At 38.4% G+C, this 115,343-nt stretch carries 109 protein-coding genes and 5 pseudogenes (2 of these 114 cut by a window edge); 24 read left to right on the top strand and 90 right to left on the bottom strand.

What is annotated here, in order from left to right:
- The 28 genes from secY to rpsL form a co-directional block, all read right to left on the bottom strand.
- Positions 1-277 carry the beginning of a preprotein translocase subunit SecY gene (gene secY / locus IGJ24_RS00825; RefSeq protein ID WP_002359350.1) on the bottom strand. It extends 1,022 nt beyond the left edge of the window, so only the first 277 of its 1,299 coding nucleotides appear in the window; it begins with the start codon at positions 275-277; its stop codon lies beyond the left edge, outside the window.
- The gene (gene rplO, locus IGJ24_RS00820; protein WP_002356221.1) at positions 278-718 is read right to left on the bottom strand and encodes a 50S ribosomal protein L15; all 441 of its coding nucleotides are present in this window, start codon (positions 716-718) and stop codon (positions 278-280) included. It abuts the gene before it with no gap.
- Positions 719-765: 47 nt separating this feature from the next.
- Positions 766-945: a 50S ribosomal protein L30 gene (rpmD, locus tag IGJ24_RS00815; RefSeq protein WP_002356220.1), complete on the bottom strand. Its 180-nt coding sequence runs from the start codon at positions 943-945 to the stop codon at positions 766-768.
- Between the two features lie 14 nt (positions 946-959).
- A complete protein-coding gene (rpsE, locus tag IGJ24_RS00810; protein ID WP_002356219.1) occupies positions 960-1,460 on the bottom strand; it encodes a 30S ribosomal protein S5 in 501 nt (166 codons plus the stop codon).
- Positions 1,461-1,480: 20 nt separating this feature from the next.
- Positions 1,481-1,837, bottom strand: a complete 357-nt coding sequence (gene rplR, locus IGJ24_RS00805; RefSeq protein ID WP_002356218.1) for a 50S ribosomal protein L18 — start codon at positions 1,835-1,837, stop codon at positions 1,481-1,483.
- A gap of 160 nt (positions 1,838-1,997) precedes the next feature.
- Positions 1,998-2,534 (bottom strand): 50S ribosomal protein L6, encoded by a 537-nt coding sequence (rplF, locus tag IGJ24_RS00800; RefSeq protein ID WP_002356217.1) that lies wholly within the window; start codon positions 2,532-2,534, stop codon positions 1,998-2,000.
- A gap of 31 nt (positions 2,535-2,565) precedes the next feature.
- Positions 2,566-2,964 carry a 30S ribosomal protein S8 gene (gene rpsH / locus IGJ24_RS00795; RefSeq protein WP_002356215.1) on the bottom strand — a complete coding sequence of 133 codons (399 nt, stop codon included), beginning with the start codon at positions 2,962-2,964 and terminating at the stop codon, positions 2,566-2,568.
- A 35-nt stretch (positions 2,965-2,999) separates the two neighbouring features.
- Positions 3,000-3,185: a type Z 30S ribosomal protein S14 gene (locus IGJ24_RS00790; RefSeq protein WP_002356214.1), complete on the bottom strand. Its 186-nt coding sequence runs from the start codon at positions 3,183-3,185 to the stop codon at positions 3,000-3,002.
- Between the two features lie 18 nt (positions 3,186-3,203).
- A complete protein-coding gene (rplE, locus tag IGJ24_RS00785) occupies positions 3,204-3,743 on the bottom strand; it encodes a 50S ribosomal protein L5 (RefSeq protein WP_002356213.1) in 540 nt (179 codons plus the stop codon).
- Positions 3,744-3,768: 25 nt separating this feature from the next.
- The gene (gene rplX / locus IGJ24_RS00780) at positions 3,769-4,080 is read right to left on the bottom strand and encodes a 50S ribosomal protein L24 (RefSeq protein ID WP_002356212.1); all 312 of its coding nucleotides are present in this window, start codon (positions 4,078-4,080) and stop codon (positions 3,769-3,771) included.
- Positions 4,081-4,115: 35 nt separating this feature from the next.
- On the bottom strand, positions 4,116-4,484 hold the full coding sequence (gene rplN / locus IGJ24_RS00775; protein ID WP_002356211.1) for a 50S ribosomal protein L14: 369 nt from the start codon (positions 4,482-4,484) through the stop codon (positions 4,116-4,118).
- Positions 4,485-4,541: 57 nt separating this feature from the next.
- Entirely contained in the window at positions 4,542-4,808 is a 267-nt protein-coding gene (gene rpsQ, locus IGJ24_RS00770; RefSeq protein ID WP_002359348.1) for a 30S ribosomal protein S17, read from the bottom strand.
- 23 nt (positions 4,809-4,831) lie between these two features.
- Entirely contained in the window at positions 4,832-5,020 is a 189-nt protein-coding gene (gene rpmC / locus IGJ24_RS00765) for a 50S ribosomal protein L29 (protein ID WP_002383858.1), read from the bottom strand.
- Positions 5,010-5,444, bottom strand: coding sequence for a 50S ribosomal protein L16 (rplP, locus tag IGJ24_RS00760; protein ID WP_002356208.1), 435 nt, complete (start codon positions 5,442-5,444; stop codon positions 5,010-5,012). The genes rpmC and rplP overlap by 11 nt, the downstream gene beginning before the upstream one ends.
- A gap of 2 nt (positions 5,445-5,446) precedes the next feature.
- A complete protein-coding gene (rpsC, locus tag IGJ24_RS00755) occupies positions 5,447-6,103 on the bottom strand; it encodes a 30S ribosomal protein S3 (protein WP_002356207.1) in 657 nt (218 codons plus the stop codon).
- A 66-nt stretch (positions 6,104-6,169) separates the two neighbouring features.
- On the bottom strand, positions 6,170-6,517 hold the full coding sequence (gene rplV / locus IGJ24_RS00750) for a 50S ribosomal protein L22 (protein WP_002356206.1): 348 nt from the start codon (positions 6,515-6,517) through the stop codon (positions 6,170-6,172).
- A gap of 21 nt (positions 6,518-6,538) precedes the next feature.
- Positions 6,539-6,817: a 30S ribosomal protein S19 gene (gene rpsS, locus IGJ24_RS00745; protein WP_002356205.1), complete on the bottom strand. Its 279-nt coding sequence runs from the start codon at positions 6,815-6,817 to the stop codon at positions 6,539-6,541.
- 42 nt (positions 6,818-6,859) lie between these two features.
- The gene (rplB, locus tag IGJ24_RS00740) at positions 6,860-7,690 is read right to left on the bottom strand and encodes a 50S ribosomal protein L2 (protein ID WP_002356204.1); all 831 of its coding nucleotides are present in this window, start codon (positions 7,688-7,690) and stop codon (positions 6,860-6,862) included.
- 39 nt (positions 7,691-7,729) lie between these two features.
- A complete protein-coding gene (locus tag IGJ24_RS00735; RefSeq protein ID WP_002356203.1) occupies positions 7,730-8,020 on the bottom strand; it encodes a 50S ribosomal protein L23 in 291 nt (96 codons plus the stop codon).
- Positions 8,020-8,643 (bottom strand): 50S ribosomal protein L4, encoded by a 624-nt coding sequence (rplD, locus tag IGJ24_RS00730; protein ID WP_002356200.1) that lies wholly within the window; start codon positions 8,641-8,643, stop codon positions 8,020-8,022. The genes IGJ24_RS00735 and rplD overlap by 1 nt, the downstream gene beginning before the upstream one ends.
- Before the next feature lie 25 nt (positions 8,644-8,668).
- Positions 8,669-9,298: a 50S ribosomal protein L3 gene (gene rplC / locus IGJ24_RS00725; protein ID WP_002356199.1), complete on the bottom strand. Its 630-nt coding sequence runs from the start codon at positions 9,296-9,298 to the stop codon at positions 8,669-8,671.
- A 21-nt stretch (positions 9,299-9,319) separates the two neighbouring features.
- Positions 9,320-9,628 (bottom strand): 30S ribosomal protein S10, encoded by a 309-nt coding sequence (rpsJ, locus tag IGJ24_RS00720; protein WP_002389727.1) that lies wholly within the window; start codon positions 9,626-9,628, stop codon positions 9,320-9,322.
- Positions 9,629-9,976: 348 nt separating this feature from the next.
- Entirely contained in the window at positions 9,977-11,143 is a 1,167-nt protein-coding gene (locus IGJ24_RS00715) for an SAM-dependent methyltransferase (RefSeq protein WP_002391607.1), read from the bottom strand.
- 271 nt (positions 11,144-11,414) lie between these two features.
- Positions 11,415-12,239, bottom strand: coding sequence for a bifunctional hydroxymethylpyrimidine kinase/phosphomethylpyrimidine kinase (gene thiD / locus IGJ24_RS00710; RefSeq protein ID WP_289865773.1), 825 nt, complete (start codon positions 12,237-12,239; stop codon positions 11,415-11,417).
- A 181-nt stretch (positions 12,240-12,420) separates the two neighbouring features.
- Positions 12,421-13,608 (bottom strand): elongation factor Tu, encoded by a 1,188-nt coding sequence (gene tuf / locus IGJ24_RS00705; RefSeq protein ID WP_002356194.1) that lies wholly within the window; start codon positions 13,606-13,608, stop codon positions 12,421-12,423.
- Positions 13,609-13,758: 150 nt separating this feature from the next.
- Entirely contained in the window at positions 13,759-15,840 is a 2,082-nt protein-coding gene (gene fusA, locus IGJ24_RS00700; protein ID WP_002356192.1) for an elongation factor G, read from the bottom strand.
- An 83-nt stretch (positions 15,841-15,923) separates the two neighbouring features.
- Positions 15,924-16,394: a 30S ribosomal protein S7 gene (gene rpsG, locus IGJ24_RS00695; protein WP_002356191.1), complete on the bottom strand. Its 471-nt coding sequence runs from the start codon at positions 16,392-16,394 to the stop codon at positions 15,924-15,926.
- Positions 16,395-16,449: 55 nt separating this feature from the next.
- Positions 16,450-16,863 (bottom strand): 30S ribosomal protein S12, encoded by a 414-nt coding sequence (gene rpsL, locus IGJ24_RS00690; RefSeq protein WP_002356190.1) that lies wholly within the window; start codon positions 16,861-16,863, stop codon positions 16,450-16,452.
- 344 nt (positions 16,864-17,207) lie between these two features.
- Here rpsL and rpiA point away from each other — a divergent pair, with 344 nt between their 5' ends.
- The 3 genes from rpiA to gpmA all read left to right on the top strand — a co-directional run bounded on the left by rpiA (position 17,208) and on the right by gpmA (position 19,366).
- Positions 17,208-17,888 (top strand): ribose-5-phosphate isomerase RpiA, encoded by a 681-nt coding sequence (gene rpiA / locus IGJ24_RS00685; protein ID WP_002383851.1) that lies wholly within the window; start codon positions 17,208-17,210, stop codon positions 17,886-17,888.
- Between the two features lie 41 nt (positions 17,889-17,929).
- Entirely contained in the window at positions 17,930-18,505 is a 576-nt protein-coding gene (locus IGJ24_RS00680; protein WP_002356188.1) for a recombinase family protein, read from the top strand.
- Between the two features lie 174 nt (positions 18,506-18,679).
- Entirely contained in the window at positions 18,680-19,366 is a 687-nt protein-coding gene (gene gpmA, locus IGJ24_RS00675) for a 2,3-diphosphoglycerate-dependent phosphoglycerate mutase (RefSeq protein ID WP_002359343.1), read from the top strand.
- Positions 19,367-19,422: 56 nt separating this feature from the next.
- Here gpmA and IGJ24_RS00670 read toward each other — a convergent pair whose 3' ends face one another.
- From IGJ24_RS00670 to IGJ24_RS00655, 4 genes are all read right to left on the bottom strand, one after another.
- Positions 19,423-20,625: an iron-containing alcohol dehydrogenase gene (locus IGJ24_RS00670; protein WP_002386357.1), complete on the bottom strand. Its 1,203-nt coding sequence runs from the start codon at positions 20,623-20,625 to the stop codon at positions 19,423-19,425.
- 113 nt (positions 20,626-20,738) lie between these two features.
- Positions 20,739-21,743, bottom strand: coding sequence for a FecCD family ABC transporter permease (locus IGJ24_RS00665; RefSeq protein ID WP_129194135.1), 1,005 nt, complete (start codon positions 21,741-21,743; stop codon positions 20,739-20,741).
- A complete protein-coding gene (locus tag IGJ24_RS00660; protein ID WP_010821279.1) occupies positions 21,740-22,750 on the bottom strand; it encodes a FecCD family ABC transporter permease in 1,011 nt (336 codons plus the stop codon). Before IGJ24_RS00660 ends, IGJ24_RS00665 begins: the two co-directional genes overlap by 4 nt.
- On the bottom strand, positions 22,747-23,553 hold the full coding sequence (locus IGJ24_RS00655; RefSeq protein ID WP_002356183.1) for an ABC transporter ATP-binding protein: 807 nt from the start codon (positions 23,551-23,553) through the stop codon (positions 22,747-22,749). Before IGJ24_RS00655 ends, IGJ24_RS00660 begins: the two co-directional genes overlap by 4 nt.
- Positions 23,554-23,783: 230 nt before the next feature.
- On the opposite strand from IGJ24_RS00655, the gene IGJ24_RS00650 reads away from it, so the two are divergent.
- Positions 23,784-24,722: an iron-hydroxamate ABC transporter substrate-binding protein gene (locus IGJ24_RS00650; RefSeq protein WP_002361532.1), complete on the top strand. Its 939-nt coding sequence runs from the start codon at positions 23,784-23,786 to the stop codon at positions 24,720-24,722.
- 39 nt (positions 24,723-24,761) lie between these two features.
- On the opposite strand, the gene deoD is transcribed toward IGJ24_RS00650, so the two are convergent.
- From deoD to IGJ24_RS00585, 13 genes are all read right to left on the bottom strand, one after another.
- Positions 24,762-25,469 carry a purine-nucleoside phosphorylase gene (gene deoD / locus IGJ24_RS00645; RefSeq protein ID WP_016632949.1) on the bottom strand — a complete coding sequence of 236 codons (708 nt, stop codon included), beginning with the start codon at positions 25,467-25,469 and terminating at the stop codon, positions 24,762-24,764.
- 17 nt (positions 25,470-25,486) lie between these two features.
- On the bottom strand, positions 25,487-26,305 hold the full coding sequence (locus IGJ24_RS00640; protein WP_002356180.1) for a purine-nucleoside phosphorylase: 819 nt from the start codon (positions 26,303-26,305) through the stop codon (positions 25,487-25,489).
- A 16-nt stretch (positions 26,306-26,321) separates the two neighbouring features.
- Positions 26,322-27,488: a phosphopentomutase gene (gene deoB, locus IGJ24_RS00635; protein WP_002356179.1), complete on the bottom strand. Its 1,167-nt coding sequence runs from the start codon at positions 27,486-27,488 to the stop codon at positions 26,322-26,324.
- Positions 27,489-27,789: 301 nt separating this feature from the next.
- Positions 27,790-28,383, bottom strand: coding sequence for a TMEM175 family protein (locus tag IGJ24_RS00630; RefSeq protein WP_289865774.1), 594 nt, complete (start codon positions 28,381-28,383; stop codon positions 27,790-27,792).
- A 274-nt stretch (positions 28,384-28,657) separates the two neighbouring features.
- A complete protein-coding gene (locus IGJ24_RS00625; RefSeq protein WP_002356172.1) occupies positions 28,658-29,611 on the bottom strand; it encodes an ABC transporter permease in 954 nt (317 codons plus the stop codon).
- Complete coding sequence (locus tag IGJ24_RS00620) at positions 29,611-30,744, bottom strand: ABC transporter permease (protein WP_002356171.1); 1,134 nt, start codon at positions 30,742-30,744, stop codon at positions 29,611-29,613. The genes IGJ24_RS00625 and IGJ24_RS00620 overlap by 1 nt, the downstream gene beginning before the upstream one ends.
- Positions 30,737-32,305: an ABC transporter ATP-binding protein gene (locus IGJ24_RS00615; protein ID WP_002381361.1), complete on the bottom strand. Its 1,569-nt coding sequence runs from the start codon at positions 32,303-32,305 to the stop codon at positions 30,737-30,739. The genes IGJ24_RS00620 and IGJ24_RS00615 overlap by 8 nt, the downstream gene beginning before the upstream one ends.
- A 205-nt stretch (positions 32,306-32,510) precedes the next feature.
- Complete coding sequence (locus tag IGJ24_RS00610) at positions 32,511-33,596, bottom strand: BMP family lipoprotein (RefSeq protein WP_002356169.1); 1,086 nt, start codon at positions 33,594-33,596, stop codon at positions 32,511-32,513.
- A 53-nt stretch (positions 33,597-33,649) separates the two neighbouring features.
- Positions 33,650-34,723: a BMP family lipoprotein gene (locus IGJ24_RS00605; protein WP_195478156.1), complete on the bottom strand. Its 1,074-nt coding sequence runs from the start codon at positions 34,721-34,723 to the stop codon at positions 33,650-33,652.
- A gap of 95 nt (positions 34,724-34,818) precedes the next feature.
- Positions 34,819-35,283, bottom strand: coding sequence for a cytidine deaminase (locus IGJ24_RS00600; protein WP_002387503.1), 465 nt, complete (start codon positions 35,281-35,283; stop codon positions 34,819-34,821).
- Complete coding sequence (gene deoC, locus IGJ24_RS00595; protein ID WP_002356166.1) at positions 35,252-35,914, bottom strand: deoxyribose-phosphate aldolase; 663 nt, start codon at positions 35,912-35,914, stop codon at positions 35,252-35,254. Before deoC ends, IGJ24_RS00600 begins: the two co-directional genes overlap by 32 nt.
- Positions 35,915-35,941: 27 nt before the next feature.
- On the bottom strand, positions 35,942-37,243 hold the full coding sequence (locus tag IGJ24_RS00590; protein WP_002368572.1) for a pyrimidine-nucleoside phosphorylase: 1,302 nt from the start codon (positions 37,241-37,243) through the stop codon (positions 35,942-35,944).
- 140 nt (positions 37,244-37,383) lie between these two features.
- The gene (locus IGJ24_RS00585; protein WP_002356164.1) at positions 37,384-38,391 is read right to left on the bottom strand and encodes a substrate-binding domain-containing protein; all 1,008 of its coding nucleotides are present in this window, start codon (positions 38,389-38,391) and stop codon (positions 37,384-37,386) included.
- Positions 38,392-38,532: 141 nt separating this feature from the next.
- On the opposite strand from IGJ24_RS00585, the gene add reads away from it, so the two are divergent.
- Positions 38,533-39,564 carry an adenosine deaminase gene (gene add / locus IGJ24_RS00580; protein ID WP_002356163.1) on the top strand — a complete coding sequence of 344 codons (1,032 nt, stop codon included), beginning with the start codon at positions 38,533-38,535 and terminating at the stop codon, positions 39,562-39,564.
- Between the two features lie 32 nt (positions 39,565-39,596).
- Here the strand turns inward: add and IGJ24_RS00575 are convergent, their stop codons facing one another.
- Positions 39,597-40,205: a class I SAM-dependent methyltransferase gene (locus tag IGJ24_RS00575; protein WP_002356162.1), complete on the bottom strand. Its 609-nt coding sequence runs from the start codon at positions 40,203-40,205 to the stop codon at positions 39,597-39,599.
- 14 nt (positions 40,206-40,219) lie between these two features.
- The gene (locus tag IGJ24_RS00570; protein ID WP_002397673.1) at positions 40,220-40,807 is read right to left on the bottom strand and encodes an SGNH/GDSL hydrolase family protein; all 588 of its coding nucleotides are present in this window, start codon (positions 40,805-40,807) and stop codon (positions 40,220-40,222) included.
- Positions 40,808-40,961: 154 nt separating this feature from the next.
- Here IGJ24_RS00570 and coaA point away from each other — a divergent pair, with 154 nt between their 5' ends.
- Together coaA and guaA are read left to right on the top strand one after the other, a co-directional pair.
- Positions 40,962-41,885, top strand: a complete 924-nt coding sequence (coaA, locus tag IGJ24_RS00565; protein ID WP_002356160.1) for a type I pantothenate kinase — start codon at positions 40,962-40,964, stop codon at positions 41,883-41,885.
- A 193-nt stretch (positions 41,886-42,078) separates the two neighbouring features.
- Entirely contained in the window at positions 42,079-43,641 is a 1,563-nt protein-coding gene (gene guaA / locus IGJ24_RS00560) for a glutamine-hydrolyzing GMP synthase (RefSeq protein WP_002356158.1), read from the top strand.
- Positions 43,642-43,798: 157 nt separating this feature from the next.
- Here guaA and IGJ24_RS00555 read toward each other — a convergent pair whose 3' ends face one another.
- Positions 43,799-44,062: a hypothetical protein gene (locus IGJ24_RS00555; protein WP_289865775.1), complete on the bottom strand. Its 264-nt coding sequence runs from the start codon at positions 44,060-44,062 to the stop codon at positions 43,799-43,801.
- 814 nt (positions 44,063-44,876) lie between these two features.
- On the opposite strand from IGJ24_RS00555, the gene IGJ24_RS00550 reads away from it, so the two are divergent.
- Entirely contained in the window at positions 44,877-46,565 is a 1,689-nt protein-coding gene (locus IGJ24_RS00550; RefSeq protein ID WP_438775342.1) for an AAA family ATPase, read from the top strand.
- 13 nt (positions 46,566-46,578) lie between these two features.
- Positions 46,579-47,451: a DNA adenine methylase gene (locus IGJ24_RS00545; protein WP_129194140.1), complete on the top strand. Its 873-nt coding sequence runs from the start codon at positions 46,579-46,581 to the stop codon at positions 47,449-47,451.
- A gap of 57 nt (positions 47,452-47,508) precedes the next feature.
- On the opposite strand, the gene IGJ24_RS00540 is transcribed toward IGJ24_RS00545, so the two are convergent.
- Entirely contained in the window at positions 47,509-49,065 is a 1,557-nt protein-coding gene (locus IGJ24_RS00540) for a hypothetical protein (RefSeq protein WP_438775341.1), read from the bottom strand.
- Positions 49,066-49,218: 153 nt separating this feature from the next.
- Positions 49,219-49,851 carry a hypothetical protein gene (locus tag IGJ24_RS00535; protein WP_231415210.1) on the bottom strand — a complete coding sequence of 211 codons (633 nt, stop codon included), beginning with the start codon at positions 49,849-49,851 and terminating at the stop codon, positions 49,219-49,221.
- Between the two features lie 195 nt (positions 49,852-50,046).
- Here IGJ24_RS00535 and IGJ24_RS00530 point away from each other — a divergent pair, with 195 nt between their 5' ends.
- The 5 genes and pseudogenes from IGJ24_RS00530 to IGJ24_RS00510 all read left to right on the top strand — a co-directional run bounded on the left by IGJ24_RS00530 (position 50,047) and on the right by IGJ24_RS00510 (position 53,195).
- Positions 50,047-50,247: a DUF3173 domain-containing protein gene (locus IGJ24_RS00530; RefSeq protein WP_080280324.1), complete on the top strand. Its 201-nt coding sequence runs from the start codon at positions 50,047-50,049 to the stop codon at positions 50,245-50,247.
- A 2-nt stretch (positions 50,248-50,249) separates the two neighbouring features.
- Positions 50,250-51,461: pseudogene (locus IGJ24_RS00525) on the top strand (tyrosine-type recombinase/integrase).
- A 238-nt stretch (positions 51,462-51,699) separates the two neighbouring features.
- Complete coding sequence (locus IGJ24_RS00520) at positions 51,700-52,041, top strand: hypothetical protein (protein WP_025189278.1); 342 nt, start codon at positions 51,700-51,702, stop codon at positions 52,039-52,041.
- A 150-nt stretch (positions 52,042-52,191) separates the two neighbouring features.
- Positions 52,192-52,737 carry an ATP:cob(I)alamin adenosyltransferase gene (locus IGJ24_RS00515; protein ID WP_002397682.1) on the top strand — a complete coding sequence of 182 codons (546 nt, stop codon included), beginning with the start codon at positions 52,192-52,194 and terminating at the stop codon, positions 52,735-52,737.
- Positions 52,738-52,751: 14 nt separating this feature from the next.
- A complete protein-coding gene (locus tag IGJ24_RS00510; RefSeq protein ID WP_061100598.1) occupies positions 52,752-53,195 on the top strand; it encodes a MepB family protein in 444 nt (147 codons plus the stop codon).
- A 49-nt stretch (positions 53,196-53,244) separates the two neighbouring features.
- Here the strand turns inward: IGJ24_RS00510 and IGJ24_RS00505 are convergent, their stop codons facing one another.
- The 3 genes from IGJ24_RS00505 to IGJ24_RS00495 form a co-directional block, all read right to left on the bottom strand.
- Positions 53,245-54,513 (bottom strand): RidA family protein, encoded by a 1,269-nt coding sequence (locus IGJ24_RS00505; protein WP_438775340.1) that lies wholly within the window; start codon positions 54,511-54,513, stop codon positions 53,245-53,247.
- 284 nt (positions 54,514-54,797) lie between these two features.
- A complete protein-coding gene (locus IGJ24_RS00500; protein WP_010819687.1) occupies positions 54,798-57,305 on the bottom strand; it encodes an EndoS/ChiA family endoglycosidase in 2,508 nt (835 codons plus the stop codon).
- Between the two features lie 210 nt (positions 57,306-57,515).
- Positions 57,516-58,532, bottom strand: a complete 1,017-nt coding sequence (locus IGJ24_RS00495; protein WP_289865779.1) for an NADP-dependent oxidoreductase — start codon at positions 58,530-58,532, stop codon at positions 57,516-57,518.
- Positions 58,533-58,711: 179 nt separating this feature from the next.
- Between IGJ24_RS00495 and IGJ24_RS00490 the strand changes: the two genes are divergently transcribed.
- The gene (locus IGJ24_RS00490) at positions 58,712-59,047 is read left to right on the top strand and encodes an ArsR/SmtB family transcription factor (RefSeq protein ID WP_002356136.1); all 336 of its coding nucleotides are present in this window, start codon (positions 58,712-58,714) and stop codon (positions 59,045-59,047) included.
- A complete protein-coding gene (locus IGJ24_RS00485; protein ID WP_289865780.1) occupies positions 59,044-59,724 on the top strand; it encodes a type 1 glutamine amidotransferase domain-containing protein in 681 nt (226 codons plus the stop codon). Before IGJ24_RS00490 ends, IGJ24_RS00485 begins: the two co-directional genes overlap by 4 nt.
- A gap of 90 nt (positions 59,725-59,814) precedes the next feature.
- Here the strand turns inward: IGJ24_RS00485 and IGJ24_RS00480 are convergent, their stop codons facing one another.
- From IGJ24_RS00480 to IGJ24_RS00455, 6 genes are all read right to left on the bottom strand, one after another.
- Positions 59,815-61,266, bottom strand: coding sequence for a YfcC family protein (locus tag IGJ24_RS00480; RefSeq protein ID WP_002383451.1), 1,452 nt, complete (start codon positions 61,264-61,266; stop codon positions 59,815-59,817).
- A gap of 47 nt (positions 61,267-61,313) precedes the next feature.
- The gene (locus tag IGJ24_RS00475; protein ID WP_002356133.1) at positions 61,314-62,006 is read right to left on the bottom strand and encodes a Crp/Fnr family transcriptional regulator; all 693 of its coding nucleotides are present in this window, start codon (positions 62,004-62,006) and stop codon (positions 61,314-61,316) included.
- A gap of 24 nt (positions 62,007-62,030) precedes the next feature.
- A complete protein-coding gene (arcC, locus tag IGJ24_RS00470) occupies positions 62,031-62,963 on the bottom strand; it encodes a carbamate kinase (RefSeq protein WP_002356132.1) in 933 nt (310 codons plus the stop codon).
- 105 nt (positions 62,964-63,068) lie between these two features.
- Positions 63,069-64,091, bottom strand: coding sequence for an ornithine carbamoyltransferase (gene argF, locus IGJ24_RS00465; RefSeq protein ID WP_160747730.1), 1,023 nt, complete (start codon positions 64,089-64,091; stop codon positions 63,069-63,071).
- 25 nt (positions 64,092-64,116) lie between these two features.
- Positions 64,117-65,343 carry an arginine deiminase gene (arcA, locus tag IGJ24_RS00460; RefSeq protein ID WP_002356129.1) on the bottom strand — a complete coding sequence of 409 codons (1,227 nt, stop codon included), beginning with the start codon at positions 65,341-65,343 and terminating at the stop codon, positions 64,117-64,119.
- 296 nt (positions 65,344-65,639) lie between these two features.
- Positions 65,640-66,152 carry an arginine repressor gene (locus tag IGJ24_RS00455; protein ID WP_289865781.1) on the bottom strand — a complete coding sequence of 171 codons (513 nt, stop codon included), beginning with the start codon at positions 66,150-66,152 and terminating at the stop codon, positions 65,640-65,642.
- Positions 66,153-66,370: 218 nt separating this feature from the next.
- Here IGJ24_RS00455 and IGJ24_RS00450 point away from each other — a divergent pair, with 218 nt between their 5' ends.
- The gene (locus tag IGJ24_RS00450) at positions 66,371-66,850 is read left to right on the top strand and encodes an arginine repressor (protein WP_002356125.1); all 480 of its coding nucleotides are present in this window, start codon (positions 66,371-66,373) and stop codon (positions 66,848-66,850) included.
- Between the two features lie 156 nt (positions 66,851-67,006).
- Here the strand turns inward: IGJ24_RS00450 and IGJ24_RS00445 are convergent, their stop codons facing one another.
- The 3 genes from IGJ24_RS00445 to IGJ24_RS00435 all read right to left on the bottom strand — a co-directional run bounded on the left by IGJ24_RS00445 (position 67,007) and on the right by IGJ24_RS00435 (position 69,373).
- Entirely contained in the window at positions 67,007-68,083 is a 1,077-nt protein-coding gene (locus IGJ24_RS00445) for a hypothetical protein (RefSeq protein WP_225595177.1), read from the bottom strand.
- Between the two features lies 1 nt (position 68,084).
- Positions 68,085-68,594: an RNA polymerase sigma factor gene (locus IGJ24_RS00440; RefSeq protein WP_129194145.1), complete on the bottom strand. Its 510-nt coding sequence runs from the start codon at positions 68,592-68,594 to the stop codon at positions 68,085-68,087.
- Between the two features lie 137 nt (positions 68,595-68,731).
- On the bottom strand, positions 68,732-69,373 hold the full coding sequence (locus tag IGJ24_RS00435) for a hypothetical protein (protein ID WP_129194146.1): 642 nt from the start codon (positions 69,371-69,373) through the stop codon (positions 68,732-68,734).
- A 225-nt stretch (positions 69,374-69,598) separates the two neighbouring features.
- Here IGJ24_RS00435 and IGJ24_RS00430 point away from each other — a divergent pair, with 225 nt between their 5' ends.
- Entirely contained in the window at positions 69,599-70,513 is a 915-nt protein-coding gene (locus tag IGJ24_RS00430) for an alpha/beta hydrolase (protein WP_002367603.1), read from the top strand.
- Between the two features lie 36 nt (positions 70,514-70,549).
- On the opposite strand, the gene serS is transcribed toward IGJ24_RS00430, so the two are convergent.
- The 4 genes from serS to IGJ24_RS00410 are packed head-to-tail and all read right to left on the bottom strand — an operon-like array spanning position 70,550 to position 74,544.
- Entirely contained in the window at positions 70,550-71,821 is a 1,272-nt protein-coding gene (gene serS / locus IGJ24_RS00425; RefSeq protein ID WP_002356123.1) for a serine--tRNA ligase, read from the bottom strand.
- Positions 71,822-71,847: 26 nt separating this feature from the next.
- Complete coding sequence (gene sdaAA / locus IGJ24_RS00420) at positions 71,848-72,741, bottom strand: L-serine ammonia-lyase, iron-sulfur-dependent, subunit alpha (protein ID WP_002356122.1); 894 nt, start codon at positions 72,739-72,741, stop codon at positions 71,848-71,850.
- Positions 72,742-72,755: 14 nt separating this feature from the next.
- Positions 72,756-73,451, bottom strand: coding sequence for an L-serine ammonia-lyase, iron-sulfur-dependent subunit beta (gene sdaAB / locus IGJ24_RS00415; RefSeq protein ID WP_002387470.1), 696 nt, complete (start codon positions 73,449-73,451; stop codon positions 72,756-72,758).
- Positions 73,438-74,544, bottom strand: coding sequence for a PTS sugar transporter subunit IIC (locus IGJ24_RS00410; RefSeq protein ID WP_002383466.1), 1,107 nt, complete (start codon positions 74,542-74,544; stop codon positions 73,438-73,440). The genes sdaAB and IGJ24_RS00410 overlap by 14 nt, the downstream gene beginning before the upstream one ends.
- A 316-nt stretch (positions 74,545-74,860) precedes the next feature.
- Here IGJ24_RS00410 and IGJ24_RS00405 point away from each other — a divergent pair, with 316 nt between their 5' ends.
- Positions 74,861-75,481 carry a helix-turn-helix transcriptional regulator gene (locus IGJ24_RS00405; RefSeq protein ID WP_002383467.1) on the top strand — a complete coding sequence of 207 codons (621 nt, stop codon included), beginning with the start codon at positions 74,861-74,863 and terminating at the stop codon, positions 75,479-75,481.
- 58 nt (positions 75,482-75,539) lie between these two features.
- Here IGJ24_RS00405 and IGJ24_RS00400 read toward each other — a convergent pair whose 3' ends face one another.
- From IGJ24_RS00400 to fss1, 8 genes and pseudogenes are all read right to left on the bottom strand, one after another.
- A complete protein-coding gene (locus tag IGJ24_RS00400; protein WP_289865782.1) occupies positions 75,540-76,325 on the bottom strand; it encodes a hypothetical protein in 786 nt (261 codons plus the stop codon).
- Positions 76,326-76,480: 155 nt separating this feature from the next.
- The gene (locus tag IGJ24_RS00395) at positions 76,481-77,242 is read right to left on the bottom strand and encodes a formate/nitrite transporter family protein (protein ID WP_002389593.1); all 762 of its coding nucleotides are present in this window, start codon (positions 77,240-77,242) and stop codon (positions 76,481-76,483) included.
- Between the two features lie 176 nt (positions 77,243-77,418).
- Positions 77,419-78,153 (bottom strand): annotated as a pseudogene (locus IGJ24_RS00390) (LPXTG cell wall anchor domain-containing protein); the annotation flags it as partial.
- Positions 78,154-78,312: 159 nt separating this feature from the next.
- Positions 78,313-80,600: pseudogene (locus IGJ24_RS00385) on the bottom strand (glycosyl hydrolase family 28-related protein); the annotation flags it as partial.
- A complete protein-coding gene (locus tag IGJ24_RS00380; protein WP_002356115.1) occupies positions 80,597-80,836 on the bottom strand; it encodes a hypothetical protein in 240 nt (79 codons plus the stop codon). The pseudogene IGJ24_RS00385 and the gene IGJ24_RS00380, both read right to left, overlap by 4 nt.
- 344 nt (positions 80,837-81,180) lie before the next feature.
- Positions 81,181-82,686, bottom strand: coding sequence for a helix-turn-helix domain-containing protein (locus IGJ24_RS00375; RefSeq protein WP_002379255.1), 1,506 nt, complete (start codon positions 82,684-82,686; stop codon positions 81,181-81,183).
- 81 nt (positions 82,687-82,767) lie between these two features.
- Positions 82,768-83,682, bottom strand: coding sequence for a diacylglycerol/lipid kinase family protein (locus tag IGJ24_RS00370; RefSeq protein WP_002407569.1), 915 nt, complete (start codon positions 83,680-83,682; stop codon positions 82,768-82,770).
- A gap of 292 nt (positions 83,683-83,974) precedes the next feature.
- Positions 83,975-90,072, bottom strand: a pseudogene (gene fss1 / locus IGJ24_RS00365) (fibrinogen-binding MSCRAMM adhesin Fss1).
- Between the two features lie 710 nt (positions 90,073-90,782).
- Here fss1 and IGJ24_RS00360 point away from each other — a divergent pair.
- Both IGJ24_RS00360 and IGJ24_RS00355 read left to right on the top strand, forming a co-directional pair.
- Positions 90,783-92,270: a helix-turn-helix domain-containing protein gene (locus tag IGJ24_RS00360; RefSeq protein WP_010711885.1), complete on the top strand. Its 1,488-nt coding sequence runs from the start codon at positions 90,783-90,785 to the stop codon at positions 92,268-92,270.
- Positions 92,264-93,748 (top strand): helix-turn-helix domain-containing protein, encoded by a 1,485-nt coding sequence (locus IGJ24_RS00355; RefSeq protein ID WP_002379258.1) that lies wholly within the window; start codon positions 92,264-92,266, stop codon positions 93,746-93,748. Before IGJ24_RS00360 ends, IGJ24_RS00355 begins: the two co-directional genes overlap by 7 nt.
- Positions 93,749-94,104: 356 nt before the next feature.
- On the opposite strand, the gene IGJ24_RS00350 is transcribed toward IGJ24_RS00355, so the two are convergent.
- The 8 genes from IGJ24_RS00350 to IGJ24_RS00315 all read right to left on the bottom strand — a co-directional run bounded on the left by IGJ24_RS00350 (position 94,105) and on the right by IGJ24_RS00315 (position 98,999).
- Positions 94,105-94,284, bottom strand: coding sequence for a hypothetical protein (locus tag IGJ24_RS00350; RefSeq protein ID WP_002381345.1), 180 nt, complete (start codon positions 94,282-94,284; stop codon positions 94,105-94,107).
- A 20-nt stretch (positions 94,285-94,304) separates the two neighbouring features.
- Entirely contained in the window at positions 94,305-95,540 is a 1,236-nt protein-coding gene (locus IGJ24_RS00345; RefSeq protein WP_002356101.1) for an MFS transporter, read from the bottom strand.
- A 366-nt stretch (positions 95,541-95,906) separates the two neighbouring features.
- Positions 95,907-96,149, bottom strand: coding sequence for a GlsB/YeaQ/YmgE family stress response membrane protein (locus IGJ24_RS00340; protein WP_002356092.1), 243 nt, complete (start codon positions 96,147-96,149; stop codon positions 95,907-95,909).
- A gap of 23 nt (positions 96,150-96,172) precedes the next feature.
- The gene (locus tag IGJ24_RS00335; RefSeq protein ID WP_002356090.1) at positions 96,173-96,733 is read right to left on the bottom strand and encodes an Asp23/Gls24 family envelope stress response protein; all 561 of its coding nucleotides are present in this window, start codon (positions 96,731-96,733) and stop codon (positions 96,173-96,175) included.
- Positions 96,734-96,791: 58 nt separating this feature from the next.
- The gene (locus tag IGJ24_RS00330) at positions 96,792-97,304 is read right to left on the bottom strand and encodes an Asp23/Gls24 family envelope stress response protein (RefSeq protein WP_002383483.1); all 513 of its coding nucleotides are present in this window, start codon (positions 97,302-97,304) and stop codon (positions 96,792-96,794) included.
- Between the two features lie 12 nt (positions 97,305-97,316).
- Positions 97,317-97,508 (bottom strand): DUF2273 domain-containing protein, encoded by a 192-nt coding sequence (locus IGJ24_RS00325; RefSeq protein ID WP_002356087.1) that lies wholly within the window; start codon positions 97,506-97,508, stop codon positions 97,317-97,319.
- 12 nt (positions 97,509-97,520) lie between these two features.
- Positions 97,521-98,093 (bottom strand): alkaline shock response membrane anchor protein AmaP, encoded by a 573-nt coding sequence (amaP, locus tag IGJ24_RS00320; RefSeq protein WP_002381343.1) that lies wholly within the window; start codon positions 98,091-98,093, stop codon positions 97,521-97,523.
- A 12-nt stretch (positions 98,094-98,105) separates the two neighbouring features.
- Positions 98,106-98,999: an SDR family oxidoreductase gene (locus tag IGJ24_RS00315; protein ID WP_002356084.1), complete on the bottom strand. Its 894-nt coding sequence runs from the start codon at positions 98,997-98,999 to the stop codon at positions 98,106-98,108.
- A gap of 273 nt (positions 99,000-99,272) precedes the next feature.
- Here IGJ24_RS00315 and IGJ24_RS00310 point away from each other — a divergent pair, with 273 nt between their 5' ends.
- Positions 99,273-99,926 (top strand): Crp/Fnr family transcriptional regulator, encoded by a 654-nt coding sequence (locus IGJ24_RS00310; RefSeq protein WP_002356081.1) that lies wholly within the window; start codon positions 99,273-99,275, stop codon positions 99,924-99,926.
- A gap of 41 nt (positions 99,927-99,967) precedes the next feature.
- On the opposite strand, the gene IGJ24_RS00305 is transcribed toward IGJ24_RS00310, so the two are convergent.
- The 5 genes from IGJ24_RS00305 to ruvA form a co-directional block, all read right to left on the bottom strand.
- Positions 99,968-100,885 (bottom strand): helix-turn-helix domain-containing protein, encoded by a 918-nt coding sequence (locus tag IGJ24_RS00305; protein ID WP_010713649.1) that lies wholly within the window; start codon positions 100,883-100,885, stop codon positions 99,968-99,970.
- A 544-nt stretch (positions 100,886-101,429) separates the two neighbouring features.
- Positions 101,430-103,769, bottom strand: a complete 2,340-nt coding sequence (ygjK, locus tag IGJ24_RS00300) for an alpha-glucosidase (protein WP_002386404.1) — start codon at positions 103,767-103,769, stop codon at positions 101,430-101,432.
- Between the two features lie 178 nt (positions 103,770-103,947).
- Positions 103,948-104,646 carry an N-acetylmannosamine-6-phosphate 2-epimerase gene (locus IGJ24_RS00295; protein WP_002368609.1) on the bottom strand — a complete coding sequence of 233 codons (699 nt, stop codon included), beginning with the start codon at positions 104,644-104,646 and terminating at the stop codon, positions 103,948-103,950.
- Positions 104,647-104,787: 141 nt separating this feature from the next.
- Entirely contained in the window at positions 104,788-105,804 is a 1,017-nt protein-coding gene (gene ruvB, locus IGJ24_RS00290) for a Holliday junction branch migration DNA helicase RuvB (protein ID WP_002381340.1), read from the bottom strand.
- A gap of 12 nt (positions 105,805-105,816) precedes the next feature.
- Positions 105,817-106,431 (bottom strand): Holliday junction branch migration protein RuvA, encoded by a 615-nt coding sequence (gene ruvA, locus IGJ24_RS00285; protein ID WP_002361491.1) that lies wholly within the window; start codon positions 106,429-106,431, stop codon positions 105,817-105,819.
- 218 nt (positions 106,432-106,649) lie between these two features.
- Between ruvA and IGJ24_RS00280 the strand changes: the two genes are divergently transcribed.
- Complete coding sequence (locus IGJ24_RS00280; protein ID WP_002410385.1) at positions 106,650-107,636, top strand: LLM class flavin-dependent oxidoreductase; 987 nt, start codon at positions 106,650-106,652, stop codon at positions 107,634-107,636.
- 14 nt (positions 107,637-107,650) lie between these two features.
- The gene (locus IGJ24_RS00275) at positions 107,651-107,875 is read left to right on the top strand and encodes a DUF896 domain-containing protein (RefSeq protein WP_010709117.1); all 225 of its coding nucleotides are present in this window, start codon (positions 107,651-107,653) and stop codon (positions 107,873-107,875) included.
- A 46-nt stretch (positions 107,876-107,921) separates the two neighbouring features.
- Here IGJ24_RS00275 and IGJ24_RS00270 read toward each other — a convergent pair whose 3' ends face one another.
- From IGJ24_RS00270 to glmU, 3 genes and pseudogenes are all read right to left on the bottom strand, one after another.
- A complete protein-coding gene (locus tag IGJ24_RS00270) occupies positions 107,922-109,601 on the bottom strand; it encodes a peptide ABC transporter substrate-binding protein (protein WP_202229244.1) in 1,680 nt (559 codons plus the stop codon).
- A 135-nt stretch (positions 109,602-109,736) separates the two neighbouring features.
- A pseudogene (locus IGJ24_RS00265) lies at positions 109,737-113,704 on the bottom strand (5'-nucleotidase C-terminal domain-containing protein).
- Positions 113,705-114,144: 440 nt separating this feature from the next.
- Positions 114,145-115,343 carry the 3' portion of a bifunctional UDP-N-acetylglucosamine diphosphorylase/glucosamine-1-phosphate N-acetyltransferase GlmU gene (gene glmU, locus IGJ24_RS00260; protein WP_271706453.1) on the bottom strand. The gene runs 187 nt beyond the window's last position, so 1,199 of the gene's 1,386 nt are visible here — the last part of the coding sequence; its start codon lies beyond the right edge, outside the window; the stop codon is at positions 114,145-114,147.

The raw sequence follows: 115,343 nt of genomic DNA, 5'->3' as shown, positions 1-115,343 counted from the left end.
GTACAATATCCATTTGCAATAGTTGAATAATAATAGAGGCTGTAATGTATGGCGAAACCCCCATCGAGAAGATAGAGAAGTTTTGCATGGCACTACCACTCACCATATTCAACATATTCAAAAAGGGTAAGCTACTTAAATCAGACAATCCCTTTGCATTCACCCCGGGCACAGTAATGTGCGCACCTAGGCGAAATACAAACAAGATTAAAACTGTAAATAAGATTTTTGATCTAATGTCTTTGACTTTAAAGGCGTTCTTTAATAGCTTGAACAATTAGATCACCTCGATTGAACCACCAGCAGCTTCGATAGCTTCTTGTGCTGATTTCGAGAATTTAGCTGCTTTCACAGTTAATTTTTTCGTTAACTCACCATCTGCAAGAACTTTGATTCCCGCTTTTTCGTTTTTAACGATTCCTGCTTCTTTTAGGACAACAGGAGTTACTTCTGTTCCATCTTCAAAACGGTTTAAAGTATCTAAGTTCACAACAGCGTAATCTTTACGATTAATGTTTGTAAACCCACGTTTTGGTAAACGACGGAATAATGGAGTTTGACCCCCTTCAAATCCTAAACGAACACCACCGCCTGAACGGGCTTTTTGCCCTTTTTGTCCACGGCCAGCTGTTTTACCATTACCAGATGAAGTACCACGTCCAACACGGTTACGTACTTGGCGTGAGCCCTCAGCAGGTTTTAATTCATGAAGTTTCATAGGTTTGGCACCTCCTTAAGCAATCTTCTATTACAAATCTATAAATCTTAAACTTCTTCTACGTCCACTAAATGTGAAATAGTGTTAACCATACCTTTGATTGCTTCATTGGCAGGTTTTGTAACAGTACTATTCACTTTACCTAAACCTAACGCTTTAACTGTAGCACGTTGGTTTTGAGGACGTCCGATAACACTGCGTTTTAAAGTAATTTTTAATTCAGCCATTATTTTTGTCCTCCTTAACCGATAATTTCTTCTACAGATTTACCGCGAAGTGCTGCCACTTCTTCGGCACGTTTTAATTGTTTTAGACCTTCAACAGTTGCGCGAACAACGTTAATAGGTGTGTTTGAACCTAGTGATTTAGATGTAATATCTGCTACACCAGCTAATTCCAATACGGCACGAACTGGTCCACCAGCAGCTACCCCAGAACCTTCTACTGCAGGTTTCATAAGGATACGGCCGCCACCGAATACGCCAATTACTTCGTGCGGGATAGTAGAACCAACCATAGGCACTTCAACTAAGTTTTTCTTCGCGTCTTCGATTGCTTTACGGATAGCTTCAGGTACTTCTTGTGCTTTACCAGTACCGAAACCAACGTGTCCGTTTTTGTCACCGACAACAACTAAAGCTGCGAAACGTAAACGACGTCCACCTTTAACAACTTTTGTTACACGGTTGATCGCTACAACGCGGTCTTCTAATTCCAAATGTTTTGGATCAATATAAACCATGAATGGTGTTCCTCCTTCTCCTAAAATTCTAGTCCATTTTCACGAGCAGCTTCAGCTAAAGCTTGCACGCGGCCATGGTAAAGGTATCCACCACGGTCGAAGACTACTTTTTTGATGCCTTTTTCAGCGGCACGTTCAGCAACTAGTTTACCAACAGCTGCAGCTGTTTCTGTTTTTGTTCCACCTGAAATTTCTTTATCCAAGGCAGAGGCACTTGCTAGCGTCACACCCGCTACGTCATCAATGACTTGCGCGTAGATGTTTTTGTTAGAACGGAAAATGTTCAAGCGTGGGCACTCAGCAGTACCAGAGATTTTGTTACGTACACGACGATGTCTCTTTTGACGTGTTTTGTTTTTATCTGGTTTTGTAATCACAATTTTCACCTCTTTGATTTAATGTTTACTACTAATATTTCAAGCAGTCAGCAGATTACGGAAAAGAGAAGCTGGCAGACAAGACAAAAGCATTTTATTGGAAAAATCCCATAAAATGACAGTTGCTTGTTGTTGACTTCTGTTTTCTACACAGCTGTTATTATTTACCAGTTTTACCTTCTTTACGGCGTACAAATTCACCAACATAGCGAATCCCTTTGCCTTTATAAGGTTCTGGAGGACGAACGCCACGGATGTTAGCAGCTAATTCACCAACAACTTCTTTGTTGATGCCTTTAACGATAACTTGTGTGTTCGCAGGTACTTCAAATGTTACGCCTTCTGGTGCTGTCATTTCGACAGGATGAGAATAACCAACGTTTAAAGTTAATTTGTTGCCTTGTACTTGGGCACGGTATCCGACCCCGATAAGTTCAAGTGCTTTTTGGAAACCTTCAGAAACACCAACAACCATGTTGTTGAAGTTTGCACGAGTTGTTCCGTGGATTGTTTTCATTTCTTTTGAATCGTTTGGACGAGTGAATGTCACTTCGTTTCCTTCGATGTTCATTTTGATATCAGAAGAAAATTCGCGTGTTAATTCACCTTTAGGTCCTTTAACTGTAATGTTGTTTCCGTCTTGCTTGATTTCAACACCAGCAGGAAGAACAACAACTTTATTACCAATACGGCTCACTTAGAGACACCTCCTTGTGTATTTTTTAGAATTACCATACGTAGGCGATTACTTCGCCGCCGATATTTTTCGCTCTAGCTTCTTTGTCAGTAATTACACCCTCTGATGTAGAGATGATTGCAATTCCTAGACCGTTTAATACTTTTGGTACTTCGTCAGCTTTTACGTATGCACGTAAACCTGGTTTAGAAATACGTTTTAAGTTTGTGATAACACGTTCTTCGTTTTTACCATATTTTAGGAAAACACGGATTACGCCTTGTTTGTCATCTTCGATGTATTCTACGTCGCGGATAAATCCTTCACGTTTCAGGATTTCTGCGATATCACGTTTGATTTTTGAAGCAGGTACTTCTAAAGTTTCATGTTTAACCATGTTCGCATTACGAATGCGAGTTAGAAAATCTGCAATTGGATCTGTCATGACCATTGAACTATTTACCTCCTTTATGCGAGTTTACTTGTTTACCAGCTAGCTTTCTTCACGCCGGGAATTTGACCTTTATAGGCAAGTTCGCGGAAGCAAATACGGCAAAGATGAAATTTACGATAAACTGAATGTGGACGTCCACAACGTTCACAACGAGTATAAGCTTGTGTTGAATGTTTAGCAGGACGTTTGTTTTTAGCAATCATTGATTTTTTAGCCACGTAGTTCGCCTCCTTATATTATTTTTGGAATGGCATACCTAATTGTGCCAACAATTCGCGAGACTCTTCGTCAGTGTTCGCTGTTGTAACAATTACGATGTCCATACCGCGTACTTTATCTACTAAATCATAATCAACTTCTGGGAAGATTAATTGTTCTTTAATACCTAAAGTATAGTTACCACGACCATCGAAAGCTTTTTTGCTGACACCGTGGAAGTCACGTACACGAGGTAAAGAAACTGTTACTAATTTATCTAAAAATTCGTACATTCTTTCGCCGCGTAGCGTTACTTTCGCACCGATTGGCATTCCTTCACGTAAACGGAATCCAGCGATAGATTTTTTAGCTTTTGTGATAAGTGGTTTTTGACCAGTGATTAATGCTAATTCTTCAACAGCTTTGTCTAAGTTTTTAGCATTTGATACTGCATCACCCACACCCATGTTGATAACGATTTTATCAACTTTAGGTGTTTGCATAACTGAGCTGTAATTAAATTTTTCCACCAATGATGGTGTTACTTCTTTAATATATTTTTCTTTCAGGCGGTTCATTCAGTAAGCCCTCCTTCCGCAATTTTTATTTATCTAAAACTTCACCTGTTTTTTTAGAAACGCGGACTTTTTTGCCGTCGACTTCTTTAAACGCAACTTTAGTAGCTTCTCCGTTTGAAGGATCAATCACCATTACATTAGAAACATGAATTGGCGCTTCCACTTCAAGGATTCCACCTTGTGGGGCTGCTTGGTTTGGTTTTTGGTGTTTTTTAACGACGTTGACACCTTCAACGATAACTTTATCTTGTTTAGGAAACGCTGCTAAGACAACGCCTTCTTTGTTTTTATCTTTACCAGTGATAACTTTTACTTTATCGCCTTTTTTAACAAACATTACTGTTTCGCACCTCCTTTAACGTGGGCTCGAGATTATAATACTTCTGGTGCTAGAGAAACGATCTTCATGAAGTTGTTTTCACGTAATTCACGTGCAACTGGTCCGAAGATACGTGTTCCGCGTGGGCTTTTATCGTCACGGATAATTACCGCAGCATTTTCATCAAATTTGATGTAAGAACCGTCAGCACGACGAGCGCCAGATTTTGTACGAACGATAACGGCTTTAACTACTTCACCTTTTTTAACAACCCCACCTGGCGTTGCTTGTTTGACAGTAGCAACAATAACGTCACCGATGTTAGCAGTTTTACGACCAGATCCGCCTAGGACTTTGATCGTTAAAATTTCACGTGCGCCAGAATTGTCAGCGACTCTTAAACGACTTTCTTGTTGGATCACGATGTGTATCCCCCTTTCAGATTTTGTGCTTCAATCTATTAGGAAATTCTCGTTTTATTAGATAATAACTGCTTCTTCGACTACCTCTAGTAAACGGAAACGTTTTGTAGCTGATAATGGACGAGTTTCCATGATTTTTACGATGTCTCCAACTTTCGCTGTGTTGTTTTCATCATGCGCTTTATATTTTTTAGAATATTTCATACGTTTGCCATAGATAGGGTGGTTTTTCTTTGTTTCAACGACAACTGTGATTGTTTTATCCATTTTGTCTGATACCACGCGACCTTGGTAAACTTTACGTTGATTTCTTTCTTCAGTCATACGCGTTTGGCCTCCTTCCACTATTAGTTAGCTTGTTCACGCAATACTGTTTTGATGCGTGCAATCGATTGACGTACTTCTTTAATACGTGCAGTGTTTTCTAATTGACCTGTTGCTAATTGGAATCTTAAGTTGAACAATTCTTCTTTTAATTGTTTTTCTTTATCTAGCATTTCGGCAGTGGTTAATTCTCTGATTTCTTTAACCTTCATTCGATTCACCACCCATTTCCTCACGTTTTACGATCTTAGTTTTTACCGGCAATTTGTGAGATGCAAGACGAAGAGCTTCACGAGCTACTTCTTCAGGAACGCCTGCGATTTCAAACATGATTTTACCACGTTTAACTGGTGATACCCAGCCTTCTGGTGCCCCTTTACCTTTACCCATACGTACGCCGATAGCTTTACTTGTGTAAGACTTGTGAGGGAAAATTTTAATCCATACTTTCCCGCCACGTTTCATGTAACGAGTCATTGCAATACGGGCTGCTTCGATTTGACGGTTAGTAATCCAGTGAGATTCAGTTGCTTGTAAACCCCATTCACCAAATGCTACTTCTTTTCCGCCTTTAGCTTCACCGCGCATTTTTCCGCGGAATTCACGACGGTGTTTTACACGTTTAGGTACTAACATGATTATTTCCCTCCTTTCTCAGTGTTTTTTTTCGTTGGAAGAATTTCTCCACGATAGATCCACACTTTAACTCCTAGTTTTCCGTAAGTAGTGTCCGCTTCTTCCCATGCGTAATCAATGTCCGCACGTAATGTGTGAAGTGGTACAGTTCCTTCAGAGTATCCTTCTGAACGAGCGATATCCGCACCGTTTAGACGACCTGATACTTGAGTTTTGATTCCTTTAGCGCCAGCACGCATTGCGCGTTGGATAGCTTGTTTTTGAGCACGACGGAAAGCAACACGGTTTTCTAATTGACGTGCAATTCCTTCGCCTACTAATTTTGCATCTAAATCTGGTTTTTTGATTTCAACGATGTTGATGTGAACTCGTTTGCCAGTTAATTTGTTTAATTCTTTTCTTAGGTTTTCGACTTCAGATCCGCCTTTACCGATAACCATACCTGGTTTAGCTGTGTGAATTGAAATGTTAACACGGTTTGCAGCGCGTTCGATTTCAATTGTAGATACAGCAGCATCAGCAAGTTTTGTTGCGATAAATTTACGGATTCTTAAATCTTCGTGTAAGAATTCAGCATACTCTTTTTCAGCATACCATTTCGCATCCCAGTCGCGGATGATGCCTACACGCATTCCAATTGGATGTACTTTTTGACCCACTGATTGTCCCTCCTCTTAAATGTTTAAGCTCTGTTTTCATAAAGAAAACAGCCTATTTCATGAGACTTATTTCTCTGTTACAACTACTGTGATGTGACTAGTACGTTTGTTGATTGGTGAAGCTGAACCTTTTGCACGAGGACGGAAACGTTTCATTGTTGGTCCTTCGTTAACAAATGCTTCAGATACGACTAAGCTTTCAACGTCTAAGTCAAAGTTGTTTTCTGCGTTAGCAACTGCTGACATTAAAACTTTTTCAATGATTCCAGCAGACTTGTTCGGTGTGAATTTCAAGATTGAAATTGCATCCGCAACGCTTTTCCCTCTGATAAGATCGATTACTAAACGTGCTTTACGAGGTGAAGTGCGAACTGTTTTTGCAGTTGCTTTAGCTGATGTAATTTGTTCTGACATTTGCATATCCTCCCCTCAAAATTAGCGTTTAGTTTTTTTATCGTCAGCAACGTGGCCACGATAAGTTCTAGTTGGTGCAAATTCACCTAATTTATGTCCTACCATGTCTTCTTGAATGTAAACAGGGACATGTTTCCGTCCATCATATACAGCGATTGTGAAACCTACGAATGATGGAAAAATTGTAGAGCGGCGAGACCAAGTTTTAATTACTTTTTTCTTTTCGGCACCTTGTTGTGCTTCGACCTTTTTCATCAAATGATCATCGACGAAAGGTCCTTTTTTTAAACTACGACCCATGGTGAACCTCCTCTCAAAATGTACGACACATGGTCAAAAAAATTATTTAGTACGACGACGAACGATAAGTTTGTCTGATTTAGCTTTTTTATTACGTGTTTTGTATCCAATTGCTGGTTGACCCCATGGAGATACTGGCGCTTTACGTCCAATTGGTGTTTTACCTTCACCACCACCGTGTGGGTGATCGTTAGGGTTCATTACGCTACCACGAACAGTTGGGCGTTTACGCATCCAACGAGAGCGGCCAGCTTTACCAATGTTGATTAATTCGTGTTGTTCGTTACCAACTGAACCGATTGTTGCACGGCAAGTTGCTAAGATCATACGAACTTCGCCAGAGTTTAAGCGGATTAATACGTATTTGCCTTCTTTACCAAGTACTTGCGCGCTTGTTCCAGCCGAACGGATTAATTGTCCACCTTTACCAGGTTTCATTTCAATGTTGTGGATAACTGTACCAACTGGAATGTTTTCCAATGGTAATGCGTTACCTACTTTAATATCTGCTTCTGGACCAGATACTAGGCGCATGCCTACTTCTAATCCTTTTGGTGCTAAGATGTATGCCTTAACCCCGTCTTCGTAATGAACTAACGCGATGTTAGCAGAACGGTTTGGATCGTACTCGATCGTTTTAACAACCGCTGCGACGTTATCTTTATTACGTTTGAAGTCAATCACACGGTATTGACGTTTGTGACCGCCACCTTGGTGACGAACCGTAATGCGACCGTTGTTGTTACGACCGGCATTGTTTTTTAATGGCTGTAACAATGATTTTTCTGGTGTTGAAGTTGTGATTTCAGCGAAATCAGAACTTGTCATGTTACGACGGCCATTTGTGGTAGGTTTGTACTTTTTAATCGCCACGTCTTATTTCCCTCCTACGTTGATATTGTTCAGGACTGCTTATTCAGCAGCTTCGAATAATTGAATTTCTTTTGAATCTTCAGTTAATGTAACGATCGCTTTGCGACGTTTTTTTGTATAACCTGCATATTTACCCATGCGTTTGAATTTTGGACGCACGTTTAAGATGTTTACGTTTGCTACTTTAACATCGAATGCTGATTCAACAGCTTGTTTTACTAAAGTTTTGTTTGCGCGAGTGTCCACTTCGAAAGTATATTTCTTTTCGTCCATAGCTAACATGGATTTTTCAGTGATCACTGGGCGTTTGATTACGTCTAGTAATTCCATTATGCAAGCACCTCCTCAATTTGAGTAAGAGCTGTTTGTGTTGCCAAGACTTTGTTAGCTGACACAACATCTAACACACTAACGTTATCAGAAGTTACTACAGAAACGTTTGGTAAGTTACGAGCTGATAAAGCTGCAAAGTCGTTACCATTTTCTAAAACAACTAATACTTTAGTATCGATAGACAAGTTAGCAAGAACTTGTTTGAATTCTTTTGTTTTTGGTGCATCGAAGCTTAAACCTTCTACTGCTACCAAGTTATTTTCAGCAACTTTGTCTGATAATACAGATTTCATTGCTAAGCGACGAACTTTTTTAGGAAGTTTGTAGCTGTATGAACGCGGTGTTGGTCCAAAGACTACGCCACCTCCACGCCATTGTGGTGAACGGATTGAACCTTGACGAGCACGACCAGTTCCTTTTTGACGCCATGGTTTGCGGCCACCGCCACGAACAGCGCTACGGTTTTTAACTGCGTGTGTTCCTTGTCTTAATGAAGCACGTTGCATGATGATTGCATCATAGACAACACTTTCATTAGGTTCGATTCCGAAGATTTCTTCATTTAAAGTGATTTCACCGTTTTGAGTTCCATCTTGTTTGAATAATGCTACATTCGGCATTCCTTAGTTCCTCCTTTCCCTACACTTATTTAGCTTTCACAGCTGATTTGATTGTGATTAAAGATTTTTTCGCTCCAGGAATGTTTCCTTTGATTAAGATAACATTTCTTTCTACGTCCACTTTAACAACTTCAAGGTTTTGAATTGTTACGCGGTCGCCACCCATACGGCCGGCTAGTCGTTTATTTTTAAATACACGGTTAGGCGCTACTGGACCCATTGACCCAGGACGACGGTGATAACGAGAACCATGAGACATAGGTCCGCGGCTTTGGCCGTGACGTTTGATTGCCCCTTGGAATCCTTTACCTTTCGTAGTACCTGTAACATCAACAACGTCTCCTGCTTGGAAAACATCTACTTTGATTTCTTTACCTACTTCATATTCTCCTAGCTCAACATTCTTGAATTCTTTAATGAAGCGCTTAGGAGCCGTGTTTGCTTTTGCAACATGACCTTTCGCAGGTTTGTTTGATAAAACTTCACGTTTGTCTTGGTAACCAACTTGGATAGCTTCGTATCCGTCAGTTTCAACAGTTTTTACTTGTAAAACTACGTTTGGCGTAGCTTCAACTACTGTTACTGGAATTAATTCACCAGACTCAGTAAAGATTTGTGTCATTCCCACTTTTTTCCCTAAGATTCCTTTGGTCATGAGTACACCTCCATCTTAATTTTATAGTTTGATTTCAATATTAACACCAGACGGTAAGTCAAGCTTCATTAGAGCGTCAACTGTTTTTGGTGTTGGGTTCACAATGTCAATTAGACGTTTGTGAGTACGCATTTCGAATTGTTCGCGAGAATCTTTGTATTTATGAGTCGCACGAATAACTGTGTAAAGTGAGCGTTCTGTTGGTAATGGAATCGGACCTGATACGTCAGCTCCAGTTCTTTTTGCTGTTTCCACAATTTTATCCGCTGATTGATCTAAAATACGGTGTTCATACGCTTTTAAACGGATACGAATTTTTTGTTTTGCCATCTTGTTCCCTCCTTCGCCTATTTTAAAAGTAGACATAGCTCCACGAAAATTTATCCGGCATGCTCGTTCATGGCAAAGCGTCCGAGCGTGTCGCAACCTCTCGCTTCACAGCCGGCAAATCAAATCGTTGATCTACCAATGCTTTTTACACTCCTGTAAACAGCACCTTTTTGATTATACTATGAAAGGATAGTGTTAGCAAGGATTTTCTGCGTTTTTTTGAAAGATTTTTTTCTTGTTTTGAAAAGCATTTGTTTTGTTTTTCAATTCTTTTCATTCTATTTTTATAAAAAAAGAATTTGGGATTCCTTTTTTACCAGAATCTCAAATTCTTTCTTTTTTATTCTATTAACCAATCCGGCGCATTGGAATATCATTGTTATCTGGATGAACCAATAAATATTGAATAACATCAATATTGCTTGCTTGGAATGAGGCTGCACATGCTTGCAAATATAAGTCCCACATTCGATAGAAGCGCTCGCCTTTTTCGTCAACAATTTCTGCTTCTATATTATGGAAGTTTTTTGTCCAATGTTCCAACGTCAATTGATAATCTCTGCGCAAACTTTCCAAGTCAATCACTTGCAAGTCGTTTTCTGTCATATGGCCGACTAGCTCAGTGACACCAGGAATATAGCCACCTGGGAAAATATAACGATTAATCCAAGCATTTTTAGCCCCGCCTTGTTGGCGACTGATCCCATGAATCAATGCCGTACCTTTAGGCGCTAAATTTCGTTGAACGACGTCAAAATATTCATGTAGATTTTCTGCACCGACATGCTCAAACATCCCGACACTCGTAATATGGTCAAAAGACTCTCCTTTTAAATCACGATAATCCATCAATTTGACAGTCATTCGATCTTGTAGACCTTCTTTTTCTATAATATGGCGAATATGATGAAATTGCTCTTCACTTAATGTAATCCCAGTTGCTTTGGCTCCATATTCTTTCACCGCAGTTAAAATTAACGTGCCCCAGCCGCAGCCAATATCCAGTAAAGTGTCGCCCTCTTTGATAAACAATTTATCTAAAATATGATGAACTTTATTCACTTGCGCTTGTTCTAATGTATCTTCAGGCGTTTTAAAATAGGCACACGAATACGTCATTGTTTGGTCAAGCCATTTTTTGTAAAAATCATTTCCTAGATCGTAATGGCTGTGAATATCCTCTTGCGAGCGTTTTTTTGAATGACTTTCTTTAGGAAGCCATTTAATAAATTTAGCATTGTGTAAAAAGCTATCCTTTTGGTTATACACATCATAAATCAGCGCTTGGATATCGCCTTCGATTTCAATTTTGCGATCCATGTAGGCTTCCCCTAAAGTTAACGAAGCGTTATTCAGTAAATCCTTCACAGGAATTTTTTCATTGAATACAATTTTAAAAACCGGATCCCCCGACCCTTGCCCATACTCTTTGACGGTACCATCCCAGTATGTGACTTGTGTCTTTTTTGAAAAAGACCATTTAAACAGTTGACTGTACGTTTCTTTTTCTAACATTGCATTCCCTCCATTAAATACCATTTGAAGCCAAAACAAAAAGAAGTCGCTTTCCGGTAGTTCGTCAAAACAAACACCACAGTCCGTTCTAAACTGAAGCACAGAAAAGTTAATACCCCTTCTATGTTCCGCTTCTTTTTTTGCAATTACAGTTCTATTCTACTCCTCTTTTAAAAATTTGAACATTCTTTTAACGTAATACCTACTATTGTTATTCTTTATCACAAAAAAACTAGAGCCAGTCCTTGACAGACTCCTCTAGTTCTAAATATTATTCTTTCTTACGCATCCGTTGTTCCGCATAAGTGTATGCGCCATGCCATACGTGCCCCACATAAGGATTAACTTGAATACCGTGTTTAATCGCCGCCGCTACAAATTTTTTTGCTAAAGTTACTGCTTCTAACACCGAATAACCTTTCGCCAAGCCAGCTGTGATTGCCGCTGAAAAAGTACAACCTGCACCATGATTATAATCAGTAGGATATAATTCATTTTCCAAAAGATGCGCGGTGTGACCATCGTAAAACAAGTCCAGTGCTTTTTCACCAGCTAAGCGATGTCCCCCTTTAACCACGACATGTTCGGCTCCCATTTGTACAATTCGTTTTGCCGCTTCTTCCATCTCCGCCACGGAAGAAATTTCGCCTAAACCAGATAAGATGCCCGCTTCAATTAAATTAGGCGTAGCAACTAATGCTAATGGCAGTAAATCGTTTTTTAGGCCTTCCACACTTTTTGGTTGCAGAATTTGTGCCGTGCCCTTACAAGCAATGACTGGGTCAATCACGACTTTTTGAATTTTCTCTTGTTTAATGTATTTGCTAGCCATTTTAATGTTTTGTTCATTGCCCATCATCCCTGTTTTCAAGGCCGCTACTGGACCGCCTGCAAAAATCGAAATCAATTGTTTTTCTAAGAGCGTTTCTGGCAATTCAGTCACTTCATGCGACCAGCCTGTCGTAGGATCCATCGTCACAATCGAGGTTAAACTTGAAAACCCAAAAACTCCATACTCTTCAAATGTTTTTAAATCTGCTTGAATCCCTGCCCCTCCAGTTGAATCGGAGCCTGCAATCGTCAATACTTTTTCCATTAAATCACCTAACCTTTTTCTCCAAGTATACGGAAGAAACAAGTCTGCTAAAACAGCCAATTGGCTTATTTTTTAGCCAGCCAATTTCTAAACAAAAAAAAGACCAGAGAATAAATTCTCTGGCCTTACGTCCGAATACCCCAGTTTTTTACGCTGGTTAAAGCTATAGTTAAAAAGTTAATTATTTAACGATTTCAGTAACAACGCCTGAACCTACAGTACGTCCGCCTTCACGAATAGAGAAACGAGTTCCGTCTTCGATAGCGATTGGGTGAATTAATTCAACGTCCATAGCAACGTTATCACCAGGCATTACCATTTCAGTACCTTCTGGCAATTCTACAACACCAGTAACGTCTGTTGTACGGAAGTAGAATTGAGGACGGTAGTTAGTGAAGAATGGAGTGTGACGTCCGCCTTCTTCTTTTGATAATACGTATACTTCAGCTTTGAATTTTGTGTGTGGAGTGATTGTAGCTGGTTTAGCTAATACTTGTCCACGTTCGATATCTTCACGTGCTACACCACGTAATAAAGCACCGATGTTGTCGCCTGCTTCAGCGTAGTCTAATAATTTACGGAACATTTCAACACCTGTAACAGTTGTTTTAGATGTTTCGTCTTTAATACCAACGATTTCAACTTCGTCACCAACGCGAACTTCACCACGTTCAACACGGCCTGTAGCAACAGTACCACGTCCAGTGATTGAGAATACGTCTTCGACTGGCATCATGAATGGTTTGTCAGTATCACGTTCTGGAGTTGGGATATATTCGTCAACTGCAGCCATTAATTCTAAGATTTTTTCTTCATAAGACTCGTCGCCTTCTAAAGCTTTCAAAGCAGAACCTGCGATAACTGGAACATCATCGCCTGGGAAATCGTATTCTGATAATAAGTCACGAACTTCCATTTCTACTAATTCTAATAATTCTTCGTCATCAACCATATCCATTTTGTTTAAGAATACAACGATGTATGGTACACCAACGTTACGTGATAATAAGATATGTTCACGTGTTTGAGGCATAGGACCATCAGCAGCAGAAACTACTAAGATAGCTCCGTCCATTTGAGCAGCACCAGTGATCATGTTTTTAACGTAGTCCGCGTGTCCTGGGCAGTCAACGTGTGCATAGTGACGAGTTTCAGTTTCATATTCGATATGAGAAGTGTTGATTGTGATTCCACGTTCTTTTTCTTCTGGAGCGTTATCGATAGAATCGTAGCTTTGTGCTTCCCCGCCACCGTGTTTTGATAATACAGTAGCAATTGCAGCTGTTAATGTAGTTTTACCATGGTCAACGTGTCCGATAGTACCAATGTTAACATGGGATTTAGAACGGTCAAATTTTTCTTTTGCCATTTTGAATGTTCCTCCTAAAAATATAAATTTTATTGTTTGTTTTATATGTGATAGACGTTACTAAAAATCGTCTGATCATCATAAGCTATTTTACACGAAATCTTGAAAAAAGGATAGTTCTAAAAACAAACCTTTTATTCTCAAGGAAAATTATGCGTTGCCGCCGTTTTTCTTGATGATTTCTTCTTGAACAGACTTAGGTACGTCTTCATAGTGGTCAAATACCATCATAAATGTACCGCGTCCTTGTGTTGCTGAACGTAATGTTGTAGCATAACCAAACATTTCAGCTAAAGGTACCATCGCATTAACGATTTGAGAGTTACCGTGTGCTTCCATACCTTCAACACGTCCACGACGACTTGTTACGTGTCCCATGATATCACCTAAGTAATCTTCAGGAACAGTAATTGTAACTTTCATCATTGGTTCTAAAATAACTGGGTTTGCATTTTTAGCCGCAGCTTTCAATGCCATAGAAGCAGCTACACGGAAGGCCGTTTCATTTGAATCGACATCGTGGTATGAACCATCGTAAAGTTTTGCTTTGATATCAACTAATGGATAACCAGCAAGAACACCGTTGTTCATAGAGTCTTCTAACCCTTTTTCAACTGCTGGGATGTATTCACGAGGAACCACACCACCGACAATTGCGTTTTCAAACTCGAAGCCTTTACCTTCTTCATTTGGTGTAAATTCAACCCATACGTGACCGTATTGTCCTTTACCACCAGACTGACGAACGAATTTACCTTCTGCTTTAGTCGCAGCACGGAATGTTTCGCGGTAAGATACTTGAGGAGCACCTACGTTAGCTTCAACTTTGAATTCACGTTTCATACGGTCTACTAAAACGTCTAAGTGCAATTCACCCATACCAGAGATAACTGTTTCACCAGTTTCAACGTTTGTTTCAACGCGGAATGATGGATCTTCTTCAGCAAGTTTTTGTAGAGCCACGCCCATTTTATCTTGGTCAGCTTTTGATTTAGGTTCAACAGCGACTTGGATAACTGGGTCAGGGAATTCAATAGATTCAAGAATAACTGGTGCATCTAATGCACATAATGTATCACCAGTTGTTGTGTCTTTTAGACCAACAGCAGCAGCGATATCACCAGAGTACACTTTGTCAATTTCTTGACGAGTGTTGGCGTGCATTTGTAGGATACGACCGATACGTTCTTTTTTGCCTTTTGAAGCGTTCAATACGTATGAACCACTTTCAAGGACACCAGAATAAACACGGAAGAAAGTTAAACGACCTACGAATGGGTCAGTCATAACTTTAAATGCTAATGAAGCGAAAGGTGCTTCGTCATCAGCTGGACGAGTTGTTTCTTCGTCTGTTTTAGTATCGATCCCTTTGATAGCATCGATATCTAATGGAGATGGTAAGTAATCAAGAACAGCGTCCAACATTAATTGAACCCCTTTATTCTTGAATGCTGAACCAGCTAATACAGGGAAGAACTCAACGTTGATTGTTGCTTGACGGATACCAGCGACTAATTCTTCTTCAGTGATTTCTTCACCTTCAAGATATTTCATCATTAAGTCTTCGTCAGTTTCAGCAACAGCTTCAACTAATTTTTCGCGCCATTCTTGCGCTTTTTCTAAATAATCTTCAGGAATATCAGTTTCTTGAATATCTGTTCCCAAATCATTTGTGTAGATTTCAGCTTTCATTTTAATCAAGTCAATGATTCCAGTGAAGTCTTCTTCAGCTCCGATTGGAATTTGAATTGGATGAGCGTTTGCTTGTAAACGATCATGTAATGATTCTACTGAATAGAAGAAGTCCGCACCGATTTTATCCATTTTGTTACAGAATACAATACGAGGAACTTTATATTCAGTCGCTTGACGCCAAACAGTTTCTGTTTGAGGTTCTACACCTGATTGAGAGTCAAGAACTGTTACCGCACCATCTAATACGCGTAGAGAACGTTGTACTTCAATTGTGAAGTCCACGTGTCCTGGAGTATCGATGATATTTACACGGTAGCCTTTCCACTGTGCAGTTGTCGCAGCGGATGTAATCGTGATACCACGTTCTTGTTCTTGTTCCATCCAGTCCATTTGTGAAGCACCTTCATGGGTTTCACCGATTTTATGGATTTTACCAGTGTAGTACAAGATACGCTCAGTAGTTGTTGTTTTACCAGCATCAACGTGGGCCATGATACCAATGTTACGAGTTTTTTCAAGTGAAAATTCTCTTGCCATTTTGTATGTTTACTCCTCTCTTTATTTAAATCGATTGTAAATTGACTTTCTGCTGCCACTTTACGCGACAGACAGAGAGGATCTTACCAACGATAATGAGCAAATGCGCGGTTTGCGTCTGCCATTTTGTGTGTGTCTTCGCGTTTTTTAACAGAAGCGCCAGTGTTGTTAGCTGCATCCATGATTTCTTTCGCTAGACGTTCTTCCATTGTGTGTTCACCACGTAGACGTGCGTAGTTAACTACCCAACGTAAACCTAAAGTTGTACGACGTTCTGGACGAACTTCAACTGGTACTTGGTAGTTAGAACCCCCAACACGACGTGCTTTAACTTCAAGAACAGGCATAACGTTTTTCATTGCTTGTTCAAAAACTTCCAATGGATCGTTACCTGTAGATTCTTTGATGATATCAAATGAATTATAGATAATGTTAGCAGCAATCCCGCGTTTACCGTCAACCATTACACGGTTGATTAAGCGAGTTACTAATTTTGAGTTATAAATTGGATCTGGTAAAACATCACGTTTTGCAACAGGACCTTTACGAGGCATCCGTAACTCCTCCTTCCGAAATATGATTTTTCAAGTTGTTATTGTCTTATTATAATTAAGCTTTAGGACGTTTTGTTCCGTATTTAGAGCGGCTTTGTTTACGGTCGTTAACACCGGCAGTATCAAGCGCACCACGAACGATATGGTAACGTACCCCTGGTAAGTCTTTTACACGTCCACCACGTAATAATACCACGCTGTGTTCTTGTAAGTTGTGACCGATACCTGGGATATAAGCTGTAACTTCGATTAAGTTTGACAAACGAACACGGGCATATTTACGTAAAGCTGAGTTCGGTTTTTTAGGTGTCATCGTACCCACACGTGTACAAACTCCACGTTTTTGCGGAGAGTTAACGTTTGTTTGAGTTTTCTTAAAACTGTTATATCCTTTGTTTAAGGCTGGTGAATCAGATTTTTCTACTTTAGATTTACGAGGTTTACGTACTAATTGGTTAATTGTAGGCATTCCTTGTTCTCCTCCTTCCTTACTTCGCTTCTAGTTCCACACATCCAGGTGGTTCTTTTTTCGCGATAAAAAATAATGCAATCTCTGCACTCTTTATCAAATATGCTTTGATAGACAGTCAGCACGTCCCTATAAGGAACCTGTAGATAAAGCACCTTTGTTAGGATACCACGATAAGTATCAGCTGTCAACCCTCTTCTTTCGCCTTTCGAAAAAAAGCTTTTCCTTCTATTTAAACGCACTTTTCCTTTAAAAATTTTTATGACTTTTTCAAAAACTTTCTATCTTTTTTAGTTAAATAACGGTACAATATCTTTGACTATTGAAGGGGGCGGAAAACAGCGATGAATCTGAAACAAATGGTAGGAATCGAAGCTGCAAAATATGTAGAAGACGGCATGATTGTCGGTTTGGGTACTGGCTCAACAGCAAAATTTATGGTAGACGAAATTGGTCGTCGCGTAAAAGAAGAAGGATTGTCAATCGTAGGGGTTACTACTTCAAAAGAAACAGAGAAACAAGCCTTAGCCTTGGGCATTCCTTTAAAGGGTATTGATGAGGTTCCGTATGTGGATCTTACGATTGATGGCGCCGATGAAATCAGCGCTGATTTTCAAGGAATCAAAGGCGGTGGCGCTGCCTTACTTTTTGAAAAAATTGTGGCCACTTATTCAAAGAAATGTATTTGGATTGTGGATAAATCAAAAATGGTGGACGATTTAGGGGCTTTCCCACTTCCTGTTGAGGTTGTCCCTTATGGCAGCTGCCAACTAGTGCATTTATTTGAAGAAAAAGGCTATCACCCAGCACTTCGTCTAAACGCTGCTGGCGAAACATTAATAACAGATGGAGGCCACCATATCATCGATTTGCATTTAGAAAAAATTACAGATCCAGAAGCTTTAGGTTCTTATTTAGACAACTTGGTTGGCGTCGTTGAACACGGCTTATTTTTAAATATGGTTTCTATGGTAATCGTCGGTTATGAAGATGGACCGAAAACCTTACATGTTCCCGCACGTTAAGAATGTGTGAAAAAAGATTATTTATATAGGAAGGATAATATATGAAACGAATTGGTTATGCACGCACAACTATTATTGAAGACGATTTAAAAAATCAACTAACCACTCTCCAATCGTTTGGTTGTGATGATATTTTCCAAGAGACATTTGATCCTCAAGCGGAGATCAGTGTCTTAGACGAAGTCGAAAAACTTCTTTCTGCTGGGGATACACTTATTGTTTGTAAATTGCACCATTTAGGTAAAACAACCCGCCAATTAACAGACTTTATGAAAATGTTAAAGGAAAAACAAGTTGATTTTGTCAGCATTTCAGAAGGAATTGATACTCACCTTCCAACAGGTGAAGCCTATTTCCAATTAATGGAGAGCTTATCCGCGATGGAATGTGCACTAATTAAAGAACGAACACTCGTCGGGCTCCACAAAGCTCGTGAAAACGGAAAAGTAGGTGGACGTCCAAAAATTGATGGACGTACCGTCCGCAAAATCCGTGCATTATATTATGAAAACAAAGAAACCATCCAATTTATTTCTAATAAATGCGGCGTTTCGGTGGGCACTTGTTATAAGTACATCAATTTACCTGAGACAGATGTCGAGCGGCTGTATTCCTAAGAATAAAAAAGAAGTCCTTCAGATGGGGCTTCTTTTTTGATTCGATTTCACTCTAATTTTTCAGCAACTTTCACGTTTTTTTACTATTTTCCATTGGAAATCTTGCGCAAAACGGTGTACAATAAACGTGGAAATCTTATTTTCAGAAAACTAAACTCAAAGGAGAGCTTATACATGCCAAAATTAGTTTTTTCTCGTCATGGACTTAGCGAATGGAATGCCTTAAACCAATTTACTGGATGGGCTGACGTAGATTTAGCACCTGAAGGTGTTGAAGAAGCAAAAGAAGGCGGCCGTAAAATTAAAGAAGCAGGCATCGAATTCGACGTTGCTTATACTTCTGTTTTAACTCGTGCCATCAAAACTTGTAACTATTTACTAGAATACTCAGATCAATTATGGGTACCTCAAATCAAATCTTGGCGCTTAAACGAACGTCACTATGGTAAATTACAAGGACTAAACAAAAAAGAAACTGCTGAAAAATACGGAGACGAACAAGTCCACATCTGGCGTCGTTCTTACGATACTCTTCCTCCATTAATGGAAGCAACAGATGAAGGTTCTGCAGCAAACGACCGTCGTTATGCAATGTTAGACCAACGCGATATTCCTGGTGGCGAAAACTTGAAAGTTACTTTGGAACGTGCATTACCATTCTGGCAAGATGAAATTGCGCCAGCTTTAAAAGACAACAAAACTGTCTTAGTAGCGGCTCATGGTAATTCATTACGTGCTTTAGCTAAACACATCGAAGGCATTTCTGATGAAGATATTATGGATCTTGAAATCCCAACAGGTAAACCATTAGTTTATGAATTAAACGATGATTTAACTGTGAAAGAAAAATACTACTTATAAGAACTTGTTTCTTATTAACAAAAGCGGTTTGCCAAGGCAAACCGCTTTTTTATGGATTAAATAAATTGACTTTCGGTTAAACAATCTTTATAAATCGCTACTATGTCCGCTACATCCAATGGTACATAAGCCTTTTCGGCAATTGCACTATGGGCCACAGCTTGTTGTGCCATTTCTTCAAATTTATCTGCTTCGATGCCAACTTCTGGTAATGTCATTGGAATGCCACAAGCCACAAAGTAATCATACAATGCTTGAATACCTTTTTTCGCTGCTACTTCCTCCTCTTGTTCGACTATTCCCCAAACATTTCGAGCAAACTGTGCAAATTTGCCTACGGTTTGTTCAGACAAAACGTAATTCATCCAACGAGGCGTTAAAATTGCTAAGCCAATCCCATGCGTAATGTCATAAAACGCACTTAATTCATGTTCCATTGGGTGACAAGACCAAACACCTTGTTTGCCGCGCCCTGTTAACCCATTTAAGGCTAAACTGCTTGCCCACATTAAATTAGCACGTGCATCATAATCTTCTGGATTTTCTAAAGCAATAGGACAATTTTTGATAACCGTTCGCATTAAGCCTTCTGACACAAAATCTTGGACGTCCGTGCCTGTCGAAATACTAAAATAGTTTTCAATCAAATGACTGAAAATATCCGCTGAGCCAGCTGCTGTTTGATTTTGAGGAACCGTAAAAGTATTCGTTGGATCCAAGAACGAAACTTTTGGAATCATATTCGGACCACCAAAGCCTAATTTTTGATTGGTTTCTAAGTTAGAAATGACAGCACCTGCGTTCATTTCACTACCTGTTGCTGCTAAAGTCAAGATGGTCACGATTGGTAAAGCAGGACCAGTATACCCTTTTCTGGCTGCAATAACTGTCCAGATATCTTCTTCCGAATAAAAGCCCGCAGCTATTGCTTTGGAACAATCAATGGTTGAACCACCGCCAACTGCTAAAATAACATCGACTTGGTTTTCTTTACACAACTCAATTCCTTTTCTAACGGTTTCAATGCGCGGGTTTGGTTCGACACCGCTCAACTCAATCAGTGTATGCCCGTTTTTTTGGGCCAAATCAGTAATTTGTTGGTACAAGCCATTACGTTTGATACTACCGCCACCATAAACAAGTAAGACATTTTTGCCAAATTGATCTAACACAGCAGGTAATTCGTCTAAACGATCTTTCCCAAAACGGATGTCTGTTGGTACATAAAAATTAAAGTTTTCCATTCTTTCATCCTCCATTCAATGCTCTTACGCATTTATCATACTATTTTTTCAAAAATCCGCCAATAAAAAAGCCGAGCAAATGACAGTTGCTTTCACAACGACCGATTGACCCAGCTTTTGATTCTTTTTTATAACGAATCGCTTGTTTTGATTAACAAATAAAGAAAATAAGGCGCACCGATGATCGCAACAATAATCCCTGCAGGCATTTCTCCATTGCCAGGCAATAGCCGACCAATCGTATCACTAAACAATAAAAGTAAACTCCCAAACAACGCCGCCAATGGCAATACCTGTTTTTGTTGCGTAAAACCACATTTGCGAGCAATATGTGGCGCAAGTAAACCTAAAAAATTAATTCCCCCTGTAACGGAAATCGCTGATGCCGCCAACATCACCGCTAACAGCAACGAAACGATTCGTTCTTTTTTCACAGCAATACCTACAGAAATAGCTGTTTCGTCCCCCAATTGTAAAATATCCAACAGACGATGACGCTTCATCGCAAAAAAGAACCCAATGACTAGCCAAGGCAACAAAGCGCCCACAAAGAACCAATTACTGCCCCAGATACTGCCTGCTTGCCACATTGTAACAAAACGGTACTTTTCAGTGTCAATTTTTGATGTAATTAATAAGGTGAGTGCTGAAATACCCGTACTCAAAATGACACCCGCTAAGACCATTCGAACTGGCGTCAATCCTAAACGATGATGATACGCAATTACCAAAATCCCAACAGCCGCTAGCAAGCCGCCAACTAAGGCCACGAGCGGAAGTGCAAACGTCGTGATACTTGTCGTTTCAATAAAACTAATAAACAAAATCACTGCCAAACCCGCACCCGCATTAATGCCTAAAATCCCAGTATCTGCCAACGGATTCCGAGTAATCCCTTGAAGAATAGCGCCGCTTAAGCCTAAAGCTGCGCCCGCAAGGACCGCTAGCACAATCCGTGGTAACCGAAAATCCCAAACTAACAGTTGTTTGGCCTGACTTCCCTGTCCCAAAAGAAGGGCTTTCAAATCCATGAAGGAAACAGATAATTCCCCTTGCGTTAAACTGATACAAGCAGTTAGGATAATCCCAACTATTAAGATAGACACCCAACGGGACACTTTTTTCTGTGTCATCCTAGTTGCCCTCCTTTACGAAATAAATAAAGAAAGAATGGGATGCCAATTAAGGCCGTGATAATCCCAAATGGTGTTTCAAAAGGCGGATTCACCATTCGAGCGATTAAATCTGCCACCAAAACGAGGAGCGCACCGCCTAACGCCGAGAACGGAATCAAGCGACGGTAATTTTCTCCAGAAACTGTTCGCATCACATGAGGCACCACCAAACCAACAAAACTGACCGAGCCAACCAGCGCCACAGACAATCCTGATAAAAGCAAAATCGTTATACTGGCAAACAACCGAATACGCTGCGGATTTCGCCCTAAACCAATTGTTGCATCATCGCCAAACCGTAAAATAGTCACTGACGGACTAATCAGAACTGCTAATGCAAATGCGCCCAGAAAGATAGGAACGACTATTTTTAATTGTGCCCAAGAAATAACGCTGACACCGCCAAGAAACCAAAACGTTAACTCTTGACTCAAATTGAACTGAATGGCTAAGAATTGACTAAATGATAAAAAAAGGGCACTAATACCAGCTCCCACTAAGGTCAGACGCATGGGGCTTGCTCCTCGAATTGAATGATTAGAAAGATAATAAATCAGTGCCACACTCACGCCGGCACCAAGAAAAGAAACAACTAAAAGCCACCAATAACTCGCCTGAGGGAGGAAAGCAAAAACAAGCGCTAAGCCCAAGCCAGCCCCAGCATTGATACCCAGCAAGCCAGAATCTGCCAATGGATTTTGTGTAATCCCTTGCGCTAACGCCCCACTCACCGCTAAACTTGCTCCCACAAAAGCGGCGCCTAAAATCCGCGGCAACCGAACCGTTTGGATGACTTGATGCGCTTGATTAGTCGCATCGAAGTGCGTAAATGAATCAATAATCGTTTGAATCGAAACCGACGTCGCACCAAACATCAATGACAGAAGCATTGTCCCAATTAGCAAAAAAAGACAGACAAGTAACACTTGCCATTGGTGTCTATAAAATCCGCTTATGCCTTTCATCCATCCAGCTCCATTTCCATCAACTCATAAGAAAGCACTAGTGGCCGCTGTGTCTGACTATGATAACTAATTTCTGCTTGAATAGCGAAAACATCTGCTAAGCCAGTAACAGTAATCACTTCTTGCGGTGTTCCCTCATTGATAATCTTTCCCTCTTTCATCGCAATCACGCGATCAGAAAAACGAGAAGCTAAATTAATATCATGAATCGTCATCACGATAGTTTTCTGATGTTCTTGATTAATTCGTTTTAACACATTTAAAATTTCTAGCTGATGCGCTGGATCCAAATAGGTGGTCGGTTCATCTAAAATTAAAATATCTGTATCCTGCACTAGCGCCATAGCAATCCAAACCCGTTGACGTTGTCCACCTGATAAAATTGCCACAGACTCTCTAGCTAACTCAGTTAAGCCTGTTAATTCTAATGCCCATTGTATGTACTCTTGATCTTCTGTGGTGACACTTTTCCAGCCCGATTGATAAGGATATCGCCCGAAAGAGACGAGGTCAAAAACAGATAAATCGATTGTATTTTCTGGCGTTTGTGATAAAATCGCTAGTTCTTGCGCTACTTCTTTTGAAGAAAAATGTTGAAGTTCTTGGTTCTTAATGAACACCTTGCCTTTCTCAGCTGGCAAAATACGCGCAAGTGTTTTTAACAAGGTCGATTTGCCACAACCATTTGGTCCAATAATACTTGTAATAGTTCCCGCTTCAAATGAACAGTTCAGCGCTTCACTAATCACTTGACGACCATATCCTGTAGTTAAGTCCTCTGCCTCTAAATAATTCATAACCATTCCTCTTTAATTTTTCTGTCGTTATTTTACATTTATTGAGAATCGTTCTCACTCATTGTTCCTTGATTATAAAAGACCCTTCCTTAAAAAGCAATGTTTCTTCCAATCAAAAAAACGAATTATCTAAAAAATGCAACTTATTTGCTCAAAAAAGCAAGCGATGATTGACAAACGGTCGTTTTTAACTGATAATGAGAATCGTTATCAACTAAAAATAAAGGAGTTACACAATGAAACTTTTAAAAAAGACGGTCCTAATTGGTACCACCCTTCTTCTTGGTTCATTCTTACTCGCAGCTTGTGGTAATACGAATAAAGAAGCCAACAACGCTGACAAAACACATGAAGTAACAGATACCTTAGGCAATAAAGTAACCGTCCCCGCGAAACCCAAACGGATTATTGCGAGTTATTTAGAAGATTATCTAGTTGCACTAGGAGAAAAACCAGTGGCACAATGGACAGTTGGACAAGGCAGCATTCAAGATTATTTAGCGAAAGAATTGAAAGATGTCCCCACTATTTCCTATGACTTGCCATATGAAGCGGTTCTAAAATTTGAACCTGACTTATTATTAATCAGTTCATCTGCTCTAGTTGAAGGTGGTAAATACAAAGAATACAGTAAAATTGCGCCAACTTATGTAGTCAAAAACGGCGAAAATGTCACCTGGCGTGATCAATTGGAAGATATTGCCACTGTTTTAGATAAAAAAGAACAAGCGAAAAAAGTGTTAGAAGATTATGATACCTTAACCAAAGGCGTCCAAGAAGACCTTGGCAAAAAAGATGCTGGCAAATCTGCGGCAGTCTTATGGGTAACCAACAACCAAGTCTTTATGGTTAGCGATAATCGCTCAAGCGGAACCGTGCTCTATCAGGACTTAGGCCTCCAAGTTCCAAAATTAGTGGAAGAAATTTCTAAAAATGCTACTGCGGATTGGAATCAAGTTTCTTTAGAAAAATTAGCTGAGCTTGACGCAGACCATATTTTCCTTGTAAACAGTGATGAATCAGCACCCCTTTTCCAAGAAGCAATTTGGAAGAACTTACCTGCTGTGAAAAACAACCAAGTTCATACCTATGATAAAAAAAGTAGTTGGTTATACAACGGACCTATTGCGAATACCCAAATTGTTGAAGATGTAAAAAAAGCGCTCTTAAATTAAAAAAAATGCTTGGATGAAAATAATCATCCAAGCATTTTTTTAATTAGCAATTGCCGTTTCTAAACCAACTTCAATCATTTCATTAAACGTCGTTTGGCGTTCTTCTGCCGTTGTTTCTTCGCCTGTCACCAAGCTATCACTCACCGTCATAATCGCCAATGCTTCTACATCAAATTTTGCTGCTAAATAATATAACATTGCCGCTTCCATTTCAATCGCTAATACCCCGTATCGACCTAAACGAAAGACATCATCTAAGCTATCTTTGTAAAAAACATCATCCGACAATACGTTACCAACATGGGTAGTAAAGCCTTTTGCTTTAGCAATTTCGTAAGATTTGAGTAAAAGATCAAAGCTCGCAATTTGTGGAAAATCATATTTAGCAAAATCATTGCGAATCGCGGAAGAAGGCGTCGCTGCTGCTTGTGCGATAACTAATTCACGAACGTTGACTTTTTCTGAAATAGAACCACACGTACCAACACGAATCAACTTCTTCACATCATAAGAGTTAATTAACTCATGGGCATAAATACCTGCTGAAGGCATCCCCATCCCTGTTCCTTGGACCGAAACACGCTGTCCCTTATATGTTCCTGTGTAACCTAACATCCCACGAACTTGATTATAGCAGACAGGATTCTCCAAAAAAGTTTCCGCAATATATTTTGCTCGGAGGGGATCCCCTGGTAGTAAAATTTTATCGGCAATTTCACCTGGTTTTGCTTCGATATGCACACTCATTCTGGTTTACTCCTTTTTTATAAAGCTGCTAGTGTTGCTTTCACTAACTCTTTGAATTGTCCTTTAACGCGTTCAGTTGTTTCAACTACTTCTGCATGATTTAAACTACTTTGCATACCAGCTGCTAAATTCGTAATACAAGAGATGCCTAGTACTTTCATGCCACTATGCACAGCTACAATGACCTCCGAAACAGTTGACATGCCAACTGCATCCGCACCCATCGTCCGTGACATCCGAATTTCTGCAGGCGTTTCATATGTCGGGCCAGAAAAGCCCATATACACGCCTTCTTTTAAATCAATATTTTGTTCCGCAGCCACTTTTTTTGCCACTTCCCGATATTCTTGCGTGTAAGCATGACTCATATCTGGAAAACGCGGCCCGATTTCTTCATCATTTTCACCAATTAACGGATTATCGCCTGTAAAATTAATGTGGTCATTGATTAACATCAAATTCCCCGGTGTATATGTTTCATTTACGCCACCAGCTGCGTTGGTTACAATCATTGAATGAATGCCTAAAGCAGCCATCACACGAACGGGATAAGTGACCGTTTGCATCGAATGTCCTTCATAATAATGAAAACGTCCTTGCATCGCCAAAACTTTTTTTCCAGAAAGCGTTCCGTAAACTAATTGTCCAGCATGTCCAACGACTGTTGAAACAGAAAAATGGGGAATTTCAGAGAAAGGAATAGCAATCGCATCGGTTATTTCATTAGCTAATTCACCTAACCCAGAACCTAAGATTAGACCGAAGTCTGCTTGTTGCACCCCTTTTTCTTTCAAAAACTCAGTTGTTTCGTTTAAATGGTTCGTTAACGTTGTCATGTGTTGCCTCCTCGAATTATTGTAATTGATTTAAAAAGCTTTGACCGTTTTCCGTTGCAGGAACTTCAAAGTTTTCAGCAATCGTTGCTGAAATATCTGAATAAAATCCTTGTGGCAAGCTGCCTTGTTTTGTCATTTTTTTACTATAAGCCAATAAAGGCACATATTCACGTGTATGGTCTGTTCCTGGGAAAGTTGGGTCATTCCCGTGATCTGCTGTAATTAAAAGCAAATCATCTTCGGCCATAGCTGCCATAATCTCTGGCAAACGACCATCAAAATCTTCGATGGCTTTTGCATAGCCCTTCACATCACGACGGTGGCCATACAGCGCATCGAAATCCACTAAGTTAGTAAAACTTAAACCTGTAAAATCTTTGTTCATGACCGTTAATAATTGATCCACCCCATCCATATTGCTCTTCGTGCGGATAGCTTCAGTAATTCCTTGTCCATTAAAGATGTCGTTAATTTTCCCAACAGCGATCACATCATTGCCGTTTTCTTTCAACGAATCTAAAACAGTATGGCCAAAAGGATCTAGAGCATAGTCATGACGGTTACTGGTTCGAGTGAAATTACCTGGTTCACCAACATACGGGCGAGCGATAATCCGACCAATCATATAAGGTTCGTCTTTCGTAATGTCACGAACATATTGACAAATTTTATACAATTCTTCTAATGGAATAATGTCTTCATGCGCCGCAATTTGTAAAACAGGGTCTGCTGAAGTATAAACGATTAGATCCCCAGTTTTCATTTGATGTTCGCCGTAATCATCAATGACTGCTGTCCCGCTATATGGTTTGTTACAAACAACTTTTCGCCCAGAAAAATCTTCAATTTGTTTCAGTAATTCTTCAGGAAAGCCGTTTGGGAATACTCGAAAAGGTTTTTTGATGTTCAAGCCCATAATTTCCCAGTGACCGGTCATAGTATCTTTTCCAACAGAAATTTCTTCTAATTTGGTGGCATAGCCATCGTGGTCTGCCACTGCTTTGACACCTGTTAAAGGAGCAATAGTTCCCAATCCAAGTTTTTCTAAATGAGGAATGGTTAGTCCCGCTTCTTTGGCAATATGACCCAGTGTATCACTGCCGACATCTCCAAATTTTTCAGCATCTGGTGCTTCACCAATACCGACTGAATCTAGTACGATTAAATGAACACGTTTAAACACACTTGCTTCCTCCTCTAAGGTCGTAAATACGTCAAGAATGACAATTATTTTACGCTAGCCTTTTAAATAGTCTCGAGAATCAAACAGAATAATCTATTTATTCTCAGCTCTTCAATTATACCATGAATCCGCTATTATTGCCTGAAAGAGCATTAAAATTTTCAATGATTCCTTCGATTTTAGCAGGGCTTAAAAACGGAAAGAAAAAAAGTCTCCCACCGTAATTAGGAAACTTTTTTATTGTTTTTTTCGAATAGCCTGCTCTTTAAAAAGAACACGACTCTTTATACAATCGAAACTTTTAACACTCCAAGCGGTCTCCCTCTTTTGGCACATTTAAATACCAGATAACCGCTTCTGATAAAATCACACCAATGCCAATGGGCGGATAAAAATAAATGCCGATATATCCGATTGCGAAAAGACAAAGATGAATGATTTTTGTTGCCTTACTATAAGATTTCGATTTTCTTAACTTAGCTGCACCCTGTGGATCTTTCACTGCATTGTCTTCATAAATGATCCTTGTTAGCAAGAAGTAAGCAAAATCCCAAACCGTATACACAACAAGATAAAAATAAACGGGTGCCCGCATCCACCAAAATTCACTCACCCAAGCAGTTGCTACCGGAATGAAGGCCATGGAGAATAACCAAAAATTATTTGCCCAAAACGCTTTTTTAGAAAACCAATGAGTTACGGACATTATGTAATGATGATTGTACCATGCGATACAGATAAAAATAAAACTGACAATAAACGATAAAAAATATGAGATATTTTCTATCAAACCTGCCAAAACACCCACTTGAGGAGTCTTAATTTCTAAAATCATGATGGTCATGATGATGGCAATGACTGCATCACTAAATGCTTCTACACGTGTTTTATTCATTGAACGTCCTCCACTTTTCCTATGCTTACTACAAACAAAAGTATAGCAGAAAAACCAACGATTTTTGAAAAAAAGCTGCTAGACCTGTTTGGTTTTTTTCAAAATTTCGACACTTCCTTCGAATTGTAAAAAACAGCCAAAAGAAAAAAGTAAAGTTATCTTTATCAACTCGCTTTTTTGCAGTGAAGCAGTGCCTAATGTCGCTTGTGTTCAACTGATTATCCTAAGAAAAGAAATGGCCCCCGTCGCTTTGACGGAGGGCCTATTTCTTTTCTTATTTCGTTTTGACGTAATTTTTCCCGTTCGCTTTTGGTCCCGATGATTTTCCGAAGAACACAACTAGGACTAAAATGGTCAATACGTATGGCGCTGCTTGTAGATAAACTTTTGGAATTTCTGAAATAATTGGTAAGTTTTCCCCAGCAATACTTAAGTTTTGTGCAAAGCCAAAGAATAAGGCTGCGCCCATTGCCCCAAGTGGATTCCATTTACCAAAGATCATTGCGGCCATTGAAATAAACCCTTGTCCTGCAATTGTGGTAATCCCAAAACGACCCGCAATACTTTGAGCAAAGACAGCTCCGCCCATACCGCCTAAGAAGCCGGATAGCAAGACGCCAGAATAACGCATTAAATAGACATTGATTCCCAATGTATCTGCCGCTTGTGGATGTTCTCCCACAGAACGTAACCGTAAGCCAAAACGTGTTTTATAAATGACAAACCAAGCTAAAATCGCAATCAAAATTGCTACGAAAGCTGGCAAAGAGGTTTTTGCAAAGAATAGTTCACCAATCACTGGAATTTTTGACAATCCTGGGAAAGAAAAATAACCAAATGATTGTGTAATCATATCTGTTTGTCCTTTTTGATAAATAACTTTTACTAGGAAAACCCCTAGCGCCGGTGCCATCAAGTTAATGACAGTACCACTGATAATATGATCTGCTCGTAAGTTAATAGTTGCAACGGCATGTAAGAGAGAAAAGACAATCCCGACAACGCCTCCTACTAAACAAGCAATCCATGGTGTCGCCGCGCCAAATGTATCAGCAAACGTCAAGTTAAAAACGACCGAACTGAAAGCGCCCATTACCATAATACCTTCCAAGCCAACGTTAACCACACCACTTCGTTCTGAGAACGTTCCGCCTAATGCTGTCAAGATGAGCGGAGTTGCATACACTAATGTTTGCGTGATGATTGAGGAAATTGTTGCTAAATCCATTAGATGTCTCCCCCCTCTTGATTGTTTTTGTCTGGCGCCGCTTCAATTGTTTCTACAATCGCTACTTCTTTTTTACTACCAGACGCTTTTGCTAACAAGAAACGAATTAAATAACTAATTCCCACAAAGAAAATAATTGCTGCAATAACAACATCAACTAATTCGGTTGGTACACCAGCTATCAACGGCATTCCTTGTCCACCAAGTTTTAACATTCCAAACAGTAATGCGGAAAGTAAAATCCCGATTGAGCTACCTGCTCCTAATAGAGACACGGCCATACCATCGAACCCAATGCTCAACGATGTGTTTTGAATAAAGAAGTTTTGGAAAGTCCCCAATCCTTGGACCGCACCACCTAAACCAGCCAGCGTTCCTGAAATCATCATGGATAAAATAATCGTTCGCTTGCTGCTCATTCCAGCATATTCAGAAGCAAATGGATTTAACCCCACCGACCGAATTTCAAAACCAAGCGTTGTTTTTTTCATCAAGAACCACACAAGAATAAGGAAAATGAAGGCCAAGAAAATGCCGATGTTCAAACGAGAGCCATCACTGATACTTGTTAAAAACGGTGAGCGTAATGATGCATTCGCACCAATCATTTTGGTAATTCCTTTATTCGCCATAATACTTGGTTTCATGACATTATTAGCAATATGATTTCCTGTGTACAATAAAATATAATTCAACATAATCGTAACAATAACTTCACTCGTCCCAAAATAGGCACGCAAGAAACCTGGAATGGCTGCTGCTAAAGCTCCTGCAACCGCCCCAACAATAATCGCCACCGGCAACGCAATCATCCGGGGTGCATCAGGCATGGATAAAGCGACCCAAATACTAGCCACCCAACCACATAAGGCTTGTCCAGAAAGCCCGATATTAAAGAATCCAGCCGAATTTGCCACCGAGAATCCTAAAGCGGTAAAAATCAACGGTGCTGCGGTGACAAAAATCTCACCAATACTTTTCTTTCCTTGGAAAGCTGTTTCAAACATCGCTTGATACCCAGCCACTGGGTCATAGCCAAAGATAACCATAATAATTGCCCCTAAGAGGAAACCCATAATAACAGATAACACAGGGACTAAAATATTTCTTATTTTTTCAGAACGATTATTCAACAGTTTCACCTGCCTCTACTTTTGATAACTCAGCACGGGCTTCTTCCAATGAGTAGCCAGCCATTAACAAGCCCAATTCATTTTCTGTCGTTTCTTTCGGATCAACAATTCCGACGATTTCCCCCGCATGAATAACAGCGATACGATCAGAAACGTTTAAAATTTCGTCTAATTCAAAACTTACTAATAAAACAGCTTTATTTTTATCTCTTTGTTCAATTAGTCGACGATGAATGTATTCAATAGCTCCGACATCTAAACCGCGTGTTGGTTGAGAAACAATCAACAAATCTGGATCGCGGTCCACTTCTCGGGCAATAATCGCTTTTTGCTGATTCCCACCTGAAAGCGCCCGAGCTGGTACTAGTTCATTAGGAGTCCGTACATCATATTCTTCAATTAATTCACGGGCGTGTTTGTTAATCATTCGATAGTTTAAAATACCTGTTGAACTGTATGGTTTTTGGTAATACGTTTGTAGGCCAATATTTTCAGCCAATGTCATCTCTAATACCAAGCCATATTTATGTCGGTCTTCAGGAACGTGGGCGACACCCATTTCCGTAATTTCCCGAGGTTTGCGATTAGTAATCTCTTTTTCATTCAAATGAATGGACCCGTTTTCGACTTTGGTTAATCCTGCTAAGGCTTGGATTAATTCTGTTTGTCCATTGCCATCAATCCCCGCAATCCCAACAACTTCCCCTGCTCGGACATCTAAGCTAAGATTTTTCACTGCATCTAAGCCGCGGCTTTCTTTCACTACTAAATCTTTAATTGATAAAATTGTTTCTTTCGGTTGCGCTGGTTTTTTCTCTGTTTTGAAGGAAACAGAACGACCCACCATCATATCGGCTAACTGTTGCGAAGAAACGTCTTTCACATTGACGGTGCCAATACTTTGCCCCCGGCGAATAACCGTACAACGGTCCGCCACTTTTTTAATTTCATCTAACTTATGTGTAATTAAAATGATCGATTTGCCTTCATCGGTTAGTTCTTTCAAAATAATCATTAATTCATCAATTTCTTGTGGCGTTAATACTGCGGTTGGTTCGTCAAAAATTAAAACGTTCGCACCACGATATAAGGTCTTTAAAATTTCAACCCGTTGTTGCATACCCACAGAAATATCGCGAATATAGGCATTGGGATTTACATCCAACCCGTATTGCTTAGACACTTCTTCAATCTCTTTTTTCGCTTTTTTCCGGTCTAAAATACCGCCATGGGTAGGTTCACTACCTAAGATAATATTTTCAGTCACAGTAAAGGCTTCAACTAACATAAAATGCTGATGGACCATTCCGATTCCTAAACGATTGGCTGCAGTAGGACTTGTAATGTTGACTTTTTCGCCATTCATATAAATCTCACCTGAGGTCGGTTCCAATAGCCCTGATAAGATATTCATCAAGGTCGACTTGCCTGCACCATTTTCACCTAGCAGTGCGTGGATTTCACCAGGTTTTACTTGTAAATCAATTTGGTCGTTGGCTTTGAACGTCCCAAATTCTTTGGTGATTTTACGCATCTCAATTACGTTTTCTTCTTGAGACAAGGTCTATTCACTTCCTAACAAAATTATATTGGCAATACTTTAGAGGGTAATTTTGACCCTTAACTAAGTAGTTGAAGAACCTCAACTATTTAGTTAAAAATCCAAACATCATAAAGGGTTTCCTTGGCAGCCATCGCTGCCAAGGACCACTTCATTTTTAGAAGGAACACTAATGAGCCCTTCTTTTTTCATTTAGGAGCTTAAATTATTCTGGTTTTTCTGGGACTTTTACGTCACCTGAGATTACTTTATCTTTTGCTGTTTTAACAGCTTCTTTTGTTTTGTCGTTTAAATAGCCGTCTGTTAAGTCAACGCCACCATCTTTTAATCCATAAACTAAATGTTCGCCACCAGGGAATTTGTCTTCTAACGCACGGTTGGCAATATCTTGAACCGCTGTGCCGACACCTTTAAGGGTTGAAGTTAACGTGAAGTTGTCTTCTTTGCCGTCTTTTGTTTTGTACTTGCCATCAGCATCTTGATCGCGGTCAACACCGATTACCCAAACTTTGTCGCCAGAACCTGATTCATTCAAGTCTTTTGCTTCTTGGAAGACCCCTTGTCCAGTCGCACCAGAAGCATGGAAGATGATATCAACGCCGTTTTGGTACATTGCAGCAGCTAAAGCTTTCCCTTTGGCAGGATCAGCAAATGAAGCCGCATATTTTGTATCAACAGTAATTTCTTTACCTAATTCTTTCGCAGCATCAGCCACACCTTTTTCAAAACCAGCTTGGAAACGGTCAATTACGACCCCTTCTTCACCACCAACAAAACCGACTTTGTTCGTTTTTGTTTCGTTTGCAGCAGCAACACCGGCTAAGTAAGCTGCTTCATTATCTCTAAATGTTGCAGAAACGACATTCTTTTTGCCATCGATTTGATCATCGATTAAAACAAAGTTTGTATCAGGGTTGGCATCTGCTGCAGAAGAAATTGCATCTTTTAGCAAGTAGCCAATACCAAAGATTGTGTTGAATTTACTTGATACCGCTTGGTCAATATTCGTTGTATAGTCAGCTGCATCATTCGATTGAATATATGCATACCCTTTTGAACCTTCTGGTAAATCATGTTCTTTACCCCAAGCTTGCAATCCTTCCCAAGAAGATTGGTTAAACGACTTGTCATCCACGCCGCCTGTATCTGTAATGATTACAGCACTATGCGCTGCATCCCCTTTGCCACCGCCGCTTTCAGCGGTTTTACCTTTGCCACCACCACATGCTGCAAGTGAAACTGATAAACCTAATGCAATCAAACTAAAACCGAATAATTTTGCTTTTTTCATTTCTGTAAAGCCTCCTAAAAATAGTTTAATGTATTTAAACAACTAAGTTGTTTCTAAGGTTGGTCTGGGACTTTTACGTCACCAGAGATGATTTGTTCTTTGGCTTCTTTAACTGCCGTTTTGGCTTGATCGCTTAGGGCTTCTGTTGTTAAATCAACACCGCCATCTTTCAATCCATAAGTTAAATGTTCGCCGCCAGGGAATTTATCTTCTAATGCAAGATCAGAGATTTTTTTCACAGCAATATTTACACCTTTAATGGTTGAAGCTAACGTTAAGTTATCATCCTTGCCATCTTTGGTTGTATATTTACCGTCTTCGTTTTGGTCACGGTCAACACCAATCACCCAAACTTTATCTTTTGAACCTGTTTCATTTAGCGCTTTGGCTTCTTGGAAGATTCCTTGTCCTGTAGTCGCCGCTGCGTGATAAATAATGTCGGCACCTGCTTGATACATAGAAGAAGCTAAGGCCCGTCCTTTTGAAGCGTCTGCAAATGTCCCTGCATAAGTAGACGTAATTTGAATATCTTTGCCTAATTTTTTGCCAGCGTCTGCTACACCTTTTTCAAAACCAGCTTGGAAACGGCCAATAACAGGTCCTTCAACCCCGCCGATAAATCCTACTTTGTTGGTTTTCGTAGTGTTAGCTGCTGCCACACCTGCTAAATACGCAGATTCATTATCTCTAAATGTTGCAGAAGCGACGTTGTTTTTCCCATTAACTGTATCGTCGATTAGAACGAAATTCGTTTCTGGGTTGGCGTCCGCTGCATCTACTACTGCATTTTTTAGTAAATAGCCAATGCCAAAAATCGTTTTAAATTGACTTGAAATGGCTTGGTCAATGTTTGATGTATAATCAGATGCTTCATTTGATTGAATATACGCATACCCTTGAGGTCCTTCTGGAAGTTTGTGCTCTTTGCCCCACTCTTGCATTCCTTCCCACGCAGATTGGTTAAAAGATTTGTCATCAATGCCGGCTGTATCTGTGACCATTACGACACTATGTTGTGGATCACCTTTTGTGTTGGCGTTCTTTTTGCTATTGCTGCCACATGCAGCTAACCCAATGGTTAAGGCAACTGCTGCCAATCCTAGACCTAAAAATTTTGCTTGTTTCACTTTCCGAAAAGCCCCCTACTATTTTATCTATTATTTCATTCGCATTTATGCTATTGAAATCTACTTTGAGCCCAACGAAACCTTATGTCCTTTTTTTAAAAATCTTTATCTGTAAATGAATAGGGCAATAATGCCTCAACTGTCATTGTTTTAGTCGCGCCATCTTTACCAACTAGCGTGACCGGCATTTGTGGATCAAAGAATTCAGCCATTACTTGACGACAAGCGCCACATGGAGAAATGGGTGCCTCTGTATTACCTGCTACAACTAAATGTTGGAAGGTCCGTTCATCTTCTGAAATGGCTTTAAAAATCGCCGTTCTTTCTGCACAATTTGTTAAACCAAAGGAGGCATTTTCAATGTTGACTCCTTGATACATTTTCCCGTCTGCAGTCACTAAGCAAGCGCCCACAGGAAAGTTAGAATACGGTACATAGGCGTGTGCCAATGCTTCTACGGCACAATCAAGCCATTCTTGTTTTACTGTCATCTTTTTCGCCACACCTTCGTTTAATTTGAAATACGAATTAATACCCTTCGCCAGTTGCGCCAGAAACAATTGCTACACCCGTACTTGCACCGATGCGTGTTGCCCCAGCTTCAATCATTGCTAACGCTTCTTCTGCATTATGCACGCCACCAGAAGCCTTAACGCCCATGTCAGGACCAACTGTCTCACGCATTAAACGAATGTCTGCTACTTTAGCGCCGCCTGTTGAGAAGCCAGTAGATGTTTTAACGAAATCGGCCCCTGCTTCTTTGGCTAATTCACAAGCTTTAACTTTTTCTTCGTCTGTTAATAATGCTGTTTCAATAATCACTTTGACTAACGCTTTTCCTTTGGCTGCATCTACTACGCCTTGAATGTCTTGACGTACGTAATCGTATTGTTGTGATTTTAATGCACCAATATTAATCACCATATCCACTTCATTCGCACCATTTTTAATTGCATCAGCTGCTTCGTATGCTTTAACTTCTGGTGTATTTGCCCCCAAAGGAAAGCCAATAACGGTACACACAGCGACGTCGGTATCTGCTAATTGCTCGCTAGCAAAAGCGACCCAACAAGGATTGATACATACAGAGAAGAAGTTGTACTCTTTAGCTTCGTCAATAATTTTTTGGACAGCGGCTTCTGTCGCTTCTGGTTTCAAAATAGTGTGGTCAATCATGCGGTTTAATTCCATGATGAGAATTCCTCTTTTCTTTTTGTTTTATTCCGTAATAATATCGTGAATCAAAATAGGCTCTTCGCCGGTTGGTCCAATTTCAATGTTTTTATAAAGCAATTGTTCAACTTCTGTCACGTCTTCACGATTGGCGTAAATGGTCAATAATGATTCGCCTTTTTCAACTGGGCTCCCCACTTTTTTGTGAAGTTTCAAGCCAACTGCAAAATCAATCGTATCTTCTTTCGTAGCACGACCAGCGCCCAGCAACATTGCGGCAACGCCAATTTCATTGGCAACGATTTTTTGTACCACGCCTGTTTCTTTGGCAGGTAAATCAAATTGATAAATCGCGGTTAATAATTTTTCTGGCTGGTCAACAACGGAACTGTCGCCGCCTTGATTTTCAATCATTTCTTTAAATTTTGCGAGCGCTCGACCGCTTGTTAAAGCTTCTTCTAATAAAGCCCGTGCTTCGTCTAACGTCTCGGCTTTTTTAGCTAAAACGACCATCTGACTTCCTAAGACATAGCACATCTCCACTAAATCTTCTGGCCCATTTCCTTGCAAGGTCTCGATTGCTTCAACGATTTCTAAACTATTTCCGATGGCCTCCCCTAAAGGTTGTGACATGTCTGAAATTACTGCCATCGTTTGGCGATTTGCCAGTTTTCCAATGCGAACCATTGTTTCCGCTAATCGACGAGCACTTGCTAGGTCTTTCATAAAGGCCCCTTCACCAGTAGTCACGTCTAAGACAATCGCATCTGCCCCTGCGGCAATTTTTTTACTCATAATGGAACTTGCAATTAATGGAATTGAGTCAACAGTGGCGGTCACATCACGTAACGCATAAAGTTTTTTGTCTGCTGGTGCTAGATCACCTGACTGACCAATCACTGCCACTTTTGTATCGTTCACCAATTGAATAAAACGTTCTTCTGTCAATTCAACTTTAAAACCAGGAATCGCTTCTAATTTATCCAACGTACCGCCCGTGTAGCCTAAGCCACGACCAGACATTTTTGCTACATTGACCCCGACACTAGCAACTAATGGCGCTAAAATAAGCGTCGTAGTGTCGCCTACGCCACCTGTAGAATGCTTGTCGACTTTGATTCCTTCTATAGAAGAAAGATCCACAATTTCGCCTGAATGGACCATTGCTAACGTCATTTGTGTAATTTCTTCGTCTGTCATATCTTGGTAAAAAACAGCCATTAAAAAGGCACTTACCTGATAATCTGGAATTGAACCATCTGTGTATCCGTTGATAATAAATTGAATTTCTTCGCTTGTTAGTTGATGCCCGTCACGTTTCTTTTCAATAATGTCTACCATTCTCATGAATTCGTTCCCTCCGATTTCCCGATAATGTATTATACAACAAAATCGTTCAGCTTTAAACCATTTAGTAAACCAGTTTACTATTATTTTTTTCTTGTGAAAACGCAAACAACACGAACATTCCATTTCTAAGCTGTTTTTTAAATCGGTTTTGTGCTTTTTCTAGCAATAAACGTCGCATCAAAAACTTTATTTGGAACTTTCCCTGTTGGATCTGCAATAGCTTCCACCAAAAATTTTGCTGCATAATAGCCAATATCAAAACTCGGCTGATAGACGGTTGTTAAACTCGGCACCAAATATTCGGAAATTTCCAAGCCATCAAAGCCAACCACCGAAATATCGTCAGGAATTTTCTTGCCCGCTTCTTCAATGGCTTGATAAGCTCCCATCGCCATTTCATCATTGCCACAAAAAATTGCTGTGATTTCTTCATTTTTCAAAACTTCTTTCGCCGCAGCATAGCCGCCATGCAAGTTCAATTCCCCAGCACAAACATAATGCGGACGAAAAGGTAAATTGTTGTCCTGTAACGCATGCTGATACGCCGTCACTCGTTCCGTCAAACGATAATAGCCGGCACTTTCACGCAACATGCCAATATGCTGATGCCCTTGTTGAATTAAATGATGGACCGCTTGATAAGCACCTTCGTACTCTTTAACGATTAATCGTCCACTATCTCGTGGATTAATCCCACGATCGACAAGAATGACAGGAATCGGATGTTCTCGTCGGTCTTTTAAAATATGATTTTCTGGCAAAACATTCGGCGTGGCAAAAATAATGCCATCCACCGACCGATGAATCAACTCGCTAACATATTGCATCGCTTGCTCGGAATCATGCTTTGAATTGCATAACAAAATCATGTAGCCTAACGAATTTAAATATGTTTCCACACCTTCAATCACTTTTGAGAAAAAGAAATCCGTCACATCTGGCACAATCATACCAATGGTTTTGGAATGACGGTTGATTACATTCGAAGCAAAGTAATCTGGCTTGTAATGATTTTCAGCGACTACCGCCAACACCTTGTTGCGGGTTTTTTCACTGAAACGACTCCCTTTATTATTCAGAATTTGTGAGACGGTTGTGACAGAAACACCAGCCATATCAGCAATTTCTTTAATCGTTAGTTTCATCGCGCCCCTCCCAACGTCTCCTTTTGCATTGACAGACATTTGTAGACGTGTTACAGTCTTCAAAATACTTATCGAATCTTTTACATTTTAACAAAAAAAAGACAAAAGAAATAGACTAAAAAGATTAAAAAACAAAAGAAAATGGAGGCTATTTTTTTCATGGAAGAATCCCGTGTCCGTCAATTACCAAAAATCGAGCTGCACTGTCACTTAGATGGGTCGATTCGACCAACCACTTTACGCACCATTGCTGAAAAACAAAACATTCCATTACCCCAAGACGAACAAGCCTTGAAAGAGTTAGTGGTTGCCCCTGAAAAATGCACCGATTTGAATGATTATTTAACTCGGTTTGACTTCGTGCTAACCTGTCTACAAACGGCCGAAGCTTTGCAAGCAGCGGCGTATGACGTGATTAGCCAAGCTGCCGAAGATGGCGTGGCTTACATAGAGGTGCGTTTTGCGCCTTCGCAACATACAGAAAAAGGCTTACGGTTACCTGAAATCGTGACCGCTGTTTTAACTGGCTTAAAACAAGGCGAAGAAGATTTTGGTGTAAAAAGCAATGCACTGTTATGCGGCATGCGGCATGACCAACAACAAGCCATAGAAAAAATCGTTCACTTAGCGCATGATTTCAGAGAGACAGGCGTTGTCGGCTTTGATTTAGCTGGCAATGAAGTCGATTTCCCTCCATACACATTTGAAGACGTATTAGCTTTAGCCAACCAATTGTCAATTCCATTAACACTCCACGCTGGGGAATGCGGCTGTGGCAAAAATGTCGCTGATGCTGTCACTTTAGGTGCTACTCGGATTGGTCACGGTATTGCTTTGAAAGATACACCCGAATACTTGGCGCTCTTAAAAGAAAAAAAGGTTCTTTTAGAAATGTGTCCAACTAGCAACTTCCAAACAGGCACCGTCAAAACATTGGCTGAATACCCTTTTCAACAATTTATAGAGGCTGGCTTAGCCGTCTGCATCAATACCGATAATCGCACTGTTTCAGATACTACGTTAACGAAAGAATTCATGAAATTGGCCACTTGGTATCAATTAAGTTATGACGAAATGAAGCAACTCACTAAAAATGCGCTTGCAGGTGCTTTTTTATCGCCAGACGAAAAAAAACTGTTGAACCAAAAAATTGATCAAGCATATCTATTCTAAAAAAGAACCTCCACTAAAGTGGAGGTTCTTTTTTACTCTGCTTCTTTAACACTTCGTAAAATATAATAGCCTTTGTCTTTTGTCACAATTTCAACATTACCAAATACTTCAGCCATTTTCTTTTCTGCACTAGGTGCACCTTGTTTCTTTTGAATAACCACCGTTAGTGTGCCTCCAACTTTCAACAACGGAAAAGCCCCTGTTAAAATGCCATGGACAACTTTTTTGCCTGCACGAATGGGCGGATTGCTAACAATCGCCGCGTAGGTCGTTTCGTTTAAGGTTTCATACACATTGGAAGAATGGATATCCACAGTAGTAATTTGGTTACGTTGGGCGTTCATTTGAGCTAGCCCAACCGCCCGTTGGTTGACATCCACCATTTCCACCAGTCGACCAGTCGCCGCTGCTAAGGACAACCCAATTGGTCCATAGCCACAACCAACATCTAACAAACGGCCTGCTGGTAAATTTTCCCATTCAAAGGCATCAATCAACACACGAGAACCATAATCCACTGTTCCTCTTGAGAAGACCCCACTATCGGTCGTAAACTGAAAGGTTCGACCACGTAATGGAAAAGACCAGCTTTCTAAATCATGTGCTAATTCTGGATTTTCTGTATAATAATGATTCGCCATTTTGTTCTTCCTATCTATGCTTGTTTTGGTTTTAGTCTACCTTTTATTTCTCGAACAATCAAGGCACCTAATAATTCATAGCCCACTTGTGAAAAATGCAAACCATCCGCTTGTAAAAATTCATCCGTTCCAGGATAAACAGTCATCGCTTTATACAAATCAATAACTGGCAAGTTATGTGCCGCTCCGACTTCTTGTGCAACCTTGACCAATTCCTTGATACACGTTTGTGGACGTTCTGGACGTCTGCCACTATCCGCATATGGTGGCGTAATTAAAATCACCTTTTCTGAACCAATTTCGTGAATCATTGTTTCAAGGTTTTCTCTAAACGTGGCTACTGTTATATTTCGATCCAGTGACGCATCATTGGCGCCAAAGAAAATCACCACCTCATCAGGTTTCTCAATTAGCACTTCTTTATTTAATCGTTTTAAACCATCTTCTGTTGTATCGCCAGGCATTCCAGCATTAATGACAGCCACTTCTTCTAGACCCATCGCAGCAATATCCCGTTTTACTAAGTCAACAAGAACAGGTGAGACAGCTTCGTCTAAATAACCAGCAGTAATGCTATCACCAAATAATACAATTTTTCTCATGGCTTTTCCCCTCTTTTCTAACAGTTTTCTCTTTTCATGATACCATTTTCATCATAAATTGGCGAAGAAGGGAATTCTTTTGTAAAATCCTGTGTTTCCCTTGTGAAATTATGGTAAAATGTACAAAGATTGAACAGGGTTTGGTGGAGGAACAATGGACGATAAAATGAATTACTACCCAATTTCCAGAGAAGAATGGCATGGGTTTTATCATGACGGCAAAGCACCGTTAACCGAAGCAGAATTGGATAACATTAAAAGTGTGAACGACCAAATTTCACTAAAAGATGTACAAGAAATTTATGTACCCTTAACGCATCTTATTCATTTGTACATGAAAGAATTTGAATCACTAACACTTAGCAAAGGATTATTCCTACATGAATATGTCTCTGTACCACCATTCATCATTGGAATTGCCGGCAGTGTCGCCGTTGGTAAAAGCACCACCGCTCGTCTTTTGCAAAGAATTCTGGCCCGAACGTTTAAACGAAGAAACGTTCAACTCATTACAACGGATGGATTTTTGTATCCCAATAAAGTGTTAGAAGAACAGGGAATTATGGACCGAAAAGGGTTTCCTGAAAGTTATGACATGGAGAAGCTAATTAATTTCTTAAACGAAGTCAAAAGCGGCAAAGACGAAATTAAAGCACCCGTCTATTCTCACAGTGTCTACGATGTTATCGAAGGCGAATATGAGTTGATTCAACAACCAGATATTTTGATTGTTGAAGGCATTAACACATTACAGTTACCCGCCAATCAACAAATTTATGTGAGTGATTTTTTTGATTTTTCTATTTTTGTGGATGCCGATCCAGCCTTAATTGAAAAATGGTACTTAGAACGTTTTGGGGCCTTATTAGATACGGCTTTCTTAGATCCTAATAATTATTATTACCAATATGCAATTGGCAAACGAGAAGATGCTTTCGCCATGGCACGGAATGTTTGGAAAACCGTGAACTTGCCGAACTTGGAGGAATATATCTTGCCAACGCGCGGACGTGCGGACATTATTTTGCATAAAACGGAAAATCATTTGATTGACCAAATCTATCTACGTAAATATTAAGGGTTGACGAGCTAAGAAATATCCTGTATCTTTTGTAGAAATATCCTTGAAAATTTTCAGCAGAATGCATGACTTTCAAGGAGTAAAATGTTTTAATAAGTATAGCTAGACAAAGAAGAGTACGGAACAAAAGTGAACCACTTTTTAACCGCCTTTTCTTTAGATAAATTTAAATGGATAAGGGGTAATAGACGTGACTAACGTTGCCGATTTGACATCTGTCGAAAAAATTATTGTTTTAGACTTTGGTAGTCAGTTTAACCAATTGATTACTCGTCGTATTCGTGAATTTGGCGTATTCTCTGAGTTATTAAGCCACCGAACTACGGCAGAAGAAATTCGCAAAATCGCGCCTAAAGGAATCATCTTCTCAGGTGGACCAAACAGCGTGTATGACAAAGATGCTTTTAGCATTGATCCAGAAATTTATGAGTTAGGAATTCCCATTCTTGGCATCTGCTACGGTATGCAATTAATGACTCATAACTTAGGCGGAAAAGTAGAACCTGCCGCAAACCGGGAATACGGAAAAGCAGAATTAGAAATCCTTGGTGATGCGACATTATTCCAAGGAACACCTGCGAAACAAACCGTTTGGATGAGCCACGGTGATTTAGTAACAGAAATCGCTCCTGGATTCGAAAAAGTTGGGACAAGCAATGATTGTCCAATCGCTTCTATCGAAGATGCCAACCGCAAATTCTACGGCGTACAATTTCACCCAGAAGTTCGTCATTCAGAATATGGTAACGACTTATTACGTCACTTTGCTTTTGATGTTTGTGGCTGTACTGGTGACTGGAGCATGGAAAACTTCATCGATATGGAAGTCGCTAAAATCCGTGAACAAGTAGGCGATAAAAAAGTCTTACTTGGTTTATCAGGTGGCGTTGACTCAAGCGTTGTCGGTGTGCTTTTACAAAAAGCTATTGGCGACCAATTAACTTGTATCTTCGTTGACCATGGATTATTACGTAAAGGTGAAGCGGAACAAGTAATGGAAAGTTTAGGCGGTAAATTTGGCTTAAACATTATTAAAGTAGATGCGAAAGAACGCTTCTTAAGCAAATTAGCAGGCGTTTCTGACCCTGAACAAAAACGTAAAATCATCGGTAACGAATTTGTGTATGTTTTTGATGACGAAGCAACTAAACTTGCCGGGGAAGAAGGCGTTTCATTCCTAGCACAAGGAACTCTTTACACAGACGTCATCGAATCTGGTACAGAAACCGCGCAAACAATTAAATCACATCACAACGTTGGTGGGCTTCCTGAAGACATGCAATTTGAATTAATTGAACCTTTAAATACATTATTCAAAGACGAAGTTCGTGCCTTAGGAACTGAACTTGGCATGCCTGATGCAATCGTTTGGCGCCAACCATTCCCAGGACCAGGCTTAGGTATTCGTGTGCTTGGTGAAATTACAGAAGATAAATTACAAATCGTTCGTGATTCAGATGCTATCCTACGTGAAGAAATCGCAGCAGCTGGCTTAGATCGTGACATTTGGCAGTACTTTACTGTCTTACCTGGCATCCGCTCAGTAGGCGTTATGGGCGATGGCCGTACCTACGATTACACAGTCGGCATCCGTGCTGTGACTTCTATCGATGGCATGACCGCTGACTTTGCCCGTATCCCTTGGGATGTTTTACAAAAAATCTCTGTGCGCATCGTGAACGAAGTTGCACATGTAAACCGTATCGTGTACGATATTACTTCAAAACCACCTGCAACTGTGGAGTGGGAATAAAGAGCCAACATAATATGAATGGGGAATACCGACAAATCAACGTTTTTCAACTTTTGAAATGCTTGATTTTCATTGAAAATGATATGGTTCCCTACCATTTTCCCTACCAAAATAAAACCCTGCTAAGATGATTCTTGGCAGGGAATTTTTTTGTATTTTAAAATTCTTTTTCATCCATATGGTGTACAGCATTTATCTCTTTCATTAACTCTACTAATACTTTTTTATTCTTTTTCAATTGCTCAGAAGCACCATTTTCTTCAGAGATTTTATCTAGTACACTGCCTATGTTAAAGACATTTCTAGTCACATTTAAATTATATTGATATTTTTTCTTTCCATCTTCTTCTATCATAATTCTATGAGAAGGCGGCCATAGTACCACACTACTATAAAAATATTCCAAGTAAAATTTAGCCATGCAACTAGATTAATCCCGTAATCTGAATAAAGATCTTTAATAAACTTCTTGGATTTTTGTGATAGTTTGTATTGCGAAATTGATAGTCCACAATTTTTGTCACATATTTTATAGTAATCTTTAGCAAAAGCTAACAACTCAAATGGATAATCGCTCAAAATTTTGTATTTGCCAGTCATTTTTGTATACAAATCATATGACAATCTTTCCCAATCCTTTGTGTCTGAGATTAACAAAAAAAAATCCGTACTATCAAGTATTTTAGTTATTTGTCGGTTCATTTTAACATCATATTTTGTGAAAATGTTTATGAGCCATCTTTGAGTGTCTTCGCTGTATAATTCAATTTCGTATTGGTAATTAACATTTCGCCTTAACTCTTTCGTTCGGCTTTTCTTTGACCTTCTTCCAAAAGCTTATAGTAATCAAATATATAGTCTATCAATTTATGGATATTTTCCTCTTTATTTTTCCAGTATGTTTCATCAAAGCCATTGTGAAGGTTTTAAATTGAATGAAAGCTCAACTAGCTCTTGGGTACTTAATTCATTAAAGTTTGTTGTTCTTATTCGATTGTTAAACATATTAGAGGTTGTTAGTTGCTTCTTTAGAGTTTTTTCTGTTGTTACTGCCATTATTCATCATTCCTTTTCTATTTATTCATGAATCATTTTGGCAAGCCACGCTTGCTTATCCAAATTAGAAAATGACCATCGCAGAAACTTATGTTAGATGATATAATCAAATTATGGTAGTTAAATCACAACAAATAGATTAAAATTTTATTAACTAGGTGCAGGAGAGTGAAATTTCAATGACAGATTTTTTTGATAAAAAGCATTATGGATTGATAGATAATAAACATATGGCAATCAATGATATTTATGGAATCGACATAGAAAATTTCCCTCTTTTTAAAAATCAAAAACTCAATCTGGGTCAGGAAATGACTGTTGTTTCTGGTAGAAATGGTACTATGAAATCCACTCTCCTTGGATTGCTGGCTCAACCATACAGAACTGAACACAAAGACTTGTATGGAAATCGGATGCAAACAAAATTTAGTGATGTTTTCAAACTGTCTTCAGAAAAAGATAGAGATGACTATATATACCATATTCGATTAAATGTAGACGGAGATTTGAAACTGAAGGAACCTATTCCTTTATATTTCCAGCCTGGAAATCCAAATTCCAAAACTAGTAAAAAAGACAGACACCGATTAGTTCCAAGTGGAAGACAGCAAGGTGACGGATATTTTACTCTTCCATCAGTTTATATAAATTTGAAAAGACTCTACCCTTTAATAGATTCTGGCGAAATAAAGTCTGTTTCGATAGAATATGACATGGCTGAAAAAAAATTCATTAGCAGCCTTTATCAACAGGTTCTATTAAGAGAGGATTTTGATAATTTTGAAAAATACTCAACTAATATCAGTAGAATAAGCAAAAATCCTTATGGTCCAGAAAACTCTTACTATGATGTTAATTCAATTTCGTCTGGTGAAGATAACTTAAGTACATTTGCTGATGTTTTAGTATCATTTATGAGAATTTTCAGCGCTAATAAAAAGAATAAATACAATGGTCTAACTGGAATATTAGCTATTGATGAATTTGAAGCTAGCCTCCATCCAATTGCACAAATGAATCTATTTAATTTTTTGTTCGATTGGTCAAGAAAATATAAAGTTAAAATAATTTTAAATACTCATTCGCTTTTTTTGATTCAAAATATCTATCTATCCCAAAAAGAACGTTTGGAACATAAAAGGATAATCATAAATTTTATCGCTTCTCAGTTTGAAGAAGATAACATTTTAAGCATTTATGAGAACCCTCCTTATAATTTAGCCTATAGTGAATTGACACTATCTGATTACACCGAAAACAGTAATTTAGCTAAAGTCAAAATCCTCTGTGAAGATGAAGTTGCCGAGTTATTACTAAAGAGAGTTATAAAAACACAGAAGATTCTCTCACAAATAAATTTTTCTCATGTAGTTAATGATGATAATCCTGGAACTAGCTACACATTATTGACAAATTTATGTAAAAGCTTTCCCAATATTCTTAATGAAACGATGTCCATGGTAGTACTTGATGCGGATATTGACTGCCAAACAGTTAAAGTTGGGAAATTTCCACACGTTCTCAATCTTCCTTCTCTTTATGATGGTTTACCCTTTGAAAAAGAGCTCATAAAATATATACTTACTTTAGATGGTAGTAATGCTTTTTTCAAAAAATTCAAGAAGCAAAAAGAAATGTTTAAACAATCTTTTACTCGATATAAAGTACCACTGAATGTAGAAAATTATAAAGATGAAGATATCAAACCTTTTAAAAATTGGTATGATGCTAATAAAAATGATGCTAAAAAGTATCTTACCTATTACGTGAATGACAATAGAGAATTATTTAATGATTTTTTGAAACATCTTTTACAACATGTCAATGATATAAGGACAAAAAATGGATTTACAAAAATAGAAGATTAGAGGTGAATTATATATGCCACACACAAAGTCTCCACTTAGGTATCCTGGTGGAAAAACTCAGTTATATAGATTTGTTAAATCTATTATGGATTTAAATAATATTAATGGAACATATATTGAAGCATACTCAGGTGGTTTTGGAATAGGTGTTGAACTTCTCTTAAACGAGGATGTTGAACGCGTTGTGATAAATGATTATGATAAGTCAATTTACTCAGTATGGTATTCAATTCTACATCATACAGATGCTCTTATTTCTTTGATTGAACAAACTCCAATTACTATAGAAGAATGGCGTAGGCAAAAAGATATAAATATCAATTATAAAAATTACAGAAATAGCTTGGAAAACGGTTTTTCCACATTATTTTTAAACCGAACAAATCGAAGTGGAATTATAAATGCTGGTCCAATTGGTGGCTATCAACAGAACAGCAATTACAAATTAGATTGCAGATTTAATAAGACAGGATTAATAAAAAAGATACGTATGATTGCTGATAAAAAAGATAGAATAGATTTATTTCAATTAGATGCAGTTCAGCTAATTGACCGGATTCCAGAAAGATATGATTGTGAGACTAGCTTCATTTTCTTTGATCCACCATACTATATACAAGGTAAAAATTTATATACGAATTTTTACACTCATAAAGATCATGAAAAATTAGCTATTAAAATTTCAAATCTAGAACAGTACTATTGGATTACAACTTACGACTACACTCCTCAAATACAAGATATTTATAATCAATTTGATAACAAAGCTTGCACATACGAATTATTATATTCTGCACAAAATAAGCGAAAAGCTACAGAATTTCTTTTTGCAAGCGAAAAAACAAATTTGATATCTGCTGACAAAGTCAAATTATCTCCCATATAAAATGAAAAACAGAGGTGGTATATTCACTATCAAGGATAGGTCTATATCACTTCTGTTTTATATCAGAAAATCATTAATAAACTCGTTAATATTAATGAATTCAGCAAAATAGACAGGAAAAATAAATGTTTCTTCAAATAAAGATATTTTAGAGTATTTATTTTTTATCTTCCTAGGAAGTCCTTTATCAATATTTTCTAAAGCGTAGTTCACCATACTGTTACCCATTACAGTGTTCATACATTTTAGATAATGATCTACTAATAGGATTGGGGAGGGCAATTTAACTGTTGTACCCAATCCTATTGAATAATTAGTTAAAGTGAAATAGTTGATCTTTTTCGGTTTTTTGCAAGAAAATCTTTCACCAAAGCATTCTTCAAGAATACTAGCTGAAATAAATTCCCTAGCTTTAATATTTTGTTCCAATGCTTTACTTATATTGCTTTTATCTAACTTTATAATTTCTTGGGGGCTATCAATCGGGATTTTAAACTTTAGTTCAATCACTTGTAGATCCTCTTGAAACGGATTATAAACTAACAAATCTACTCCTGGAAGAGCTTTTTTTCCTTCGGCAATAAGAACGTTTTTTGGTAAATTATTTTTCAGATACTCAATTTGCTGCTTTTCAAATTTCTTTTGTTCACTCGAAAATTTTTTACTATTTTTTACATTTAAGAGTCTAAATATATTTGAGTCTAATCTTTGTAACATAAAAAAACTAGGCAAAAAAAATAACTGATTATTGATTGGTACAAAATACGAAAGTGAAATGTCAGAGCGACTATTTGAAAAGTCAAAAGTTAAAAATTCTAGTATATTTGAAACTACTTGCTTCTTAAGAATAGTATTCTCAGTTATTAAGTTTGTCCACTCTACTAAGCTTTTGTTTATAAATCCTGATTGGTTAACTATAATCACATTATTCATTAGTTCATCAACCGCAATTCTATTTAAAAACGTTGTAAATGCTTTATAATCTTCTAAATTAAAACCATCAAATTGAATATCTGCATTAGTTTGAAACATCTTCTCATGTGTAATATCCATTGCTTCATGATAATCTATAAATTCACTTCTACTAACGTCAGCTATAATACTTTTTGTTTCAAGGTTCTTAAAGAAAACATCGTATGTAATATTGTATTTCACACTGTCTCCATTAACATAATTGAAATTTAAATCACCGTTTTTTTTGATAGACAGTTTCACAATATCTTTAGCATGAAAAGATTCATATTTTTTATACAAGGATAGCTTGTATGCAGATGCCATTAAAGGAAGAAATTCATCTACTGTAATTGATACGTTTTCATCTATTATTTCATTATTAATCAAATTTATACCTTTAAATATTTCAAAGAGAGCGCACTGAAAAAAATCAATAAGTTCAAATGAAGGAAAATCTAAACCTAGAATTTTCTTAAATTTATTCTCGTCCAGCATAATTAATCTGTGTACCGAACCGATTTTTTTAAAGATGATTTCAGCCGCTTGCTCATTGGATAATTTAAATAGTTTATGATCATAAAGTTCTTTTTCCATAGCCTGACGCTTTTCGTAGAGCATAGAACTGTTAGCTGCCTTATTATATTTCCCCATTATAATCATCGTCTCCTCCATAAAACTAATTATCATAATTATATCACAAATTATTTGACACTAATTTTGTTGGTATCCTGTTTATCTATTTCCTTACAAATTACTAGCTATCTCATCCAACCTCTTATTCAACTCCACCAACTGCTCAAAATAAGCATCTGTTCAATTAATCAACAAATCATCTGTACTTTTACTATGCTGCTTAATAAAGCTTGCAGTCTGTTGCAGCTCACCTGCTCTCGCTTCTATTGCACTAGATTCCTTAATTAGTCGTTCTTTTGTACGCTCTAACTCCTTGTTTCTATGAACCAACAATTTATTTTGACCCACTAAGCTATAGTAGTTTTTAATCACAACTTTATCTACAAGTTCATTTACATATTCAGTAATATCAGCGATCCCAGCACCATCGATTTTTTCATCTTTATAATTACTGGTTAAATATCCTTCTAAGGACACCTTTATTTCTTTCTTCCATTCATCATTCACAAAAAGATTGATTGGCTCTTCTTGAATCTTTTTATGCGTATCAGAAAGTGCAAAAGTTCGTACTGCTTCAACTGCTGCATGATTATATAAAGTTGACGGCCTTCCTCTACCACCTGTTTTTTCTTTTTTAGTTTTAGGCTTGCCGACAAATCCAACCTCTTTGTCAAAATCCACTTCTGACATTGCACGTAAAAAAGAGGCCTCTGATATCTTTTTACCATTTTCAGCCAATTCTTCTATTGCTTCATTTGTCGTATACCACGTTTGTTTTAGCTCTTCAATTATCTTTCTTTGTTGTTCATCCATTAAACTTCACCTCCAAAATTAAATAAGCTTGCTATACCAGTCATTGTATCATTTTTTCAGGTATGATAAGAGAAAATCAATCATAGATAATTAAGTTAAGAAGTAAATGCGCACCTATTTCTATGATAGCAACTGCTAGCTACAAAAAAGCAGTGTTAAAAATCAGCTAGCGATTTTTAACCTAAAGGAAATTCTATGTATAAGAAAAATATGGTTTCAAAAACAGACCTTGAAAAATTAGGCTTTAAAACAAATCAATCGGTGACAATTATTCGGCAGGCTAAAATTAAGATGGTAAACGCAGGTTATCCATACTATAATAATAAAAGGGTCGGGGTTGTACCTCGGCATATAGTTGAAGAAATTATCGGTATTCCTCTTGAATTGGAGGAATAACCATGGCGAAAACAAAATATCCTTGTGTGTATCAAGATGCTAAAGGGCGTTTTTCGTATCTAATTGAACTTGGATTAGATAAAGTCACTGGTAAACGGATTCAGAAAAAAGGAACAAAAGACCAGTTAGGGAAACGGTTTAACTCAGCAAAATCAGCGCACCAAGAAGTCATGCGTATTAAAAGTGAATATCTAAAAAGTAATGGTTTTGCCAACTATGATTTAACCTATGAAGAATTTATGGAGCAATCTTACATTCCTATTCCTCATTATCAATCATCTGTGCAACGAAGTACTTGGTCTTCACGAGAATGTGGTCTAAAACAAATCGCTGACCATTTTGCTGATAAGAAATTGCGAGAAATCACTGTACTAGACTGCGAGAACTATCGCATCTGGCTGTTAACCCAAAGTGGCTATTCTCAGACATACAGCTAATTGATGTATGGTATGTTTCGTAAATCGCTAAATTACGCCGTTACTTTGCAGTTCTTGAATGAAAATATTTCTATGAGAACTAAAGCGATTCCTAAAGGAAAATCTGTTGTTGCCTATTGGACAAAGAAGGAATTTGAAAAAGTTCTAGCTGTTGTCTATAAGAATGATTTTTATGAACATATGTGTTTCGTAATGATTTGGCTGTACTACATGACTGGTGTTCGTGTCAGCGAAGGTCTAGCTTTAAACTGGAATGATGTTGATCTAAAGCGAAAGAAGTTACGAGTTCACTACACTTTGGACATGAAGAACCAAAGCGATTTTATTCGCAAACCCTACACTAAAACGGAGAGCGGTATGCGGATCATTTCATTAGATGATGATACCGTTTCAATGCTAACAGAGTGGAAAAAGGTTCAGAAAAATCATGGCGTTGAACAATTTATTTTGAGTTATACAGACTTACCTTTATATCGTTCAACAGTCCAACGTATTATTGAGCGCTATGCTAAACTTGCAAAAGTTCATCCTATCCAAGGAAAAGGATTACGACATTCTCACGTCAGTTACTTAATCAATGAGTTCAATGCAGATATTCTAGTCATATCTCAACAGCTAGCTCATTCTAGCCCCGAAATTACGGTGAAACACTACGCACATCTCTGGAGTCGTAATGATGAGGGAATTGCTGAACAAATGACAGGAAACATCCAAATTACTTTTGAAAAGGAATCAAAAATACCAAATTTTAGTGGAAATCAGGCAGTTAGAATATAACCCTATCATTTCCCTACCAAAACGGAAAAACATAAGGATAAATGTTGTTATAGCAACGTTTATGTAATGTGATTTACGTGAAGTGGGAATAACAATCAACCCGCTAGAAAACCTATTTTATAGGTGTTTCTAGCGGTTTTTTTTATTGATCACCGTTTGGTCACACTTTCCTCCCACCATTCTCCATTTTTCCTTTGCTCCACCGCCCTCAAAGTCCTATAATTTAATCATAAGAATAGTGACTATTAATAAAATTCATCAATTAAAAGGAAGCGATTTCAACATGTCAAAAGAAACTTTTCTTAAGTATGGTTTTGTTGTCCTCTTCATAGGAATTTTTTTACTTCGTGCCCAAAAATTTATTTCTGAGCCCCTTTCGTACCTTTTTTCGGGTATTCTTTTGCTTGTTGTTGCGTATTTAATACTCGTGAAAAAAATGAACTTTTTCTCAAGTTTGCTCACAGTTGCCGACCAGCCTTCTTCTACCCAACAACGATTAGGTCAACTTTCTGGTCTTGTCAGTTTATTGATTGGTTTACTTCTAGTAATTCTTAGCTTCATTTTCTTTCTCCAACTTTGATTCCCCCTTGACTCTCCCTTCACTCTTGGCTATGATTACCTTAGCAAGTACAATGGTGTACTGTGAACAGTCGAGCAACGGCGCTCAAAAAGATTGGCTTTCGTGCATTCTTTTTGAGGGCTTTTTATTTTTAGAAAGTAGGGAAATTGAATGGAAAAAATGTACCGCAGTCCGTATGAAGCGTACCCGTATCTATCTTCTAAACCAGAAGATTTACGATGTGATTTTGAATTAATGACTGATGAATTGGCCTCAATGACAGGTCTTCTACGAGGATATGTGCAACAATTAGACGTCCCTGAACAGCCTGCACTAACAGAAGAACTAGCTAAAATTTGCGAGTTAATCTACCATGTCAATCCAACGACCCGAACAAAATTAACAGTCACAGAGGACGAAATAGCCTGGCTTTTGGAACGTGTCAATGCTATGAATGAACTGACATACGAAGAAAATCGTCCTTTTGTTTTACCGATGGGCACAATCTGTTCCTCTTATGCACACATCTTAAGAGCCAAAGCCAAAGATATTGTTCGTTTACTTTATCGCATGGACTATGGGGGTAAAAAAATTGATCCGCAGCTGTATGATGTAGTCAACTTACTCTCAGGTTACTTTTTCATGTTAGCTTTGTATCTAAATAAGCTCGAAAATGGTGAAGAAGTCCCCTTTGTTTCTCGCAACTATTCTATTTAATTTGGAGGAAGATGATGAATTCATTGCCAATACTTGAAAAAGCAGTGGGCACGATTACCCTGCTTTCCGAAGAAAAACAAAATGCCGAATATGAAGGCTTTTTATGTCAAGTTAATGAATCGCAACAACTTATCCGCAGTCGCTTAGCCAAAAAAACGCCGAAAAAAGAAGGCTATTTTGTAGCCTTCTGGGAAAAAAATCAACAAAATCAGAACGAAGCCTTTGATGCAACGGAAGCCCCTGAAATGTTAGCAATTGTCATTTCTGATCAAGAAAAGCAAGGTCTCTTTCTTCTGCCGAAAGAATGTTTAATCCAACAAAAAATTCTCAAAACGCACCAACAAAAAGGCAAAATGGCAGCCCGTTTTTATCCTTCTTGGTGCCAAAACCTTAATCAAACCGCCAAAAAAACACAAAAATGGCAACTAGCTTACTTTACTGATTTATCTAAATACTAAAAACGTCAGCTGGCTTCAGAAGCCAGCTGACGTTTGTTTCTTCTACTGTTTAACCAATTGGTGGCGTACCTTCTGCGTTCCCAGCAATCGCTTCGATTTGAATCTGAGCACCTTTTGGTAAATCCGTCACACCAATCACTCTTCTTGCAGGCGTGCCTTCAGGGAAGTACGTTTGGTAGACGTCATCTACTGCCGCCAGCTCTTCAATCTCTTTCACAAAAATATTCACTTTCACCAGATCAGCTAAGCTGTGATCCACGCTTTCAATAATCGCTTTGATGTTTTCTAAACATTGCGTCGTTTGTTCCTTGATTCCGCCAGCGACTAACGCATTTGTTTTAGGGTCCAATGGTAGCTGAGCTGATAGATGGTTGTAATGAGAAAAAGCAACAGTTTGTGTCGAAAATGGACACTTCGGTGCGTGATCTGTATTATTTGCTTCAATAATTAATCCATGTCGATCTTCAATCGCTTGTGGTGGCGTACCATCCCCATGAGAAACCACCGCTTCTACTTGCACCGCCGCGCCCATTGGTAAATCAGCAACAGCAATCACTGTTCGTACTGGCATATAATTGACCGTGCGCGCAATTCCTGAATCTGGGAAAAAAGCGGCATATACTTGATTGACAGCTTCCAGCTTAGATAAATCTTTTAAATAAATATTGACCTTCACAATATCATCAAAAGGCACATCAATACTGGTTAAAATGGCTTTTATGTTTTTCAAACATTGTTTTGTTTGCGTTTTAACACAGCCAGCCACAACTCTGCCCGTTTGAGGATCTATAGGCAATTGTGCAGACAGATTGTTATAGTGAGAAAACGCGACCGTTTGACTAGCTAGAGCGTCAATTGGTGCCTGAACAGTCTGATTTGTTAATTTAATTAAATCCCCAGCTTGAGGTGCATTAGGGATAGTTCCTTCCCCATTTGAAACAAGTGCCTCCATTTGAACAGAAGCGCCTAACGGCAAATCTGCGACGGCGACCACTGTTTTAGCTGGATAATAATGGGTAAAAAAGGCCGCATAGACCTCCTCAACTGCGGCAACATCCCGCATATCTTTGACAAAAATGGTCATTCTGACAATGTCACTCATCACATGGTTGATACTTTCAACAACCGCTTGGATATTTTTCAAGCATTGTGTCGCTTGGGCCCGAATGCCACCTTCTACCAATTGTCCAGAGGTTGGCTCAATAGGTAACTGTGTTGACAAATGATTATAGTGGGAAAATGCGACTGTTTGGGCTGCGAGAGGATGCTTTGGTGCACGCTCTGTATTTCTTGCTAAGACGATATTTTCATTACTCATAACTCTACTCCCTTTTTTAGCATTCCAACAAAAATGATTCCGCTTACATTTCCAAGCATTAAACTTCCAACAAGATCCTTTTTATTTTCCTGCTTTTCTATTAATGGTGATAGCTTTCCACCACCACTTCTTTCAGTCTACAATAAGAACAGGAACATTTCAATAAGGCATTCCTAAATTGATTGTTGGCCCTCAAACAAATCTTCTTCCGTTAAAGAAGACTGGCACGAATCAAGCTTGATTCGTGCCAGTCTTTATAGATAACTCGTTAGCTTTAACTAGTTTTATTTAACCACCATATACTCACGATAATTTTCCGAGAACGTATCCATTAGCGTATAAATTCGTTCAAAATCATAGTCACGACTAGGATCATCATACCAAACACATTGAATACTTCCAATAATTGGAAGATTTGGGCTACCTGCTGGCACATCTGTAAATGCTTTTTTCGACATATTTGCTAAAGCATCGTCATATTGATAAATGCCAGAATCAACATTGCCAGCGACCCAATACCACGCATCATTGGTATTAAAAATTTTGTGTCCTTTTTGAACAAAGTACTCAGGTTTGGCTACGTCATATCCGCTCCAACCGGCTGTCCAATAAGAAATAATAATCTCTGGGTCAAATGTACCGAAAGAATCGTCGCTGTTGTAATAAATGCCATCATTGAAGCTCATTGGCTGCATGCCCGCATCTTTAATTATTTTAGCTAAATCATTCGCATAAGCGACAAAATCTTTGTAGCGCCCAGAAGATTGCAGTTTCGCCCAACCGCCTGTATCGACATCATTTGCATACTCATCGCCACCAAAATTGAAAATTTCACTATGCGCGGAAAAATAAGCCACGTACTTACTGATAATCGCCTTTGTGAAATTCACTGCCTTTTGGTTCCCTAAGTCTACTGTTCGTTTTGAGCCATCAAAAGCGGGATTTTTAATCGCTAGTTTTTCCATAGCCACTAACAACGCATCCATATGTCCTGGACTGTTAATCACGGGAATGATGTTGATGTTGCGCGCTTTCGCAAAAGCCAACAACCGATCCATTTCTTTTTGTGTTAACGCGTTGCCATTAGGATCATTGTAATACGCGTTGTTGCCTCGTTGGATTGCTTTTGAAACCCGGTTGTGGTTGTATTTTTTACCATTCACATTGACCGACATATCATCCAAGATAAACCGTAAGCCATCATTTCCTAAAATTAATTGGACATCTGTGTACCCATTTTGACTGGCTTTGGCCACTAATTCTTCCAGTTGCTCCACGGAAAAATATTTTCTTCCCGCATCAATGGAAAAGACACTTTTTAAAGGTTGTGTTTGTTTCTCTTTTAAATTATCCAAAGCTGTTTGGACCTCCGTTTGCCAAGTAGTCACTTGCGCGGCTGTATACGTTTTTCCCGCAAGTTCTGTTGCGACTGTCTCTTTTGTTGTTTGTAGTGCTTGAATCGTTTCTGGTGTATAGCTTTCTGCCTTTTCAATGGCTGTAACTGCTTGATCCAACGCACGATATAAAGTGGTTAAGTCAATGGCTAACAGGCCTTTTTCTAATTCAGCATCATAGGTATTTGAAATCCCTTGTCCATAATCGCCACCTAAAATAGCTTTATTCACATCATAAAGCGTCGTTGCTTGTGTCACTGCTTCTGCGGCTTTATTTTGTGCTTCAAGGTCTGTGTTGGCGTAGCTAATTCGTTTTAAATAGTGTTGCGCAGCCGCTTTCATCTCTGCAAGAGAAACGCCTTTACTCTCTGCAATGGCCGTTTTTGTCCAAAGTAAATTAGAAGGTTTTATCTGATTTAAATCGTCTTCATTATAGGTGCGACCATCGCGATCTAAGGCATAGAGGAACATGCCCCCTAAATTATTTTCATAAGAATAACGAGCTACTTTATACATGTTACTTTCCATATACGGCTCTTTTGTGTCATACCAGCGGTTGCGATCTTGCTCTTCTGGGAAAGTTAATCCTGGAACAAATCGTTCCCCATTGAGAACCGGACTTAAATTATTTAATGCTCGTTGCGTGCGTTGGTCATCGCTACCATACTGTTGATACGCGAGAAAATCGAAACAGTCACTGACATCTTGTAAAGGTGGTAAATATTCTGCATTGGTATCATACAAAAATGGACGATCCGTTCCCGACTTCGGTCCAATGTATTTTGATAATGCACGAATGACACCATTAGATAGAACAATATCTTTTTCACTTGGACGAGTTTCCATGTCAATATCTAACCCATCAATTCCTAAATCATCGACAAATTTGGTTAACAACTCTTTCGCATAAGCATCAAATTCTGCTTCTGTAGGCGTTGTTCCTGCATAAGGAACTTTTAATAGCTCGCTATAATCAATCCCACGAACTAAACGAACACCTCGTGCATGTAATGCTGGCGCATACTCATTTTTTAACGTATCATAAAATGGCTGTGCAAGTGCTTCTTGTCCTTTTGGCACATAACTAAAGACATTCACAATGTCAATACCATAAGGAATATCGTGCATCGTTAGCCAATTTTCATCTGGCAATGTTGTATTAACTCCTTGCATCGTTTTGTCACGCCAAGCCCGATAATAAACCATAAAATGTTTCTCTTGGGTCGGCTCATTGGCTTGGCTGATCATTGGTTGATGAAACAGACTAAATAAGATAAACGCCAAGCCAACCAATAACGAAAGACCCAGCCAACTGACAATTGTTTCTCTGTTTTCTCCTTTTCTTGTCGATAAATTGTTCCCCACTTTGAACACCATTCCTTTCTGCACTCCGTTCATTTTTGTGTATCCACCTAAAAAGAAAGCGCATACACAACCATCAATAGAATAACAAAAAATAACGAATTTGCAAAATAGAAACTGGAAAAATGAGGATTTTCTATAAAAATCTTTTCCCGCCTAAAATCACTTTTGTTAGACGGCGTTTAAATGGTAAACTTTGAGACTTGCAAGAAAAACAGGCCTATTTTTCTTGCAAGTCTCCTTTACTTAGTCGTGATCAACATCGGCGATTTTCACAACAATTTTCCCTTGTGCTCGCCCTGTCAGTGAATAGTCCACTGCTTCTTGAACTTGGCTAAAAGGTACGACTCGGTCAATTATCGGCTGTAATTTTCCCTGTTCAATGAACTCAGTGAGTAAAGCTAATTGTTCGCCATCTGGACGCATAAACAAAAAATGATAACTAACATCTGTGGCTTGCTCCAATAGATGAATCTTGCGGGTAGCCATTTTAAAGGCCCATTGTTTCCAAAGAGGTAAGCCATACTCTTTAGCAAAACGTTCGTTGGGAATGCCTGACAATGTAACGACTTTTCCCTGAGGTTTAACCACTGAGAAAGCTTTTTCTAAGATTGTCCCCCCCATTGTATCAAACACATAATCATAGTCGGATAAAACTTCTTCAAAATTTTGTGTCCGATAGTCAATCACTTCATCTGCTCCCAACGCTTGAACCCATTCTTTATTTCTACTACTCGTTGTGGTGGCAACGTAAGCGCCCGCTAGTTTTGCTAATTGAATCGCAATGGTTCCAATCCCTCCTGAACCTGCTTGAATCAGGACTTTCTGGCCTGGCTGCACATTCATAATATCATGTAGCGCTTGATAACTTGTCAAACCGACTAACGGAATGGCCGCAGCTTCTTCAAACGTTAAATTTTTCGGCTTCATAGCTACAGCCGCTTGATCCACTGCAATATATTCAGCAAAAGTTCCCACGCGATTTTTGGGTACTCGCCCGTAAACGGCATCGCCCAGCCTAAAATTTTGAACATTTTTTCCAACAGAGACAACAATCCCAGCAAAATCACTGCCTAAAATCAGTGGCATTTGATAATTTAAAAGCATCTTTACTTTGCCATCTTTTGTTTTTAAATCAATCGGGTTGATACTGGCAGCGATAATTTTGACCAAAACATCATTGTCATGAATGGTGGGTAAGGGCACCTCCTCGATTGCTAATTCTTTTTGTCCGTATTTATGAATTAAAGCGGCTTTCATCATTGAATCTTTCCTCTCTTTCTATCCTTTTTATCGGTTTAAAAGTTTAAACCTTTAATCAATTAGTATCTTAACGAAGAATGGGATCCACGTCAAGTTTCAGCCCTCAGCGTATTTTATTGACAAAAAACACGAAAAATGGTTTAATCGTTTAAAAATACGAACCAAAGAGGCGAAAGAATATGAAAGAATTAGAAGAAATTCAAACAGAATTTACTGCGCTTAGTGATTTTTTAATCGCATTGGGTGATGAAAAACGCCAAGCAATTATTATTGCACTGTTAGAAGACCAGGCCTGTGTTGGCCGTCGTGTCACTGAGTTAACAGAGGCGACACAACTCTCACGCCCCGCTGTTTCTCACCACTTAAAAATTTTGAAACAAGCCAAATTAATTGATTGTCGCAGTGAAGGAACTAAAAATTATTACTCACTTTCTCACGATACCACCAAAATTGAGCAACTCCAACAACTATTGACCCACATTACGTCGATTATGCCAGGGAGGAAGCAAGCATGAAAAAAATTCTCGTGGTCCTCACAAACGTTTCCCGTTATCACGGCACCGAAGAACCAACGGGCCTCTGGCTAGGTGAAGCCACGGAGTTCGTGGAAGAAGTAACCAAAGCAAGATTTTCAGTTGACTATGTTAGTCCCCAAGGAGGCTATGTCCCTTTGGATCCCCGGAGTATGAAATATGTAGATTCATCCATTATGGCAGTTTATGAAAGTGCTGATTTTCAAGAACGAGCGCTAGCACATTCCCTCTCTCTTGAAGAAATTGAGCCAGATGAATACGCAGCAATTTACTTTACAGGAGGCCATGGCGTTATGTGGGACTTTCCTGATAATCCTCAGTTGCAAGCAATCACTCGTAGCCTTTACGAACAGGGCAAATACCTAACTTCTGTTTGTCACGGAATTGCTGGTCTTTTAAATGTCAAAGATGCGTCAGGAAATTATTTGATTGCAGATAAAACCATTACTGGCTTCACTACTGCAGAAGAAATTTTAGCCATGAAAAAAGCAGTTGTTCCTTTCTTAAACGAAACAATTGCCAAAGAACATGGTGCTACTTTTGCGAAAAAGCGTCCCTATAAAGAATTTGCGTATCAAGATGGCCGTATAATCACTGGGCAAAATCCTTTTTCTGTCCGCGCTGTCGCAAAATTGTTAATTCAACAATTATCAAAATGAAACAACAGCGACTACTTTTAGGTAGTCGCTGTTGTTTCATTGCTTCTTCTTTTTTCCGAAAGCCGAAGCCCTAACATAAAAAATTTTTGATTAGCTAAAGAGTAACATCGCGCCAATTAAGATAATTAGGTTAATTAAGCCTAAGACAATCATTGGTTTGGCCATGAATTTTGTCCAAGTGGCATATTGAACTTTGGAAATTTCCAAACCACCCATTACGACACCAGATGTTGGCGTGATCAAATTAATCAAGCCACAACCTGAAGCAAAAATCATAACCATCACTTCTGGACTTAAACCAATGTTTTTAGCTAACGCACCCATTACAGGAATAGAAACGTACGCTAAACCAGAAGTTGAAGGAATTAGGAAAGATAAACCTAAGTATAAAACAAAGGCACCGATGACAAATAAGACTGGGGAGAGTCCTTGTAATAAGCCTGCCGCTTTATCAAGGATAAATGAATCTAAATACGTTTTAGACATCAAAACAGATGCCCCGCGAGCAACTACGATAATTAAAACAACGGATAACATATCTTTGGCACCGTCGATAAATGCTTCAATGGTTTCTTTTTCAGTAAAGCGACCAATCAAGGCAGCAATGATACCTAAAAGGAAGAACCACATCGCTAAGTCGCCAAAGTACCAGTCACCGAAACTGTTGCCTGTTAAAACAGACGTCCAGCCTTTGAAAATCGTCACTCCAAAGTCGTTCCATGGAATTAAGGAAACAATCATAACGACAAAACAGAAAGCGAATACCATTAAGATTTTTTTATGACGATTCGTAAATGGCATTTCTTTCGACGCTGCTTGTCCATACGTTTTTTCCATATCCTCTTGTTCTTGTAAAGATAAAATTGTTGAACCTTTGTCCGCCTTCACTTTTTTCGCATAACGCATCACAATGAAAATAGAATAGCTAGTAGAGGCCGCCCACAAAATAGCACCGACAATTAAAATAATTCCTGTATTCGGCTGAATGCCAATACCTCGCAACGCATCCATCGCTACCCCTGTGGAGAAAGGGTTAACCGTTGAACCGATAACACCTGATCCTGCACCCAATAGCACAGTACCCACTGCGACAAACGTATCAAAACCAGCGGCGACCATGGTGGCACTCAATAAACCATAAAAAGGAATTGTTTCTTCTGCCATTCCATAAGTCGAACCACCAATAGAAAATAAAATCATTAAAATCGGAATGATTTTCAATTCGTTCCCTTTTAACTTTTTAACGACTGATTGAATCCCTGCTTCAAGAGCCCCAGTTTGTGTCACAATATTTAAAAAGCCGCCAAGTACTAAAATAAAAATATTAATTTCAATGGCATCTTTAAACCCATTGAATGGAGCCATGATAATATCCGATAATTTGGCCCCTACCACGTGGTCAACCATTTTGCCATCAATTTCTCTTGGGGTAAATGGCTGGCCATTTAGCAAGACCGTTACGATACCTAAAACAATTAAAATAATAAATAAAATACTAAAAGACGAAAGCTGTTTTTTGTTTTTCTTCTTTTTTTCTGCCATATCCTTTTATACAGGAACCTACTTTCCTGTATCTCCCTTCTCTATGATTAATTACTCAATCGATCAATAAAGAATGGCGTATCTAGAAAAGTTAAGAATTTATGACTGTAGCTAATACGGTTCATTTGGACTAATTTTTTCATAACACTGCTTGCTGTTTCCCGCGTAGTTCCACTCATTCGTGCAATGTCATTAATGGTAATTGGACAAGTAATTGCAACGCGTTCTCTGTTGTCAATTCGTTCTCCTAAATCATTTAATAACATCGCCAGTGATGTCACAATCCGTTCACATGCATCATTGGTTGTTCCTTTTTGGATTTTGATCATGCTTTCTTTTAAAAGGACCGATTGTTCTTGAATCCAATGAATCAATTGCTGGGGATTATTTTGGAGAAAACGCTCAAACAGTTTAACTGGCACAAACACAACCTCAATATCCGTATAGGCAATCGCGGAGTCGTAATGAACCTCATCTTGAAACAGTCCGATTCTCGGAAAAAGAGCCTGCTTTTTCATAAAATGCAGATAGGAAAAATTACCACTGCGATCATTTTTTTCAATTTTAATGACACCTGAAACCAATAAAATCAAATGATTTCTCGGATCACCTGGATAAAAAAGGACTTGGCCTTTTTTATAGGAGCGAACGAAACTCTCGTTGCGCAATTCTGTTAGTTCTGATTCAGAAAAGTATTGAAAATCTTGATTATTTTTAGTGATTATTTTCTCTATCATCATCTTAATTCTCCTAAATACTATACTTTATTTTGTCACAACCGTTCCTACGATTTCATCGCCGCTCATACTTCCTAAGTTTTCCAAAGAAGTGATAATTGCTTGTTTATTGGGTTGGCTTTCTACAAACTGAATGGCGGCTTCAATTTTCGGTAACATACTACCTGGTGCAAAATGACCCGCTTGTTTGTATTCTTCCAACTCTGCTACAGTGACATTGGTTAATTGTTTTTCATCTGGTTTGCCATAATTAATGCACACATAATCCACGCCAGTTAAAATAACTAGTGCATCCGCATCCACTAATTCTGCCAGTTTTTCAGAAGCAAAATCTTTATCGATTACTGCTTCGACACCTTTTAATTCTTGTCCTACGACAGGGATGCCGCCACCACCACATGAAATGGTAATTATATCATTTTTTATTAAGGTATTAATAGTCTCAGCCTCGTGGATATCAATTGGCTTAGGACTTGGAACGACTTTGCGCCAGCCACGTCCTGCATCTTCTTTAAAAATAGCACCTGCTTGCATTGCTTCTTTGGCTTCAGCTTCTGTTAAAAATGGACCGATCGGTTTTGTTGGATTTTTGAATGCCTCATCTGCTGGATCTACGACCACCTGTGTTAAAACAGTAGCCACTTGTTTCTTGATTCCTGCTTTGTTTAATTCTTGATTAAGCGCATTGGACAACCAGTAGCCGATACTTCCTTGTGTCATAGCAACACACGTATCTAGCGGCATCGCTGGATTTTTTTCAGAATCAGCTGCTTGTTGTTGCAATAATAGATTTCCGACTTGTGGACCATTGCCATGTGAAACAATCAACCGGTGCCCTTGTTTAATTAAATGAACTAAATAGGCAGATGTTTGAACTAATGCTTGCTGTTGTGCGTGTGCGCTAGCATCATTTGAAAGGATGGCATTTCCGCCTAGTGCAACGACCATTTTTTTCCCCATTACAAATCCTTCTTTCCTATCATAATAAAGAATAGGCCGCCCTTCAAAAGAATCTCTTAAAGGGCGAAACGACTATTCTTTTTTCAATGTTTTTTCAGTTGCTTCCTACACACGAGGAATGAATAAGTTGCCTAAAGTAGCTGCCATGATCGCTTTAATAGAATGCATTCTGTTTTCTGCTTCTTCAAATTGACGACCATATTTACTGCGGAAGACTTCATCCGTGATTTCCATTTCAGTAATGCCGAATTTTTCAGCAACCATTTCTCCGTATTGTGTTTTCGTATCATGAAAGGCTGGCAAACAGTGTAATACGATTAAATCGCCATCCATGTTTTCGGTTTTTTCTAACATAGCCATATTAATTTGATAAGGTTTCAACAGATTGACACGTTCTTCAAATTTATCTTCTTCACCCATGGACACCCAAACGTCTGTATATAACACGTTGGCTCCTTTAACACCTTTAGCAACGTCGTCTGTAATCATTAATTCTGCACCAGATTCTTTCGCAAATTCTTTTGCGTAATTAACGACTTCATCAGAAGGGAACAATTCTTTTGGTGCACAAATGCGAACATTTACGCCTAAAATAGCACCTGTCACTAACAAGCTGTTTGCCATGTTGTTACGGCCATCGCCGACATATACTAAAGTGATTCCTTCTAAACGACCAAAGTTTTCTTTCACTGTCATAAAGTCCGCAATCATTTGTGTTGGATGCCATTGATCCGTTAAACCATTCCAAACAGGAACACCAGAATATTTCGCTAAATCTTCCACTACTTCTTGACTAAACCCACGGAACTCAATCCCGTCAAACATACTACCTAAAACAATCGCTGTATCTTCAACAGATTCTTTTTTACCTAATTGAATATCGTTGGCGCCTAAATACTCAGGATGTGCCCCTAAATCAATCGCTGCTGTAGTAAATGCAGAGCGTGTCCGTGTCGAAGTTTTTTCAAATAAAAGAGCGATATTTTTTCCTTCTAAATAGTGATGTGGAATCCCTTTTTTCTTCAATTCTTTTAAGTGAATACTGAAGTCTACCAAATACTCTAATTCTGCTCTTGTAAAATCTTTTTCTGCTAATAAACTACGTCCTTGAAATACTGAATTCATGATGATTCCTCCTATTTTTGGGTGTTTTTTAAAGATCTTCACGGTAAAGTGGCATACTCATACAACGAGGGCCACCACGGCCACGTACTAGTTCACTTCCTGGAATGTAATTCAATTTCACGCCTGCTTCTTCTAGCGCTTTATTCGTAATCGTATTCCGATCGTAAACAACAACTTCCCCAGGGGCAATTGCTAATGTATTTGAGCCGTCGTTCCATTGTTCACGGGCTGCTGCTGTTAAATTTCCAGCGCCGCAACGGATTAGTTGAACATTGTCTAAATGCAAGTATTTGCATAAAATGTTATCTAATGTATCTTTTTCTTTTGTAATTTGGATGTCTCCATCTGCTTTTTCAGTGATCGAGTAAACAACCAAGCCGCCTTCGATTTCTGGATGAATCGTAAATTTATCATAGTCAATCATGGTAAAAACGGTATCTAAATGCATGAATTTACGATGTTCACCGATATCAAAAGCCAAGATATTTTTGAACCCTAATTTTTGTTCAAAAATATTTCTCGCAATTTTTTCAATTGACGCGGCGTCCGTTCTTTGAGAAATCCCAATGGCCACTACTTCTTTTGAAAGAATTAATTCATCGCCACCTTCAATTCTGGTTGATTCTGAACGATCATAGACTCTAGGAACCTCTTTTCCAGCAAAACGAGGATGATAATCAAAAATGTATTGCCCAAAAATAGTTTCCCGTTGTCGAGTTACTGAATACATATGATTTAAAGAAATCCCGTGGCCCATTGTCGCAAAGTTATCACGTGTGAAGTATAAGTTAGGCATTGGATCAATAATGAATGGATAATCCGCTTCAACCATATCTGTTAAAAATTCTTGCTCATATTTAGGTAATTCTTGTTTTTGAATGCCAGCAATCGCTTTTTGAATCAGTTCTTCGTTGTCGTCAATTTCTAACATTAACTCTCTAACTTTTTCTTTTGCTGATTCACTGCGAATATTGGCTTCTTCTAAGAATTGGTCAATAAATTGTCGGCGGACCTCTTCATTAATCAACGCTTCAGCAGCTAAGTCCTCTAAATAGACCACTTCGATATCTTTTGATCGTAACAACTCTGCAAATGCATCATGTTCTGCTTGTGCTTTTTCTAAAAACGGAATATCATCAAACAACAGTCTCTCCAGATAATCTGGCATTAAATTTTCTAATTCCTTACCCGGACGATGTAACATCACTGTTTTCAATTTCCCGATTTCAGAAAATACATTAATTGGATGACTCATGTGAAATAACCTCCTCAACTTAATTACAAACACAGAATAACAGACCTGATTAACCTAGGACGTGAGCCATTTGCCAAACAAAATACCAAATATACAACGGTATTCTTTCTTATGCATATTTTCAACCTAAAAGAATGCGCTTTCATAGATATTCTAAAAAAATAATGCATAATTAAATAAAAAAAAATTCATTTATTCAAAAAAAATTATTTCTCCATGCATTTCATAAAGTTATAATCTTATAGAGGTAAAAGGAAGGGAGCCAGAAGTCAAAACGACTTCTGGCTCCCTTCCTTTTATGCGTTACTTTTTGACAAAGGTGTTGGCTGAATAAATTGTTGAAAATACTGCTCTAGTTCTTGTGCTTTTCCCTCGGATGATGAAACAATAATAACAGTGTCGAAGCCAGCGACAGAACATTTCTTTTCACACAAAGACACTTCATCAAGTACAGCTGAAAACAATGTTGCGTTGTCTGGTAATGTATGAACCACTAGTAAAAAGGCGACACGTTCAACTTTGGTCACTACCTCACGAATTGCTTGTATCAACTGTTCTTTTTTTCGTTCTTCTAAAGAAGTGAATTGTTCAAAAACCGTTAACCGCATCACGCCAGACTCATCTAATGCTTTGACGACTTTTAATTCCCATAAATCCCGTGAAATCGTTGCTTGTGCGACATTTATATCGCGCTTTTTTAATTCTCTTAACAACTCATTTTGACTATGAATTACAGTTGTTTGAATGATTTCTTTAATCAAACTTTGGCGTGTTTGCTTATTCACAAATAACACCCTTCCTCCAGACATTTACAAAGCAATACTAGCAGAATCTCTCTTATTAGAATAGAAAAAGGGTCGTTTAGCTAAAAGGTTCTCATTGATTTTGTCGGATATTTCGCATTTAAAAAAGTGAGACTTGCACAATTTAGTAAAACGTTGTACAGTGATTTTAGGGAATTACTGGCACCGTTTTAAATAACAGCAATGATGTTTTTTTGCATGATTAACTGAACTGGAGGAAAGTAATGAACCGATTAAAACGCCAAACGATGATTAAGCGATTGGTCACAGAAAATGAAATCCATACACAAAGTGAATTACTAGCATTATTGGAAAAAGAAAATATTCACACCACACAAGCAACTATTTCTCGTGACATTCGTGAGCTGAATTTAAACAAAGTAGACAATGGTCAAGGAGAAGCCTATTATCGTATCTTGAATAATTCTGCCCTTCGTCCAAAATATAAAACAGATGAAGAACGTCTTGTTGACATTATTATTGAAACTGGTGTTTCTTTAACACAAATAGAGTTCACAAATCTTTTAACCGTCTTACCTGGCAACGGGCAAGCCATTGGGGTTTTAATTGATCGCATACGTATCCACAACCCTCATATCTTGGGCTGCATCGCTGGGGATGATACCATCTTAATTCTTTCAAAAAATAAAGAAGATGCCCTTGAAGTTAACAACTATTTCCAGCAGTATTTGTACCACCCATAATTCGTCACTTAGTGAAATCGACTATTTTTTGACATCATTGCTATTTTTATTAAAGATAAATAAAAAACTAAAACAAAAGTATTTAGCCACTTATCTTAATTTTTAAAAAGTGAGGCCGTAGTCATTCTGACTATGTCCTCACTTTCTTTACTACGCTTAGGTATTACGTAATTCAAATGACCCGATTTCAGATAAAGGTTCTCCATAGGCGTTAATTTCATTCAACTGAATTTTGTAAATGGCTCCTGATTTATCCAAAGCACTCAAACTAAACCTAAAATTAATTTCTCCAGTCAATGGGTCATATGATTCTAATTCAATCAATTGCTCTTGTTTCACACTATCTTTATAAACGGTCACAGCTGGTCGACTGTTTGCCCTTAATGGTGCTGTGAATGTTACATCGGTTTGCAAAGCATCACTGATTGCTTGAACATCCTTAACATTTGTCACTTTACTAATAGTCGGAGATGCTGTTTCCGTTAGCGGCTTAGAGGTAAGGTTAAACGACCAATCCCCTTCATATTCCAATGCATTATCTACAGTAAAAGAAGCTTCAAGACCTTCCGCTGGTGCATTGGCCATCGCCGTATTAAATTCATCTTTATCTTGCCAATCAAATCGTTTAATTTTCAAAGTTAATTCTGCATCCTCAGGGATAACATCTTTTGTAAATACTGAGATAACTGAACCATAAAACATTTCTCCCTCAACTCGAAAAGTAGATTCTGTGAACACCCCACCATAAATATCTTCATCACTACCATTTGCATACAAACTAAGTTCAATAAACTGATGATTATCCTTGGCTTGAATATTTTTTTCCAATAATTTTTTCAATTTATCATCAGTAATTTTAAATTGATAATCAAAAGCCAGCTTTGTTTTTGTCGTGACAAATTTAGTTAGTGTGATTTCTAAATCATTGGATGTGCTAACTAAATGTAAATCAGCGGCTAACTGATTTTCTTCTGCTACATTAACACCAGGATCTTCATTAATCCCGAATGCTTGTTTAATAGCTAAATTCATTTGTGGATTAAAACTTAAAAATAACGTAAGTGATGCTACCGCTGTCAGCACTATAAAGCATCCTTTTTGTAGACTTGAAACGATTCGTTCTTGTTTAATTTCATGCTTTAAAATCTTTGCTCTATTGCTCTTCAAAGCTTGTTCTACTTCTTCTGGAATCTCCTGCTCTTCACAGATAGTAGTTAAATTCTTCTGGTCCATATTATTCTCCTTCCAATAGAATTTTTAGACGCTGACGACCACGTGCTAATCTTGTTTTTACCGTATTTTCCGGCATATCTAGCTGTTGGGCTATTTCACGAATGTTGAACCCCGAATAATAGTGTAAAATCAATGGGATTTTATATCTATCAGGCAATTCTGTGAATACTTCTTTCAACTCAATTGTATCAATAGTCTGTTTTTCAGTGACCCAATAACTTTCCTCTAACTGAATTGTTTCAATTCGTTTTTTTAAGATATCCTTTGCGCAATTAATCATGATTCTAAACAACCAACTATTAAATGTCTCTTCCTTGCGCAACTTTCTAATTTGTTTCCACGCACGTATTTCCGTTTCTTGTAAACAATCAATAACATCTTGGTTATTTTTCAGTAATTTATATGCAGAATTATACGTTACAACCTGATACATCTCACATAACTGAATAAATGCTTGGGCATCGCCTTTTTTCGCTTTCTTAACTAAGCGAACATGAGCTGACTCTCTCATTTAATCTTCAACCCCTCCTTTACTTATTAGACATCTATTTTTGGAAAAAGGTTTCATACTTTGAATGACTTTTTGATAAAACTTTAATTAGAGAAAAAAAGACAGTCTAGACCGTCTTTTTTTCTAATTAAGATTATTTAGTAAATAAAGTAACGGCTGCCATTAATTGGATTCCAAGTAGCAAAATAACCAATTAAAGGACTACCGCGAAAACTTGATGAATAATAAACAAAATTATTACTAATAGGTACAAATCTGTTATACATTCCATCAAAAAATGTAAATGTATCACGATAAGCTCTTACACCAAAATAAGGATTTCTTCGTACGTTATGAAACGAAAATCTTTGTCCACTAAATCTCCAACCACTTCCAGAAAATGGAGAAGACTGATACGGTGTAGGAAAGTTATCTAAATAAATCGGTCTCTTATTGTGGGGAGGAGACATTCCTCGGACAAGATTAGATACTTTGGGAACTTCTAGTGCTTCCATCGTTTCTGTATTAGTAGACTTAGTTTCATTAAAAGCCTTTATTTGAACCTCTTCAAGTACTTCTTGATTAACAGATTCTTCCGTTGCTTCTTCAATGAACTCAATGTATTCTAAAGACCGTTCTTGCCCCATCACTTCATTTGATATAGGATTATAGATACTACCTTCACCTGCTTCTACACGCTCTTTCATACTCTCAAAAGTCGCAGCACTTACAGTCTCTTCCCTAACTAACCAACCAACAAAAGTCCCAAATAGTAAAAATACAATTGCTCTTTTTTTCATTTAAATCCTCCTTTTAAAAAAGCGCTTTCTTTTAGACCTAATTATACACCGTGTTTTTTATCTTGTACACACTAAAAATTAATATTTTTATAATATAACAATTTATTTTGTAATAAAAAAATACGCAAGGTTGTGAATCTTTTAAAAACCAACTATAATCAAAATTAATAACTGAAAAAATAAATTTTGTTAAATATTTAAATAAATTGAAAGAAAGGGTTTCTTATGACTGAACAATTCATACTCACTTCAAACGATCAACAAACTCAGCTCAATGTACGTCATTGGCCCTGTCCTTCACCCAAAGCCGTAGTTCAATTGATTCACGGCATGGCAGAGCATATCCAACGTTATGATGAATTTGCTCGTTTTTTAAATCAATTAGGGTTTGCCGTAATTGGGCATGATCATCTAGGTCATGGCGAATCTGTACAACCAAGCGCACCGATCTATGGTTTTTTTGGAGAACAAGGGCCTGAAAATGTCGTTACAGATATTCATCAAGTGAAACAATGGGCTGTGAATCGCTATCCACAATTGCCCTATTTTATGATGGGTCACAGCATGGGATCTTTCGCCTTGCGCAACTATCTGCAAGACTATCCTGTGACTATGCAAGGAGTCATTTTCATGGGCACTGGAACAAGTCCGTTACCTTTAACCGCAGCATTGCCTTTTATTAAAAAAATGGCCGAGAAACAGCCGAAAAAACCAGCGCCGTTCATTGATAAGCTGGCTTTTGGTTCTTTTAGCAAAAAATTTCCTGAAGCAAGTTCCTTTAATTGGCTTTCTAAAAATCAAGCCAATGTGGCTGACTATGAAAATGACCCATTAATGGGCTTCGTATTTACCAATAATGGTTTTGCTACCCTTTTTTCACTTGTTAAACGAGCCAATCAAAGGAATTGGTACCAAGCGATCCCAAAAGAATTGCCTATTTTAATCATTAGTGGCGCTGAAGACCCAGTTGGTGATTTCAGCAAGGGTCCAGCGAAAATTCAAAAGCAATTAAAGCATGCAGGTTTTCAGCACGTGACGTTACGACTATTTCCCACTTTGCGTCATGAAATTTTATTAGAAACGGAAAAAGCAACAGTTTTTCAAGAAATTGGGCATTGGTTAACGGATTTAACGAATTAAAAAAGAAGGTTGATGTTGTGACATCAACCTTCTTTTTTAATCTATTTTCGTTAAACCGCCCATATAAGGACGTAGAACTTCTGGAATCGTTACGGTGCCATCTTCATTTTGATAATTTTCCAAAATGGCAGCCACTGTTCGACCAACAGCAAGTCCTGACCCATTAAGAGTGTGGGCATATTGAACATGACCCGTTTTATCACGATAACGAATCAACGCCCGACGTGCTTGGAAGTCTTCACAGTTTGAACAAGAACTAATTTCTCGATACGTTTTCTGTGCCGGAATCCAAACTTCTAAATCATAGGTTTTCGCTGCCGAGAAGCCCATGTCACCTGTCGAAAGAGTAATCACTCGATAAGGGAGGCCCAATTTTTCTAAAATGTCTCCAGCATTGTTGGTCATTTTTTCTAATTCTTCATAGGAGTGTTCTGCATCACTAAATTTAACCATTTCTACTTTATGGAACTGGTGTAAACGAATTAATCCTCGGGTATCACGGCCTGCGCTACCCGCTTCCGAGCGAAAAGAAGGACTTAAAGCAGTAAAATAAATCGGTAACTCTTGCGCATCTAAAATTTCATTATTATAGTAGTTAGTTAACGGGACTTCCGCTGTGGGGATCAGCGTCAAATCACTTTCTGCAACTTGGAAGACATCTTCTTTGAACTTAGGAAATTGACCAGTGCCAAACATTGCTTTGCTATTGACCAAATAAGGAGGAATCACCTCGGTATAACCATGTTCATTAACATGTTGATCTAACATAAAATTATAGACCGCTCGTTCTAAACGAGCCCCTAAACCTTTGTAATAAAGAAAACGGCTACCAGATACTTTCGCGCCTCTTTCAAAATCTAAAATTCCTAAGGCTTCACCGATTTCCCAATGTGGTTTCGGTTCAAATGAAAAAGTTTTCGGCGTACTCCACCGCCGAACTTCTACGTTGGCGGCTTCGTCTGCGCCAACAGGCACGCTCTCATGAGGTAAGTTAGGCAGACGTTCTGCAATGGCTGTGCATTGTTCTTGCAAATGAACAACTTCTTGGTCTAAAACTTTAATTTGCTCGCTAACTTCTTGCATATTTAGCAACTGTTGTGAAGCATCTTTTTGTGCACGCTTTAATTGTGCAATTTCTCCTGATACCTGATTACGGTGTTTTTTCAGTTCTTCAACTTTAACAAGTAACGCTCTCCGTTCTTCATCTAAAGCCAAAAAGCGTAATAAAACTTCCTCGTCCACACCACGTGTTTTTAACTTTTTCTGTACCACTTCTACATTTTGGCGAATTTTTTTCATATCCAGCATCTTATTTCCCTCTTCATGATTAAATTTTAAACAATGGTGAATTTTACTTTTTCAAAAATTTCATTCTTCATTCGTTGGCCAGTCGCTGTGCCAGCTAAGCCACCTAAACCCGTTTCTCTCAATTCTCGTGGTAATTGACGGCCAACTTTATTCATGGCTTCCACCACTTCATCTGCTGGTATTTTATTTACAATTCCAGCTAAAGCCATATCTGCAGCGATTAACGCATTGCCTGCACCTACTGTATTTCGTTTGACACAAGGAATTTCGACTAACCCAGCCACTGGGTCACAAACTAAACCTAATAAATTCCCTAAAGCCATAGCAAAAGCTTCAGAAGATTGGCGTGGTGTTCCGCCAGCCGCTTCAACAGCTGCAGCGGCGGCCATCGCTGAAGCACTGCCTACTTCGGCTTGACATCCACCAACAGCACCAGCAATCATCGCATTGTTGGCTGTGACCATTCCAAATAAAGAACTGGTAAACAAGAAACGAATTTGTTGATCACGCGTTAAATTCAAGGTATTTTTAATCGCTGTTAAAACCCCTGGTAAGGTGCCACTTGCACCAGCGGTTGGCGTTGCGCAAACAACGCCCATTGCTGCATTGACTTCATTAGTACCTAGTGCGGCTTGAACTGCAGACATCATTAAATCACCTGATAACGTTTTGCCAGCTGCGCGGTATTTTTTTAAACGAGCCGCATCACCGCCCGTTAACCCAGTAGGAGAAAAAACGCCCGCTCCTTCTTGCGAGCGTTTGACAGCAGCATCCATGACATCCAAATTTTGACCCATCTGTGTCCAAATTTCTTCATAGCTTTTTTGGCTACGCTCCATTTCTTGCTCAATCATCAAATCAGAGATTTTTTTTCCTGTTTTTTCAGCTTTATCGATAAATTCTTCAATCGAAAGGTACATATGTCAAACTCCTATCATAATAAGATTATTTTCGATGTGTCATCTAGTGAAAACAGTTGTTCTTTCACCGAGGAAATTGGTGCCGAATCTAAGTCAAAGATGAATAAAATTTGATTCCCTTCCACATAACGAGACACCGCATTCACTTGAATATTATTTTTTTGTAACGTATCTTTAAAAGCTTGCATCGCCTGCTCTTCTTGATTAATGACTAACAAAATAGGTAAAGGACCATGTAGTTGGACATTGAAACCGTCTAATTCAATGTATTTCACCTCGATAGTGCCGCCACCTACAGAAATTCCTGTTAAATGAATTTCGTGCGTTGCATCACTGAGTGTCACACATGCTGTATTAGCATGCTTCACTGGACTTTCTTCACTCATTTCTAAAAATTGAATCTCAATTCCTTGTTCTTCCGCAAGTTCAATGGATTGTGTTACGTTGGCATCATCTGCTGCTAGTCCAAGAATTCCGCCAATAATTGCAAAATCAGTTCCATGTCCTTTATGCGTGTCTGCAAAAGATTCATAGTATTTAATCACAATTTTTTCTGGCGTTCCGCCGAATAACTTTCTTGCCGCTAAGCCAATTGCTAAGGCCCCAGCTGTATGCGAACTAGAAGGACCAATCATAATAGGACCAATAATGTCAAAACAACTTTTGTAGTTCATTACTTTGTTCACTTTTTTAGGTTTATTGATGGCCATAGCTGTGTTCATACGTAACTCCTCCTTTGGTTTTTACTGCTTCTTTTTCTTTTTCACTGGTTACTTCCGTCGTTCCTTCAAATTCTGGTGTATTATCCACCGCTTCAATTCTGTAACGTTTAAAGACCAGCGCACCTAAAAATCCAAACATCAGACTGACCACTGTGATAATCGCTACTGCTAGTAAAGTCGTTTGAATGGCATTGTTACCTAATGTCACAAGTAAACCAGCCCACGGCGTTGCCATTCCTGTCACAGGTACTTTTAAGCCAAAGAAAGTCACTACAATACCACTAACCATTCCTGAAAATAAATTCGTTGCGTAAATAGGAATTGGATTGGAGCTGATGATATCGACTTGTGTTAATGGCTCAATTGCCACAGCTAACGGGGTTGAAGCTGTGCCTAGTTTTAACTTTTTAAATAGCGCCGCATTGACAATGGAACTGCCGTAACAAGTCAACGCACCGACAGCCATTGGTACACCAGTCAAACCAATCAAGGCAGTTAAAACCATTGAACTTAACGGTGTCATACCAACAATCGGGATAATAGCACCTAAAATTGCGCCCATCACATATGGATTGCCATCTACTGCACTTAAAATCGTGCCCCCAATAACTTCTAGGACACCTAATACAACGGGTTGAATAAAACCAGCAACTAACGAAGCAGCGACTGGAATGACTAAAATAACGACTAATAAGTCAATCCCTTCTGGAATACGTTTTTGCATCTGCTCAACAACAAAAGATAAAAGATACGCGGTAATAAAAGCTGGTAACAAGCTGACTTTAATCAATGACAGACCTAAAATAATTGAAAAAACTGGACTAATCCCGAAAGCCAGCGGCACAAGAGCTCCAGCTGCTAAACCACCTAGACTACCCATAGTTTCACCAATTTGCGACACATAATCTAAATGAAAAACGCCGCCTACTGCATACCGCAAAAATGCCTCTGGTAGAAAGGTGGCACAAGCTGCACCAGACAAAGCACTTAAAGATTTTTTCCCTCGCGGTGCTTTAAAAGAGAATAGGGACATGCCACATAAAACTAAGACTAACATCAAGATTCCTGATAACGTTTTCATTTCTTTGCCTCCAACTATATTTTTTTATAACGGATGGTACTCCTGAATAAAATTTTTATTGCTCAACAAGTGAAAGAATGAGCGAGCATTTCGATGAACTAAAGTACAATGAGTAACAAAAATTTCATTCCACATTCAGAGTATACGACTAAACAAAAGTTTAGTCAATGTATTTTTTTAACGTAAAGAATCTTATTGCTTTTCCATTAAAAAAGTATTACACTAAAATTAATTTCAGTGTAGGGGAGGATATCACTTGGAGTCATATTTACGTTTAAGTGAAGTAGATAAACAAATCTTACATTCACATGCCTTAATGCTTGATGGATTAGGGAACTTCTTTGGTAGTACCCATGAAGTCATTCTTCATAGTTTAGAAAATTTGGAAAGTTCAGCTATCAAAGTCATCAATGGCCATTTCAGTAACCGCAAGGAAGGTGCCCCCATTACTGATATGGCGTTAAAAATGTTAAGTCAAGTAGAGTCGGAACATGATTACGCTGTGAAACCCTACTACAATAAAAATCAAAAAGGGGTTATTTTAAAATCTTCCACCATTCCAGTTATCGGTGAAAATGATCGTATTATTGGATTGATCTGTATCAATATGCATTTAGAAATGCCATTAATTGATTACTTGCAAGACTTATTACCTTCAGGACAACAAAATGATATGTCCCAAGAGCTTAAAAATTCTGAACATTTTTCTGACAATATTGACGAATTAATCACTACTTCACTGACAAAAGTAAAACAAGCAGTAGAAAGCGATCCAAATGTATCACATTTGAATCAAAATAAAGAAATTGTTATTCGTTTATATGATCAAGGAATTTTTAATCTCAAAGATTCTGTCATAAAGATTGCCGATCGATTAGGTATTTCAAAAAATACCATCTATTTACATATCCGCAATCATAAAAAAGAAGAAGCTTAAACCATCAAAGCCACCAACGCTAACTAGCATTGGTGGCTTTGATCACTTCTCTTCTATTTTAATTTGGTAAATCAAACAAGTAAGGTGTCCCTATTTCTCCATTTAACGTAACATCTAAGCGATTTTTTGTGCCGGGAACTAAATTACTGGCTGTGAAATTCCCTTGGGCATCCGCAGTAAAACTTGCTAAAATCACCCGCGCATCATCTGCACGTGACACTAAAATAGTTGCATTAGGTGCTGTTTTACCAGAAATTGTCCCTTGTTTCGGATCAATCGTAATATTGCTAAAAGAAAGCGCTGCTTCTTGTCCTGAACTTGGAATATCAATTTGGACAGGTGCACTATTCCGTTGATCAACGGTTGCGATTAATTGAGTAGTCGCTCCCGCTCTGGGACTAATTACTGTAAAATTGCCATTGGCATCCACATAAAAAACACCTGCTTGTGCAGAAGCATCACCGACTACCGTTGCTGTAATGGTTGCATTAGGTAATGTAGTACCATTAATTTCATTTCTTTCAGGATTGAAAACAACATTGGTAATTGTAATGTTTGTATCAGGTGCTTGGTTTTGAGGGACTTCATTCGTTTCATCAGTTCCTGCAGAAGGCTGCGTGGCATTTTCTGACGGATTTTCCCCTGTCACATTAGAATTTTGACCCGTGACAGACGAATGACTACTTTTCATTTCTTGTTGGCTAGAGGATTTCTGCGTGGCTTTCTTTGTTTCTTGCTTTGGCTTAGAATCATTTGTGCTTGCTGTTTTTTTGTTTCCACATCCTGCTAGACTTAAAGACAATACACTGAACGTTAACATACTGAACAAAGCCATTTTTTTCATTTTTCGTTACCTCCAGAAATCTTTTTGTAACATTAATGTAACATTGTTTTAAAAATCTAGCAATAATTTTTCAACCGTTTTCCTTTTTGTTTAAAAAGAAAAAATCTGCACAAAGGCATTTAGCCTTTGTGCAGGTTTTTATCTGCTAAATGGATTTAATGTTTGCGATAGCTTAAATAGTAAAAGCCAGAAACAAAAATGGCACCACCAATGATATTACCTAAATAAACAAAAATAAAATTACGGAAAAAGTCTCCCCACTGAACGCCGCCTTCAAAAATTGCGGCTGGAATGATGAATGCATTCGCCACACTATGCTGAAAGCCAATTGCAACAAAAATCATTACTGGAAACCAGATGCCTAATAGTTTCCCCGCTGCATCTTTCGCACCATAACAAAGCCATAAGGCCAGACCTACGAACCAGTTACAGCCAATACCTGAAATAATTGCTTGAAGCCAAGTTGCTGCAACTTTATGTTCTGCAAGAGAAAGAACCTGATTTAAATAGGCACCGCTACTGGTTAAACCTAAATAATGACCAAAAAAATAGGCAACAAATAAGGCGCCAACCATATTTGCCAATGTAATTGTGACCCAGTTCACGAGTAATTCTCTGAAAGAGACCTTTTTAGCAAACCAAGCCGTACTCACCGCCATCATATTTCCTGTGATTAACTCACCACCAGCCATTAAAATAACAATTAGACCAATTGGGAAAACCGCAGCTCCCACTAAAGCTTGAACACTGGCTAAATCTGCTGGAATAGAGGCGGAAACACGCACATAAGCCAAATAGCCGAGGGAAATCATGGCACCGCCGATAAATCCTAAAATGAGTTTTGCTACCAAAGGCTTTTGAATTTTTTTCTGACCATTTTCAATACTAATACTTAAAATTTCATCTGGTGTATACAAACATTTCACTTCCTTTGTTTTTTGTCCTCCTTTACTTTACCCTTATATCACAGAAATTCAAGTACTTTTGTGTATTTTTTCACTAAAAACTGTAGTTCTTTTAATTTTATATGAAAACATCCTGAAACAAGTCCTATTTCTTGTTTCAGGATGTTTACTTATCCGTTTTTAAAGAGTTATCTTTTCACTTTAAAACAATAGGTTGCTATGGCTAACGATAAAAAGCTTAGGCCTAGGAAGCTCACAACTGCTGAAGATTGTTCCCCTGTTTTGGGGAATTTTTTCTTGGCAATTTTGGTCGTATTATCCGCTTTTTTGACTGTTCCTGACGATTCTTGATTTGTCTGTATCTGTTTAGTTGCTTGGTTTTCTGCTACTGATTCCTTTGTTTGACTAGCCTTGGCAGAGGGCTTTGAATTACTTTGAGCGTCATTAGGATCTTGATTAGACTCTACCGCGTAAATGACAGAATTCTGGCCTTTGTTTTGACTGTTTTCGTTTAAAGTGCTTGGGGTGCTACTCTCACTTGTACTGTTGGTTGCGCTGGTCGTACTTGAAGCACTACTTTCGCTGGTACTACTGGTTTTACTGGTTGTACTTGGTGTGTTGCTTTCATTTGTATTGCTTGTTTCACTTGTCGTACTTGAGGTACTACTTTCGCTGGTACCACTGCTCTCACTTGTCGTACTTGAGGTGCTGCTTTCGCTGGTATTACTGGTTTCGCTAGTTGTACTTGGCGTGCTGCTTTCGCTGGTATTACTGGTTTCACTTGTCGTGCTTGAGGTGCTGCTTTCGCTGGTACTACTGCTTTCACTTGTCGTGCTTGAGGTACTACTTTCGCTGGTACTACTGGTTTTACTGGTTGTACTTGGTGTGTTGCTTTCATTTGTATTGCTTGTTTCACTTGTCGTACTTGAAGCACTACTTTCGCTGGTACTACTGGTTTTACTGGTTGTACTTGGTGTGTTGCTTTCATTTGTATTGCTTGTTTCACTTGGCGTGCTTGAGGTGCTGCTTTCGCTGGTACTACTGCTTTCACTTGTCGTGCTTGAGGTGCTGCTTTCGCTGGTACTACTGCTTTCACTTGTCGTGCTTGAGGTGCTGCTTTCGCTTGTGTTACTAGTTGTCTCTGTTGATTTTTCAACTAACAGAAGTAACGCCGTTTTTATGGTTTGTGTTAATTGGTTAATACGCTTTTGTGCATCTGCAGGCGTTTTAAAGCCACCAAGTGTTGGCTCTAATAATTCTTCATCTGACCAAGCAAGCAGTTGTTGTAACTGCTTAGAGCTTCCTTCGCCAGTTGTTGTATCTATTAAGGCTTCTTGCATGGCTTGCCAAGAGTCTTTGGTATATACAGATTCGTCTAATTTATGAACGCTTGCCAGTTCATTTTCTGCTTCTGTACGCTCTAGCGTGATATCGGCTTTTTTGACTAATACTTTCATTGCAGATTGCAAATTACTTGTTAACTGATCCACTTGCTCTTGGGTTTTGTCCTGACTCTCCTGACCTTCTGCTAACAATTGTGTCGCCTGCTGATAATAGGAAGAAACAATCGTTTTAGGCCCAATGGCAGTGAATAGCTGCCAAGAGTAAACCGTATATTGGTTTGCTTCACCAATCGAAGCATAAACGGTTTGTAGTTGGGACAAATCAAGCTTTTTTGCCGGAGCCTCTACCGTCACCGGTACGTTCACTGTTACCAATGAACCTGTTTCATAAGTTAATTGAACAGTCACTTTTTGTTGGCCGATTTCATTTAAGACCTCTGGATTGACGATTTTAGCGGCTGGGACTGCTTCATCCGCGTCATTTGTATTAGCAACCAGTTGCTGCGGATCGATTGTCCTTGCACAATCGTTGTAGCCACAGGGGTTGCTAAAGTATTTCTAACCGGAATTGGCGTATTTTTATATTGCTCATAAAGCGTTGGTGAAATTAATGATTCCCATGTTGCTGGCATTAAGCGATAGTCCGCCTCTGTCCAATTTTCTACCAATAATTGGCCGTTTTTAAGGCCATCATCTCGAGTATTGTCTTTCACAAAACTCGTTTCTGGTCGGAACCCACCGCCACTAGCGATTAACAATTCCCGACGTCGGTTTTGCGGAATATTGTGGTAGTTAACAAACTGATTGTTGATAAATACACCATTGAACACATTGTTATTTCCTGTATGTCGATTGTATTCCATTCCAATTGCATATTGATTGTCCCAATACTTCCAATCAAAAATGTTATTAGCCACTAGCCAGTTGGATAATTCTGAAATAGCTCCCTCTGCTTGTGTTTCTGCCAAACCAATCTCTGGTGTTCCATACATAATGAGACCTGTATTTCGCAAATAATTATTCATAATCGTAATATTACGGCCTGATTTAAATTTAAATCCGCCAGCTGGACCATTTTGTAGTCCACGTAAATGATTCCCCACCACCGTGATGTTTTGAGCACCACGGAAATAAATTGCATGATCTCCCACCAGACCATTCAAGTCTTCATTATCATAAGGTGAATAGAAAAAATTATGTTGAACAGTTACATCCTTCAGCATATTAAAAGAATTAACCCCGGTGGATAGATAGTTTTGTTCATTAGGTACTGAAATAGCACCAGCTTCAATGGCTGTTTGCAAACGTGTAATAGTCGCTGCTAAATCTGAACGACTGGTACTTTTAATTGCATCTAATTCTGTCACTTTTAACCCAAATAGATTGTCCACGATGTCTACATCTGACATATACTGGAAACGACTTGGTGTTGAATAACCACCAATGTAAATCGCTCGGTTAAAATCAATCTTGGGTTGCATGTGTGCTGTGTCTCGCATGAAAATATTGCCTGAAATCTTAACGCCAATATCTGCATTTAAATTGACCACGAATCCTTTTAATGGATTATAAAAGATATTGTTTGCTAGCGTTAATTGATTCGTCAATTTCAAGGTCACATTGATGCCGTCAAAAGCAATATTTTGAAGTCATACATTGGTTTTCGTCCCGTACGTTGTGTCTGTTAGCTGAATCGGTGTACCTGTAACGTTATGTAAAATAGTGGCTCCTGTTGTATCGCCAATTAACTGATAATTTGAAGAAATCGTAATATCTTTTGACAAAGCATAACTTCCCTGTGGTAAAAATAATGCGTTTCCTTCCTTTGCTGTCTGACTCAGCAACGTCTGTAACTTATCTGATTGATCTTCTGCACTATTAGGCACCATCGCTTGCGTACCAAAAATCGTTGTATCTGTTGCGTTAACTGGTTCAACCGCTTCGGTCACCATTGGTAGACCAACCACTGTTAATAAACCAAACAGAAGCATGAGCATTGTTTTCTTCATGGAGTTCCCTCTTTTCATTCCGTTACTTCTAACGGCTTATTTTGTAAAAGTTGATACAGCGTAATAACACGACTGTCTTCGTATGCATAAATTTTTTTGAATTTTGGATTCATATGTAAGATACTTGTTACCTTTAACAAGTTTTGATTTGTGACTTCTAATTCTAAGGCCTCAACCAATTCCTTTAATCGAACACCGGCACTATTTTCTTCACAACTTAAGATTTCTTCAATTTGTTCCATCCGTTTTTTCATTTTATCCCGCCTTTCTTCCCTTGCTCTTTCTATTATATAGAAAAATCCTTGTGAGAAACCTCAATATTTTTTAACTGACTGTTAAAAAAAGTAGTAGTTCCTTTACTATCAATAGCTAATCATCTATTATTTACGATAAAAAAAGCAAAAAAAGTACCTTTTTGACATAATTTTCAGAAGAATTGACGCAGTATTTATTAAAAAACAACGAGAAAACGTCAATAAGTAGGTGTTGATTACCTACTTATTGACGTTTTCTTCTTGTCTTTTTTTACTTTTTAGAAAAATTTTTTTACAATTTATCGGACATATGCATCAAAAAAGCCCATTTTTTTGATTTTTTATTAAAGTGACGTGGTTCTTTTCTCGTTAATTTTTACTATTTTTTGGTTCAAACGATTATATTGCTCAAACGTTAACTCACTTGAAAGTAAAAATATCTCTGGATGACCCGTTTCCACATCTGTCAAAGAAGTCACTAATAGTAAATCAATATTTTGCCATTCTTCTTTGCTTGCTTCACTGTATCGTAAAACTTCCAATGCATAGAACCGACGAAAATTATTTTCAATCGAAAGTTTCACCCGTTCTTCTTCCAGTACTGGCAAGCCTGATTTTAAACCTAAAACAATTTTTTGTTCGCGATGAATTAAATCATCGGAAAGCGCCAAAACACTAGAATAACGCAGAGCCAAAAATTCTTTATTTGTAAATAATTCATTGCCTGTTTGTTCGTAAAGTTGATTTAAGCCTTGGCTTAATTCTTCTAAAAGAACCGGATATTTTTCTTTAACTTTATTCCAAAAGACATTGTACATTTTCACATTTTGGACATAGTAAAGTTCGGCAAATAAATGTGTAGCAAACAAATAATAAAAAATTTGCGGACGAATTTTCTCCAATTGCGGCGTCATGTGTATTTCTTCTAATAAGAAATGTTGGACTAAATGAGTCAACATGTAAACAGGTGCTTCAGTCTCATCAAAATGCGCTAAAATTGCTTGTGCAGTGGCTTCATCTTGATAAAATTGGTCATTGGCTAACAAGAAAAAGTACACAAAAGTTAAATCGTTTTTGTTAAGGAAAAGGGTTGTAGCTGTCATCTCTTCTATAAAGGCTTGGTAATGTTTATTACCTTCTAAATAAGTTTCTTGCTCGGCTGAAGGTCGATATTCGGCGCCTTGCGCACTACGGACTTTTGAGATAGCGACCATATATTTAACTCGGCGTGTCACCGTTTCCGCAACTTCTACGTTGAAAAAAGCCATCATTTTTTGGACGGTTTGTGCGACTTCCGTTTCTTGTATATAGTCAAAAGGCCAAGTATCACGGATTAAGTCCATAAAAATAGTGTAAGCAAAATGGCGCAAATACGCTTCATTGCCTTCAATTTTCCAAGTACTTTTATTAATTACTAAACCCAATGGTGCTAAAATTTCTGTAAACCCTTTGAGCAAGCGCCGAATCGTGGCATCACTAGTATGATACTTTGCTGTCGCTGGCACAATTCCATTAAATCGACCCCAGAATAAATCTTCCATTACTTGATAAGTTAAACTATCCCGAAAAATTGCTGTATAAAGTTTCTGGAACGCTTGGCTAGACGCCAAGTTCAAGCGATAGCCATGCCCCTTTTCAAAAGCCAAAGAAGCATCATTATCCACAGCATAATACGTAATGTCATCTTTTAGAAGTTCTACGTATTTTTTGACTGATTTTTTGTTTAATTGTAATTCTTCTGCTAACTCATTGATGTCAATCCAGCCTTCATTAATTGGCAAGTTTCTTAAAATAATAATTTTAGAAACGACATCTGTATCGAATATATCAACATATTCATCCCATTTCACTGTTCACTCAACTGCCTCTCTTCTGTTCTATTGTACACAAAATGAGAAATCTATTCCACGAAAAAATAACAGTTGTTTCTTTTATTCTTTCGTAGATGTGGACGTTTCAGGAACAAACACGTTGAGTCCCCCAGCTTCCACCGTTACTTTAATCGGTAAATCATCAGTAGGGTCGCCATCTGTTCGTGTTTGGACTTTCTTGTCTTTTTCGCCACTAATTTTAAATTGACTCCCAGAGAAATACACGACACCAGGAATTTCATTTAATTGTCCTCTGATAATTTTAGGTAAATAATAGACAAACTTGTAAAAAACTAACTTAGGTAAAATGATAATGTGGACTTCGCCGTCATCTGGCGTAGCATTGGCATCGAAATTGGTAAAGCCACCAGCAGAATTCGTCATGGTCATCGTTAATAATTGGGCTTTGCCATGCCAACGTCTTTCATCGCCATCAATTTTTAGTTTGTATTTTTTCTTTTTCATTAATAAGCGGAAAAATTGCTTTGTAAAGGCTAAAGGACCATATTTTTGTTTCTCCTGTTGGGTCACATTTGCTGCTGTATCTGCTAATAGTCCAATCGTTAAGGTCGAAATCATCACATCTTGATTTACCATCCCAAAGTCAACTGGTGTGGTCTGTCCTGCCAAAATGGTCTCAAAGGCGTCTTCTTCTTTCAAAGGAATACTTAACACACGTGCAAAATTATTGACTGTTCCACCTGGAATAATCCCTATTTGATAGTCACGAATGGTGTCTTTAAAATTTTGAACGGCATGATGAATGGTCCCGTCACCACCAATGACGACCAAGACACCCACTTGATTTTCTTTGGCATTTTTCCGCATTTCTTCAGGATCAATGTCTGGATTGGAAGGTTGCAAAATAACCGCTTCCCCTTTCGCTTCTGCAGCTTTTTTAAAGCGTTCTGCAATCTCTTTACTTTCACTACTTCCTGAAGTTTCGTTGTATAAAACCATCATCTTTTTCATCATTCTATCCTCATATCTCTAACTAAATTTCTTGCACATGTAAAGTGTACAATATTTTAGCCAAAATACCTAAAGATAGCATCGAAAAACAAAGGCTGAGGCACAAGCGGTTATCTCCAAGAACCCAGTAAGTTCTGTTCAAAGGCTAAACTGAGATGAAGGCTTACCTGAGATGAAGGCTTACCTGGGAATGTCAATAAGAAGGAGCTACTTTTGTTCAGTTGATTAGCTTAAGATGAAAAAAAATAGGCCATCCGTCCTTTCGACGGATGGCCTGTTTTTTTATAGCTTTTGCTTATTTCTTGCTCTTTTTATAGAAGAGCCAACTTGCCAAACCGACCAACAGGAGGCCGATAAAGACAAAGAAGTAATTGACTTGTGTGTTGGTTTTCGGTAAACCAAGCCAACCTGTCTCTCTAGCTGCTTGTTTCGTTGTTGGCTGATTTGGTTTTGTTTTTTTGGATACAGGTTGTTTCTTGTTAACAAACGTGCCCGCATCCACGAGTTCAGGTTTGTCTTTCGCTGTTGCCGCAATAGTGAATGTGACAGCTTGCTTAGACAGTTGGTAACCATCCGGTGCTTTTGTTTCCACAAAGGTATATTTTCCTGGTTGTAAGTGTTTCACTTGAACTAACCCTTGGTTGTCAGAACGTAATGAACGAGCGACAGTTTGCCCTGTCTCTGCATCTGTCACTTTAAATTCAGCACCTGCTAAGGCATTCTTTTGCTGATCAATTTTCACCAGCTTGGCAGCACCTTGGTAATTAATAAAAGGTGCTTTAAGTACCACAGTGGCTGGTTTGCCTTGGTTGTCTTTGGCAATCGTAAAGCTTGCGCTTGGCGTTTCATTAAGAAGATAGCCAGTTGGCGCTTGTGTCTCCACAAAACGATACGTTCCCGGTGCTAAGTTTTTCGCAATGACTTTGCCTTGCTTGTCAGACATCAGATTGGTTTGTCCAGCTACAGTTTGCCCTGTTTCATCAATGACCTTAAACACCGCACCTGCCAATGCTTCACCTGTTTCGTTTTCTTTGGTTAATTGAGCAGTTCCTTGATAATTGATAAGATCGCCTAAAGCAATTGGCTGCTCTTTTCCTAATTGGGCGGTTACATCAAATGGATGTGGCGTTGTGTCTAACAGATAGCCTGTTGGTGCTTTCGTTTCCACTAAAACGTAATGCCCTTCATTTAGCCCTTTAGCGTAAATTTCGCCAGTCTTGTCCGTTGTTATTTCAGAAACTTTCTCTCCTGCACGATTCAAGAATGTTATTGGTGAACCTTGTGGCTGATTCTGATTATCGGCGTTGTAAATTGCAAAAACTGCACCCGCTAAGGTTTGACCTTGCTCGTTGACTTTACGTCCCGTTACTTCCGCTTGATAATTTACAAACTCTAACTCATCTAGTGGTTGTTTATCATTTGAATTCTTCTTCACTACAAAATAAATGGGTTGTTTATTGACGATATAGCCATCCGTTGCATCCAGTTCATCTAATTCATAGCTACCAGCGCCTAAATCCTCCATAGCCAATGAACCATCTTTTTCAGCAGTTACTTCTCTTTCAAAGATTTTTTCCCCGTTTTCTATTCGATACAATTTAAAAATCGTTCCTGGAAGTGGGTTCGCATTGGCATCAATTTTCTTAAAGACGGCACGTCCTTTGAAATTGGCGAAGGCCCCTAATTGGAAGATCTCCGGGTCGCCTTTGAAATCACCACGAATTTCTACTTTTACTAATTCAGGATAAATAATATAATCTGCGCCATCTGGTAATTTTGGTGCTTTGATTTCTTTGTAATAATAGGTACCTGGCGCCAAGTCTCTAAAGATAATTTTGCCATCTTTGCCACTCGTTGCTGTAATCCCTAATGATTGTTTATTGTGATCATATAGTTCAAAAACAGCACCTGCTAATGGTTGGTCTGCGCTATTCGTTTTCACGATTTGGAAAGCCCCTTTGTAATTCACAAAGTTGTCACTAGCAACAACGACCGCTGGTTTACCAGCATTTTTCTCAGCAATTTCAAATGGGACTGGCGTGGTATTTAATAAATAGCCTGTTGGCGCTTTGGTTTCTACAAAGCGATATTTTCCTGGGGCTAAGTGCTCTGCAACAATTTCCCCTTGATTATTTGTCGTCAAGCCTGTTTGAATCGTTTGTCCCTTCGCATCAAGCACTTTAAATGTCGCACCACTTAATAAGTGTCCATTCACATCTTTTTTGATTAATTTAGCCGTGCCTTGATAGTTAACAAAGTTAGCCGTTGCTATAACTGTTGCTGGTTTGCCCCGATCGCTTGCTGCAATCGTGAAAGCACTTGGTTCAGTGTTTAAAAGGTACCCTGCTGGCGCTTTGGTTTCCACAAATTGATATTTTCCTGGGGCTAAATCCGTCACTGTGACTTTTCCGTTTGCATCCGAAACTAAGTGTTCTCGAACCGCTTGTCCTGTGGTATCAAGGACTGAAAATTCAGCACCTGCTAATGGATTGCCTGCTTGGTCTTTTTTAATTAGTTCAGCAGAACCTTGGTAATTAAGCATTTTAACATGAACATCACGAATTTGTCCGCTCGTGTTTTGTGTCACAATGAACCGTTTGGGTGTCGTGTCTAAAAGATAGCCTGTCGGTGCTTCGATTTCTGTGAACTGATAAAGCCCCGGTTTTAAACTATCCACCTCTAACTGGCCATTCGCGTTGGTTCGATCCGGCGCAAGGGGAACTTCTTCCCAATGAGTAAACGGCGTGGTTACGGCATGCTCTAATTTAAAGCGAGCATTGACTAACTTTTTACCCTTCTCATCTGTTTTTTCTAAAAATACTTTACTGACATCGTTTTTAATAATGGTTGGTTGTGCTCCTTCGGCTGAAGTTTCTTCATCAATAGTAATGACTCGGCCTTTAGCTAATTCGTCCGAAACTGTATAGCCTTCTGGTGCTTTTGTCTCCACCAAAATGTATTGCCCTTGCGGCAACCCACCAAATGTGATAACCCCGGTGGCATCTACTGTACCTTCACGTAGGACTTGTGTTTTAGCTTGGTCCCAAATTTGGAAATGGGCGCCTGCTAAAATAGTCGTCCCATCCATGGCTGTTTTCTTCAGCTGAATTTTGCCTTTAGTCCCTGTGGCATGCCCGCCACTGTGATCAATGTCAACGACCACATCGCCATTGTCATCCCCATGAACGACTTCTGAACCATTTCCAGTAATTGACACTTGGTTGGATACCGTGTCTGTACTCCCCGCCGCTGAAGAAGTCACTAAACTACGATATTCCATATAATAAGGTGCTTCAATATGGGCCATTTTAACGACAATTTTTTGTTGTCCTGTTTCATTATCGGTGGTAACTTCCAGTGTGTAATCTTTTCCTTCTTCTAAAATAACAGATTTATCTGGCGTAATAGTTCCGTCTTCTGTTACGTTGGTACCGTAAATCACCAATGACTCGGGATCTAGCACTTGGTTTGGTGAGGGTGTATCAGTAATAACCACATCGTCTAAAACCGATTGGGCGCCATTGATCATTACATGCCAGTACACATGATCTGGATCATCTTTGTGGTATTCGCCACCTTTTTTCACTGATTCGCCACCATGTTGAATAGAAACTTTTCCTGTCACATCACGTGAAGAACCTTGGTTTGTATAAGATGCGGTATTGTCATAGCTAGCCGAACCTTCGATAACTTTTTCATCAACAGACGTCTTAAATTCAATCACATACGTACGACTATCATTAGGAAAATCAACACGCCAAGTATTTTGGTTTTTCTCGCTTGGTTCTTCCATTGTGATATCCGTCAACGGTTGCGTTGGTTTCACTTTTTCAACCGAACCATCTGGTTTTGTATTGCCTTCATAGACTTTCAAGCTCCCAGCCAAATAGGTTTGATTGGTTAAAATTGGATCCGTCAAAAAGGCGTCGACTAAACGATTATTACTTAAATTAACCGCAATCGTCCAAGTGATTTCTTTGGTGACGGCATTGTAAACACCGCTTTTTTGCGCATTTAAATCAAAAGCAGGTAAAGGTTTAAACGGTTTACTATCTTCTGAATGATGATTGTTTCCTGCTTCATCCGTCCAATCAATGGCAGCAGTATTTCGGTAATGGTCCAACGCTGGATTGTTAGCGTCTAACTCGGTAACATCGAAAAAGGTAGTATAAGTTATGTGGAAGGCATCACTTGTTTTGGCATATGCCCCCATGAAACTTAACTTAAAGCCTGTTTCACCATCTGCATTACGAGTTATTTCTACCATGTAATCTTTACCTAACGTCAACTGAGCACCAGTGGTTGTATCTTTGACAACCAACGAATTGGGTACCATGGTTAAGCCAGGAACTGGTTCGTATGTGTCCGTAATCACGGCATTTTCCATCAAATAATTATTTTGATTCACAGCTAACGTCCAACCAATCGTTGAATTTTGATAATCAACTGCACCAGTGTTTTTAATAATATTTTGTTGACTGGCTGTGCCATCACCTTCTGAATGCTGACCAGTGCCGACATCCACACGATTATTCACGGCAACATCGCCTTCGACAATTCCATCAACTTTGGTTTTATAATCAATCTTGACTGCGCCATTCACATCATGTAAAAAGTCAATTGCAAAGGAACCGTCTCCGTTGATTACCACTTTGTAATCTTTTCCTTCCACAAGTTCTGCTCCAACGACTTCATTTCCTTTGTCATCAAACGTCACTGAATATAAATGTAAAGAATCTGGTTCAAACGTTAAATTATCGCCCATTGTGTCTGTAATGACTGCTTGGTCTTTTGGAATGGTTTGTTCACCATAGTTGTAGTTAATTTCCCAAGTGAATTCTTGATTGGCTTCGTCGTAATCTATATTGCGCTTGTCTAACATTTTGCCATATGTGGCGGTAACAGTTGCTTCAGCATCTAACCCATTTGGATTATTATCACTTGTTAACGTCGCGTGATTTTTAAAAGGCACATCGCCGCCGCCATCTGGAATAACCGCCTCGTCAATCGTCGTTTGGTACTCAAGACGATACGCTTTGTTGGTGTCACCTTTAATCGTCACATTGCCATTTTTATCAACGGTATATTCATCTGGACTAAGTTCGCGACCCACTTCTTTAATTGTTCCATCAAGATTCATCACTAACTCATAGACTTTCACGGACTTAAAGGTATCCCTGTTGGCCATGTTTCCGTCACAGTTGGATTTGTTTGATCTTTCATCGCTTGATTGATATCTACCGTCCAAGTAATCGCACTAGGATTGGGCGTTCGATCAAAATGGCCTTGTTTATCAATTTGTTGTTCGGTATCTGGAACAATTGGAATCACTACAGGCGGCAAATCTTCTTGTGTAGGAATATCAATCACCCAATCTCCTGGGCCCCGCCCATCTGAATCATTCAAATGAGTATCTAAAGAAAAGTCCCCGTGAATGTCACTTTCAGACGTGATTCGCTCATTAAAGGTAAAACGAACCGTACCATCTTCACTAATTGTGTAGGTTCCATAGACATTGCCTTCTGCATCAACTAAATCACCTGAACCTGGTTTATTAGGTTTCAAATTGCCAGGTAATTGAAACTCGAAGTAATCGCCTGCTTTCATTTGTTCTCGCACATCTTCTGGAATCGACCAGTTAAAGTTCCAATGAATGGTCACATCTTCTTTATACGGCGGTGTTGCTGGTGTGCCATCAGGATTTAAATAAATCGGATCTTCAAAATTATCGATAATCGTTGTTTCATCACCTGTAAAATAGTTACTGATATTTGTTGGTCCTGCTACGCGCGGTTTGACAGTCGTCGATTCAGTTGTTTTACTTTCTATCGCTTTTGTCGTGCTGGCGACAGTTTCTTCGGACGAACGAGGAACAGAGGAGTTTGTAGATGTTTCTTCTGTTAAACCTTCATTCGCTGATGCGGCTGGCGAACTCGTGATTGCCGTTGATTCTGTCGGATCAGTACCAGTATTTAACGTCAACGCTCGTTGCTGTTGTCCATAAGAAAACGTCACATCTTCTGTAGCTGTAGGGTTCAACGTTAAGACTAACGTATCTGCTAACGCTTGCTGATTCAATTCAATTTGAATCTGTTTCTTCTGGTCATCCACTTGAATCTTGCGCGTATTATTGGGCGCTGCCCAATGTGCAGCTTTGATTGACACATTGGCACTATAATGCACTACAACCTCTTGTGTTACTGGTTGTGCTTTTCCTTGAAGCGCTAAGGTCATTTCTTGTTGGCTGGTTTGCTTCACTTCTCCTAACGTTAACTGGCCATCGCTGTTAACATCTTCCGCCAAAGCCATGAGTGGTGTGCCATAATTTAGAACAAGTAACAAACACATCAACCCGTAGAGCCAACGGTTTACCATTGGACCATTCTTTCTCATTTCTTTCATCCTTCCTCTACTAACGACACATAGAAGAGAACGTTCACTTCGTACCAATTTTTTATTTTAAACCAAATAAGTGAGTGCTCTTCTGTTGTCTTTCTTCCTTGCTAAAACAGACAGCCAACACACCTTTTCTTTTTATCTCCTCAAAACGCACTCTTACTTCGAATGCGGATTCATTTTCTGCTTTTTCCTATAGACTCTTCTATAAGAATAAGAAGAGTATAACGGGATTTTTCATCGAAAATTATCAACAACTTCTCCTCCAAATAGAAAAAGTTGATGAAATCCCAGAAACCCTTTTCATCTTTATGAAAACACGCCCTTATCCTTTCTTATTTTTACTATTCCTCCTTCCACTATACCGTTTTTTTAAATTTTTTTCATAAGAACTAACCAGACAAAAAAGCCTATTTGTATGAGCTATTTAAGCTAAAAAATCAACAGACTCACATTATCATTTTTGTTATTTAAATGTTTTATATAAACTGGTTGTTTTTCTTAATAATTTTTTGCTCTATCATTTTTTGTCCATGTTTTCTTCCATTTGACACATTCAGTTCTTCTTGATTTTTAAGAATAGATACAGTAGCATAAGAACAACTAGTTCTTTCACTGGCAATTGTCAAATGTCATTTAAAAAAGAATGCCCTATCTGTATTATCTGAAAAATCAAACAATCATAACCAATTAGAAAGGTGGTTATTATGCATAACTTATTAACCAAACAGGAAATTCAGTTACTTTCCCTAATTGAATACTTGTATGACAGTAAAGAAAAAGTCCCCATGCAAGTACTCCGACGAAAATATGAATTTTCCCATTACAATATCAACAATTTATTGAATCAATTAACTTTGTTAATTTCTCGAGTCAATACACATGAAAATGTACATATTCGCATCATTAATAATCAACAGTCCATAGAATTAGTCGCCGATGAAAATATCCCGATTGAGTTAATGAAAGAAGCTGTTGTCCGCGGGTCACTAACCTATATGTTAGCCCTGGATTTACTTTTAAAACGCTACACTTCAGCCAAAGATTTTTGTGAAGAACATTTCATTAACTTTTCTATCTTTAAACAAGTCAGTGACCGTTTAAACAATTATTTAGCTAGATTTAATTGTTATTTAAATTTAAAAAGGCGCGAAAAAATTTGTGGCAAAGAGAAAGATTTTCGTAGTTTCTTTTACTCCTTATTTTTCATTTCAGGAACTTCTCTCGTTCCTTTTTTATCTAAAACCAATCAAGCGCAATTGCAGAATTTTATTGAAATCATCAAAAACCGTTATCCTTACTTTACATATACCGATTTACGCAAATTAAAATTAATTATGTCCATAGGTTTACTCCGTTACCAATCTGATTTTACAATCAGCGATTATCCTGAAATTGCTACGATCAATTTAGCCTTTCCTTATTCAGAATTTCAATTATTAGTGAATGATTGTTTTATTAATGAACAAAAAGAACCCGACACATGGCGGGCTGAAATTCGTTTCTACTATGATTTTTTCAGTACATTAACGATGTATTCACTTGAACAAATAGAAACGGTCAACTTTGCCAACTTAGCGATTATGGGCATGGATGAAAGTCCCCATGTCACCTGGATTTTTGAAAAATGTACGCAATTACAGTTGGATTTAAGCGCAATAGAAGTGGTCTTTTTGTTGGTTAATTTATCTAATGCCAGTGAACGACTGATTCATTTCCCTGTGGAAGAGGAATTGAGCTATGAGGTTGCTAACGTCTCTTTGTATGAAAAGCAATACCCAAATGTTTCGCGAACAACCAACTATTTCTTAAAGCGTTTGCCTTTTGACAAAGAGCACCCACTAGATGCATTATTTAAAGAAACCATTTTTTTAATTATTCGGAGTGTTTTATTAAACAAACAAATTCCTGTTAAAATTTTACTTCATTCATCTATTAATCAGATACAAGAAAATTGGTTAGCGAAGGAAATCAATAATTATTGCGATGTTCCTTTGAAATTCGTCAATCATATTCAAGAAGTGCCTGACCTAGTCATTACTGACAAAAATAATCCGCTTTTTCACGCCAGCAAAACCTTTTATTGGCATCCCGTTCCTTATTTAGACGAATACTATAACCTAAAACAAGTAGTTCGCAAAATTTATTTTGCCAAATTACGTGGGGAAAACAGTTTGGAGGGAATCGGATGTTAACAGGATTACTTGATGTACCTTATCGTAAAAGTTTTGCTCTTTTAGAAGAGTTACTCGAACGTCGTGAAGCAGAAGAGCAAACATTGGCGATTTCTACTTTAGCCACTCAATTAAAAATGCAACAAAATACCATTCTACAATCCGTGGCTTTGCTCCAAACAGAAATTGAAAAGAACGGCTGGGAGAACTTATTTTCTTTGTCGGCAAACGTCAAAGAAATCACATTTTGGTTTGCACCCTATTTCCAACTATCGTTCTTGATGCCTTACTTTGTCAAAAAAAGTTTCGCATATCAAGTGTTGACCTACGCCTTTAATCATAATGCAATTGATAGCAAACATTTTGAAAAAGTCCTAGAAATTTCTTCATCAACCTTTACGCGAAAAATTGGACAATTAAACCAATGGCTCCAAAAATATCAGATTGAAATCAATTTAAAACGTACCAATGTGTTGGTGGGCAAAGAAAAAGATATCCGGATTTTCTTTATGATGCTTTTTTGGAACAATTACTCTGAAGGCGATTGGCCGTTGCACACGATTACTAAAAAAGAAGTCCATAGTCTCTTTCGACGTTTAAAACACTCTGTTTCTTTCAATACAACACAAGATTTTACAAAAGACTTAATTTTTTCTGCTGTGATTTTAGCGCGTTGGAAAGAGGGCTTTTTTATCAAAGAAACTTTCGTGGAGGAAGAAGCGATTGTTAATCCCTTTGTTAATCTGAGTGAATTTGAATTGTTTTTTAAAGAAGAAGCCTTACACCAAGTTCCAACAAAATTTATACAAAAAGAAGGACTTTTTGCCTTTTTCTTATTGACGATTAGTGTCAGCTACGCCACACAAGATGTCTTGGAAATTCCTGCAGCACGGATGCATATGGTCCAGCTATTAGGCTCACCCATTAAAGAGATCATTTATCAACTAACGTCTTTTTATCAAATTAAATTGACATTTCACGAGTATCTTTATCTATATACTTCTATCCAAAATTTAAGTGTCTTTTTTAAGACCTTTGTTACGATTGCCAATCCATTTGTGCAAGAAAGCTTTTTAAAAGAAGCACTTCAAAAAAATCCAAGTCTCTACAAAGATGTGAAGCGCCTTACAATTGAAATGCTTCCAACATTGATGGGCAATGAAAAATTGTTAGTTGACTGCTTGTTCATTCTTTTTTGTACACTGAAAACGAAATCTTTACCACCGATTCGTGTCTTAGTAAGGACCAATCAAAGTAATTTAATTTTAGATACCCTTTATGAAAAGCTAAGTAAAGCCGTGGATAAAAAATTAATTTTTGTCGCTTCACCAGAAAAGCCTTTCGATGTAATTATTACAGATATCTTTTCAGAAGTTAGTGTCAAATCAACGATTCCTACTTATTATGTTGATTTTTCCGCTAGCATTGGTGAACTAGCGCAAAGCTTAGAAAATTTAAATACACAAATTGTCACCAAACAAAGTCCACGCCACTTTTAAAAGTTTTCACGTGAAACATTTTAAGTGATAAAAATAAGCAAGAGGAGGTCGGGACAGAAGTGTTTAGCTCCGAGAAATAAGAAGGAATTTCCGAAAATTGTTCTTTAATTTTTGGAGAATTTCGGCTTATTTCCGAAGGAGTTGCTTCTGTTCCCGCCGTTTATCAGTTTTTGAGCATGGAGCAAAAATCCAAAGTGATTTTTGTCCCACGCTCTTCTTGCTTATTTTCTTTAAATTACAAAAAACGCCAAAAGGTAGCAGTTTTTCTGCTACCTTTTGGCGTTTTTTACGAAAATTTTCAATGTTCCACTCTAGTGATACCGAAACGTAGAACATTCATTTACTAACTACTCACTTTACATGACGTTATTATTTTCTGTCACCAATTCTAGCTCTTGCAAGTAATGATCCAAAGTCGCGTGATGTTGATCGACATCGGCTAACTCTGTTTCAATTTTAGCTAAACGCGTGTTCATGCGTTGAATTTCCGTTAGTGTTTGTTGTAAAACGTTTAAAATCCGTTCATCGTTAGGCATTGAAATCACTCCTTGTTCATTTATAGTTCGGAGCCGTGTTCAATCTCTTCAATCGTTTCAAGAGACAAATCTTTGGCATCATTTTTAGCTTTGTGGAAGACCATATATAAAATGGTACAAACGATTGGGATACAGCCTGCTAAGAAGTACATTTGTTGGAATGACATAAAGTTACGTAATTCACCTAAAACGTACGGACCAACCCCTAATCCAAGGTCTAAACCGATGAAATAAGTTGATAAAGCAATCCCGATACGGTGAGGACTTGGGCTTTCTTGAAGACAAACCGCTTGGCCATTTGACATGAAAGTACCATAACCTAAGCCAATTAACCCACCTGAAACTAATAACATCCAACCAGACGTAGTCATACTTAATAAGAATAAGCCTAGTGTTAAGAAAATGTAGCTCGGATACATGACGTAGCGTTCACCTTTGACATCGAAAATCCGACCTGTCGATGGACGTGTTAAGGTAATCACGACTGCATAGACGATAAAGAAGAAGGTGCTGACGTCAACTAAATCGATTACTTTGACATAAGAAGATAAGAAAGATAAGACACTTGAATAAGCAAGACCCATTAAAAAGGCGATAAATGTAATAAATAAAACTTTCTTTTCAACAAAACTATCAAAATTCCATTTAGATAAAGCTTCACGATGTTCAGGTGTTAACTCAATATTTTTCACTGGGAAAATGAAGCAAGCAATGGTTGTTAACAAAATTAAAATAATTGAAAAGTTAATAATGACATGGAAGTTGGAAACATTTAACAATAACATCCCAATAAATGGCCCAATGCCGGCTGCTAAACTAGTACTCAACCCATAATAATTGATCCCTTCCCCTTTTTTATTTTTAGGGATATAGGCGGTAACAATTGCGTTGGTCGCTGTCGAAACGGTTCCGTAACCAAACCCATTTAAAAAACGGACCAGATAAAGAATGCCCATACTTGGCATATACATATACGCAACAGTCGTTAAAAGATAAAACAAAGCCCCATAACGTAAGACTTGTTTGCGCCCAATCAGTTCAAGGAGTTTTCCCATGAAAAGTCGTGCAAGCAATGTCCCGATGATGTAAATTCCTGAGGCCAGACCCGCTTGACCTAAAGTAGCATGTAAGCTATCTTGCGCAATCACCGCAATAATAACCATTAATAAATAATAAACAAGATAGACAATGAAATTAATCACTGTAATACTGATAAAGCCTTTATTCAAAAGCTTTGTTGGTGTTTGTTCTGTCATAATTCTTTGAATTCCTCTCTCTTTTGTTCTGTTTATTTTGTGTTGCTATTTTTCAATAAAAGACCGCTATCCCCTCACTTTGATGACTTATCAAAAAATTTTCTGAAATTCATTTGCAGTTATTACTATACGAGATATCCGTTACAAAAAAATGTAAATTTGTGAATGATAAACGTTATCTACAAATAACTTCAACAAATGTTGTTGATTTTTGTTGAAAAGCCAAAATGATTAATGATTTTAATTAAAATAAGCTCTTGGCTAATTGCTCAAAATTTACTTTTCATACGAAACTTCCTCATACATAGAAAAAGAAAAATAGGACATAAGCCGAAACGACTTATGCCCTATTTTTTTAAACTTTCTCTATTTTCGTCCTAAAATCCATGAAACGATGGCAACTAAAATCACTGCCCCGATAATCGATGGCACAATAGCCATCCCAGCTAAGCTTGGTCCCCATGTGCCTAAAATGGCTTGACCAATTGTTGAACCAACTAACCCTGCAATGATATTGGCAATAATACCCATCGATGATCCTTTTTTAGTAATTGCTCCAGCGATTGCCCCAATGACACCACCGACAATTAATGCCCAAATAAAGCCCATGATTGTTTCCTCCCTTTAACTGTTTATTCTACACGTGGTTCCATATTTTCTTTGACTTGTTCTGTTCCTTTATTCACAGCTTTTTTTGCTTTTTCTGTTTGTTCAGAAGCAAATTCACCGGTACTTTTGGCAGCGCCTGTGACTTTATCTTGAACCGTTTCGCTATCTTCTTCGTATTCTTCTTTTGATTTGATATCAACTACGTTAACATTCACTTCAATCACATCTAAGTGGGTCATTTTTTTCACTTCACGGCTGATTAATTCTTTCATTTTTTCGTAAATGTCTTGAATATCTTTGCCGTATTCTACTACGATATCCATATCAACAGCGACTTGTTTTTTACCAACTTCGGTATCAATACCCGCTGTGACGTTATCTGTGTTTACTAATTTTTCAGCAATATTTGAGAAAAAGCCGCCATCGACTGTTAATAGACCATCGACATTTTCTAAGGCTAAACCGATAATTTTTTGAACGACTTTATCTTCAAATGTTAATTCACCTTTGATTGCATGATCTTCTGGTGTGTGTGGTCCGTTTCCTGCTGGTTTTGGTACATTATTGAATTTTTCGTTACTCATGGTTCATTCCTCCTAGTTTCTTCTATTATTGCTTTATTTTTAATAAAATAATAACCAATTATTGAACACGAGGTGCCGTGTTTTCTTTGACTTTTGTCTTGCCTTTAGTTACCGCATGTTTGGCTTTGTTGGTTTGTTTTGACATAAAACTACCTGTCGCTTCAGCGGCGTTGCCAAGTTTATCTTGGACTGTTTCACTTTCTTCTTGGTACTCTGCTTGTGTTTTGATATCTACTACGTTGACATTGACTTCGATTACTTCCAAGTGAGTCATTTGTTGGACTTCGCGAGTAATAACCTCTTTCATTTGATCATAAATGGTCTCGATATCTTTCCCGTATTCGGCTACAATGTCCATATCCACTGCGACTTGTTTTTTGCCGACCTCGGTGTGAATGCCTGTTGTAACATCTTCACTATTAATCATTTTATCTCGTAAATTCGAGAAAAAACCGCCGTCCACAGTTAACAAACCGTCGACTTCTTCCAAAGCAATGCCAATAATTTTTTGGATTACTTTATCCTCAAACGTCAACTCACCTTTAACAATCGATACATTTGCATTTTCCATAGCCAAAACCTCCTATTTATGATGAAAATAATTTTTGACAATGCCTGTCTGTTCCAAATACAAACCTAGCCAAATACCTAGTCCTGTCAGGAGTACTACTAACAATGTTTTAAAGAAGCCGATTGACAGAAACAAGATTGCAAAAACTAAGCCGACTAGGCCACCAATTAACGGAACGGCATATTGTTTTATCCATTCAACCATTGTACATCCCTCCTACTCCACACGTGCTTGTGTTTGCTGTTGTTGTGGTCGTTTCATTGATTGAATATCTTCAAAATGAACATCAATCGTAATCTTGTGACCAGTTCCCACCAAACGAGCAAGCCGTTCTTCCATTGTTTTTGACCAAGCTTCTGTTTGTCCAATTAAATCTGCCGTTCGTTTCAGTGTGCCTTTGACATTGACCTTAATGCGCCGTTTTGTCGCCTTTACACGAATGGTTGGTGCTTCCAGAAAGTCACTGTCTTGCAAGCTAGAGCGTACAAATCCTTCGATGGCTTTACGGTGTAACACTAACTTTCCTTGCTCTTCTTTTAATTCAAACGTGCCTTTTCTTCTTGGGAATAAAAGAATGAATAAAAATAGAAAGAGCATAATTCCTAGTAAAACCAGCGCTACCCAAAAGATTGCTTGACGTGCGTACTCGTTGTCTTGCAAGAACCATTGGACATTATCTGGTGGTTGCCAAGCTGTATCGGCTGACCAAGTGGTGATGGCCACCGCGCCAAATAATGCCATTAAAATCAGTGAACCTAAAAGCAAAAGTATTTTAACAACTTTATTCACGGAACATCCCTCCTAAAGATTAATTGCTTCTCCACCAGTTACGCCATAAACTTGAGCCGTAACATAACTTGCATCATTGGACGCCAAGAAAACATAAACAGGGGCTAATTCAGCAGGCTGACCCGCACGTTCCAGTAAAGAATGTTGCCCAAATTCTGGCAACTCTTCAATTGGTTGTCCATGATCTAACTGTAACGGTGTCCAGATTGGTCCTGGAGCCACGCCATTTACCCGAATGCCTTTTGGTGCCAGTTGTTTTGCTAAACCAACGGTAAAGTTGGCAATTGATGCCTTCGTTGCTGCATAATCCAACAAATGCTCACTGGGATTAAAGGCTTGGACGGAAGTCGTTGTCACAATGCTACTTCCGGCAGGCAAGTGAGGCACTGCTGCTTTGACAATGCCAAACATCGCAATAATATTAACATGGAAAGTGTCTATCACTTGTTCCATTGGTAATTCTTCAATAGCGGCACAGGAAATTTGTTGAGCTGCATTTAAAACAAGGGTATCCAAGCCGCCTAATGCTTCATGAGCTTGTGCAACCAATTTTTCAGGTGCCTGTTTATCTCTTAAATCTGCTGGCAAAAGAACGACTTTTCGGCCAGCTTCTCGTATATAGTGCGCCACTTCTTCGGCGTCTTTTTCTTCACCTGGGAAAAAATGTAAGGCGATATCTGCGCCTTCACGAGCAAAAGCAATCGCCGCAGCTCGTCCAATCCCAGAATCACCGCCTGTAATTAATACCCGACGATTTTCTAATTTGTGATTTCCGACATAGCTGTCTTCCCCACAATCTGGTTTAGGGACCATTTTGTCCTGTAATGCGGGAGTTTCTTGATCTTGTTGCGGAAATCCATCACTATAAAATAACTTTCTTGGGTCTTTTAAGTTTGGTTCTGTCATTAAATCTCCTCCCTTTCTACTATTACCTTAATACAATTTTTTCTTTTTGAAAAATATTTGAGCACATAAAATAAAAAAAATATTTTTAATACTCATTAAGCGAAATTTTTGGCAAAATTATCTAAAAGCTGATTTTATTTTTCAAAATAGCGTTTAATTGACCTTTTTTATCAACATTTGTTATTGACATATGATGTCCAATTCGCTTAAATAAGAAAGAAGCCCAACAGGCAAAAACAAAAATATTTAGAGATAATTGAGGAGTTACCGCCAATGAGAAATGTTTTACAAGACTACTTAGATGAACATTCTTTTCGAGTCGTTGTAAAAAAGAAGAAAAATTATTTAACTTATGAAGGACTGCAAGATCGTTATGCCTATATTTTAAAAAGTGGCATCATCAAAACTAGCGTTATTTCCAAAGACGGTCGTGAATTTAATTTACGTTATATCAACAATTTGGAAATTGTTTCATTGCTACGTGATGAATATTCAGAATTTATTGATGCACCTTTTAATATTCGCATCGAATCTCCACAAGCAGAACTTTACCAAATCGACCGTGTTCAATTTTGGCGGGATATCAATAATAGTAAAGACTTGCAAATGTATGTCAAAGAATACTATCGGGACCGTTTAATGCATTCCATGAAAAAGATGCAGCAAATGTTGATGAATGGCAAATTTGGGGCCGTTTGTACACAAATCTATGAAATGTACGATTCATTTGGCGTAGAAACAGAGGAAGGTATTTTAATTGATTTCGTGGTGACCAATGAAGAAATTGCGCATTTTTGCGGGATAACTTCTGCTAGTAGCGTTAACCGGATGATGCAGCAACTAAAAGAGTTAGGGGCAATTGAACTACGTAACCGCAAAATTTTGATTAAAGATTTAGATATGATTAGAGATAACATTATTGTTTAACATCAGCACCCCCCGCAAGTTTGACCTTGCGGGGGTGCTTTTTATTTTTCAGTGACAATATTCACAGGAAATTGTCCATAATCTAAATTAAATGTCCGACCAGCCGTCAGCTGAAGCATTTCTTTTTTCATGCCTTCCGCCAAACGTGCATCCCCAAAACTTTCAATCATATCAATAACGGTGATTACTTCTTTATAATATCTCATTTTGCCAGTGTACAGATAATACGTAAGATTTTTTAAATAACGTAAGTTAAAATGAATATAGTAGATTTCGGCAGGAATCGTGGTAACACTCATTAGCGCTAAATATTCCCGGGCTTTCGCATAATTTTTCTTATAAAGTTGCGCTGTAATGATATTTAGGTAAAAACCATAGGCGACATTTAATGTTTGGGTATCACGTAATTCAGCATCTTTGACAGGAAACATCTGCTCAAGAATCTGAAGGACTTCGTTTTCAGAAAATAACGCCCCTGTATTAGTCACCATTTGATAATCGTAATATGTATAGTAGCTTTTGCTAGAGATAAGTGCGAGAATTGCCATTCGATCAGTTTCATCAAATTCTGGAATTTCCTCCCAATCATTACTGAAAGTTAGCTTAATATCTGTATAAATAGACATCTCTACTGCGTTTTTTTGGGGATTGCGCTCTAATTGATAAAAGTAATGAATCAGGTTCTTTTTTTCACTTGTATTGTTCAACCCCATTTGACAACATTCAATTTGATGCATAATTTTAGATGAAGCCGTACTTCTTGTTTCAGAGACCATATGAAAAAATTCATTAAAGGTAATCCCAAGTGACTGTAATGCTGTCATTAAATCCTCGTAACTGAGCTTGGCTTCACCAATTTCGATTCTTCGATAGGTTTGTTTCCCTTTTTTTGGTAAAACATCTTTCTGAGCAATTTTTTTCTTTTTTCTAAAATACTTTAATGCCTCTAACACATCCATAATATGCTCCTTTCTATTAATAAGTTAATATTAAGTATTATTTTTTTATTAAATAAAATATACTATTTTCTAAAAAATTATTTCTACGAACTTTAATATTATCAAATAATCGAATAATATATTTGTTTGAATTATTTTTTTGCACATTATAATTGTTAGGCGTCAATAAATTAAAAAAAACTTTTCTAATTCGTTCTTGAAGAAACTAAGATATCTGTCTTATAATGAAATTCAACATAACTTAGAGCAGGAGGTGTCGCAATGTTTGGTTTCAATATTAGTTTATTTCTTATTACTCGGTTCCGTTAAACCCACTCTTCACTAACCATTGTACAATCAATTTCATTGAATATCTATTTCATTTTTATTAAATAACATTTTTAATAAAAGTACATATCGTTTATTTTTAGGTATTTTATTTAATTATATTGAATATATTTATTTAAACAAATAAATTACATTTAATTAAATCAGAGGGAAACAGATTGTAGCAAGTGAAGAAAAAAAACAGCTCTTGAGAGATATTTTCTCAAGAGCTGTTTTTCTATTTTATTTCAAAAGCGGTTTGCGTTGTGGGGTTATTACTTAATAAGGTGTTTTTATACAGTAAATAGTACGCTGCCGCTGACCAACTAAAGTTTTTCGTACTTAGGCCCTTCCCTGTCAGTGGATCATAATTTTCATGAATAGGTCCTTCTCCCATCAATCCTTCGGCATGTAAGAAGAGTTTTTGTGTCATTTCTTTTGCTTCTTTTGTATAGTCATAGTTTTGAAGAGCTTCTACACCAAACAAGGCTTGATCAAGCCAAACTGGTCCCCGCCAATATTTCGTTGCAGCAAATTTTTCATTGTCTTTGGATGCCGTTGGGAATGGCATAAAGGTATTGAACATTTCTTGATTCATCATGTTTTTCTTAACTGCCGCCGCCTGTTCTTTGGTCGCTACTTTTGCCCAGAGCGGCAACCAGCCTTCTGTTCCTTTGCCACGATTGACTAACAATTTTGTTTTCGAGCCGTCTTCATTTATTTGTAAGTCATAGAAGAAGCCTGTTTTTTCATCAAACATATTTTCTTGAATATATTTTTTTAGTTTCTTCGCTTCTTTTTGATAGTTCTTATAGTCCTCTTTTTTGCCTAGTTCTTCTGCTATCGAAGCTAAATAGCCCTTTTCAGCGTAGAGATACGCATTCAAATCCACTGATTCTTGATTAATCGAATACCCCACTACTTTTCCTTTATTTTTGTTTTCAAAAACTTTAACTCCCACGTCGCCTTTGCCCACACCTTCTTTGTCAAACCGTGTAGCGTTATCCATGCCACTTTCCCACGCGGCTGCTTCAATAACAGCATCATCATCCACTTTAGGTTGGCCATTTTTATCTTTAATGATTTGATCCTTGTCGTCTTTTTGCCAGTGAGCATCACTGACCATGCTTCCATATTCTGCTATCCCATTTTTATTGTGGTCTCTGTTGGTATACCACCAATTATGATAAGCCACAAGTTTGGGATACATTTCTTTTAAAAATTCCTTATCTTTGGTTTCTTGATAAATATGCCAAACTGCCCATGCAGCCAATGGTGGTTTAGAATTTCGTTCATTCCAGTTGCCACCTTCACCACCACGCGCACTGTCTTGATTGTAAAAGACAGCATCAATGATCGCTCCTGCATCTTGTGGACGTACGGTATCATCTTTTTGAATTTGATAATCAAACAAGGCCCGCATATTATTTTTAGCTAACTCAGGATTAAAATCAGCCGTTGCTACATCCGCTTTCCACGAATCCCAAGCCCACATACCAATAAACCATTTATAAGACATGGACGGAACAATCCCGTCATGCTTAAAGGCACCTGCCGCACTTCGCCAATTGGTATTAATCGTTTCAATCGATTTGACTAGCGCATTTTGATATTCAGGAAATTCTGCTGTTTTCTTTTGATCAAACGTTTTATCTAGATATCCTTGCCATCTTTGCTTGTTCTCTTTGAAATAGCGCGCCGCATTTTTGGTATATTCGGGTGCTTGTTGTTGTTCCTTTGCCTCTTCTTCTTTTGTAAAAGTATAGCTTTCTGTCGTATAGGTGTTGTACGTTTGTTTAGGCTTCAATTCAATTGGTTCAGCGGTCGCTGTATAATTCCGATTATCAATTTTTGTTGAAACTTTATCCGCATGATGAATCGTATATTTTGTGTCTTTCGTAGCAAAATAATTCCACGTTTCTCTGACTTCACCAAAATTCACTTGAATATCATTGTCTTTAGCAGTTAAACGAGTACCAATATCTAAGGTTTCCGTTCCCTCTTGAATTTTATCAAAGACCGCACCTGTCCAGCTTGCTTCAAGTGACAAGGGCTCTTCACCAGTGTTTTCAAGTGTCGTTTGGATAAGCGCCGTTCGATTGCTGACAAAAATTAAAGCTAAATGAATCGTTAGATCGTCTAATTCATAGGTTTGCTCTAGGCGTCCAGGATAATAAGACAGGTCCATGCGGTTGCTTTGGCTTAGATCATAGGTTTCTCCCGTTTTTTTATTTTTGACCGTTAATTTGTTTAAACTTGCCGCCAAGTTTACTGGATATTCTTCCGCAATAATCAATGGCCCTGCAAAACCACCCAGTAGCTCTTTATTGCTTTTTTCAGGTAAATAGTAGCCATGCCATGCACCTAAATCAGAAAAATTATTAAAATAATTGGTATCGTATACGCCATTCGTCCGTTCGGTTGGTGATGCACTCACATCTAAAACATTTGCAAATTCATCAACTTTTGTTCTTTCAACACTTGCTTGCACTTCCCCGCTTAACGCAAAACAGCTGACTACGGTGATTCCTAACGCTAACCAAGTAGACACCCGTTTCTTTTTTGATAAACCCTTCATAAAACCCCTCCTATAAAAATGATAGCGCTTTATACACTGATTTATTATCAGCAAGGACTATGCCAAACGGAGTGTATCCCTTTTCATTATTGAAAGATTCAGCTTTCTCTAGAAAAAAAGCGACCGTATCGAAGTGTATTTATCAAAAAATAACGAGTGTATCGATAGTGTATTTAGTTTATACTTGATTCTGTTTTATTTTCGTAGCTTCTACAAATTTTTCAGTAATTTTTTGCGGTCGTGTAATAACAGATCCCACCACCACGCTATAAGCACCTAGCTCCAGAACACGTTGGACTTTTGCCGGCGTATCAATCATTCCTTCTGCAATGATTGGTGTAGTAAAATGCTTCTTTGCTTCTCTTAACAGTTCAAAATCATTTTGTTCAATCCGCTGATTTTCACTTTGCGGCGTATAGCCGACTAACGTTGTGCCAATATAATCAAAACCTAACTCCGCCGCTTCAATCATCTCTTCCAGCGTGGAACAATCTGCCATCCATTCTTGGTTAGGATACTTTTCTTTTATTCTTTTGAAAAATGTGGCTAACGTTTCGCCATTTGGTCGTTTCGAATGGGTTGCATCGAGAGCGATAATTTCTGGCTGAACAGCCATTAACTCATCTACCTCACGCATAGTTGCGGTAATATATACTTCTGCGTCAGGATAATCTCGTTTAATAATCCCAATGATTGGTAAATCAACCTCTTTCCGGATTGCTCGAATGTCTACCACAGAATTTGCTCGAATACCTTTAGCCCCTCCTTGTTTAGCGGCCAAAGCCATCTTGGACATGATAAAAGAACTATGCAACGGTTCGTCTGCCAACGCTTGGCAAGAAACAATTAATGCCCCTTTGATTTCTTTATTCAACATTGATCCCTCCAATTTAAAAGCGATTACAAACACAGTATACCTACAACAGCTGAAATATGCCACTCTTCTAAATAAGAACAAACGTTTCACGTGAAACAAAAGAAAGCAAGCGGTTAAGGCTTGCTTTCTTTTGACTTATTTTTAATTTTTACGACCCTCTAAATAATCATACCCAAAATGTGCATACGCAAATGGCGTTGCAATTCGTCCTCGCGGTGTTCGTTTAATGAAACCTTTTTGAATAAGATAGGGTTCATACATATCTTCCACCGTTTCGGTTTCTTCACCGATGTTTACAGACAAGGTACTTAAACCAACTGGACCGCCGCCGTATAAATCAATCATTGTTTTCAACAATTTTTGATCGACATAATCCAAGCCTTGATGGTCCACTTGCAGTAAGGTTAACGCTTTGTCTGCAATCGCTCGGTCGATTTTGCCATCTGATTGGACTTGGGCAAAATCACGGACACGTTTTAACAAACGATTAGCAATTCGGGGAGTTCCTCTTGAGCGGCGCGCAATTTCAAAGGCACCTTCCTCAAAAATCTCCGTTTGAAAAATATCCGCGGAACGAAGAACGATTTCTTTTAAATCCTGCTCTTGATAATACTCCATGTGAGAAATAATCCCAAAACGATCTCGTAATGGCGCTGAAAGCATCCCTGCCCGTGTGGTAGCGCCCACTAAAGTAAAAGGCGGTAACGGAAAATGAACGGGATGTGCCGTGGTTCCTTGACCGACCATGATATCAATGTAAAAATCTTCCATTGCGGAATACAGCATTTCTTCCACAACTCGCGGCAAACGATGAATTTCATCGATAAATAACACATCGCCAGGCTCTAATTCGTTCAAAATAGCGACTAAATCTCCCGCCCGTTCGATGGCTGGTCCACTTGTGGTACGAATGTTCACATTCATTTCATTGGCGATGACCATCGCCATTGTCGTTTTCCCTAAACCTGGCGGACCATAAAGAAGGGTATGATCCAACGCTTCATTCCGATTTTTCGCCGCTTCAATATAAATCGTTAGTTCTTGTTTTACTTTGTCTTGACCAATATATTGTGCTAAAAATTGTGGACGTAACGATTTTTCAATTGAAGCTTCTGCTTCTTGACTTGCAGCTGAAAGCAACCGTTCTTCTTCTGTCATCGTTATTCCTCCTTAGCGTTTCATCATGAATTTTAACGCATTGCTTAAATAAACATCTGTCGTTGTCTCACCTAACGCTTCCAATTGCTTAGTGATACGCTTAATCTCTCGGTCACTGTAGCCTAGGGCACTTAATGCTTCTAACGCTTCTGCCAATGCTTGATTGCTTGTTGTCACCACTTCGGTTGCGGTCATGGCCGCAACCGCTGCTTCGGAAGACTCTAATTCGCCTAGTTTTCCTTTTAAATCTAAAATCATTTGTTGGGCTGTTTTCTTGCCAACACCTGGGAACTTCGTTAAATATGTAACATCTTCCCCTTCAATTGCATTGATTAAACCACCATGATCAGCCACAGAAGCCATGATAGCTAAACCACTTTTAGGGCCAATTCCAGAGACACTGATTAATTTTAAGAACAATTGTTTTTCTTCTAAACTGCCAAAACCAAATAATAGCTGTGCATCTTCCCGCACGACTTGGTGAAGATATAGTTTAATATCCGTATCCATTTTTCCTGAATAGCGATACGGGTTATCGACTGAAATCTGATAGCCAATGCCATTTGTTTCAACGACAATATAGTATGGGCTAACAAACGTTACTTTTCCAATAATATATTCGTACATGTTGTCACCTTTCCAATTGCTGATTGCGTACATATGTTCCATTTTAACACAAAGCATCAAAAAGCCATAGCGGAGAATTTTTTATCATCGACCTTGGCTACATCTATTTGTTACTTTTCGCTCACTAGGGAATTAAAAAGTGCGTACTGTTTTTTTTGACATGCTTGCGTAATAATAGCGGTAGCTTCAAAAAAATAACCAAAAAGGAGACTACATACATGAAATTAAGTATCTTAGATCAATTAACGGTTCCTAAAAATCAATCAGCAAGCGACACATTACAAGAAGCCAAAGAGCTCGCTCAATTAGCGGAAAAACTTGGTTACACAAGAATTTGGTATGCCGAACATCACGGTTCAGACGCCTTTGCCAGTGCAACGCCAGAAATTTTAGTTGCACATATTGCTAGTGCCACCGAAAAAATTCGTGTTGGCGCGGGTGGCATCATGACCATGCATTATGCGCCATTTAAAGTCGCAGAAACGTTTAAAACATTAGCAGCTTTATATCCTGATCGAATCGATTTAGGCATGGGCCGCTCGCCTGGCGGCAGCCCTTTGACTACGTTAGCGTTAAATAATGGTCAGCCACCACAGCTAGACCAATTTGATAAATTACCTGAAATTTTACTCTTTTTAAGAGAGGAATTTCCTGAAGATCATTTATATTCTAAAATTTCAGCTGTTCCGCGGGAAGTTCTATTACCACAAACTTGGTTACTAGGTGCTAGCAAAGAAAGCGCACGTTCAGCTGGTGAATATGGCATTAATTTTTCCTTTGCTCAGTTTATTCATGGACATTTGCCCAAAGAAGTATTGTCAGCATATTACAAGCATTTCCGACCAGTAATTGAACAACAAGAGCCGCAAGTGAGCGCTGCGTATTTCACTTTTGCCGCCGACACGAAAGAAGAAGCAGAATACCATGCGGCTAGTTTCGAGCATTATATCTTTGCCACCGAACATGGGCTTCCTAATAAATTTTTATCGCCAGAAGAAGCCCTAGCTTTCCCTTACAGTGAAATGGACAAACTGGTTTTAGAACAAAATAAACAACGCTTTGTCATTGGTAGTAGCCAAGAAGTTGCGGAGTTTTTCCACCAACAAGAAGAACTAGGGTTGACAGAAGCAATGCTAATCACCCCAGGTTATGACAAACAAACGCGCTTTCAATCGTTTGAACGCCTAGCAAAAGAATTATTATAGAAAGGAAATGAGAAATGTTAGAGGTTTTAAAAAGAATTAATACGCTTGCACAAAAAGAGCGTGAACAAGGTTTAACATCTGAAGAACAAGCTCTTCGTGTCGATTTGCGACAAGAATATTTGCGAACCATTCGTGAACAATTCAATAAAACATTAATGGGCGTCACTATTTATGATCCTACTGGTGAAGATGTAACCCCAGAAAAATTAAAAGAAGAACAGCAGAAATATTTTAATTAAAAGAGACACAGAACAGTCGATTTGACTATTCTGTGTCTCTTTTTAACTACTCTTCTGTCACATATGTCCACTTATAATCATATTGTGCGCCAGCACCATGGGCAACGACGCCTTTCACTTCTTTACTGCGTAGATGGGCAGTCGCCTTTTGATAAAGTGGTGCTAAAGCGGTCTCTTCACCAATCAATAACTTCTCAGCCTTAACCATGTCTTCCCAACGTTTTTCAGGATCTGAAGCATCTCTTGTAGCTGAAGCCTCAATCAACTCATCGTAGGCTTTACTTGAAAAACGCCCGCGATTATAGTTATTACCAGTAACAAAAAGGTCTAAGAAACTACTTGGATCTGCGTAATCCGCAGCCCAACCACCTAAGATTGTCTCAAAATCGCCGCGACTACCTCGATCAATTCGAACTGAAAACGGCACTGGGCTCACTGTTACATCAATGCCCTCTAAAGTATCCTTTAACGTACCTTGAATATATTCCGCTAACTTTTTCGTAGAATCGACATCATCGGCAACAATATCCATTTTGAGTGTTGTTATGCCCAATTCTTTCTTCGCTTTTGCCCAATATTCTTTTGCTTTTTCTGGGCTATATTCAACAATTTTTTTATTTTCATCAGCAAAATCTTTGTCATCTGTCGGCGAATACGACATCCCTTCTGGAATTAAGCCGGTAGCGACTACTGAGCCGTCGCCTAAAATTTTATCTACTAATGCGTTGCGATCAATCGCTGCTGAAATTGCTTTGCGTAAATTCACATTATTATACGGTGAATTTTTATCTCGCTGATTAAATTCCAAATAGCTGGTTCGTGCTTCTTTTTCGATAACCAATTCTGGATCCTTCGCCATTTGCTGGGCCAATTCGCCACTTAAAATAACATCGTCTGCTTGACCATCTTGGAATAAGTTCAAGGCAGTTGGTGCCTCCTTGACGACATCAAAATTGATTTTATCTAATTTGACATTGTCTTTATCCCAATAGTTTTCATTTTTTTCCAAAGTCCAATTGGTATCTGAGCCAGCCCCTTCAAAGTTAGCTAAGACAAACGGACCATTATAGACTGCTTTTTCACTGGAAGCAGCGTAATCTTTGCCATATTTCTCTACGGTTGCTTGATGTTGCGGGAAAAATAGTGGAAAGGCCAGTAAATAATCAAAATATGGTGTTGGTTTTGCCAGTTTAATTTCTAGCTCGTAATCCCCGTTTGCTTTAATGCCTAATTCAGAGACTGGTTTCTTACCAGCTACAATGTCTGCACCGTTTTTAATCATTTCTAGAAAATAAGCATACTCAGCGCCAGTCTGAGGATCTGCTGTACGTTGCCAACTAAAAACATAATCGGCAGCTGTGACAGGATCACCATTGGACCATTTTGCTTCTTCTCTTAGTTTCACTGTGTATGTCAGACCATCATCACTGACTTGCACTTTTTCTTTAGCCCCTGCTGGTTGCGGCTTGCTTTTATCATCTAAACGATAAATTCCTTCATACGCATTATTCAGTGCCGTAAAACTAATTGTATCTGTTCCTAAAGATAAATCTGCAGAAGGCATTTCTTGTTGAACTACTACTTTAAATTCTTGTTTAGCGGCAGTTTTCTCTGATCCGCCCTTTGCTTTTTCGGCGCCAGCTCCCCCATCACCACCACAAGCAGCTAAAACTAACAGCGTTGTTAAACTTAACCCGATAAGTCCTTTTATACGTTTACTTTTCATGCCTTTCTCCCTTCACAGAAAAAACTCTTCATTTTTTAATTTTTAGAATATTCTTATAATACTAAAATTAAAAACAAATGGCAAGCATTAAAATAAAAAAAGAACCAATCCCGAAGGACGGTTCTTAAAAAATGACTAACTAGCTTTGTTACGTCGTTTATAAATATACCAGCCAGAAGAAGAAAGTCCAACGAACAGTAAACCATATAATGCAAGCGTTTCTGTTTCTGTACCCGTTTTAGGTAAAAAGCCGCCATACTTTTTCTTCTCTGTTACGGATGGATTGTTCTGTCTTGCTCCCGCTTGGTTTTGTTTATTGGTTGCTACTGGTGTTTCTGGTGTTGGTATTGGATCTGGTTTCGGGTCTGGTTTTGGATCTGGTGTTGGATCTGGTTTTGGCGTCTCTCCTCCACCGATTAACTCTTTGTAAGCTTCTTCCGAAATAGAAACAATTCGTTCGCCTGGGAATGGTTCTTTATATTGTGCTAAATCAATCGTCGTTGCTGCACGATACAACCGCAAGCTGGTTGCACTTTTCAAGTATTCAATCAAGACAGCATCTAGTGAAATCCCTTCTTCTCGTTCACCACCTAGCATATCGTAACCATCACCACCAGCAGCTAAGAAATCATTGGTAGCCATCCGGTATTGTTTCTTCTCATCCAATGGTTCAAACTTTTGTGTTTGCCGATTTTTAATTTCTATTCCTAATACGCGACTACCGACAATCGTTTGTCCTGTTTCATTGCCTTCATCACTAGCCAAGCGAGTACCTGGTTTTGTGGAATCATAGTGGATACGAATGGAGCTTGAAACATGTAGGAAACCACCATTTGCGCCAAGTTTTGGTTGGCCAGCATCATCTAGTAAAATTGTGCCATTCTCATCTTTTTGTGGAATCGAACGAACAGACATTTCAAACATTTCTTTAACTTGAGCGCCGGTTACTTGAATTTGCGCAATGCTATTGCCAAAAGGTAACACAGCAATGACATCCCCAACTTTAATTGGCCCTTGTTTAATATCAGCACGAATGCCGCCACCATTAGTTACTGCAAAATCAGCAGGTTGACTAAACGCGTCTTGTCCATATGACATAATCGCATCACCAATCAAATTCCCTAAGTTGGTCTCTCGTGTGCGCACATTTTCTCGTTGTCCATCCAATGTGAATGGAATATAATCGACAATTACTTTTTCATTTTCAGCGTTAAAATTCGTTCGTGCTTCATCAACGATGGCTTTAACTGCCGGGTTTTCTGGCAATTCTAGCAACTCTGCTGCTGAAATCAATTTTGCTGTTTTCTTAGTTGGTTCACTCTCTGGTGCTGTGACAATTCCAACATTATTTAAATAATTACCTGTTTGAGCATAGATCACTTTGCCATAACGTTTGCCACTTTCGACGGCTGTATGCGAATGGCCATCAATCACAGTGATATCTAACTCAGGATATGTTTGACTAAGGGTTTCTGCTAGCGTATCACCACGCCAGATATGCGGCGTCGTTTCATCTACGCCTAAATGCCCAGTAACCACGAAAGCTTGAATATCCGCGTACTTCTCTTTAATTTCATTAATCACTGCTTCTACTTCTGGAATCGGGTCTTTAAATGTCACCTTCTCCACGTTTTTCGGGTGTGTTTTCGTTGCTGTTTCTGGGGTCGTCACACCTACAATGGCAAACTTTTTCCCGGCTTTTTCTACGATTGTATACGGATCAAAAACCCGTCCACTGCCATCTTTGTAATACGTATTACTAGATAAAATCGGAAAATTCAGTTGATCTTTATAACCTAGTGCAATCTCTAAACCAAAATCAAACTCGTGATTTCCCACCGCCATGGCATCATAACCAACTTCATTCATTACTTTGGCCATATCCGCGCCTTTGGAGAAATTGGAGATTGGTAATCCTTGGAAAACATCCCCTGCATCCACCATCAAGGTTGGGTTTTCTTGGTCTTTAAAGGTTTTTAGACGCGCCATACCTAATTCGCCTTTCCCTGCTTCTAATCGTCCATGAACATCATTTGTGTGCATAATGGTATATGCATTATCTAAATCAAAGCCCGCATTACGGACGTCTTGTTTCGTAATAGCAGCGGCGTTTGGTGTACGTCCATCAGGAGAAGTCGGAATTTGAAGAGTGCCGTCATTCACTAATTCGATTGCTTTGGCACGCCATTTTTCATCAAAATTCGTCCCAATAATTGACCAATTTCGTTCGATTTCTTGTTCTGGATCAAGCGTTCCTTTTTTCTTAATATAATCAACAATCATTCCTCGTAAGGTTTCTGGATCAGAATTTTTAATAGGTTCCCCTACTTGAATCCCTTGGCTAGCTAAACCGCCGTAACGATAATTATTCATAGCAATCGTATATTCTTTGGCAGGAGATCCAACGGTTGGCCGTCGATTTTCGCATCTACAATTCGTTCACCCACTGGTTTTGAAATGTCAATCTTGTAGTCCACTCCAGAAATCATGTCATAGTTATATACACGAATGTTTGGATTAAAACTAATGGTCAAATCATCTGGCTGTGTTTGGTTATAGTACGCCCCTTGTTTTTCTAAATACTTCAGTAAGTTTTCACCGTTAATGGGAACACTCACTAAGGTATTTGGGTATTTGTAGATATCAAAAATCGTAGCATAGGAAATCTTCCCCGCAGGTAATTTACTGTCGTATTTAAACAGCGCTGCCGCACTTAATTGTGCACCTGTCACTTCTTTTTGAACGTTATTAATTAAAGAAATCATCGCTGTTGGTTGTAATTGTGCTTCGGGAATTCCTTTAATTTCTTGTTTTGGTAAAAAATCAGCTGTTGCTGTGCCGATCTCCTCCTGAATAAACGCTCGCGTTTTTTCATGGTATTCTTTTGTCGCTGCCTTAACTGCTTCATCTGCTGGAACATTCGTTGTTGGTACAATCGTTGCTGTACCTTCTTGCACTTCCCACTTATCGGCATTTTTAGCAACTGAAAGATCAATTTTGACAACTTCTGTCCCCGTATCTTTCGGTCCCCCTACCGGTACAGTTTTTCCATTCGGCGCTGCTCCTTGCTTGGTAAAAGAAAGGTGGTCATGACCTAGAATATACGCATCAATCCCCGCGACATTTTCAATTACTTGGTCGGCACTGGCAGCCGGATCACTATTTTGTTGTCCCGCATGAATCGAAGCAACAATAATGTCAGCCTGATCGTTAGTTTTCAACTCAGCAACTGCTTTTTCTGCTTCTTCTTTCAAAGGTAAAAAATTAAGCGAAGTAACACGAGGGCCATCCCACAAAGGAATGTGCGGGATTGTTAAGCCGATAATCCCAACTTTTAAATCTGGCAGCCCATCTTGATTAAAATCAAGTTCCTTCGTGGTAGTCCCTTCAACAAAACGACGACCATCTTCCTTATTGTAGGTATTCGCAGACAAGATTGGAAAAGTGGCTTCTTGTTGAATTTTTTTGATTAACGGTAAACCAAAATTAAACTCATGATTTCCCAAAACCATTGCATCATACTTCATCACATTCATGGCGGTGATCATTGGATGGGTCTTTTCATTCACTAAAGGCGCTTTATTATACAAGTCATCTGTTAAAATAGTGCCTTGAATATTGTCGCCATTATCAATTAAAACGGTGCCTGCTGGGTTTTGCGCCCGGACTTGGTTGACGACTGTACTTACTTGGGACAAACCGACTGGTAATTCTTTATCATCTTCATAAGACCAATTCCATAATTGACCATGAACATCTGACGTACCTAAAATTGTTATTTTTTGCGGCGTGCTCGTTTCTTCTTTTTCAGCGGTTGACGTTTCTAAATTCGTCGTCTCTGTTGGTGCCGTGGTTTTTTGTGACTGCTTGACACTGTCACTCGTAGCCTGATTTGGTGCTTCTTGTTTGATGTCTGTTGTTTCCTGTGTAATAACTGGTTCTTGTTTTATACTTGAATCGGTGGTACTTGTTACTGCTTCTGAACTTTGTTGACTCGTTGTTTCTACTGCATATGCCGTACTAGTAACGCTTGGCGCTATCAACGCAACAGCCATTAAAAAATGCATGCTCCACTTCACTTTTTTAAAGCTCAACTTTTTCACAAATTTCCTCCTTGTGTTTCAACCCATTTGCAACAAACAATTGTCAAAGTAACAAACAACAAAAAGAGCCTTCCCCCATCACGCTGCTCTTCTTTTCCTATCATAATATATCCGTTAAATAAAAAACAGTAAATTCCGTTAAAATAAGATGTTTTTCCTGTAAATTGTTTTTATTTTTGGACAATATAGCGGATTTGTTTGTGAAAAAAATAGTAATTTTGACTAAAACACGAACTTTATAAAAAAGAAAGTCTTTTTATATTGGAAAAGCGGAACAAAAACTATTTTTTTGAAAAAAATAACTAAAAATACCGAATAAACAGCATTGGTCTAGTCCTTGGACGTCTCTAAACAAATACTAGAAGCAATTGGTCTAGTCTTTAAGGAGGAAAAAGAACGCTCTTTTGCTTAAGCAAAAGAGCGTTCTTTTTTATTTGAGTTTAATCCTTCATATAAGGTAACTTTTTAGCATAGCCTTCTTTATTCACTTGACGTGCACGTGCAATCGCCAAATCTTCTGAAGGGACATCTTCTGTGATGGTTGAACCAGCAGCAGTCACCGCATGATCACCAATCGTGACTGGTGCAACAATGTTCGTTGCAGAGCCAATAAACGCGTGATCACCCACGATTGTTTGGTGTTTATTTTTGCCATCATAATTAACAAAAACAACGCCGCAACCGACATTAATATCTTTGCCTAATGTTGCATCACCAACGTATGTTAAATGGCCCACTTTTGTGCCTTCATCGATTGTTGCATTTTTTACTTCCACGAAGTTACCAATGTGTACGTTTACCCCCACATCTGCTTTAGGACGTAAATGTGCATACGGACCCACATCGGCCCCCTCGCGAACCACACTTTCTTCAATCACAGACTGTTTAACAACCACTTGATTGCCGATATGACTATCAACGATTTCTGAATGTGCGCCAATCAAGCAATCTTCGCCAATCACTGTTTTTCCTTTGATAGTGACTCCCGCTTCAATGACTGTGTCTGAACCAATTACCACGCCTTCATCAATATATGTTGTATCTGGATCAATAAATGTAACACCATTTCGCATATGCATCTCATTTAACCGACGATGCATAATTTTATTAGCAGTGGATAAAGCAACACGATCATTTACACCCATTGCTTCGTCAAAGTCTGCCATTTGGTAAGCAGCGACAGCTTTGCCTTCTTTTTTCAAAATTTCAATGATATCTGTTAAATAGTATTCCCCTTGTGTATTGTTTGTATCTGTTTTCGCTAACGCTTCAAACAATGATTCATTATCAAAACAGAAGGTTCCTGTATTAATTTCTTGAACACGTGCTTCTTCTTCACTGGCATCTTTTTGTTCCACGATTCGTTCAACAATGCCCACATGATCACGAATAATTCGACCATAGCCTGTTGGGTCTTCCGCATGCGCTGTTAAAATAGTCGCACTTGCATTCTTACCTTGATGGTAATCGAATAAATTTTTCAAGGTTTCCGCAGTTAATAACGGCGTATCCCCTGTAATAACTAATGTTGTTCCTTGTTTACCACCTAATAACTCTTGTGCTTGCATGACTGCATGCCCAGTTCCCAATTGTTCAGCTTGTAAGGCATATTGACTACGTTCGCCTAAATGGCTTTTAA

Source organism: Enterococcus sp. DIV0546, from assembly GCF_051712785.1.
GTDB classification, from domain to species: domain Bacteria; phylum Bacillota; class Bacilli; order Lactobacillales; family Enterococcaceae; genus Enterococcus; species Enterococcus faecalis.
Note: the sequence above shows the minus strand (reverse complement) of the source record. Positions and strands in the feature narration are given on the sequence as shown.

Coding starts and splice junctions, on each gene's coding strand:
- IGJ24_RS00335 (WP_002356090.1), bottom strand. CDS start 96,733: ATGAGTAACGAAAAATTCAATAATGTACCAAAACCAGCAGGAAACGGA.
- IGJ24_RS00295 (WP_002368609.1), bottom strand. CDS start 104,646: ATGTTGAATAAAGAAATCAAAGGGGCATTAATTGTTTCTTGCCAAGCG.
- IGJ24_RS00510 (WP_061100598.1), top strand. CDS start 52,752: ATGAATTCATTGCCAATACTTGAAAAAGCAGTGGGCACGATTACCCTG.
- rpsG (WP_002356191.1), bottom strand. CDS start 16,394: ATGCCTCGTAAAGGTCCTGTTGCAAAACGTGATGTTTTACCAGATCCA.
- coaA (WP_002356160.1), top strand. CDS start 40,962: ATGGACGATAAAATGAATTACTACCCAATTTCCAGAGAAGAATGGCAT.
- IGJ24_RS00495 (WP_289865779.1), bottom strand. CDS start 58,532: ATGATGAAAGCCGCTTTAATTCATAAATACGGACAAAAAGAATTAGCA.
- IGJ24_RS00270 (WP_202229244.1), bottom strand. CDS start 109,601: ATGAAAAGTAAACGTATAAAAGGACTTATCGGGTTAAGTTTAACAACG.
- deoD (WP_016632949.1), bottom strand. CDS start 25,469: ATGAGTGTGCATATCGAAGCAAAACCAGGTGAAATTGCCGATAAAATT.
- IGJ24_RS00430 (WP_002367603.1), top strand. CDS start 69,599: ATGACTGAACAATTCATACTCACTTCAAACGATCAACAAACTCAGCTC.
- sdaAB (WP_002387470.1), bottom strand. CDS start 73,451: ATGGCCATCAATAAACCTAAAAAAGTGAACAAAGTAATGAACTACAAA.
- IGJ24_RS00310 (WP_002356081.1), top strand. CDS start 99,273: ATGAGAAATGTTTTACAAGACTACTTAGATGAACATTCTTTTCGAGTC.
- ygjK (WP_002386404.1), bottom strand. CDS start 103,769: ATGAAGGGTTTATCAAAAAAGAAACGGGTGTCTACTTGGTTAGCGTTA.
- thiD (WP_289865773.1), bottom strand. CDS start 12,239: ATGGAAAAAGTATTGACGATTGCAGGCTCCGATTCAACTGGAGGGGCA.
- rpsQ (WP_002359348.1), bottom strand. CDS start 4,808: ATGACTGAAGAAAGAAATCAACGTAAAGTTTACCAAGGTCGCGTGGTA.
- IGJ24_RS00505 (WP_438775340.1), bottom strand. CDS start 54,513: ATGAGTAATGAAAATATCGTCTTAGCAAGAAATACAGAGCGTGCACCA.
- IGJ24_RS00550 (WP_438775342.1), top strand. CDS start 44,877: ATGACAGATTTTTTTGATAAAAAGCATTATGGATTGATAGATAATAAA.
- IGJ24_RS00545 (WP_129194140.1), top strand. CDS start 46,579: ATGCCACACACAAAGTCTCCACTTAGGTATCCTGGTGGAAAAACTCAG.
- IGJ24_RS00625 (WP_002356172.1), bottom strand. CDS start 29,611: ATGGATTTAGCAACAATTTCCTCAATCATCACGCAAACATTAGTGTAT.
- add (WP_002356163.1), top strand. CDS start 38,533: ATGGAGGCTATTTTTTTCATGGAAGAATCCCGTGTCCGTCAATTACCA.
- IGJ24_RS00275 (WP_010709117.1), top strand. CDS start 107,651: ATGTTAGAGGTTTTAAAAAGAATTAATACGCTTGCACAAAAAGAGCGT.
- rpiA (WP_002383851.1), top strand. CDS start 17,208: ATGAATCTGAAACAAATGGTAGGAATCGAAGCTGCAAAATATGTAGAA.
- IGJ24_RS00280 (WP_002410385.1), top strand. CDS start 106,650: ATGAAATTAAGTATCTTAGATCAATTAACGGTTCCTAAAAATCAATCA.
- IGJ24_RS00535 (WP_231415210.1), bottom strand. CDS start 49,851: ATGGATGAACAACAAAGAAAGATAATTGAAGAGCTAAAACAAACGTGG.
- IGJ24_RS00325 (WP_002356087.1), bottom strand. CDS start 97,508: ATGGTTGAATGGATAAAACAATATGCCGTTCCGTTAATTGGTGGCCTA.
- IGJ24_RS00340 (WP_002356092.1), bottom strand. CDS start 96,149: ATGGGCTTTATTTGGGCATTAATTGTCGGTGGTGTCATTGGGGCAATC.
- IGJ24_RS00555 (WP_289865775.1), bottom strand. CDS start 44,062: ATGGCTAAATTTTACTTGGAATATTTTTATAGTAGTGTGGTACTATGG.
- rplC (WP_002356199.1), bottom strand. CDS start 9,298: ATGACCAAAGGAATCTTAGGGAAAAAAGTGGGAATGACACAAATCTTT.
- IGJ24_RS00610 (WP_002356169.1), bottom strand. CDS start 33,596: ATGAAAAAAGCAAAATTATTCGGTTTTAGTTTGATTGCATTAGGTTTA.
- rplD (WP_002356200.1), bottom strand. CDS start 8,643: ATGCCGAATGTAGCATTATTCAAACAAGATGGAACTCAAAACGGTGAA.
- IGJ24_RS00315 (WP_002356084.1), bottom strand. CDS start 98,999: ATGACAGAACCAAACTTAAAAGACCCAAGAAAGTTATTTTATAGTGAT.
- IGJ24_RS00360 (WP_010711885.1), top strand. CDS start 90,783: ATGCATAACTTATTAACCAAACAGGAAATTCAGTTACTTTCCCTAATT.
- ruvA (WP_002361491.1), bottom strand. CDS start 106,431: ATGTACGAATATATTATTGGAAAAGTAACGTTTGTTAGCCCATACTAT.
- IGJ24_RS00515 (WP_002397682.1), top strand. CDS start 52,192: ATGGAAAAAATGTACCGCAGTCCGTATGAAGCGTACCCGTATCTATCT.
- IGJ24_RS00455 (WP_289865781.1), bottom strand. CDS start 66,152: ATGTCTGGAGGAAGGGTGTTATTTGTGAATAAGCAAACACGCCAAAGT.
- IGJ24_RS00405 (WP_002383467.1), top strand. CDS start 74,861: ATGCTTGATGGATTAGGGAACTTCTTTGGTAGTACCCATGAAGTCATT.
- IGJ24_RS00655 (WP_002356183.1), bottom strand. CDS start 23,553: ATGGTTATGAATTATTTAGAGGCAGAGGACTTAACTACAGGATATGGT.
- IGJ24_RS00410 (WP_002383466.1), bottom strand. CDS start 74,544: ATGAAAACGTTATCAGGAATCTTGATGTTAGTCTTAGTTTTATGTGGC.
- IGJ24_RS00665 (WP_129194135.1), bottom strand. CDS start 21,743: ATGACACAGAAAAAAGTGTCCCGTTGGGTGTCTATCTTAATAGTTGGG.
- IGJ24_RS00530 (WP_080280324.1), top strand. CDS start 50,047: ATGTATAAGAAAAATATGGTTTCAAAAACAGACCTTGAAAAATTAGGC.
- rpmC (WP_002383858.1), bottom strand. CDS start 5,020: ATGAAGGTTAAAGAAATCAGAGAATTAACCACTGCCGAAATGCTAGAT.
- fusA (WP_002356192.1), bottom strand. CDS start 15,840: ATGGCAAGAGAATTTTCACTTGAAAAAACTCGTAACATTGGTATCATG.
- IGJ24_RS00590 (WP_002368572.1), bottom strand. CDS start 37,243: ATGAGAATGGTAGACATTATTGAAAAGAAACGTGACGGGCATCAACTA.
- ruvB (WP_002381340.1), bottom strand. CDS start 105,804: ATGACAGAAGAAGAACGGTTGCTTTCAGCTGCAAGTCAAGAAGCAGAA.
- IGJ24_RS00450 (WP_002356125.1), top strand. CDS start 66,371: ATGAACCGATTAAAACGCCAAACGATGATTAAGCGATTGGTCACAGAA.
- IGJ24_RS00500 (WP_010819687.1), bottom strand. CDS start 57,305: ATGAACGGAGTGCAGAAAGGAATGGTGTTCAAAGTGGGGAACAATTTA.
- arcC (WP_002356132.1), bottom strand. CDS start 62,963: ATGGGGAAAAAAATGGTCGTTGCACTAGGCGGAAATGCCATCCTTTCA.
- IGJ24_RS00640 (WP_002356180.1), bottom strand. CDS start 26,305: ATGACAACGTTAACGAACCATTTAAACGAAACAACTGAGTTTTTGAAA.
- rplE (WP_002356213.1), bottom strand. CDS start 3,743: ATGAACCGCCTGAAAGAAAAATATATTAAAGAAGTAACACCATCATTG.
- IGJ24_RS00350 (WP_002381345.1), bottom strand. CDS start 94,284: ATGCCTAACGATGAACGGATTTTAAACGTTTTACAACAAACACTAACG.
- IGJ24_RS00400 (WP_289865782.1), bottom strand. CDS start 76,325: ATGAAAAAAATGGCTTTGTTCAGTATGTTAACGTTCAGTGTATTGTCT.
- IGJ24_RS00540 (WP_438775341.1), bottom strand. CDS start 49,065: ATGATTATAATGGGGAAATATAATAAGGCAGCTAACAGTTCTATGCTC.
- IGJ24_RS00670 (WP_002386357.1), bottom strand. CDS start 20,625: ATGGAGGATGAAAGAATGGAAAACTTTAATTTTTATGTACCAACAGAC.
- IGJ24_RS00475 (WP_002356133.1), bottom strand. CDS start 62,006: ATGATGATAGAGAAAATAATCACTAAAAATAATCAAGATTTTCAATAC.
- IGJ24_RS00305 (WP_010713649.1), bottom strand. CDS start 100,885: ATGGATGTGTTAGAGGCATTAAAGTATTTTAGAAAAAAGAAAAAAATT.
- rplP (WP_002356208.1), bottom strand. CDS start 5,444: ATGTTAGTACCTAAACGTGTAAAACACCGTCGTGAATTCCGCGGAAAA.
- IGJ24_RS00570 (WP_002397673.1), bottom strand. CDS start 40,807: ATGAGAAAAATTGTATTATTTGGTGATAGCATTACTGCTGGTTATTTA.
- IGJ24_RS00445 (WP_225595177.1), bottom strand. CDS start 68,083: ATGGACCAGAAGAATTTAACTACTATCTGTGAAGAGCAGGAGATTCCA.
- IGJ24_RS00715 (WP_002391607.1), bottom strand. CDS start 11,143: ATGTTAGAAAAAGAAACGTACAGTCAACTGTTTAAATGGTCTTTTTCA.
- serS (WP_002356123.1), bottom strand. CDS start 71,821: ATGCTGGATATGAAAAAAATTCGCCAAAATGTAGAAGTGGTACAGAAA.
- IGJ24_RS00355 (WP_002379258.1), top strand. CDS start 92,264: ATGTTAACAGGATTACTTGATGTACCTTATCGTAAAAGTTTTGCTCTT.
- rplV (WP_002356206.1), bottom strand. CDS start 6,517: ATGTCAGAACAAATTACATCAGCTAAAGCAACTGCAAAAACAGTTCGC.
- gpmA (WP_002359343.1), top strand. CDS start 18,680: ATGCCAAAATTAGTTTTTTCTCGTCATGGACTTAGCGAATGGAATGCC.
- IGJ24_RS00480 (WP_002383451.1), bottom strand. CDS start 61,266: ATGGCAGAAAAAAAGAAGAAAAACAAAAAACAGCTTTCGTCTTTTAGT.
- rpsH (WP_002356215.1), bottom strand. CDS start 2,964: ATGGTCATGACAGATCCAATTGCAGATTTTCTAACTCGCATTCGTAAT.
- sdaAA (WP_002356122.1), bottom strand. CDS start 72,741: ATGTACCTTTCGATTGAAGAATTTATCGATAAAGCTGAAAAAACAGGA.
- IGJ24_RS00345 (WP_002356101.1), bottom strand. CDS start 95,540: ATGACAGAACAAACACCAACAAAGCTTTTGAATAAAGGCTTTATCAGT.
- rpmD (WP_002356220.1), bottom strand. CDS start 945: ATGGCTGAATTAAAAATTACTTTAAAACGCAGTGTTATCGGACGTCCT.
- IGJ24_RS00585 (WP_002356164.1), bottom strand. CDS start 38,391: ATGAAACTAACGATTAAAGAAATTGCTGATATGGCTGGTGTTTCTGTC.
- rpsE (WP_002356219.1), bottom strand. CDS start 1,460: ATGGTTTATATTGATCCAAAACATTTGGAATTAGAAGACCGCGTTGTA.
- IGJ24_RS00435 (WP_129194146.1), bottom strand. CDS start 69,373: ATGAAAAAAAGAGCAATTGTATTTTTACTATTTGGGACTTTTGTTGGT.
- rplO (WP_002356221.1), bottom strand. CDS start 718: ATGAAACTTCATGAATTAAAACCTGCTGAGGGCTCACGCCAAGTACGT.
- IGJ24_RS00660 (WP_010821279.1), bottom strand. CDS start 22,750: ATGAAAGGCATAAGCGGATTTTATAGACACCAATGGCAAGTGTTACTT.
- IGJ24_RS00680 (WP_002356188.1), top strand. CDS start 17,930: ATGAAACGAATTGGTTATGCACGCACAACTATTATTGAAGACGATTTA.
- IGJ24_RS00490 (WP_002356136.1), top strand. CDS start 58,712: ATGAAAGAATTAGAAGAAATTCAAACAGAATTTACTGCGCTTAGTGAT.
- IGJ24_RS00735 (WP_002356203.1), bottom strand. CDS start 8,020: ATGGAATTACTAGACGTAATCAAACGCCCAGTGATCACTGAAAAATCC.
- deoC (WP_002356166.1), bottom strand. CDS start 35,914: ATGGAATTAAACCGCATGATTGACCACACTATTTTGAAACCAGAAGCG.
- arcA (WP_002356129.1), bottom strand. CDS start 65,343: ATGAGTCATCCAATTAATGTATTTTCTGAAATCGGGAAATTGAAAACA.
- rpsS (WP_002356205.1), bottom strand. CDS start 6,817: ATGGGTCGTAGTTTAAAAAAAGGACCTTTCGTCGATGATCATTTGATG.
- IGJ24_RS00380 (WP_002356115.1), bottom strand. CDS start 80,836: ATGAAAAAACGGATGGAACAAATTGAAGAAATCTTAAGTTGTGAAGAA.
- rplX (WP_002356212.1), bottom strand. CDS start 4,080: ATGTTTGTTAAAAAAGGCGATAAAGTAAAAGTTATCACTGGTAAAGAT.
- IGJ24_RS00330 (WP_002383483.1), bottom strand. CDS start 97,304: ATGGAAAATGCAAATGTATCGATTGTTAAAGGTGAGTTGACGTTTGAG.
- rpsJ (WP_002389727.1), bottom strand. CDS start 9,628: ATGGCAAAACAAAAAATTCGTATCCGTTTAAAAGCGTATGAACACCGT.
- rpsL (WP_002356190.1), bottom strand. CDS start 16,863: ATGCCTACAATTAACCAATTAGTACGTAAACCTCGTAAATCTAAAGTA.
- IGJ24_RS00440 (WP_129194145.1), bottom strand. CDS start 68,594: ATGAGAGAGTCAGCTCATGTTCGCTTAGTTAAGAAAGCGAAAAAAGGC.
- IGJ24_RS00370 (WP_002407569.1), bottom strand. CDS start 83,682: ATGATGAAAAAGATGATGGTTTTATACAACGAAACTTCAGGAAGTAGT.
- tuf (WP_002356194.1), bottom strand. CDS start 13,608: ATGGCAAAAGAAAAATTTGACCGTTCTAAATCCCATGTTAACATTGGT.
- IGJ24_RS00630 (WP_289865774.1), bottom strand. CDS start 28,383: ATGAATAAAACACGTGTAGAAGCATTTAGTGATGCAGTCATTGCCATC.
- IGJ24_RS00650 (WP_002361532.1), top strand. CDS start 23,784: ATGAAACTTTTAAAAAAGACGGTCCTAATTGGTACCACCCTTCTTCTT.
- IGJ24_RS00575 (WP_002356162.1), bottom strand. CDS start 40,205: ATGGCGAATCATTATTATACAGAAAATCCAGAATTAGCACATGATTTA.
- IGJ24_RS00485 (WP_289865780.1), top strand. CDS start 59,044: ATGAAAAAAATTCTCGTGGTCCTCACAAACGTTTCCCGTTATCACGGC.